Raw genomic sequence first — 115343 nt, 5'->3', positions numbered from 1 at the left:
ATTATATTTTTCCGCTATTTTTTGTGCAATTCGGTAGAAACTACGACGCATTAATGTAATTTTGTATTTTTGATTTGATACCAAACCAATATAGTTCATAAGTTTTGTATAGTTAATTTGAAATAAAGTACTTGAACCTTGGTATTTGGTTAAATTTTGAATTATTTGATCTATTTTTTGTGTTGTTTTTTCATCAGTATGTGGTGGAGTTATAAAATTTAGAAAATCAACTTTTAAACCTCTTTTCTGTAATAAATTAGCAGCAACTGGTGAATCAATTCCACCGCTAATTAAATGTAAAACTCTTTCAGAAGAAGATACTGGCATCCCTCCTAGTCCGTCAATATAATTACTAAAAACATAAGTATATTTATCTCTAACTTCAATATAAATAAATAGATCAGCGTTAGTTAAATCGACTGTCTTATTTTCAAAATTATTTAAAATCAATCCACCAAAATGCATATTTAATTCTGAAGATGTCAACTTATAATTCTTATTATGCCTTCTTGCCTTAATAGCAAAAGATTTAAAAGTATTTTCTCTGGCAATTTTTAATACTAATTGTTCAATGTCCTTTAATTCATTTGAAGTTTTATAAACAATTGAATAAGATGAAATTCCAAAAATGTATCTTAATGAATTTAAATTACTTTCAGAAAATTTACAAAAAGCCCTGTCGTACTCAACTTTTAATTCATTTTTTGGAATGTACAATTCTAGATTTTTTCTTAATTGATTTATAAAATCTTTTTTGTTTTCGCCCTTAAGCGTTAACTCTCCATATCTTATTAAAATCTCTTTCTCTTCTATATTGTTCATTTTTACTTCCTTTTATTTTTTGTTATTAATTCAATTGTTTTATGAATAACTTCATCGTATTTCTTTTGATAGAAAAAGTTTATTATTTCAATATTTTCTTTATGATATAAATTTTTAGTTAAAAAATTAAAATTTTTCACTAAGTAATTTGCAATCTTTATTTTTAAATTTAATAATAAAATTTTAGTCTTTATATTTTTTATCAATAATAATAAAAATTCTTGATCTTCAAAGTTATTAGCCTCAACAAAACTTAAATATTTCTTTTGATATTTAATTATCTCTTTATCTATTTCATAATTAAAATCATGAAATGAAAAAGCTTGTAAATATTTATTGCTAATTTCTTTTTTAAAATTATTAGAATTAATACTATCTTTCTTTTTTAATAATGAGTTTTGAATTTTTAGAATTTCTTTCGCTTTGTTAAGCAAGTAATATAGCTCATTTAGTTTATTATAAAAAGAAACATTAGTAATTTTATCAAGGTCTTTAGTTTTTATAAAATTAAAGTAAACATATTCATTATTGTAAAAAATATTACTTAATTTAATATATTGGTCTTGAACATTATTTATTTTTAATAATTCACGATGATTATTATCAATTTTATTTAATATTTCCAATATTTTTTCCTGATTTTCAGTAAGTTTAAAAATACTTTCTAATTCATTGTTAACTTGTTGATATTTTTCATAAATTTCTTTTGCTAAAAAAAGAAGTTTAGTTTTGTAAATTTCTTTTCACTCTAAAATATTATTTTTATCAAGATTTTTCTTTAAAGAATCTATTTTATTTTTAATATGATCTAAAAAATTGTTTTTAAAAATATCTTGAAAAACATTCGAATACATTTGTCTATATTTATAATATAAATCATTCAAAAAACTAAAAGGGATTTCAATATTTTTTTCAATAAAATTAAATATTGATAAACCATTTTCTATATATAAGATAAAAAAATTGAGTTCTTTATTAAATCCTTCTTTTTTAGTAGCTAATTTTGAGTTGTTTAATAGACTTAAATCTAAATAGTCAAATTTTTTTAAAAGAAAAATAATCATTTGTTTTCTTTTATTTATTTCTTCTTTATTAAGTTCAATAAAGCCATTGTTTTGATTTGTTTTTATAATTTTTTCAATTTGGTTAATAACATTATTTTTCTTATTAATAAAATTTAATACATCAACAGCCTTTTTGCTTTCTATAATTGACCATTTTCTACTGCTTTTAACCTTAGCTTTAATTGATTTTAAATATTTTCTTATTTTAATATAACAATTATTAAAATCCGTTTTTCTAAAATTTTTTGTTTCAAAAATGAAAGTTAACTTTTTATATTCAACTAATAAATTTGAATAAATAGATTCTATTGACATAATATCTTGAGCGCAATCTTTTTCAAATTTTTTGTATTGTAAATTTTTCTTTGATAGTTCATAAAATTGATCATTTATTTTATTTAATTTTTTTAAGTAAATTTCAATCTTTAAAAGAGCTTTATTAATTAGTTTTATTTTAATTTTATTTTTAAAAAATAAACATAAAATAACTCCTAAAAAAATTAAAGTTATTAATAAGAATCCTGTTAATATTTTTCATCACATGATTATAAATTATATTTAATTAAGATAAAAAGTAAATTAATATTAATATTAATATTTGCTAATATCAATAAAAAAAATATATAATTACACTTATGAAAAAACAAAAGAAAGTTTCGTTAGCATGTCAAAACTGCTTACATAAAAATTATTCGGTTAATAAAAGTAATGAACAAAGACTAGAAATTAAAAAGTTTTGTAAACATTGTAATGTTCAAACACTTCACAAAGAGGAAAAATAAAATGGAAGATAAGAAAACATTGTCAGATCAAGAAAAAAAGCTTGAAAAAGAAAGAATTAAAAAAGAAAAACAACTATTAAAAAATCGAAAAAAAGAAGAAGCAAAAGAAACAAAACTTTACACTTTTAGAAATTTAGGAAAAGAGATTAAAAGAGTTGTTTGACCTAAACATTCTAAAGCTTGAAAATGATTTGGAATTACTATTGCTTTCTTAGTAATTATGGCTTTATTTTGTTTTTTAGTATCACTTGGGTTTACAGGTTTATGAAATGTAGTAGGAATAAAATCGTAGGAGGAAAAAATGCATTCAGATTATAAATGATATATGATATCTACCGTTTCTGGTAAAGAAGATAATGTTATTGAAGCATTAAAAAATAAGATAAGTTCAAAAAAAATGGAGGACTTTTTTAAAGATATAAGAATATTTAAAATGCCTCATCTATCAAATAAAGAACTTCAAAAGAAAAGTAGAGGCGAAGAGTATATTGTAAAATATGTAAACATTTATAAAGGTTACATTTTTTTAAATATGATTATGACTGATGAGTCTTGATATTTAGTACGTAATACTCAATATGTTACTGGATTAATCGGGTCTTCTGGTAAAGGAGCTAAACCAACCCCTATAAGTGAAAGTACATTTGAGAAAATGATTGAAAAAGAAAGAATTTTAACCGAAAAATTTGCAGCTGGCGATATTGAAACTGCTTTTAAAGAAGGTATTATGGTTAAAATTAAGAGCGGAATTTATAAAGATGAAGTTGGTGAAATAATTAGAAATGATGATATTGAACAAAAAGCATTTGTTAATATCGAACAATTTGGAAGAAAAGTTCCAACAGAATTTTCACACCAAGATTTAGAAATATGCTCATAGTTTTGCATATTTTTCAATTTGAGAAATAATTAATTTTTAATTTTAAGGAAAGAAATTATGAAAAAGTCAAAAAAATTTTTACTAGGTTTAGTTACTGCATCAACTTTCGCTTTACCTTTAGTTGCTATTTCATGTACCAATTACAAAATAGAATTGGAAAAAGAAGTGCAAATTGCTAAACAGCAACTATCAAATGTCGAGTTTGCTGATGATTTTGAAACACAATTTAAAGCTGAAATAATAAAGGCTGAAAATGTTCTTAAAAAAGAAAACGTTGAAGCAGATGAATATCAAAAAGCCTTAAATGAATTTGTAGCAAAAGCAAAAGAAATTTTAAAAAATAATAAAGAAAAAATTGAAGAATATGTTAAAAATCAAGGACAAGTTTTTCTTGTGCTAAATAGTTTAAAACAATATGCACACGAGCAACTTAAAGGCGATAAATACAAAACTTTAAAAGCAAAACTTGTTGAAAAATATCAAGAAAAAGAAACAGAATTAATAAGCAAAAAGTCTTCTTTTTTCAACCCTACAGAAACTAAGAAATTTAAAGATGCATTAAATCGGATTTTAGAAGAAATAAAAGCAGAAAAGGAACAACTAGATAATCCTTCAAGCAGTTCATCTTCAACAGAATCTACAGAATCTAATGGATCAGGTTCAGAAGGTTCAAATGAGGGTTCTGATTCTTCAAGTAATCCTTCAACCAGTGAAGAAATGACCACAACAGAATAATATTAAATAAAAAGAAGAATCAAATAACAATTAATCTTCTTTTTGTTTTTTATATAATAAGGACTTTTTTTATGAAAAAAATATTTTATTTTAAAGAATATGAAAGCTTAGATGAATTAGTTTATTATTTATTATCTTTTAAAGATTTAGAAGCTATTTTGCTAAATGGTGAATTAGGGGCAGGTAAAACAACGTTAACTGCATCAATTGCAAAAAAATTGAATGAAAAGAAAACTGTTGTATCGCCAACATTCAATACAATGATTTGTTACGATAAAATTGTTCACATTGATGCTTACAAATTAAAAGGCGACTTGTTTGCTTATGAAGAGTATTTTGAAAATAAATTAGTAATAATTGAGTGAGCAAAAAACATTACACATAATTTTAGAAATTACTTTAGTATAAATGTTACTCTCCAAGAGAAAAATGGAGAAGTTTTTCATGTTTTTGAAATTATCGAAAATACTTGTAGACAAGGCCTTTTTATTGAAACATCACTAGAAGATTTTTTTGTAGCTTTAATTGAAAATAATAAAATTGTAGATTATGTTTTAATTGAAAAACTAGTTAAAAAGACTGATTTATTTTTTGAAGAAATAGATAAACTTTTAGAAAGAAATAACACTAAGTTAACATATATGAGCGAAATATTTACAACAATAGGCCCAGGAAGTTTTACTGGTTCAAGATTAGGATTTACTTTTGCATCTACTAATAAACAGTTACAAAAAATAGTAGCTAATAACGATATTTCAATTAAAATTGCATCTACATATGATTTATTTTTTACTCAAACTAAAAAAGATTTAGTTTATATTAAAGCAAATAAGTATAATGCTTATGAAGTAAGTAAAACAAATGATAAAATAACAATTAATTTATCAGACAAAGTGAATCTAATTGATAAATTCGATTATTCTAATTTTATGAAGAATGTTGATAAATTTTTATCTCAATTTAAGAAAGTTGAAAATGTTTTAGATATTGAACTTATTTATGCTTCAGATCCACAAATAGGAGGTATTTAATGAAAATATTTGCTATCGAAAGTTCGCATGATGATACATCTTTTGCGGTTTTAGAAGATAATAAACCAATCTGAATGAAAACAATTTCACAGACCGAAATTCATAAAAAATATGGTGGAACAATTCCTGAAATAGCTTCAAGACTCCATGTAAAAAATAGTGCCTTATTAATAGAAGAATTTAAAAATGTAGTTATAAATGATAAAAATATTTTTCAAGACATTGATTATATTGCTTATACTAAGGAACCAGGACTTGTTGGTTCACTTCAAATTGGTTACGTTGTAGCTCAAACTATGGCAAGAATATATTCAAAGCCAATTTTAGGACTAAACCATTTAGAAGGCCATTTTTATTCAGCATTTATTGAAAAAGAGCTAGAGTTTCCTGCTTTATGTTTATTAGTATCTGGTGGGCATTCACAAATTATGCTTTATAACGATAAAGATAATTTTGAAATAATTGGTGAAACACAAGATGATGCTGTTGGTGAGGTTTATGATAAGGTTGCAAGAAAACTAAATTTAGGCTTTCCTGGAGGTCCTTGCATCGACAAAATATGACAAGAAAATAATGAAAAGTATTTAGGTCATTTTTCCATTCCTCATACCGATAAAGAATTAGATTTTTCTTTTAGTGGAATCAAAACTGCTGTTATTAATCATTACAATAATTTAATTAATCGAAAAGAAGAAATAAATATTAATAAAATAGCAACAGAATTTCAAAATACAATTATTTTATATTTAAAAAATAATTTTGAAAAAGCGATTTTAAAATTTGCACCAAAATGTATAACCTTAGCGGGTGGTGTTAGCGCTAATAAAGCAATTAGAAACATGGTACTTTCATTACATCAAAATGTTTACTTACCGAAAATGGAATATACAACCGATAATGCAATTATGATTGCCAGATTAGCCTATGAAAAAGTGAGAAAATAATATGTGAAAATTTATTAAAAGTTCGACTTCGCAAGAAAATTGATTGGATGTCTCAAATCATGAAATAGTTTTTTGAGGTCGTTCAAATGTTGGAAAATCTTCTTTAATTAATGCCTTAGCAAAAACAAAATTAGCGAAAACCTCTTCAACACCAGGTCGCACTAGACTTATAAATTATTTTGAAACCACTAATCATCAAATAGTTGTAGATTTACCAGGTTATGGCTATGCAAGTATGTCTAAAAAAGATCAACAAAAAGTAAATGGAATTATTGATCATTATTTTAGAAATTCAAAGATAAGTAAGACAGTTTGTTTTCTTATTGATGCTAAAGTTGGTTTTACTGCAATAGATTTAGAAATGATTGATTATATTAATTCTTTAAGTATTTCTTTTGACATAATAATTACAAAAATTGATAAAGCTAACCAATCGCAAAAACACCGTGTTAAGACCCAAGCCTTAACATTTAAAAAAGAAATCAATATTTTTCTTGTTTCTTCAGAAAAAAACTTAGGGATTGAAGATTTGAATGAATATTATAAATTTTAGGTTTTTTAATAACACCTAAAATTTATTTTTATTATTAATTACCTTAAAATTTTTATAAATTTTAGGGCAATAGTAATCAATCCTAATTTTTATATCGCAATTTTTGTATAATTTAAACTATGAAAAACAAGGAAGATAAAAAAAGACTATTATTTTTAATAATTCAAATATTTGTACTTTTTATAATTCCAACGGTAATTTTTTTCGTTGGTTTATTTAGACTTCCAGAAAAATGAAAAATTGCAATAATTGTTTTATATTCACTTTTGGTAATAGGTTTAGGAATTTTTATATTCTTCATTGGACGAAAATATTTAAAAGAGTCAGCAATAGCTAATCGGACTTTAAACCAGTATATTCAAAATGAAGTTAGCGATCAAGGAATTGGAACGATAATATTTTTAAATAATGGAAAAATAATTTGAGCAACAGATTTTGTACTTAATAAGTTTGGAAAGTCAATAATTGGTAAAAATATTAAAGACGTTTTTGAAATTGATGAATGAACTAAAACTAATAATGATTTTATTTTCAGAAAAAATGACTATGAGTATGAGGTTCACGTTAGTTTTGAAAAAAATATTGTAGCAATAAAAGATGTTACTATTCAAAGTAGTTTATTAAGTGACTACAAAAAACAAAGAGCAGTTTTTGGTGAACTACATATCGATAACATGAACTTATATCAAGTTTCTTTAGCTCAAGAAGACCTTTATGCAATATATTCAAATTTTGGATCTTTATTTGATGAAATTTCGAAAAAATATAATATTGTTTATCGCCAATATGAAAATGGGCGTTTCTTTGTTTTAACAAACCAAGAAACATTGGAACAATTTGAAAAAACTAATTTTGATGCATTTAACCAGTTAAAAAATAAAAATATTCATAAAGGAATAACATTAACTTTATCTGGAGGCTTTTCATATGGTATTTTTAAATTTGAAACCTTAGATAAATTAGCAAAAGAAGCTTTATTACAATCTAAAACTCGTGGTGGAGATCAAATAACTGTTTTAACCAAAAATGAAAAACCAAGATATTATGGAACTAGCTCAGAAATTAATATAAATATGTCGCGTACAAATCTTAGTTACATTGCAAATATCTTAATTAATAAACTAAAATCTCGAAACATTAATAAAGTTATAATATATGGACATAAAAATGCTGACTTGGATGCTTTAGGTTCGGCTTGAGGTATTTATAGATTAGCAAGATCTTATGACAAAGAAGCATATATTCAAAATAAGACTTTTGATGAAACAACACAAAGAGTATATGATCGTTTAACTCCATTAGAAAAACAAGTATTTATTTCTTCAAAAGAGGCAACAAGTTTAAATGATAAAAAAACATTAGTTGTTATTTGTGATGTTTCTGATGAGACGAGAATTGAAAATCAATATGCTTTTAAAGAAATTGAGAAGGATAATATTATTATTCTGGATCACCATAGAATTAAAGCAAATCCTACTTATGCTTTTAGGGAAAATTCTTATATTGACTCTTCAGCATCTTCTGCTTCAGAAATCGTTACAGAAATAATTGCGATTTCAAATAATGGTGACAAAATTGATGATGTTACTGCTCAACATTTATTAAACGGAATTTATTTAGACACTAACAATTTTCAAAAACAAACAAGTTCTAAAACATTTTCAGCTGCCGCATTATTAGAAATGTGGGGCGCAAAAATTTCCGTTTCAGTTAATACATTAAAATTAGATGAAGAAGTTTTTGAACAAGTTTTCGAATTATTAGAAAACTTAAAAGAAGTAAAACCAGGTTATTTTTTAGCCTATAAAAACATTTCTGTTTCTCCTGACATCATATCAATTGCAGCTGATGAAATTTTAAGAGTAAATGGAAGAAAGGCTGCCTTTGTTGTTGGTAAATTAGCAGGAACAAAAAAATGTAAAATGTCCGCCAGAGGAATTGACACTAATGTTCAATTAATAGCAGAAGCAGTAAATGGTGGTGGTCACTTTGGTACAGCCGCTGCCGAAAGCGACGAAAATATTGAATTATTTGTCGATAATCTTATTCAAGCAATAGTGAGTGTGAAAAATGAAAGTAATAATAATTAAACAATATGATAAATACAAAGTTAATGAAATTGTAGAAATTAATGATGGATTTGCAAAAAACTTTTTAATTAAAAATGGTTATGCACAACCAGTTAATAAACAAACTTTAGCAAATTTAGAAAGAGTAAAACAAAATTTAGCTGATGATTATGCCAAAGAAGTAGCAAAAGCAAAAGAATTAAAAGAAGAGATTGAAAAAGTTACATTGAATTTTTTCTTAAAATCAAATGGCAATGTTGTTCATGGATCAATTACAAATAAAGCAATTGAAAAAGAATTAGCTAAACATAATATTAAGGTTAAACCACATGCCTTAAGTAAGGATTCATATAATACTTTTGGGAAACATTATATTAATGTTAAACTTCACCAAGAAGTCACAGCAATTTTATTAATCCAAATTTTTGAAGAAAAATAGTTAAAATAAAATTTTAAACAAGTGAAAGGAATAAAATGGATAAAAATTTATTAAGTTCAAGAGAAACAGCAATTGCTAATAATGAAGCATCATTGTTGGGTCTATTATTATCTAGACCAGAAACATATTTAAAAATTGCTGTTTTAATCCGTCCGGAAATGTTTCACTTCAAAAGTCACCAAGTTTTATATGCGGCAATTTCTGAAGTACAAAGCAATTCAAAACATTTTGACCTTTCAAACCTTTTAGTTTATTTAGAAGAAAATAAGCAATTTGATTTGGTTAGTTCATTTTATATGAGCACACCAGAATACTTGGCATATTTAGCACAAAACGCTGGTTTTGTTAGTGAAATTGAAGTATATGCTAAAAATATAATTGCCCAATACAAAATTGATAAATTAAGCGAATTAATTAAAGAAGTACAAAATACAATCGATAATAAACCTTTTAATATATCTGACCTTTTATCACAAATTCAATTAGCTTTAATAAATATAGATATTTCTGAAATTGATTCAACTTATGAAAAAATTGGTGATACAGCTAATAGTATTATGCAACAAATCTTACATAAGGAAGATAGTGAAATAGGAGTTGGTCTTCAATTAGGCTTTCCTGAATTAGATGAATGCCTTTTAGGATTAAATAAAGGTGATCTAACTATTCTAGCAGCACGGCCAGCAATGGGAAAAACAGCTTTTGCTTTAAATATTGCTAACAATGTTGCTAAACAAGGTAAAACAGTTTTATTTTTCAGTTTAGAAATGTCTAACCCTCAGTTAGTACAAAGAATGATTTCAATTGATTCAACAGTTCCTATTTATAAACTAAAGACAAAAGAACTAAATATTAATGATCAAAGAAATTTATCTCATACAGTTGATGATATGTCTAACTGAAATATATTTTTAAATGACCGTGCAACGTTAAATATTTCTGATATAACAACATTATGTAAAAGATTTGCAAGAAATACAAAAGTAGATTTAGTTATTATTGACTATTTACAATTAATTGGTGATAATTCAAAAAGATCACAAGAAAATCGTCAACTTGAAGTGGCTAAAATTTCTCGTTCTTTAAAACAATTAGGACGTGAACTTGAATGTCCAATTATCGCTTTGAGTCAGTTAAGTCGGAGTGTTGAAAAAAGAGAAGATAAAACTCCTTTAATTTCTGACTTAAGAGAATCAGGAGCAATTGAACAGGATGCTGATAGAGTAATTTTTCTTCATCGCGATGATTATTATAAAACTAAGAAAAACGATTTAGGAGCTTCTTCAACCGAGACAAGTAAAGCCGAATCTTTTTCTTCAACAAACATTATCGTTGCAAAAAACCGTCATGGTGCTACTAAAACAATTCAATTAGGTTTTTATCCTGAATTTAATAAGTTCGTTTATGTTTTAAGGAGTTCAAACGAACTTAAAAATAAATATGAACCAAATAGAGTAAAGGAGGATTAATGAAAAATAAACTAGAAAAGTTAAATAAAAATATCGAAAATAAAAAAAATAAGATTAAAGATAAAAAAGCACAATATGAAGCTAAAATGGCAATTTTAAATCCACAGAAAGTTAATATTTTCAATATTTGACAAAAGTATCCTAAAAAGGTTATTTGAATGTTGGTTAGTGCTTTTTTATATAACATTGCCTTAACTGTTTTCCTAAAAAAAGCTGCAACAATTGCTTCTGGTACATCATCTTTAGCACAAATAATTACTTTTACCGCGCCTGCGACAGCACAATTTTATGGTTTATTCTATGTACTAGTAAATTTACCTTTAATGTTTGTTTTTTGGAGAATGAATCCAAGAATGTTTATGGTCTTAACATATTATTGAATGCTATTTCAAGTCATTGTTCAATTAATTTTTATTGAATATAATGGCCGTGGTTCGAACCCTATTGTTAATTTTATTAATCAAAGAATTTCGTTTTATAATCCAGTGGGTGAAAGTAATTATTATTGAGATCCATTTGGTTTAGATACAAGAGTAGTAAATCAATTATTTTTAAGCGAAGAAAGAGAACAAATTTTAAAAGTTTTAGAAGGAAATTTAGAATTAAAAAATTTAACTTTTTCTGAAAGTCAAGAAATTGTTGCTTATTTTAAGAACCAATTTTTTGATACAGATTTAAAACAAATTATTTCTAATATAAGAACCATTAATGATTATCATTTAGATTCCGTTAATTTAGTTCCAAGAATTCTTAAAAATACAAACATCTATGGTGTTTATGATGGCCAAAATTGACCTGTTATTGTTTACTCAATTATTGGGGGAGCTGCTGAAGGTTTTGCTTCAATAGTAGCTTGAAGACAAAGAGGGTCAATTGGAGGAACTTCAGTAATTTCTAACTATATAGCTTACAAAAACAAAAAACCAGTTGGTAATGTTTTTCTAATGGTTGCAATTTGTTTTTCATCTTTTTCAACTATAGTAATTGGCTCATTAGAATACACAAGAAACATTACTGGTCACGTTTGAGATTCTGACTTATTTTTAGTAAGAATTCTAGGAACAATTGCTTATCTATTAGTATTTTCAATGTTAGTAAATAAGTTTTATCCAAAATACAAAAAAGTAAAAATTGAGATTTATACAAAACACCCTGAATTGATTGCTGAACAGTTTAAGAAAATTGGTTATGTTCACCCATTTAACATCTTCAATGGTGTTGGCGGATTTAGTCATAATGAATTTGGAAAAATTGAAACCGTTGCTTTATTTTTAGAAAGAGAATTAATCTTAGAAGAAGTTAAAAAAGTAGATAAAACAGCATGAATAACTACATCTAATATTCATGGCGTTTCAGGGCAATTTGATACTTCATTTGTTGATTAAGAGCCTTTTATAGGTTCTTTTTTTCTTATCTGTTTTTTATAAAATAAAATCTTATTTTATTAAAAAACCTTATAATTTATATATTTTTAAGGAGTAAAATGTCAAAAAAAGTAATTTTAGGAATGAGTGGTGGTGTTGATTCAAGTGTTTGCGCACATTTACTTTTAGCACAAGGCTATGAAGTCGAAGGCCTTTTTATGCGTAATTGAGATTCATTTTTAAATAATGATTTTTTGGGAAATTCTGATATTAGCCAAGATATTTGTCCTCAAGAACAGGATTACCTTGATGCAAAAGCAGTTGCTGAGCAATTGAATATTAAATTACATCGTGTTGATTTTGTTAAAGAATATTGAGATAATGTTTTTGAATATCTTATTAATGAATATAGAATTGGTAGAACTCCTAATCCTGACATTTTTTGTAATAAATATATTAAGTTTAAATCTTTTGCTGATTATGCATTCAATAACTTAAAAGCAGACTATATAGCTATGGGTCATTATGCAGAAACAAAAGATGGTGAGTTATTTCGGGCCGTTGATGGTTCAAAAGATCAATCATACTTTTTAGCACAATTAAGTAATAAGCAATTAGAAAAAGTTTTGTTTCCGCTAGCTAATTTAACTAAAAAAGAAGTTAGAGAAATAGCTAATAATTTAAATCTAAAAACAGCTTCTAAAAAAGACTCAACAGGAATATGCTTTATTGGTGAAAGAAGATTTACACAATTTTTAGAAAATTATATTCCCGCGCAACCCGGAAATATTGTTGATATTTTTTCAAATAAGGTTGTTGGAAAACATGTTGGTGCAATGTATTACACAATTGGACAACGTAAAGGCTTAAATCTTGGCGGATTTTCAAAACCTTACTTTGTTGTTGGTCATAACCTAAATGAAAAAATTATTTATGTTGCTAATGAAGATCATAAGGAATATTTATTATCAGATAAATTAATTGGAAAAGATTGAAATTTAATAGCAAAAAACTTTTGCGCTGATAATTTAACGGCAAAATTTAGATATAGACAAGAAGATATAAAATGCCAAGTTAAAATTTTAGAAAATAATGAAATTGAAGTATTGTATAAAGGTACTGAAGCTGTGACTCCGGGTCAACAGGTAGTTATTTATGATGGGCCAAAAGTTGTTGGGGCAGCAATTATAGATAAGATTTATTACAAAGATAAACAAAAGAAATTTTTATAAAAAAGGAGAAACTATGTTTTCATCTAAACAAATAAGACAAATGTGATTAGATTTTTTTGCATCAAAACAACACTTAGTTGTTGAATCAAAATCATTAATCCCACAAAACGACCCTTCTTTACTTTGAATTAACTCTGGAGTTGCTACTTTAAAAGATTATTTTAGTGGTAAAAAAGTACCACCTGCAAAAAGAATTACAAACTCACAAAAATCAATTCGTACAAATGATATTGAAAATGTTGGTATTACTGCAAGACACCATACTTTCTTTGAAATGTTAGGTAATTTTTCAATTGGTGACTATTTTAAAAAAGAAGCTATCGCTTTTGGATATGAATTTATTTTCGATGTTCTAAAACTATCAAAAGATAGAATTTATATTACCTATTTTGAAGAAGATTTAGATACTTATAACCGTTGAATTGAATTGGGTGTTTCAAAAGATCATTTAATTAAAGGAACAAGAGATACAAACTTCTGAGATGTTGGTCAAGGGCCTTGTGGACCAGACACTGAAATTTTTTATGATCGTGGTGAAAAATACGACAAACGAGGAATTGAGTTGTTAATGAATGATATTGAAAATGATAGATATATTGAAATTTGAAATATTGTTTTTTCTCAATTCAATAATGATGGTGAAAATAATTACACAGAACTAGCAACAAAAAATATTGATACTGGAGCTGGACTTGAAAGAATCACTTCTATATTGCAAGATGCCCCAACTAATTTTGATACTGACTTATTTTTACCTATTATAAGAGCAGTAGAAAAACAAACAAATCACCATTACGATATTAATAACTATTTTACAAAAGAACCTAAACAAGCAAAAATTAATACTTGATTCAAAATTATTGCTGATCATATTAGAGCTAGCGTTAATGCAATTAACGATGGTGTAAGTCCTTCTAATGTTGGTAGAGGTTATATTATTCGTCGTTTAATAAGAAGATCATATCGCGCTGGTTTATCATTAGGCATTGCTGAAAAATCATTTTTATATAAATTAGTTTCAGTTGTTAAAGATTCTTTAATTTATGATATTGATGTTGAAAATGTTGAAAAAATTATTCGAGACGAAGAAGAATTATTTGCAAAAACTATTAAAGAAGGCGAAAAACTTTTAGAACACGAATTAGATAAAAAAGGTTATATCGATGCAAAAATAGCCTTTAAAATGTTTGATACATATGGATTTCCTATTGAATTAACTGATGAGATTTTAAAAGAAAAAAATATTAAAATTAATTTAGATGAATTTTATGACTATTTAAAAGAACATCAAGAACGTTCACGGGGAAATATTGAAGCCGGAATGCAAAAAGTTATTAACTCGCTTTCTTTAATTAAAGATAAAATTTCAGACTTTATTGGATATGACTTTTTAGAATCAAAATCAAATATTCTATATTTATTAGACGATAAGGAAGCAATTGAAAAAACCAAAGACAATGATTCTATTTCTTATGTAATTTTAGATAAAACTCCATTTTATGCAACAAGTGGGGGACAAAATCATGACTTTGGTTTCATGCTTCAAAACGGTAATAAAATTGAGATTCTAGACGTGTTTAAAGATAAATATTGAAATCATGTTCATGTTGTTAAAGGAATAATTAATAAAAAAGATCCAGTTGAATGTTTTGTTGATAAAGACAAAAGAATTAATTATGCAAGAAATCATAGTTCAACGCATATTATGTTTCACGCCTTACGTAAAACATATGTAAATGATATTATTGAACAATTAGGTTCTAATATTCATCCAGAATATTTCACATTTGACTTTGGTTTAGACCATCGTCCAACAAAATCTGAAATTAAACAAATTGAACATATAATGCGCGACTATATCGCCATGTCAGCAAAAAGAAATTACATTATAACATCTGTTAAAAAAGCACAAGAATTAGGTGCTTATATGACAATTGAAGAATCAGAATATCATGATGCTAATAATGTTAGAGTTGTCGAATTTGAAAATATAACTAAAGATTTATGTGGTGGAACTCACGTCGAAAATTCTTCAGTAATCGAAAACTTTAAAATTGTTTCTGTTGATTCAAAAGGTACAGGAATTTATCGTTTAAGAGTTGTTACTTCTGATAAATTAGTTAACGAATATTTATATAATGAAATTATTGAACAACAAAAACTTTTATCATCATTAATTAAAAACAATAAAGAACTAAAACCTGATTATGATTTAACTTTTGATGTAAATATTCCAGAACTAGCTAAAGAAAAAGAAAAAAAATTAGATTATTATGAAAAAGTTGAAAATCAAATTAGAGAAGATTATAAAAAATTCTTAAAAGAAAAAAATAATGAAAGTGTAGAAATTTCTAACTATAAATCTGAACTAGTTAATAATATTGAAACATTTATTATTATTGAAAAAGATGGTAATTTATTAAGAAAAGCAACTATTCAACTTCGTGAAGCATACCAAAACACTTTAATAGTTGGATTATCGGAAACTAAAGATAATAATTATTTCTTAATTGTTGCTTCTAAAAAATATGATTCATCAGTAATTTTTAAAAATATAACTAATAAATTAAATGGTAAAGGTGGAGGAAATAAAATTGTTTCACAAGGATCTATTTTTACCGATAAAAAAGGTGATGATTTAATTAATACTATTAAGGAATTAATTAATGCGTAAATTAGCTTTGGATTTAGGTTCAAAAACTTGTGGTTACGCTATTAGTGATATTAATAATATTATTGTAAGTGGCCTTGAAACATTTAGATTTGAAGAATGACATTTTATTGATGTTATTAATCGAACAAAATATTGATTATATGAAAGTCAATATAAAAATGAAATAGATACAATTATTTTAGGTTATCCAACACGAATGGATTTTTCTAAAAGCGAGAGAACTAAAATGGTTGAAAAATTTAAAGAAAGACTTGAGAAAGCAATTGATATCAATATTGTTTTTCAAGACGAAAGAGAAAGTACGATTTTTGCTGAAAACATTTTATTTCAAGCAGGTTTTAACGGAAAGCAGAGAAAAACAAAAAAAGATTCTTTAGCTGCTCAAATAATATTGGAAGATTTTTTAAAAAGAGGTTAGTTTTATGGAAAATAATAAGAGAAACAAAATTTTGGTTTGTAGCCCTGAAAGAGAAATTATTTTAGAAGGTGACGAAAGACTTTGAGTTATTTTTGAAACCGAACAAAATGGTGAAAGATACCTTGTTTTAACAGACAAAGATGGAATAATTCTTACAAAAGAAGTTAATGACAAACTTGAACTAGTTGAAGACGAAGGCGAAGCATCAATTTTACTAGATATGTTAGATTCATTTTTAGAAGAAAATGAATTAATTGATGAAAATGGTAATTCATTCGAAAACGAATTATTTGAATACGAAGAGGAAATTGAAAATTAATAAGTAAAATATGTCAAATTTAAATCATGTTTCCTCAGTTTTTAATGGAGAAAGTAAACTTTCACATAATGTAAGATTAGGTTTAATAATTTCAATTGTTGTTGTTTTATTAATTGCTATTACCGTTTTAATTCTTAGTTTTTTATATAAAAAGAAAATGACAAAAAAATATTTGTCTCCTAATGAAGAATTAGAAAAAACAAAACTAGCTGAGAAGAATCCTAATTTTGGTATTGTTCTAAACGGGATTAAAAAGTTCTATAATAACAATACAAACGATTTTTTTACCTGCTTTGTTATTAATACAATTTATCTAAATGATTATAAGAATATTTACCTAGAAGATAATGATAATTATTTAGCACTATCAATTTCAAATTTAGCCAACCGCGATGTTATTTTTAATGGTCCTGTTAATGAAGGCATAAATAATAATATTAAGAAAGAATTTTCTGATTTAAGTTTTGAGAAAATCACTTTATCTAATAAAATTGAGAATATTTCTGAGTTAATTATTATGTTAAATTCATCAACACAATCATTGGAAGCATTAATTAAAAGTAAAATTAATTTTCTTACCGAAAATGGAATAATTATTATTAATAATGATTACCAATATAAAACAAAAACAATTAAAGAAGCAGCCTTAATATTTAATTTACGTTATGAAACATTAAAATTCAAGAATAAAAGTGTTATACTTTTAGCAAAAAATAACATAAAAGAAATTGTTGAAGAAGGAGAAAAAAATGGAAGATAAAAAAATTTACTTAACAAAAGAAAGTTTGGAACAATATAAGAAAAGACTAACTTATTTACAAGAAGAAGCTAGACCTTTAGTTATCGAAGAAATTAAAGAAGCAAGAAATCAAGGTGACTTATCAGAAAACGCTGAATACGATGCCGCTCGTGATAAACAAGCTGCTATTGAGAATGAAATTTTAGAAATTCAACATATTTTAGAAAATGTTGTAATTATCGATGAAGATACTTCAGGTTCACATATTGTTAAAATTGGTTCAACAGTTAAAGCTTTAAATTTAAAAAATAAAGAAGTTTTAACAGTTACAATTGTTGGGGCATTAGATGCCGACCCATTTAGTGGAAAAATTTCAAACACTTCTCCTTTAGCAAAAGCAATTTTAGGCCATAAAGTTGATGAAACTGTTGAAGTTGAGGCCGCTCCAAAATATAAAGTTAAAATCGAATCAATTATGTAATATTATTTCTTTACTTTAAGGTTTTTATAATAATTTAAAAACCCTAAAAATTGCCATATATATAATATATATAATATAAATAAAAAATTAGACTGATAATAATCTAAAAGGCTAAAAGGCAAAACTGCCTTTTTTTATTTTATTTTTATAAATAAATAATAAAAATGCTATATAATTAAACAGTACTTATTTTAATGCTTGACTTTTATAAAAAAAATATTAATTTTTTAAAACAAAAATTTAAAATAGTGTATACTTCTAAAAGTGCACATTTTTTTGTGCCATAGATAGTTCTTTGAAAACTGGATACGAATACCATAACGTCAATTTTAATTTTAAATAACATATAATAACCAAATCAAATTTTAAGAGTTTGATCCTGGCTCAGGATGAACGCTGGCTGTGTGCCTAATACATGCATGTCGAGCGAGGTTCTTTTGAACCTAGCGGCGAATGGGTGAGTAACACGTGCTTAATCTACCCTTTAGATTGGAATACCCAATGGAAACATTGGCTAATGCCGGATACGCATGGAATCGCATGATTCCGTTGTGAAAGGAGCCCTTAAAGCTCCGCTAGAGGATGAGGGTGCGGAACATTAGTTAGTTGGTAGGGTAATGGCCTACCAAGACTATGATGTTTAGCCGGGTCGAGAGACTGAACGGCCACATTGGGACTGAGATACGGCCCAAACTCCTACGGGAGGCAGCAGTAGGGAATATTCCACAATGAGCGAAAGCTTGATGGAGCAACACAGCGTGCACGATGAAGGTCTTCGGATTGTAAAGTGCTGTTATAGGGAAAGAACACCTGGTTGAGGAAATGCTTCCAGGCTGACGGTACCCTGTCAGAAAGCGATGGCTAACTATGTGCCAGCAGCCGCGGTAATACATAGGTCGCAAGCGTTATCCGGAATTATTGGGCGTAAAGCGTTCGTAGGCTGTTTATTAAGTCTGGAGTCAAATCCCAGGGCTCAACCCTGGCTCGCTTTGGATACTGGTAAACTAGAGTTAGATAGAGGTAAGCGGAATTCCATGTGAAGCGGTGAAATGCGTAGATATATGGAAGAACACCAAAGGCGAAGGCAGCTTACTGGGTCTATACTGACGCTGAGGGACGAAAGCGTGGGGAGCAAACAGGATTAGATACCCTGGTAGTCCACGCCGTAAACGATGATCATTAGTCGGTGGAGAGTTCACTGACGCAGCTAACGCATTAAATGATCCGCCTGAGTAGTATGCTCGCAAGAGTGAAACTTAAAGGAATTGACGGGGACCCGCACAAGCGGTGGAGCATGTGGTTTAATTTGAAGATACGCGGAGAACCTTACCCACTCTTGACATCCTTCGCAATGCTATAGAGATATAGCGGAGGTTAACGGAGTGACAGATGGTGCATGGTTGTCGTCAGCTCGTGTCGTGAGATGTTTGGTCAAGTCCTGCAACGAGCGCAACCCCTATCTTTAGTTACTAACGAGTCATGTCGAGGACTCTAGAGATACTGCCTGGGTAACTGGGAGGAAGGTGGGGATGACGTCAAATCATCATGCCTCTTACGAGTGGGGCAACACACGTGCTACAATGGTCGGTACAAAGAGAAGCAATATGGCGACATGGAGCAAATCTCAAAAAGCCGATCTCAGTTCGGATTGGAGTCTGCAATTCGACTCCATGAAGTCGGAATCGCTAGTAATCGCAGATCAGCTACGCTGCGGTGAATACGTTCTCGGGTCTTGTACACACCGCCCGTCACACCATGGGAGCTGGTAATACCCAAAGTCGGTTAGCTAACCTCGGAGGCGACCGCCTAAGGTAGGACTGGTGACTGGGGTGAAGTCGTAACAAGGTATCCCTACGAGAACGTGGGGATGGATCACCTCCTTTCATACGGAGTACATAAATGTTATGGAAAAATTATTTGTATCCAGTTTTGAGAGACCTATCTCTCAATTTGTTCTTTGAAAACTGAATATCGACATTGAAAAATTAAATTTATTAATATTTCAAAGTTTAGATCAACCTATAGAATATATCATACAATAGACAAACAATAGGTCTTATACTACTATTAAACAAGATAAGAGTTTTTGGTGGATGCCTTGGGTCTGGAAGTCGATGAAGGACGTGATTACCTGCGATAAGCCTCGGTTAGCTGGAAATGAGCTGTGATCCGGGGATTTCCGAATGGGGAAACCTAATTGAGCTAATCCTCAATTATCATATCGATGAATACATAGTCGAATGAAGAGACACGCTGTGAATTGAAACATCTCAGTAGCAGCAGGAAGAGAAAATAAAGAATGATTCCCTCAGTAGTGGCGAGCGAACGGGGAAGAGCCCAAACCAACATTCGTTGTTGGGGTTATAGGACTACATTTTAGAGTTACAAAATTTACATATAGCAGAATAAGTTGGAATGCTTAAACATAGAGGGTGAAATTCCCGTAAGCGAAATGTGTAGATCTCTTTGTAGTATCCTGAGTAGGGCGGGGCACGTGAAACCCTGTCTGAATTTGCCGGGACCACCCGGTAAGGCTAAATACTAACCAGACACCGATAGTGAACTAGTACCGTGAGGGAAAGGTGAAAAGAACCCCGGGAGGGGAGTGAAATAGATTCTGAAACCAATTACTTACAGTTAGTCAGAGCCCGTTAATGGGTGATGGCGTACATCTTGCAGAATGGACCGGCGAGTTATGTCAACATGCGAGGTTAAGTGGATTAAAGCGAAGCCGTAGAGAAATCGAGTCTTAATAGGGCGCTTAGTATGTTGATATAGACCCGAAACCAGGTGATCTACCCATGAGCAGGTTGAAACTTAGGTAACACTAAGTGGAGGACCGAACCGTAGTACGCTAAAAAGTGCCCGGATGACTTGTGGGTAGGGGTGAAATTCCAATCGAACTTGGAGATAGCTGGTTCTCTCCGAAATAGCTTTAGGGCTAGCGTGTAGTGTTAAGTGATGGGGGTAGAGCACTGAATATGGAATGGCGGCGCCTAGCTGTACTGACTATAATCAAACTCCGAATACTATCATGAATTGCTATGCAGTCGGTACATCGGTGATAACGTCGATGCACGCGAGGGGAACAACCCAGATCGTCAGCTAAGGTCCCAAAATTGTGTTAAGTGAGAAAGGTTGTGGAGTTTCTTAAACAGCTAGGATGTTGGCTTAGAAGCAGCCATCGTTTAAAGAGTGCGTAATAGCTCACTAGTCGAGATACTCTGTGCCGATAATTCAACGGGACTAAAACACAATACCGAAGCTACGGGCATGAAAATGCGTTAGGAGAGCGTTGTAAGGGCATTGAAGCCAGACTGTGAAGACTGGTGGAGCGCTTACAAGTGAGAATGCCGGTATGAGTAACGATTCAGAGTGAGAATCTCTGACGCCTATTGGGGAAGGTTTCCTGGGCAAGGTTCGTCCACCCAGGGTTAGTCGGGTCCTAAGACGAGGCCGAAAGGCGTAGCCGATGGACAACAGGTTAATATTCCTGTACTTTCTATAAATGTGATGGAGTGACGGGGGAGGATAGCACTACCACTTATTGGATTGTGGGGTAAATAGTGACTGGGTTATGTAGGCAAATCCGCATAACTTAACCGGGAGCTATGATGCATAGTGAAAGGGCAACTAAGTAGCGAATTGGATGATTCCATACCTCTTAAAAAAGCTTCTAACATATAGTTTATGGAAACCCGTACCGAGAACGGACACACGTCCCCAAGATGAGTATTCTAAGGCGAGCGAGAAAACCAATGTCAAGGAACTCTGCAAATTCATCCCGTAAGTTCGCAAGAAGGGATGCCCACCCTAAAAAGTGGGCCGCAGTGAATAGTAAGGGGGAACTGTTTATCAAAAACACAGCTCTATGCTAAGTCGTAAGACGATGTATATGGGGTGACTCCTGCCCAGTGCCCGAAGGTTAAGCAAAGGTGTTAGCTTTAGCGAAGCATTGATGTGAAGCCCGGGTGAACGGCGGCCGTAACTATAACGGTCCTAAGGTAGCGAAATTCCTTGTCGGCTAAATACTGACCTGCACGAAAGGAGTAATTATCTCTTAACTGTCTCGACATTGGACTCGGTGAAATTATGGTTCCGGCGAAGACGCCGGAGACCCGCATCTAGACGAAAAGACCCCGTGGAGCTTTACTATAACTTCATATTGGAGTTTGATTTAACTTGTGTAGGATAGGTGGGAGACTATGATGCTTGAACGCTAGTTCAAGTGGAGTCAACGTTGAAATACCACCCTTGTTACGTTGAACTTCTAACTTGTTACCATGATCTGGTAAGAGGACAGTGTGTGGTGGGTAGTTTGACTGGGGCGGTCGCCTCCTAAAGGGTAACGGAGGCGTTCAAAGTTACACTCAATACGGTCAGAAACCGTATCAAAGAGCATAAAGGTAGAAGTGTGATTGACTGTGAGACCTACAAGTCGAGCAGGTGCGAAAGCAGGACTTAGTGATCCGGCGGTTCTTCGTGGAAAGGCCGTCGCTCAACGGATAAAAGCTACCCCGGGGATAACAGGCTTATCTTTCCCAAGAGATCACATCGACGGGAAGGTTTGGCACCTCGATGTCGGCTCATCGCATCCTGGAGCTGGAGTCGGTTCCAAGGGTTGGGCTGTTCGCCCATTAAAGCGGTACGCGAGCTGGGTTCAAAACGTCGTGAGACAGTTTGGTTCCTATCTGATGTGGGCGTTGGAATATTGATGAGAGCTACTCTTAGTACGAGAGGACCGGAGTGGACGTACCGATGGTGTGCCAGTTGTTCCGCCAGGAGCATAGCTGGGTAGCCAAGTACGGCAGGGATAACCGCTGAAAGCATCTAAGCGGGAAGCCCCCTCAAAGATGAGTATTCCCTATTAAATTCCTTATAGACTATGAGGTTGATAGGCTGGAGGTGTAAGTACAGTAATGTATTCAGCTGACCAGTACTAATAAATTGATTGGTTTAATAGTGATTCTATAGAAGTAATCTAAAAGATAATCGATATTCAGTTTTCAGAGAACGAAATTAAGAGCCAATTTAGGCTCTTTTTTCTTTTATTATTTTTAAATAAATAAATTTAAATAGAAAAGATGTAGAATAAAAAAATAATTATTAAATAAAGGAACATAATTATGAATATAAAAAATTATAAGAAATTATTTTTCAGTTTTGATTTATTACTAAACATAGTTTTCTTTTTATCATTATTTTTTATTTTTGTTTATATAATCTGAGCAAAAAATTATAATAAACAATTTGAAGACACAGGTTCAATGCCGTTATTATATATGAAATATATAAATTGAAGACATTTATATCCAATTTCTTTTTCATTAATTTATTTGTCTATTTTCATGTTACAGTTTACAAAATTTGTTATTCTATTAAGAAATAAGAATGGCTTTCTAAAAAGTTCATTTCCAATATTTTTTATTAATAAAATTAATATATTAAACAGCAATTTAAAAATTAATAAAACAAACTTTATTGCTTTTTTTGTTATTTTAAATATTTCTTTATTATCTATTTTAATATCAGTAATTTTTAATATTATTTCTGATAGGGTTTATTGAAGTTTTATTGTTTTTATTATTTACTTTGTAACAATTATGGTGTGTTATATTCCGATTACAATTTATTTTCATAAAAAAGATATTACAATTAATTAGGCAAAAATTTGTCTAATTTTTTGTTAAAAATATAAAAAAACATAATCTAACTTAATTTGTTAAAATTTATGTATTAATTTAAATATTATTAAAAAGGGGTTTAAAAATTATGGATAAAAAAGAATTATTTAAAAATAGATTAATTAAATACATGGAAATCGAGGCAATGTCTCGTTATGAAGAACCTGTCGTAAATGAATTAAAATCGTCATTAAAAAACTTTAATTTTGAAGTAAGTCGTGATAATCTAGGATCAGTTATTTTTAGAAAAAAATCAAGAAATCCTAATGCACCAAGAGTTATGATTGCTGCCCACATGGATGAAGTGGGCTTTATGGTACGTAATATTGATAAAAAAGGTCAATTACTTTTATCACCAGTTGGAGGTATATGACCTTCTTCTGTAATTGGTACAAAAGCTAAATTAGTTACAGATAATGGCAAGACATTTTTAGGATTATTTGGTCATACAAGTATTCATATTATGCAAGAAAATGAAATATCAAAAGCAATTACTAATAACGAATTATATGCAGACTTTGGCTTTAAATCAGATGAAGATGCAAAAGAACAAGGTGCTGGTGTTGGTGATTTAGTTTATATGTCAGGTGAAACAGTTTTATTTAATGATCCAAACTTAATTGGTGGAAAAGCTATGGATAATAGAGCTGGCGTTACAGTTTTAGAATATGTAGCTAAGGAAATTGCCAATAAAGATTTAGATGTTGATTTATATTTAGTTGGTACCGTTCAAGAAGAAGTAGGAACAAGAGGAGCTAGAACTAGTGTTTCTTTAATTAAACCAAATATAGCGATTGCATTAGATACATGTGCATTTCATGATACTCCAAATACCATTCCGGGCAATACTTCACTATACAAAGGTGCCGCTTTAAGAATTAAAGACCGTGGTACAATGATGGATCCAAAATTAGTTAAAGAATTTCAAAACATATCAAGCAAATACAACATTCCTTCATATAAATTTGTAGCAATGGGCGGTGGTACAGATGCTCACGAATTACAATTTGCTCATGGTGGAGCTGCTACTTTAACAATTTCTTTACCACAAAGATATTTACATAGTCCTATTGGAGTTTGTGCTATTTCTGATTTAATGGCTGCGGGGGATTTATTAATCAATTTTCTTCAAGATTTTAGTGCAAATAAGTGAGAAGAAATTAAATATAACTAATCATAAAAGAATGTTAAAAAGATGCGAGTTAGACTCACATCTTATTTTATTTATTGATTTAATCTTGATAAGAAAAAGCAATTAAGAAAGCTGAAACGTAAATAAATCTATTTAAATTTTTTCTATTAATTAATAATATAGTCATAACTTTTATAATATAAGAAACAAAGAAAATTATTGGCATTGCAAATATTGTTATTATTAGTTCATTTCATCCTAGATGTATAAAAATATCAAGAATGCTTAATATTAATGAGGTTAAAACCATTATTAAGAATGTTAAGGTAATTCACATTAAATTAATTGAAGAAATAAAAGCTACTTTTTTATCTGAAATTTTTGTAAATAATAAAGGAATTAGAATATCATCAAATAAAATATTTTTAAATAGAATAAAACCTGAAATTATGCAAATAATATTTTGTGCTCAACTAAAGTATAAACCGATATAGTTTACTAATAAACTAAAACCAATGGCAAGAAAATATAAAAAATTAAATAATATATTTATTCAAAATTGTGTCTTTAATAAATGAGAAATTTTTTGTTTTTCGTTATTTTTTCTAATTAAATAACTGCCTATTGAATGTTTATTATTATCTTTCAAAAAATCGCTTGATTTTAATAAATTATTAGTTAAAGGAACTAAAATTAAAAATAATGTAATAAAGCTTAAAAACAAAATTACAATTTTTGAAACTAAATAGAAACTGACTTGCTCTTTAGAAAACAAAAATGATGAAAATACAATAATATCGAAAATTAAAAATAAATAAAATACTAATTTAATTATTAAACTTAAAAATAAAGTAACGTTTCTTTTCTTACTTTTTTTACCGTAAAATAATATAGTACTTAATAATGACGGTGAAACATTTGAATTAATCATTTATTTTTTACACTCCTAATTCTTTTATACTTCAAATTTTAATACAACGATAAGAAAAAAATAATTTTATTTTTTAAAAGTTATTAAAAAATTCAAAATTTATTTAAATTTATTTTAAAAGTAAAGTTGATTCTATGACTAAATTTATTAACAAATTTAACTTTTAAAAATAATTAATTTATAATTAATTAATATGAAAAAAATGGGTGTTTTTAAGAATAATTTGGGATATGGTAATGATCTTTTTGTTTATCAAGACAAAGAGATGTTTAACTATTCAGTTGATACTATTTTATTAGGAAATTTTGTTTCTATTAATCGAAATGTTTCGAATATTTTAGAAGTGGGAACAAATAATGGTGCCTTATCAATTTTTATGGCAGCAAGATCGGAAAAAATAAAAATTGATGCAGTTGAAATTCAAGAAAAGGCTGTTTTATTAGCAAGAAAAAATGTTTCATTGAATAATTTTGATGATCAAATAAATGTTATTTCTGCTGATTTTAAAGATTATGCTAAGGATTATGCTTATAAATGTGGAAATAAACAAGCTAAAAAATATTCTTTAATTGTTGCTAATCCGCCATATTACAATGAAAACTTTAATCAAGTAAGAAAAACTGGCACTTATGAACAAAAATTAGCGACACATGAAATTAATTTAGATTTAGAAACACTAGTTTCATTATCATCAAAAATTATTGAACAAAAAGGTTATTTTAGTGTTGTTCTTCCAATGGCACGATATATTGATTTAATTTGTTTATTAAGAAAATATAATTTTGAACCCAAACGAATTCAATTAGTATTTACAAGAACCAACTCACAGCCAAAATTTTGTTTAGTTGAATCAAGATTTAATTCAGGATGAGGAACATTTTTTGAACCAAATATTTATTTACACAATGATGATATTAATGATCATTCATATCGTATAGAAACGCAAAAACTTTATGTTCCAATAAAAGAAAAGGAGAAAAATAATGAATAATAAACAAAAAACTTTTTATATAACAACACCTATTTATTATCCAAGTGGTAATTTACATATTGGTCATTTATTAACTACTACTTTAGCATGAGTTTATAAAAATTATAAAAATAGTCAAGGATATAAAACATTTTTTGCAACTGGCATTGATGAACATGGACAAAAAATACAAAAGAAAGCAGAAGAAAATAATTTAGATCCACAGTTATATGTTGATAAGCAGTCAGAAAAGTTTATTGATTTATGGAAACTTTTAAAAATAGATTATGACTTTTATAGCCGTACAACAAATAAAAATCATGAAAAAACTGTTTTAAAAGTATTTGAAAAAATGTATCAAAACGGCTATATTTTTAAGGATAAATATATTGGTTTATATTCAGTTAGTGATGAAGAATTTTTAACACAGAGTCAGGCTGTTTTTAAAGATGGTAAATATTACCATCCAACTTCAAATCATCAACTTCAAGAAATTGAAGAAGAAAGTTATTTCTTTAATATGAAAAAAATGGAGCCTTGAATAAAAAGTTTCTTTGAAAATAATCTTTCCTTCTTAACTAATAAAAACATTGAAAAAGAATTAAATAATAACTTTTTAGAAAAAGGACTAGAAGACTTATCTGTTACGAGAATTTCTTTTGATTGGGGTATAAAAGTTCCTAAAGAAAAATACAATGATGAAAAACAACATGTTATTTATGTTTGATTAGATGCACTATTTAGTTATTTAACTGCTCTAGGCTTCGAGGAAGAAAATGACCAAAATTATCAAGACTTTTGAGTAAATGGCGACGAAAGAATTCATGTTTTAGCTAAAGAAATTTCGCGTTTTCATGCTATTTATTGACCAATATTTTTAGAGGCTATTGGTGTTAATAAACCAACAAGAGAAGTTGTTCATTCTTGAATTATTACTCCAGAAGGAAAAATGTCTAAATCTAAAGGAAATATTATTGAACCAATTCCACTTGTTACAAAATATGGTGCTGAAGAAGTAAAATATTTCTTTAGTTCACAAGTTAATATTGACAATGACTTTTCTTTTAGTGAAGATTTATTAATAAATGTGCTTAATGCTGATTTAGCTAATAATTTTGGTAACTTGGTTAATAGAACAATCAAAATGATTAATCAAAACTTTGTAAATGGAACTACTTTTAAAGAAAAAGATTTACAAGATATTGATAAAGATATTCTTAATTCACTTCAAATTTATTATGAAAATTACAAAAATGAATTTGACAATTTCCACGCTGATAAAGCTTTTAAGATTGCAATTAATTTATCTTCAAAATTAAATGAATACATCGATCTAACAAAACCATGATTATTAAAAGAAGATTTAGTTAGATTAAATTGCGTTTTAAATACTTTATTAAACGGAATTTATGTTATCAATTTAATGTTATCAGTGGTATTACCAGAAAAAACTAATAAAATTTTAGGCTTTATTAAACAATATAAAAACCACCATTCTTTAATAAACAAATTTGATAAATTTGATAATTTATCACCCCAAGCAGACGAAATTTTATTTTCAAGAATTATTAAGAAGTAATTATGAACACGATTTTTGTGTAAAAAATGCACAAATGTACAATAAAAAAATAAAATGTATAATGCTTGTGAAAATTAACTATAATAAATTTGATACAAATTAAAATAACAAAAGTTATAGGAACAATTTAATATAGAAAAAAACTTAGTATTTAAGTGTAATAATTGGTATTTTTTTTAATAGTTTCTCTTTTATTTAAGCTCCTTTATTTCCCTTTAAAAAAGATTTTTCTTTTAAAACTATAAAACATTTTCACCTTATTTTCAGGGGTTAAAATTATTTGAGGTGAAATGTATAAACGTTTTTCGAACTTTAAAAAATAGTATCGGTATTAATTATTGAAAAGCTCACAATATCTTACTTAAATGAAAAAACTTATTTATTTTTATCAAAAAAATATTTTCAGATTATTTTTTCTATATTGTCCGATTTGTATCAGTGTTCGCTAAAAAATAAAATCTTAATAACTTACTATTATAAAAACCAGTTCATATAATTCGGAATATCTTAAAATAATCAAAGCATTTTATAGGTGCTTTGATTTTTTATCATTTTAATTTGATATATAAAATTTCTATAAATTAAATTTATAGATTTTTGGTAAAATAAACACATGAAATTTATAGACGAAGTTGATATATTAGTAATAGCTGGTAAAGGCGGAGACGGAATAATTAGTTTTCGCCGTGAGGCTAATGTTGATAAAGGTGGTCCAGATGGTGGTGATGGTGGAAATGGAGGTTCAGTCTATTTTCAAGGCGACCCTGGCCAAAACACATTATTACCTTTTTATTATCAAAATAAAATTGTTGCTGAACCTGGCGAAAATGGAAAACCTAAAAATGCTTTTGGAAGAGGCGGTGAAGATTTAGTTGTTAAAGTACCTTTAGGAACTATGGTTTATAAAGATGGGCAACTAATTGCTGATGTTATTTCTGAAGAAAAGTATTTAATTGCTAAAGGCGGAAAGGGTGGAAAAGGAAACCTAAGATTTAAATCTTCAAGAAATACCGCTCCAAGAATTTGTGAAAATGGTACACCTGGTGAAAAAATGGACCTTCATTTAACATTAAAGGTTTTAGCTGATGTTGGTTTTGTTGGTAAACCTAGTGCCGGAAAAAGTACAATTCTATCGCAAATATCTAATGCAAAACCTAAGATTGCTGATTATGATTTTACAACATTAGTTCCTCAGTTAGGACTTGTAAAATATTATGAAAACAATTTTGTAGTTGCTGATTTACCAGGACTTATTGAAAAAGCCTCAGAAGGAAGAGGGTTAGGAATTCAATTTTTAAAACATATTGAAAGATGTAGGGTTATTTGTCATATCATTGACTTTGGAGATGAAAATAAGGATCCGATTAATGATTATGAAATTATTAACAATGAATTGAAATCGTATAACTTAAAATTAGAAAAATTACCACAAGTTATTGTGGCTAATAAATCGGATTTAGAAAGTTATGATATTCATGTTAAAGAATTTAAAGAAAAATACCCAAACTTAATATTGATTGAAAATTCTGCTTTAGTAGACTCTCATATTGATGAAATTAAAAAAGTTTTATGAAATACATTACAAATTTCAAAACAAAACGTAATTGACGAATTAAAAGAATCAGAAGAAGTTGTTGTTATTACATTAGATAAAAAACCAATTGAAATAGTTAAATTATCAGATGACACTTATGAAATTATTGGTGATGATGTTTATAAGGTATATGATAAGATTCCTGTCATTTCTTTAGATAACTTATGAAGATTTAATGCTAAATTAAAATCATTAGGTGTTTTTGAGTTAATTAAAAACTCAAAAGTTAAAGATGGTGATACTATTAAAATTAGAGATTATGAGTTTGTTTGAAATAGTGAAGATTTTTAAAAAAAATTTTAATTATTTAAAAAATAATATATAATAATTAAGCATTTAAGCAAAAATTGTGCGTGGAGAAGTAGCTCAGCTTGGTAGAGCACTTGACTTGGGCTCAAGCGGTCGCAGGTTCGAATCCTGTCTTCTTCACCATTTATGGGGGGGTAGCTCACCTGGCCAGAGCGCCTGCCTTGCACGCAGGAGGTAGAGGGTTCGAGTCCCTTCCTCTCCACCATTATGGCATTGTAGCTCAGTTGGTTAGAGCGTCCGGTTCATACCCGGAAGGTCAAGAGTTCGACTCTCTTCGGTGCTACCAAATGTAAAACCCAATAGGGATTTTTTAAGGACCCATAGCTCAATGGTTAGAGCAACCGGCTCATAACCGGTCGGTTACAGGTTCGAGTCCTGTTGGGTCCACCAGTGGGCAATTACCCAAGAGGCTGAAGGGAGCAGTCTTGAAAACTGCCAGGGGCTTCACGGCCCGCGGGGGTTCAAATCCCTCATTGCCCGCCATTTATATAGCGGAGTAGAGCAGGCGGCAGCTCGTTGGGCTCATAACCCAAAGGTCATTGGTTCGATTCCAATCTCCGCAACCACGGTCCAGTGGTAAAGTGGTTTAATACGCTTCCCTGTCACGGAAGAGATCGCGGGTTCAATTCCCGTCTGGACCGCCATGGCTCTGTAGCTCAGTTGGTAGAGCAACGGACTGAAGCTCCGTGTGTCGCTGGTTCGATTCCTGCCGGAGCCACCATTTCAGAAATGACTTAACACCGCAAGGTGTTTTTTTATTTGTTTTTAACCTTATTTTTAATTATTTTTTATTTAAAAAATAATAAATAAATCAGTTTTATTAATTATAAAAAAAGTAATAATGTATAATTGTTAATTATGAATACGTTAGAGATTTTTATCCAGTTTTTTGGAGCACTTGGATCAATAGCAACTATCTTATTAGGAGTTCCACAATTAATTAGATTAATAAAAACTAAAAAGGCTGAAAATGTAAATTATTATTCATTTTGAATTTTTTACTTAGGTATCATTGTTTGAATTATTTATGGAGTTTTTACCCCAAATGAAAACGGTTGATATATTTTCTTGGCCAACCTATTCTGTTCATTTATTTATGCTTTTACAATGTTTTTCTTATATTACTATAATTATAAACTATCTAAAAAACAAAAAGGTTATGCAACTTTAGCAATTGCAATTTCAGAACTATTAGTATTTGCATTTTTTGTTGTTTTCTTTTTTATTGTACATCAAAAGCTTCACTATGGAATGTTTTATCCAGTGGACCCGACAACAAAAGTTTATATTGGTAAAATTGCCGTTTTTGACAAAACAACATCATTAATTATCGGATTAATTACCCCAGCTTGCACAACATTAGCGTTTACTCCACAATTAATTAATGGATTTAAGACAAAGAATTTTAATGGATTAAGCCCATGAATGCCATTTTTATTCTTAATTAACAATACATTTTGAATTTTCTTTTTTAGTTTAAGTATTGCTAGAGCAAAACAAATTGGAACTGAATCAGAGTTAGCAACATTAAATGCATTAATTGGTGCTTTAACATGACAAATTATTTCAACGATTGTATATACAGTTCAATTCTCATTTATATTGTCTTATGAAATAAAGATGAAAAAGCAAAAACAACAAAAGCAAATAGCAACATTATAGAACTTAAAAACAAGGTAAAAAAGCCTTGTTTTTAAGTGCAAAAACAGTCAAAATGTCAAAAATTAAACAAAAAACCGTCATTTATTATTTTAGGTGTAGTTTTTACAATATCTATATCATTTTTTATTTTATTTGCAGTTTAATCATATTATTTAAGTTCTTCAAAAAACTTATTTTTTTCACAAGATGAAACTTTAGTTAAATTTATTAAATTTTTTGCTTTTGAAGGTGATGATCTTGAAAGCGCTAGAAAGGTCGCATTTGATTTTTTACTTTTTTATGCTTGGGATCTTTAAGTATTGTTATTGCAAATACGTTCGATACTGTTAGATTATATAATTTAAAAGGAATTTCTCTAACTGAAGAAAATTTAGAAATTGTTAGAGGAAATAACATTAATAAAATTAATTATAATGATATTGAAAATGTAAAATTAAGTAAATCTGGAGGTGTAACAATAAAATCTAAAAATAAATTTTTCCGTTTTAAATTTTAAATTATTTGAAACTGAAAAATTCAAACAAAATTTAATTGCTAAAACAAAAAATATTTAAATATTATTTGATTAAAATTAAGCCCCCTTTTTTTATAAGAGGGCTTAATTTTTTTAATCATTATCAAAAAGCAATTTAGCGGCTTGTAAATAGGTTCTTAATAAGTTACTTTTTCCTAATTCAATACCACCAAAATAACGAATTATTACTAATAACTTATTCTCTAAATTTTTACTATTTAGAAAAGTATAAAGAGGTATTCCTGCCACACCTTTAGGTTCGCGATCATCGGTGTAGCCATTAATAATCACATTATCATTTTTTATAATATATGCATAGACAATATGTCTCGCTTTTTTATGTTCTTTTCAAAGAGATTCTATGATTATTTTTACATCTTCTTTTGAATTTACGTCAAATAATAACGGTATAAACTTTGATTTTTTGATTTCCAAAATCTTCATTTTATTATTATAACATTTGTTATAATTTTAAAATTATGTTAAAACTAATTGTTAATTATTCTGAACGAATTGATAAATATATTACAAATAATTCTTCAATAACTAGAAATGATATTCAGGAATTGATTAAAGAAGGTGCTGTTTTTGTTAATGGTACTAAAATCAATAAGAATAAGTTTGTAGTCAAAGAAAATGATGAGATTAAAGTTATTAAAGTTATAGATAAACAAATTAATGTTGAGGAACAAAAAATTGAGCTTGATATTATTTATGAAAATGAAGATTATTTGGTAATTAACAAACCATCTGGTTTGGTCGTTCATCCCGCTCCAGGACATCGTGATAATACTTTAGTAAATGGTCTTATGTATCATTTTAAAAATAACTTGAGTAATGTCAATGGTCTTTTAAGAATGGGCGTTGTTCATCGAATTGACAAAGATACAAGTGGCTTGCTAATTATTGCGAAAAACAATCCAACACATAATTATTTTGCATCTTTATTAAAAGAACATAAGATTGATCGTACTTATTTAGCAATAGTTGATGGAAAAATTGCAAATAAAAAAATGCATATTGATTTACCAATAGGTCGAGATATTAAGAATCGTCAAAAATATGCTGTTACTGAACAAAACTCAAAAAATGCTTATACAATGGTTGAAGTTATTAAATATTTAAAAATTGATAATAAAGATAAAACTCTAGTTAAATGCAATTTAAAAACAGGAAGAACACACCAAATTAGAGTTCATTTAAACTATATTAAGCATCCAGTTTATGGAGACCCAATTTATAATAAGAAAGTTGATGAATTTAATCAAAGATTACACGCAGTTTCACTTGATTTTATTGATAATAAAGGAAGCAAAGTTCATTTCGAAGCACCAATTCCTGAAATTATGTTAAGAGAAATTGAACAATTTAAATAATGTAATTATTAGTATATAATTTTAGTTAAGTTTTAGTATATTTTAATCTTAAAACTTAAGAAATATGAATCAAGGAGGTTTTTATGAAAATTGATTTATCTTTATATAATTCAACTCAAGAATTGTATGATGCTAACAGTAAAAAATTTAAAGTTAGATGAATTATTTTTACTATTTTCATAGTTATTGTATTAGCTTTATTAATGACTGCTTTTATTGAGTTTTCTATTAATAAGCAAAACTACATTAGTCATTATATAATTCAAATAAGCAAAGCATATCCAACTCTAGCACCTTCATCAGTGAGAGAAAATGCTGAAGCATTGTATGTGAGAAAGTTTTCTTTTTCAGTTGTTATGATGTTATTATCGGCCGGAATGTTAGTTTGACATACTGTTTCACTAATTAGTGCAATGAAACAAAAAGATTTTACAAAGTATTCACCATGATTATCATCAATATATGGTTTTATTATTACTTTCTTAATCATTAATTTATTCTTTTCTTCAGGTGGATTTTTTTCTATCGAATCTTGAAACATTAATAAATTATTAAATGTTATATTTACAATTATTTTACCAATTGGTTATTTCGGACTTTATTTACCATGTTCAAGAATAATAAAATTATTTAGAACCTTTAAAGTAAATCAAGAACTTTTAAAATTTCAAAATAATCCAATGAATATTTTTTCACAAATGTTTGGTCAAAATGAAAATGGCTTTAATAATATGCCAAATAGCAGCAATAGTCCAATTTTAAATCAAACTGTTGATTCAAAAGAACAAAAATATGTAGATTATGAAAATCAATTAAATACATTGTCAGATGAGAAATTAATTTTAATGGCTGAGAAATTAAACATTTTTGGAGCTAAAGAATTAAGTAGAGAACAACTAATTACTAAAATAATATTAATTTATCGTGGAATAGATAATGCTAAAGAACAAAGCATGAAAGAAAAACAAGCTGAAGAATCAAAAGCAGATCAAAAAAATAATGATGAATTAGCTAAAGATGTAAAAAATAATCTAGATACAACTGATGAAGACGACGTTGATTTTGACTAATTTAAAATTTAAAAAATAAAAGGAGCTTACTATGATTAATTTATTTTTAAAATCAGAATCATCAAGCCTAACACCAGAAACTTCAAATACAGGTTCTGGTTCTTTTTTAATATATTCTTTGTTATTGACTTTATTAGCAATTATTAATATTTATTTAATTATTAAATTTTTTGTTAATTATAAAAGAAGTATTAGTAAAACAAAGGAAGTATTAGATAAGTACTTGGTGAAAAAATATGTTCAAGGTTTCAATTTTAAAAGTAATGCATTTTATAACACTATTTTAATTTCAATTTTATTATCTGTGCAAATAATTTTTTCTTCAGTAGCACTTTCTAAAGTGTATGCAAATCTGAATGAAGCAAGCAAGACATACATTTCATTTTTTATAGCAGGTATCACTTTTGCAACTTTATTAGGTTTATCATTTGCTATTGCATTAGGTGTTATTTATCATATTAAATTTAATTACCCACAATATAAATCAAAAGATTCCGATGTTTATAGTGAAATTATTTCATTAAAAGAAATTGAAAAACCAACATTAAATAACAAATATCCTAAAAAAATAGATTTAGATGTTGAAAAATTAAAATCATCTAATGTTTTATTATCAAATGTTTTAAAAAAATGAATTACTTTTTATAACACAATGGAAGAAGTAAAATTTAAGAAACAATATAATTTATTTTTAGACCAATTATTTAAAATTAATTACTTTAACGAAGTTCAATTAAAAATTAAAAATTATAATGAAAAACATAGTGAAATTGAAAATGAACTTTTACCTGAAATTGAAAAATCTAATTTAGATAAGATTGAAAAAGAAATTATATGAATGGATAAAATGGACAAGAAAGCTAAAATTTTAAACGAAACAAAAGAATTAGCTAAAATGTCAAAAGAAGAGTTTAATAAAAAATATGAAGAATATGTTTATAGTGCTCGTGCTAATGACCCACTATATCAATCAGCAACTAAAAATTCATGACTATTTTATCGTGATTCTGAAGTTGAGGATTTATTTTTCAATCCTAATACAACTGTCAATTATTCTTTAGGCGAAGATAAAGAAGTTTATGAAAAAGAACTAGGTGAATTTTTTAAAGAATATAAAGATTATTTAGTTTCAAAATTTTTATTAACAAAGGAATAAAATGAAAAAAATAACTAAAGCATTTTTAGGGTTTTTACCAGTTATAACATTTACACCAGCATTAGTTTCTTGTAGTAAAGTAGAAGAAATTAAATATACATTAATTAATGCAATTAAGGCCGATGTTTTAAAGTTAATTTCAAATGTTGAAGAATTTTTTGGTGATGTTTCAGATCAAGATGTTGTAAAATTAAAAAATGATATTAAAGAATTATTAACTTCTTTAAGAAATGAAAGAATTAGTAAAGAAAAGAATTTAACAGAATTTTTAGATCAAGCAAAAACAAAATTTAAAAAACTTGTTAATGACTTTGTAACAATAAGATCGAAGAAAATTGAACTAGTTCAAACCTACTTTGTTAAGTATTATGACTTTTCAAAATGAGTTTTAAATAATCTAATCGATCCTAAATATAATTCATTGGTAAATAAAATTAAAAATTATTTTGATACTAACGAATTTAACTATACTTGAGAAAATGAAATAATTGAACAAGAAATCAATAACTTTAATACTTTTATAATTTCTATTAAACAAGAAAAAGACCAAATTGATAATGCCACAAATGCAAGATAATAGCTAAAAATAAGGCTATTATTTTTTATTTAAAAAATTTTTAAAAAAATGTAAAACACCGGTTTAGTTGTTGTATAATTTATAAGTATTTTTTAAAACAGATTAAAAATATTAAATATATAAACAAATAAAATATCAAACAAAAGAAAGGAAAGAAATATGCCTACAGTTGCTCAACTAGTTAAGCAAGGTCGTAAAGACAAGACAACTAAATCTAAAGCTCCTGCTTTATTAAAGATGTACAACTCTTTACAAAAAAAAGAAAAAGCAATTCCAGCACCATTTAAACGTGGTGTATGTACTCGGGTTGCAACAATGACACCTAAAAAACCTAACTCAGCTATTCGTAAATATGCCCGTGTTAGATTATCAAACGGACAAGAAGTTACAGCTTACATCCCCGGAGAAGGACACAACTTACAAGAACACTCAGTTGTTTTAATTCGTGGAGGTAAAGTTAAGGATTTACCTGGAGTTAGATACACAATCGTTCGTGGTACACAAGATGCTGCCGGTGTAAACAATAGAAAACAAGCTCGTTCAGTATACGGAACAAAAAAACCAAAAAGTAATTAATTAAAAGTTAAATAGAAAGGAAAAAATATGTCAAGAAAACATAAAGCACCAGTTAGAGATGTTTTAGCAGATCCAGTTTTTAACTCAAAAATTATTACCAAATTAATCAACGCAATTATGCTTGATGGTAAAAAATCTGTTGCTGAAAACATTTTATACAACGCATTCGAAATTGTTAAAGAAAAAACCGGAAAAGAACCATTAGAAGTATTTAATACCGCTTTAGAAAATGTAAGCCCTCAATTAGAAGTTCGTTCAAGAAGAGTTGGTGGATCAAACTACCAAGTTCCTTGTGAAGTTAGTGCTAAGAGAAAACAAACATTAGCATTAAGATGAATTATTCAATATGCAAGATTAAGAAACGATAAGACAATGGAAGAAAAGTTAGCACATGAAATTATTGATGCCTCAAATAAAATGGGTGGAGCTATCAAAAAACGTGAAGATACCCACAAAATGGCTGAATCAAATAAAGCATTTGCTCACTTTAGATGATAATTACAATTTTATTTAAATTATTTTTAAGATTAGGAAAAAAATATGTCAAGAGAATATAAATTAGAAGATTATCGTAACATTGGAATCATGGCTCATATTGATGCTGGTAAAACTACTACTACAGAAAGAGTTTTATACCACACAGGTAAAATTCACAAAATTGGTGAAACACACGAAGGTGCTTCACAAATGGACTGAATGGTTCAAGAACAAGAACGTGGAATTACCATTACTTCAGCTGCTACAACAGCTTACTGAAAAAATAAAAGATTAAACATTATCGATACACCAGGACACGTTGACTTTACAATTGAAGTTGAACGTTCACTACGGGTATTAGATGGTGCAGTTGCAGTTTTAGATGCTCAATCAGGTGTTGAACCTCAAACAGAAACAGTTTGAAGACAAGCAACAAACTATAGAGTTCCTAGAATTGTTTACGTTAACAAAATGGATAAAATGGGTGCTAACTTTAAAGCATCAGTTGAATCATTAAGAAAATTATTAGGAGCTAACGCTCATGCTATTCAACTTAACATCGGTGAAGAAGCACAATTTACAGGTATTATTGACCTAGTAACATTAAAAGCTTACGAATTTGATGGTAGTGTTGATGAAAACATGAAAGAAATTGAAATTCCAGAACACTTAAAAGATGAAGCGCACTTAATGCGTTCTTCTTTAGCAGAATCACTAGCTGATTTTGACGAAGAAATTATGGAATTATTATTAACAGAACAAGAAGTTCCTGCAGAATTAATGAAAAAGGCAATTAGAACAGCTACTTTAACATCAACATACTTCCCAGTTGTTTGTGGAACATCATTCAAAAACAAAGGTGTTAAATTAATGTTAGATGCTGTTGTTGAATACTTACCATCACCTTTAGATATTCCTGATATGAAGGCATATAAAGGTGAAGAAGAAATTTCTATCCCTGCTTCAGATGATGAATTTTTCTCATCATTAGCATTCAAAGTTATGAACGACCCATTTGTTGGTAACTTAACATTCTTTAGAGTTTACAGTGGGGTTATTAATAAAGGTTCATACGTTGCTAACTCAACAAAAGGTGAAAAAGAAAGATTTAGCCGTATTTTATTAATGCACGCTAACTCAAGAACAGATATCGATGAAGTTAGAACAGGTGATATTGCCGCTGCTGTTGGTTTAAAATACACAACAACTGGTGATACATTAATCGATGAAAAACATAAAGATATTGTTTTAGAAAACATGAACTTCCCAGAACCAGTTATCTCTCAAGCTATTGAACCTAAAACAAAAGATGCTTCAGAAAAATTATCTTTAGCATTACAACGTTTAGGTGCAGAGGACCCTACATTCAAATACTACACTGATGAAGAAACAGGTCAAACAATTATTGCTGGTATGGGTGAGTTACACTTAGATATTATTGTTGACAGATTAAAACGTGAATTTAAAGTTGAAGTAAGTGTTGGTGCACCTCAAGTTTCATACCGTGAAACAATTACCAAAGCTGCTGAAGTTGAAGGTATTCATAAGAAACAATCTGGTGGTAAAGGTCAATACGGTCACGTTTGAATTAAATATGAACCAAACCCAGATGGTGGATTTGAATTTATCGATAAGATTGTTGGTGGTAAAATTCCTAAAGAATACATCAAATCAATCGAAAAAGGTCTTAAAGAAAAAATGGAAATCGGTATTCTTGCTGGTTACCCAATGATCGATATTAAAGCAACATTATTTGATGGATCATATCATGAAGTCGACTCTTCTGAATTAGCATATAAAATTGCTGCTTCTAAATCATTGACCAAAGGTCGTGAACAATTAGGTACCGTATTATTAGAACCAATTATGGACGTTGCTGTTGTTGTTCCTGAAGATTTCTTTGGTGATGTTATGGGTGATATTTCACGTAGAAGAGGACAAGTTCGTGATAACGAAACAAGAAACGATGGAGCACATGTTATTAAAGCATATATTCCATTGAGCGAAATGTTTGGTTATGCAACACAATTAAGATCTATGACTACAGGTCGTGGCACATACCAAATGTGATTCGATCACTATGAAAAATTACCACGTAATTTAGCCGATGAAATTATCAAAAAACGTGGTGGAAAAGTTTCTGCTGACGAAGACTAATTTATATAAAATTTAAAATAATAATTTTAGAGTTTAAGGTATGATTTGCCTTAAACTTTTTATTAAAAAAATACTAAATATTTTTATAATTATTACTATGAAAAATCTATTATTACCAACAATATTATTATCGACAACTTTTTCTCCTTTACTTGTTATTTCTACAAGTATTAAAGATGAGCAATATCAAAAAAATTTGTCAGAAAATAAACTTGGCATTGAATTTATTAAACAAGTTTCATTAGAAAATATTAAAAACTGAGATGACTCATTTGGAAAATATACTAGTGAAGATAAAGAAGTAATAAGAGATTTCGTTAAGAAATTAATTAAGAAAACAACTAATAAAAAAGAAATAGCAAAAATAATTCACAATTGAATTTGTGAAAATATTAAGTACGCAACCCATAATGGCCCAGCTCCAGAAATTGAACCAATTAAAGTATTAGAAAGAAAAATAGCAGTTTGTGGTGGTTTCTCTAATCTTTATAAAGTAATGTTAGATGAAGCTGATATTGCTAATGTTATATTAACAGGGAATTCTATTTATGGAGCCCATCAATGAAATTTAATTGTTTTAGACGATAATGAAATTTTTTATTCAGATGCAACATGAGGAAAAGCTTATTTTGAAAAAACTATTGAAGATTTTTCAAAGGATCATAAACCTCAAAAAATGTATGGCGTTTCTTTACAAACTAAAGAATTTGAATATGAATTTTTCCATGGAATTTCTATTAAAAAGATAAATAATCTTGAACAAAAAGTTGTGAATATTCCCAGCGAAATTAATGGATTAAAAGTAACTTCGATTTCCAATCATGCTTTAAACAATGAATCACAAAGAGAAGCACTTGCAAATCAAAAATTAACAATTAATGTAAGTTCTACTATTTCAAAAATTGAATTTGAACCAGGTACATCATTAGTTGAATCATTTAATATTAGTAAAGAAAACAAAGTATATAGTGATTATAATGGAATATTATATTCTAAAGATTATAGTACGCTTTTAAATGTTCCGGCTAACTATAACAAAGTTGTGACGATTCATAAGAATACAACTAATTTAGATGAAAAACAGTCATTTAGAGCAAATAATATTAAGAAAATTAAAGTTGATGAAAATAACCAAAGATTTGCTTCTATATTTTCTGAAAATTATATATATCCACTTTATGACAAACAATTACAAAATGTAATTTCTATTCCTGGAGGAGCAAGTGAAATTAGACTTGCAAAAGGATCAATTTTAGGTGATTTTACATTGAGTCAATATGATAATTTAAGAAAAGTAATTTTAGATTTAGGAATTAATAAATTTAATTCATTGGCATTTAATAATAGTTGAATTTCCGAAATTGAATTACCTTATGATTTTCCAATAGAGCTAGTTAATGAAATCAAAAAAATAAATCAAAAAATTCAATTAAAAGTGATTGAATCATCGAAAATAGCTCAAGAATTAATTAAAGAAAAAATTGAAAATATAAAAATCATTTCTACAAAAGATGCCTTAAAATTAAATGAAGATTGAGAATTAATTACTAAGAAATATGATATTAATTTTCTTGAGTCCGAATATAAAGATCTAATTGATGAATTGAAAAAATACAGTAAAAATATTTACACAACAAATCTTGATGAATATAATGAAATTAAAACTAAAACAGAATCTATTTTAAAACAAATTGAAGAAAAAATAAAATCAAAAGCACAAGAAGCACCTAAAAAAGATTGGAAACATATTTTAATTTATAGTTCGGTAATTGTTTTAATATTAGTTGTTGCGATTTTATCAACAATGTACTTTATTAAAAGAAGAAAAAATAAGCAAAAATAAATAATTAATTTTTATAAAAGGCTAGTTTTAAAAATAATTTAACGATTATTTAACGATTATTTAAAAATTAGGTTTTTTTCTTTTTTAAAAATTAAATTAATTTAATTATTTATAATTAAAGTATAATTTTCTTTATTTCATATTCTGAATTAATACGGGGAGGTAATTATATGAAATTATTAAAAAATAAAAAGAATCGAATAGTATTGCTATCTTTAGGTTCGGTAATAATGGCATCTGCAATTTTTGGGAGTGCCGTTTTTTCTGCCAACCAAAAAAATGCAAACGGTGTCGATTATAATAATCAAAATGGGGCTAATCCGGAAATTTTTCATAAAGGAACACCAGATACAACAAATGCTAATGTGTCAATTGCTGATCATAAATTAAAAGAAGTGCCAAAACCACCAGTTGTAGTTCCTCCTAAACCAGAACCAACTCCAGTTCCGCCTAAGCCAACTCCGGTTCCACCTAAACCAGAACCAACTCCAGTGCCACCTAAGCCAACTCCAGTTCCACCAAAACCAACACCAACTCCACCTAAAAAGAATACCGAAAGAGTTGTTATTGAAATTAATGGAGTTAAAGTTGTAGCCGAAGTAACGCCAGCACCTTCTCGTCCTTTAGACCCAAGAGATATTGAAGCAGGAATTACAAATCCTAATCCATATATGAATGTTATTGTTGGAAACATAAAGAGTGTTGAAGTAACTCAAGAGTTAAGAGATGCAACCTTAAAAAATTTAATTGATAATAAACCATCCGGGTTAAAAAATTATTTCCCTGGTTTTATTGATGATTTATTATTAGAACCAAATGAGAAATATGACCCAGAGCTTAATATTGTCAATAACCAAGCAATCTGATTAAGATTAATGGATAAATTTAAACGTCTTTTAGATAGTCCTAATGTTGTTAAGTTCTTGTTACCCGAGGCTTTAAAAGAATATAACAAGCCAAAACAATTTAGAAGTCAAAATATTAAATATGCTTGATTAATCAAACATCTAGATTATTCTAAATTCACAAAATTAGGTAAAGGAGCTGAAAAATATCTAAAAGAAGGTTATACTGCATCTCCTGATAATGCTTATATCAATGAAAATGGTGAAATTGATTCATATGGTTATGATCCAGCGCCTGGTTATAATACCGTTACAACAAGAATGGAAAGAGATAACAAAGAAAGACGTGCTTTTGGTATTGAAGGTTACTATGGTAGAACTCCAGATGAAATAGCAAATGGAAACTATCGTGGTTGAACTAAGAGAGATGTAACTAAATCAAAAGAGTTTGCAGAATTTAACGTTGGAAATAATGATGGAATAGTTATTACTGAATTAACAAGACAAAAACCTGAAGAAGGAAAACTAAATAAAGGTTATGTTGTTGAAATTGATGCAGCTAATTTTGAAGGTTATGAAAAAACTAAGAATCTAATTGAACAGTTAAAAGCTAAAGGAATTGAAATTACATCTTATCGTATTAAAAACATGGGTAAAAAAGATGTTAACCAAAAATTCAGAGAAATTCTTAGAGCATTACCAGAAAAGTTACCTCAATTAGAATTATTTTTTGACCATCGTGCAACAAATACTTCTTCTTTAATTGAACTAGAAAATAAAAAAATCAAAGAATTATCCTTATTTACCTTAGGAAATTCTTTATTAGATGATTGATCATTAAATCCATGAGCATTACGTAATGTAGAATGAGTTAACACTATTGATTATAATGTTAGTTGAGAAAATAAACAAGGAGCAGATATTGCTTCAAGAATTACATTTAACACCATTGCATTTGAAGAAAGTGATATTCTAAAAGATCCTGCTAAACGTTTTGAAAGAATTAACAATGGTTTAAGAATGGTTTATTATGTAAGAAATAATGAAGGAATTTTCCAAGGAAGTTTTGGTCCTGGGCTTAACCCAGATACAAATGAAGGTGGTAATAGTTATCCAACAAGACTTGATTTTTCAAGAGCGCCATCAATTCGTTCTTTAAAAAATATGATTTTCTATGATTACATTAAACCAACAAATAAGAAAAGAAAATTGAAAAATGTTAAATTCTTTAATGATAAAAGTTGATATGAAATTAGCGGTGATGATTTAGATAATGCACAATTTAATACTGTTATGGCTTTGGGTGAGCCAGGTATGCCTCCAACAAAGATTGAATTTAGTAATGGTAATTTAACTAACATGATTAGAATTACTAGTTCAAATACTTTAACTAATTCAGCTCTATCTAATTTAAGTACTTTAATTAATTTATCAAATATTTCAAGAGAAATTCAAGTGCCAAAAGGTGCTGAAGCTCTAAAAACACAGCTTCAATCAAACGGCTACACCGTTTCTTATGCCGTTGATGAAACATTTAACTAATTAGATTAAAAAAATATAGGAAAAAAAGATAATATGAAACAGAAAAAAAATAATAAAAAACTTTTTCTTTCTTTATTAGCGATGCCGCTATTTGTTTCACCTGCATTATCATTAATTGCTTGTGAATCAGATGAAGAGAAAGAAAAAACTGAACTTAAAAAATCTTTGGATAAATTATCTCAATTATTAGTTCAGTTGTCTAATGCAGCTGATAATGCAACCAGTTCTCAAGCTTATACTGAAGGTCAAAAAGCAAAGAATGAAGCTCAAAAATTAATAGATAATAATGAAAATTCTTTGATTGAATTAAGAAAAGCGAAAAATAATTTAAACAGTAAAATAACTGCAATTGAAACTGAAATTGCTAACATCAAAAAAATCAAAGAGCAAAACGAATCTGAAGAAAAACCAAATCCTGGCATAAAATATAGCGATGAAGAATTTGAAGCAGATGTTAATGAATTATCATCTTCAGTAAATGCTGAAGAAAAGCTTGTTCTTTCGTTTGAAAACTTTTTGACAGGGCGTCAAAAAGAACAACTTTATGCTAGTGAACTTCAAAAATCAACATCAAATATTGGTGTTAAAGCTAAAAAAGAATCTTTAAATGACAAAATTAATTTTTTAGTTGAAAATGTTATTGCTGAAGATAATGCTAATCAAACAGGAACCGTGCAGTTAAATGTTGTTTTCAAAAATAAAGCAACATTAAAGAGAAAAAATAAAATCTATAACTTATCTGGCTTAAAAACTTCAATTGATAATACTGACCATAACGGTGATAAACCAAATAATAAAATAGCAGATAATTTAAATGCTAGTGAAGTGGATAAATATATAGCACTTTCTCAAAGAGATCGTTTCAAAAAGGACAATGAGAAATATGTTGATTCATTGAAAAAATATTTAGCATATTCAGCTGGCGTTAATAATTGAAATGAATTGAGGGAGCACGCTAAAGCATCAGCACAACAAATTGCTACTCATAACCAAAAAGCACAAGAAGTTGGTCAAGATTCATATGAAAGTGCGGCTTATAAAGGTTTTACTTTAACCTCATATCGTGATGACGGTAAAGTAGATGGCTTAGAAATTATTGATGGCCCGGAAATGGGAAAACAAGCTTCATTAGTTGATTCATTAGGTAAACAAGATATTTATAAAACTAATGGATTAGCTAGAACTATTGTTAACCAAAAATACCTTGATATTGCAAAACAAACATTCTCAATCACTTTACACAATATTAAAGATTTCAAAGATGAAATCGCACAAGCTGAAGCATCTATTAAACATTGAGAATATGATGCTAATGAGGCTGAATTTAAAAAAATAATTGATGAAAAAATTAAAGAACTTCAAGAAGAAAAAGTAAAAGTAACTAAACAATGAGATAAAAAAATATCAGAAAATCAAGATGAACATTTAACCGAGTCATTACAAAACCAAAAAACCGCCGAACTTAAAAAATATGATGAATCGATTGCATGATATAAAAGTAGAACTCGACAAACTGAAATTGATTTTTTAAAACAAAAAATTGAAGAATATAAAGAAAAAGCTGCTGAAAAAAGAACTATTGTTCCTGAAAGTGGAACTGCTTGAATTATGGATTTCCAATTAGATGAAAATGGTTATCCAACAAAATGATATTTAGGAACTAACTCGCACGTTGCTAAAGCATTAACTGAAAATTTAACTAGTTTTTCTCTAACAAAAATTGATAATAATTTAAAAGTTGGATCTAAATTAAGAATTTCACAAATGGATGATAATATTACAAGATTTTCATTTGAAAGTCCAGATGCAATTAGAAAAGTTTTTGACGGAATTGATTATTTAAATTCAAAACCATCAGATTTCTTGAGTGATAGACAAAAAGAAACTTTAGGAGATTTAGAAGAATTTGTGGACTTTGCTGTTTTAGAAATTGATTTTACAAAAATTAATAAAATGTTTGCTACTTCAAATGATATTAATACTACTAGTAAATATCCACAAGTTGGTTCGGCAAACTTCGCTAAGAACTTGGCAAAAATAATTACAAATGATTATGCTAATAACAAAGAAAAACATATTAAATTTAAACAAACTTCTTACTTAAAAGATTATCAAAAAATTGATTATCCTATCAAAGGTTCATTATCAGACAATTTAGATTTTTTATACGCAGTTGGATGACCATCTTCTCGTGAAGATTACTACTTAAAACAATATATTGATGATGACCAAAGAAAAAGAACAGAACACAGTTTCAGTTTATGAATCAATAGTGAAAATGAATACTATGACGCTAAAATTACTGATTCAGAAAATGGTCCATCTTCATATCCAAAAGAAAAATTAGATCGTGGTAGTTTCTTATCATATCAAATTGGATATCGTTCATTTATTGATAAACCTGGTGTTTTAGATACATTTATTGCAATTCCTAAACTAGGAAAAGATTTCTATTATCTAAATGGTAAAAGATATGTTAATATGGCTTTAGCATATATGCCTCGTCGTTATGCACCAACCGGCGGATCTTCAGGAACATCGATCAGAAATCAAAATAATGAATTAGTTTCTGTATTTTATGCTTCTAACTCATCTGCTCGTGTAGGGATTTCTGCTGCCTTTAGATCAGAAGGCTATGATTATAAAGGATTATATGGAAAATATAATTTACCACAATATGACTTAATTTATGGTGGTGGAGAAAATCAAAAAAATTCTTACCGTGAAGCATTAAAGAAAATCTATCCAGACCTAAATGTTAAAACTAACTTATTCCAAACCGGTTTAGACAATATACCAGATGAATTTAAGTTTATAAAAAAATAACTAATGAAATAACGAAATAAGGGAATATTTTCTCTTATTTTTTTAAATTATTAATTAATTTTAAACTTTGTGTTATAATGGTACTGCAATATATGAAGACAGTAACGGCGTAAGCTTAATAAGGTTACCGAGTATGTTATCAGTTTTTATTATTGCAATTAATAATTTTAATAGGAGGAAAAATGAGTGCATTAAGAGATGCTAAAGTTTTAGTTGTTGATGAAATTTCTAAAAACTTAAATGAATCTAAAGCTTTATATGTTGCTTCATACAAAACTTTAGATGTTGCTTCTTTACAAACAATTCGTAGAGAATTAGCTAAGTTTGGCGTTTTAATTAAAGTTTACAAAAACCGTTTATTTAAACAAGCATTAATGTCAACAGAACAACAATCTTTAAATGATTTACTTGTTGGTCAAAACTTATTCATTTTTGCAAAAGAAGATGATTTAACAACTTTAAAAGCCTTAGTGAAATTTAAAAAAGAATTCCCTGCTTTACAATTAGTTGCAGGTATCTACGAAAACAAAGTTGTTGATGCAAAAAACTTAGATGAAATATCAAAACTTCCTTCATACGAAGAATCACTTATGATTCTTGGAAACTCATTACTTGCGCCAATCAAGAATCTTGCAATTGGTTTAAATGAGTTAGTTAAACAAGGAAAAGTATCAGAATAATTAATTAAAATTAAGGAGACAAAATTATGGCTAAATTAACAAAAGAAGAATTCGTTTCAGCATTAAAAGAAATGAACATTAAAGAAGTTATGGAATTAGTAGAAGGATTAAAAGAAGAATTCGGAATTGATCCTACTGCTGTTGTAGCTGCTGCTGCTCCAGCTGCTGCTGAAGCTGTTGAAGAAAAATCAACATTTAACGTAACATTAAAATCAGACGGTGGAAACAAACTAGCTGTTATTAAAGCAGTTAAAGACTTATTAGGTTTAGGTCTAATGGACGCTAAAAAATTAGTTGAATCTGCACCTGCATTATTGAAAGAAAACGTTAAGAAAGAAGAAGCAGAAGAACTAAAAGCTAAATTAGCAGAAGTTAAAGCTGAAGTTGTTTTAGACTAATAATATAAACATAAAAAACGGGCTTGTTATAAGCCGTTTTTGTGTTTTTTTATATACATACACATACACACGCATATAGTATATGTAAAAAAAATTAAAGCGTGTAAAAAAAATAATTAAAAAATAAAATAAACAAAATAATTTATATGAGGTTAGATATGAGCAAAAAACCAGAATACGTTTTAAGAAAATTTGGGCCTGTTACTGAACGTAGAGACTATTCAATTAGTCAAAAGAAATTTGACACACCTGACTTTTTAAAAATGCAAAGAGATTCTGTTGAACAATTTCTAACAAAAGGTGTTGAGGAAGAATTAAGAAGTATATATCCAATTGAAGCTCGTGGAAAAGTTAAAATTGAATATATCGAAAATTCAGCAACTTTTGAATATCCAAATAAAACAGAATTTGAATGCATTAAAGAAGCAAAACAAAAAGGTTCATCATATCAAGGTAAGCTAAAAGCAAAATTAAAACAAGTTAATGAAGAAACTGGGGAAGTTACACCTGCAGAAGTTGTTTTTGCAGAAATTCCTATTATGACTTATGGAGGATCATTTGTAATTAATGGTTCTGAAAAAGTTATCGTTTCACAATTAATTAGTTCAACTGGTGCTTATTTTGGAGTGAACGTTAGAAATAAACAAGCTAATGACTTGTTTAACAAAGTAGAAATCATCCCTCAAGTGGGTTCATGGGTTGAAATATACCATAAGACTACTTCATCTAACCCAGATACTATCAAAGTTCATATTGATAAGAATAAGTCATTTTTATTAACTACTTTCTTAAAAGCCTTAGGTTTTACTGAAAAAGGTATTAAGAAAATGTTTGGCGATATTCCAGAATTAAATGAAACTTTAAGAAAAGATAAAACAGTTGGTACAACTGACGAAGAAATTACAAGAGATGCACAAGAAACTATTTACCGTTTAATTAGAAAAGGTGATAGAATGACTGCAGAATCTGCACGTAATTTAATTCCTTCAACATTATTTAATGAAAAAAGATATAGTTTAACTGAAACAGGTCGTTTTACTTTAAACCGTAAATTAAATATTGCTGAAAGATTAGTAAATACTTACTTAGCTGAAAATATTATTAGTATGGAAGGTGAAGTAAAATATCAAAAAGGTTTACTAATTACTTGAGAAATTGCTAGAAAAATTGCTGAAGAATTTAGATTAGGAATTTTACCTTTATGAAAATTACCTGATGTTGAAGGTTCAGTTTATGGAAGTCAATTAGACGTTCCTGGTAATGAAAAATTAGCATTACGTTTATCTGTTCCTAGAGTTTGAGTATATCCTACCGAAAATGACATGATAAATGATATTAATAAAGTTCAAGTTTTAGGAAACGATCCTAATGCTGATGAAAACTTTTTATTAATTCCAGACTTAATTGCAACAATTTCATATTACTTTAACTTACTATTTAACATCGGTGTTGATGATGATCCCGATTCATTAGTAAATAAAAGAATTGTTACAATTGGTGAATTATTACAAAACCAATTTAGAATTGGATTAATTAAGTTAGAAAAAAATACTCGTGAAAGAATTTCAACTAAAGAAACTTCAAAAATTACACCTAAAAATGTAACTAATAACAAACCAATCTTTAATCAATTTAAGTCATTCTTTAACACCTCGAAACTTTCACAATTTATGGACCAATGTAACCCGTTGGCAGAAATTTCTAATAAACGTCGTATCACATCACTAGGGCCTAGAGGTCTAAATCGTGATACCGCACAATTTGAGGTCCGGGACGTTCACCCTACCCATTATGGAAGAATTTGTCCTATTGAAACACCTGAAGGACCAAACATCGGGTTAATTCTTAACTTAGCTTCATTTGCTGATATCGATAAATATGGATTTATTAAATCACCATACTTTAGAGTTGTTAATAAAAAGGTTGATTTTTCAAAACCATATTATTTAACAGCTATTGAAGAAGCAGGTTATAGTTTTGCTCAATCAACTGTAAAAATCGAAAATGATGAAATTGTTGACGATTTTGTTATGGTTCGTCGTGACAATGAATATCTAGAAGTGCCAGCTAATGAAGTTGATTTTGTTGGGGTTTCAAACCGTCAAATGACTTCTATTTCTGCTTCTGCTATTCCATTTCTAGAAAATGACGATGCTAACCGTGCACTTATGGGATCAAACATGCAACGTCAAGCTGTTCCTGTTTTATTCCCAGAAGCTCCATTGGTTGCAACAGGAGTTGAAGCTGATATTGCTAAATATTCTTCAACAAACATTATTGCTAAATTTGACGGGGTTGTAACATACGTTGATGCTAATGTTATTATCGTTAAAAGAGAAGGATCGAACAAGAAAGATCACTATTACCTAAGAACATTTGAAAGATCCAACCAAGGTACATTAATTCACCAAGTACCATTAGTAAAACTAAATCAAGAAGTTAAAGCTGGTGATTTATTAGTTGATGGACCATCAATGAAAAATGGTGAAATGGCTTTAGGTAAAAACGTTTTAGTAGGATTTACTACATGACACGGTTTTAACTATGAAGATGCTGTTGTTTTATCAGAAAGATTAGTTAAAGACGATGTTTATACTTCTATTCATATCGAAGAACAAACAATTCAATTTAGACATTCAAAAGCTGGTGAAGATATTTTAACTGCTGATATTCCTAATGTTTCTAACTACTCAAAACGTTATTTAGATGAAAATGGTATTGTTAGAGTTGGTTCAGAAGTTTCGGCTGGAGATATCTTAGTTGGTAGAACATCACCAAAAGGTGAAGAAAACCCAACTCCAGAAGAAAAACTTATGGGTGCTATTTTTGGTCAAAAGACTGCTTCGAGAAAAGATACTTCATTAAAAGTTAAACACGGTCACAACGGAACTGTTGTTGCTGTTGAAGTATTAAGTCGTGAATTCGGTGACACATTAGAAGACGGAATTGAAAAAATCGTTAAAGTTTCAATCGCTCAAAAGAGAAAAATAAAAGTCGGTGACAAGATGGCCGGCCGTCATGGTAACAAAGGGGTTGTTTCAATCGTTTTACCAGTTGAAGAAATGCCATACTTAGAAGATGGAACACCATTAGATATCGTTCTTAACCCACAAGGTGTGCCTTCACGTATGAACATTGGACAAGTGCTTGAATTACACCTAGGATTAGCTGCTAAAAAATTAAATACAAAATTTGTTACTCCTATTTTTGATGGTATTACACATAATCAAATTAAAGAAATCTTAGAAGAAGCAAATATTAATTCTTCAGGAAAATCTGTTGTTTATGACGGAAGAACAGGCGAACCATTTGATCAACCAATTTCTGTTGGAATCATGTATTATCTAAAACTTTACCACATGGTTGATGACAAGATGCATGCTCGTTCAGTTGGACCATATTCATTAATTACTCAACAACCACTTGGTGGTAAATCACAAAATGGTGGACAAAGATTTGGGGAAATGGAAACATGAGCTATTGAATCTTATGGAGCTGCTAATTTATTACAAGAGTTATTAACATACAAATCAGATAATATTAACGGACGTAACCAATTGTATAACTCACTTGCAAGAAAAACTAAATTACCTAAGCCAGGTATGCCGGAATCATTTAACGTTTTAGCTTATGAACTAAGAGGATTAGGAATTAAACTTGAAGCCCACGATGATATTAAAGACGAAAATGATTATGAAATCGAAAGAGTTGACACTAAATATCAACAAGATTGAGATGGAGGAACAGAATAATGAAAAATAATTCAAAATACGACTTATTGGATGAATCAAAAATTACTAAAATTTCTCTATCTTTAGCTACTCCTGAAGATGTAGAAAGTTGATCACATGGTGAAGTAACTAAACCAGAAACAATTAACTATAAATCTTATAAACCAGAAAGAGGTGGTTTATTTGATGAAATTATTTTTGGTCCAATGATTGATTATCGTTGTCCAACTTGTGGATATAAATACAAGAAAATCAATGAAGGTTCATACTGTACAAGAACTGATTTATGTCGAAAAGAAAATGTTCAAATTCTACCTAAAATAGCCCGTAGAAATCATATGGGTCATATTAAATTAAATAGTCCAGTTGTGCACTTTTGATACTTTAAGGTTGACCATTCAATTCTTTATAAATTATTAGGTTTAAGAATTTCAAGTCAAAACGGTTCAGAAACTGTTAGAAGAGAAGAATTAGAAAATTTAATTTATTACAAAAACCATATTGTTGTTGAAGATGGTGGTTTAAAATCATTACCTAAAAACTTAATTATTGAAATCAATGATGCTGCTGTTATTTATAAAGAAGCATTAGATGAATTATTAACTCGTTTTGACCCAAAAAACCCTGACCATCAACAAGCTTATGAAGAAATTTCAGAAACAATTGAACAATTAGTTGAAAAAGCGACTTCAAAAATTGGTCAAGAATATGGTATTGACTTTTATGAATTAAATGATATTATTCAACACTATTCAGAAGCTAAAATCATGACTGGTGCTAGAGCTATTGAATATTTATTAAAAAAATTAGATTTACAAGCCGAAAAAGCTTATGTAACTGATCAGATTAATCAATTAAATTTACAAGAATCTAAAAACCCAGAAAAATTTGCTACTACAACAAGACAAACAAGAGAAAAACTTTACAAAAGATTACAAGTTATTAATGCATTTATTGAATCTAAACAATCACCAACTAACATGTTAATTTACAATTTACCTGTTATTCCTGCTGATTTAAGACCATTAATTCAATTAGATGGTGGAAGACATTCAACAAGTGATATTAACGAACTATATCGTAGAGTAATTATTAGAAACAATCGTTTACAAGAATGACAAGAAAAGGATGCTCCTGAACTTGTTACTCAAAACGAACTTCGTATGGTTCAAGAAGCAGTTGATGCTTTAATTGATAACCAAAGAAGAACACCAAATCCTGTTTTATCTAAAGACAATAGACCATTTAAATCAATTTCAGACGCTTTAACTGGTAAAAAAGGTCGTTTTAGACAAAACTTATTAGGAAAACGTGTTGACTATTCAGGTCGTTCAGTTATTGTTGTTGGTCCGAGTCTAAAAATGCACCAATGTGGTATTCCACGTGAAATGGCTGCTAAATTATTTGAACCATGAATAATAGCGCGTTTAATTGATAAACAAGTTGCAACAACAGTTAAGAATGCTAAGAAAATAATTGAAGACCAAAATCCAATTATTTGACCTCATGTTGCTGAAGCAATTAAAGGAAGATTAGTGCTTTTAAACCGGGCACCAACCTTACACCGTTTATCAATTCAAGCTTTTGAACCAGTTTTAGTACGTGGAAAAGCAATTAGATTACACCCATTAGTATGTACCCCATTTAACGCTGACTTCGATGGTGACCAAATGGCTGTTCACGTTCCTATTTCAGAACAAGCTTTATTAGAAAGCCGTGAATTAATGCTTGCTAATAAAAATATTTTGGGCCCAAAAGATGGAGAACCAATTATCAACCCTTCACAAGATATGATTCTTGGTTTATACTACTTAACAATTGAGGAAAAAAATGCTAAGGGTGAGGGAAGAGTTTTTGATAACTATGATCATATGATCAGAAACTTGGAAGCTAAAAAAGTTTCTCTACATGCTAGAGTTGCGTTGCCTGCCCAAGAAGTTAAAAACTCTAAAGTATTTAACAAATCAACATCTGGTACACAACTTTATGTAATTTCAACTGTTGGTAAATTTATTTTTAACAACGTCTTTCCGAAAGACTTCACATTTATTTTTGATAATAAAGTAACAAAAGCTATTAACTTAGAAGAATATAAGAATGAATTTAATGATTTATATGTTGTCTCAGCCGGAACAAATATTCCTGAATACATTAAAACATTACCAATTCAAGAAGCATTTAATAAAAAGAACATTGCTAAAATTATTCGTTATATGTTTGATAATTATGTTGCAACAATTAGTATCGCAAATGTGGCAAGTGTTATTGATAAAATTAATGATTTAAAAGACTCTGATATTGTTTTAGAATTTTTAAAAATTAAAACATATAAAGGTCAAAATCTTGAAAAAAATCATGCTGATTTATTAACTGAATTTGTTTTAGAAGAAAAAGAAAAATTAAATTTAGAAAACGAAGAAAGATATCGTGGACAAAGCAATATTCCATTTTCTGCTAAAGAAAAAGCTAAAATGCTTGATGGTGTTTGATTTAAATATACAAACATTGTTGCTTCGATATTAGACAATGTTAAACAATTAGGTTTTGATTATTCAACAACTTCAGGTATTTCAATTTCATTCTCAGATATTTTAGAAACAGAAAAGAAATCAGAGTACATTGCTGAAGGTGATGAATATATTGGAAAACTAAAGAACTACTACAAATTAGGTTATATTACTGATGATGATAGATACTCATTAACAATTAAAAAATGAGCTGAAATTAAGGAAAAAATTCAACAAGAATTACAAACAATAATTAAGAATAATCCTCAAAACCCGGTTATTACAATGATCAATTCTGGAGCTCGTGGAAATATTTCTAACTATGTTCAATTAGCTGGTATGCGTGGTCTGATGGCTAACAATACCAAAACTACTAAGGCCGATGCTAAAAATGATCGTGTTGTCCGTTCAACTGTTGAAGTTCCAGTTAAATCTTCATTTATTGAAGGACTAACAGCTTTTGAATTCTATTCATCAACTCACGGGGCTAGAAAAGGTCTAACCGATACTGCTCTTAACACTGCTAAATCAGGTTACTTAACCAGACGTTTAGTTGACGTTGCTCAAAACATCGTTGTAAGAGAAGAAAACTGTGGTTCTGAATATGGTTTCCTAGCAAGAAATATTGCTGATACAAAAACAAAACAAATTATCGTTCCTTTAAAAGAAAGAATTATTGGTCGTTTTTCAAACAAACCAATTTATGATAAAAATAATGAATTAATTTGTGAAAGAAATATTTTAATTACAAGCAAAATTGCTCAAAAAATTATTGATTCAGGTATTGAAGAAGTTGAAATTAGATCGATTTTAGGATGTAACACACGTAACGGTGTATGTAAAATGTGTTTTGGTAAGGATTTAGCAACAAACCGTGTTGTTAATATTGGCGAAGCAGTTGGTATTATTGCTGCTCAATCAATTGGTGAACCCGGTACACAGCTAACTATGCGTACTTTCCATACTGGTGGTGTTGCTGGTGTTGAAGATATTACTGGCGGTTTCACTCGTTTAATTGAATTAATCGATGCTCATGAACAACCATGAGGTAGACCAGCAACAATTTCTCCATATGAAGGCGTTGTTACTGATATTGAGAAAGTGGAAAAAACTGATAATGACTATATTGTTTCAATTGAAACACTAACTAGTGATAATGAAAAAGTTAAAAAATCTGTTTTAGTAAATACTAATAAGAAATTGAGAGTTGCACCGGGCAGCGAAATCAAAATTGGTCAAAAAATATCAGAAGGACCAATTATTCTAAAAGAGTTATTAGCTTTAACTGACGTTAGAACAGTTCAAAATTATTTACTAAAAGAAATTCAAAGAATTTACCGTATTCAAGGTATCGCAATTAGTGACAAGTACATTGAAATCATTATTAGACAAATGATGTCAAAAATTGTTATTAGCGATCCTGGAGAATCTAAATTCTTCGCCGGAGCAATTGTTGATATCTTTGACTATCAAGAAGAAAACGCTTTATTATTATCAGAAAACAAAAAACCTGCATACGGTAATGTTGTAATTAAAGGCGCTAAACAAGTTCCTCTTCTATCAGATTCATTCTTAGCAGCTGCTTCATACCAAGAAACATCAAAAATCTTAGTTAATGCTGCAATTTCTTCAAGAACTGATAATCTAACAGGTCTAAAAGAAAACATTATTGTTGGTAAAAAAATTCCTTCAGGAACAGCTTTATATTCATTTGAAGAACATTCAAAATACGATATTAAGCCATCAATAAAATACTTCACAAATTTTGTTGAAAACGATGATGAAAACAATAATGATTTTGATGATGAAAATATGATTGATTTAGATACACTAACTCAAGAATATAATGATCATGAAAGACATAATTTAGAATTTGAAGATGAAGAAAATAGCGATGAATTCTATGTCGAAGATGAATACAATCAAAGCGATGATTTAGACGTTGAAGAACATCTAGACGAAGACTTCGATTACGAATAATAAAACTTATAAAGCAAGGAAATTTTTTCCTTGTTTTTTATATATAAAAAAGTTAATTATTTTTTGGTATAATTGTAGCGTTACTTATAGAGTAACCATTCTAAACAGGTTTTAAACTTTTTTAAAGTACCTTAAAGATGTGACAAAATATAAGGAGATTTTAAATGTTTGCAATTATCGAAACTGGTGGTAAACAATTAATCGTTAAAAAAGGCGATGTTATTTACATAGAAAAAATCGATGGCAATGAAGGTGAAACAGTTTTATTTGATAAAGTTTTAGCTATTGAAGATAAAATTGGAGCGCCTTATTTAGAAACTGCTTCTGTTTTAGGAACAATTGAAAAACAAGGAAAAGCAAAAAAAATTGTTGTTTATAGACATAATGCAAAGTCAACACATAAACGTAAATTAGGTCACCGTCAACCTTATACAAGAGTACAAATTACAGAAATTAAGGAGAAATAAGACATGGCACATACGAAATCAGGTGGAACAACCTCTAATAGTAGAGACTCAGCCGGTAGAAGACTTGGTGTTAAGGCTACTGATGGTCAATTTGTAACCGCAGGAAGCATTATTTATAGACAAAGAGGAACAAAAATTTTTCCAGGAAACAATGTTGGTCGTGGAAAAGACGATACCCTATATGCTTTAATTGATGGAATTGTTAAATTCGAAAACAGAATCAATCGTAAATTTGCATCTGTGTATGCAGTTGAAGAAAAATAATGGTTAACGCCGTTATTTTTTTATAATGTAAAAAAAGACCTAACTTTTTTATTTCATTTGGTTTATAATTATATTTATTGTTTAAACAAGAAATAAGGAGAAAAATGGCTAAAAAATCAACATTTTTTATTGAAAGAAATAAAGATAAGATTTTATTTTGATTAGAGGATAAAAATTATCAAAATAATATTGAAATAATTGATTTTAAAAAATTTTTATCAACTGTTTTATTAAAAAATAATTTTAAAAAAGATGATGTTAAAGTTGCTGAGTTTTTAGAAAAGATAAAAAAGTCAATAACAGAAAAACAATTATTAAAATTCAAAGAATTTGCCATCGATTATGAAAATAATTCAATGTTTAGTGTTGAACAAAATATTCCAATTATTTTATATGATCAAAAAGCATTATCATTTGAAAATAATTTTGAAGCAGTTTATAATGAAGAATTAGAAAAATTAATAAACGAAAAATATTATGTTGAATTTTTACCTAACTTAATTTTATATTTTTCAAACAATACAGAGAGTTTAAAAATATATATTAAAAAAGATTACTTTTTAAGTAGCCAAGGAGAAAAAAATGGAAAATAACAAATTAATTAAGAACCCTAAAATTGTTTCAATTTTTGGATACATAGTTGAAGTATCTGGAGAATTTTCATATGAACAAGGGCAACAATTTGTTTGTGAAAGAAATAAAGATATTAAACTAATTTTAATTAGTGCAACTAAAGATAGTGCCTTTTTATTAGCTAACAATGAAAATAAAGAACTGAAAATTAACGACACAATTGAGGTTTCAGAAAAACAAAATATTTTCACATCAAAAGAACATTTTGGAAAAGTTATTGATATTTTTGGAAATGTTGTTTTACCTCAAAAAACTATTGTTAAAAAACAAAGTGATGATCCAGAAAGTGCAACATTTAAATTAGCTCATCAATTAATGAATGTAAAAACATTAAATGAACAATTATATACTGGTTTTACTTCTATTGACTTATTAATTCCAATTGGTAAGGGACAACGTGAGTTAATTATTGGTGATAGACAAACAGGTAAAACTCATATTGCAATTAATGTAATTTTAAATCAAGCTAAAACAAATACAAAATGTGTTTACGTAGCGATTGGTCAAAAAAGAGAAAGTATTTCAAGACTTTATAATATTTTAAAAGAAAATGATGCATTAAAAAATACTATTATCGTTGATGCTCCTGCTACAAGTGCTTATGAACAATATTTAGCACCTTATGTAGGTATGGCTCATGCTGAAAACATTTCAGAAAAAGATGATGTTGTGATTATTTTTGATGACTTAACAAAACATGCTAACATTATTCGTGAAATTGCTTTATTAACAGATAAACCAGTAGGTAAAGAAGCAATGCCTGGTGATATCTTCTTTGCACACTCACAATTATTAGAAAGAGCTGGATCATTTGTTGGTAGAAAAACTATTACTGCGTTACCAATCTTACAAACAATTGATGGAGATATTACTTCTTTAATTTCTTCAAATGTCATTTCAATTACTGATGGTCAAATTGTAACTAGCGCTGATTTATTTTCTCAAGGTGTATTACCAGCTATTAATATTAATTTATCAGTTTCAAGAACAGGTTCTTCAGTTCAAAATAGAATTATGTCAAAAGTTGCTTCAGAAGTTGGAAAGATTTTTAAACAATATAAAAGACATTTAAAGCTAGCAGTTTTAGATTATGAACTAAATAAAGAAACCGCAGCATTATTATATAAAGGTAAAATGATTGATAAAATGTTTATCCAAAAAGGATATTCATTATATTCAAATAAATTTGTTTTATTAATGTCAAAACTTATTTCTTGAACCATTTTACGCGGTGTTAAGGATGAAGAAAAAGCATTAAAATTTATTGATATTTTAATTGAAACAAATCAAGAAGCTAAAAATGCTTATAATACAATTCAAACAAGTACAAATTATGATGAACATATTATGAAAGACTTTTTTGCTTATGCTTTAAAACAATATTCTGATTATTTAAATCTAGGTTGAGAAATAGAATATGAACATGAATTTGTTGAATTTAGTCAAGAATATTTAGAACAAGTCGCTAAAAGATTAGGAGATAAATAATGGGTAAAATTATTAAATTATGATCAGACATTGTTGAAGTAAAATTTGACAAACAAAATCTACCTTTAATCAATCAATTACTAACTACAAATAATGGAAAAACATTTTTATTAGTAAAAAGAATTATTGATGAACAAACTGTTAGAGCAATTATTATTTATTCTTCAAAAGAAATTAATATCGACGATGAAGTCGTTAACACAAAACAAAGTTTCATGGTTCCTGTTGGTTCAAATTCAAAAAATAATATTTATTCATTTGAAGGTAAGCCATTATTACAAGACCGTGAAACAAATCCTAAATATATTGAAATGAATTCGATTATAAATTCAGAAAGATATTTAGAAAATGATTTAGAAATTGTTGAAACTGGAATTAAAGCAATTGACTTTTTCATGCCAATTATTAAAGGTTATAAACTTGGGATTTTTGGTGGAGCTGGTGTTGGTAAAACAGTTTTGATGAAAGAAATTATTTTTAACGTTAATAAAAAATCAACTAAAACATCAAACATTTTTATCGGTTCCGGAGAAAGATCACGTGAAGCTATCGAATTATTTAACGAATTAGAATCTTCTAATTTAATGAAAAATTCAGCGATGTATATTTCAAAAATGAACGAATCTCCCGGAGCCAGAATGTCAATTGTGCCAATTGGTATAACCGCCGCTGAATACTTAAGAGACTACGAAAAAGATGATGTTTTATTATTTATTGATAACATTTACCGTTTTGTTCAAGCAGAAAATGAAGTTTCAGCATCATTAGGAAAAAAACCATCAGTTGGAGGATATCAATCAACTCTAGAATCTGATGTTGCTAATATTGAAAATAGATTGTTTAAAAATAAGAATGGTTCAATCACTTCATTTCAAACAATTTTCTTGCCAATGGATGATTTAAGTGACCCTTCTGCTGTTGCTGTGTTTAATCATTTAGATGGTAACCTTGTTTTATCACGTAATCAAACATCTAAAAATATCTTCCCAGCTTTTGATCCTTTAGCTTCTTCGTCTAACTCAGTTGATGAAAAAATTATCGGTAAAAAACACTTTGAAGCAATTTTAGAAACTAAAAGAATTTTAAAAGCATACAAAGATTTAGAAGATGTTATTATGATTTTAGGTTTTGACGAACTTGATGAACAAAGTAAGAATACAGTTAAGAAAGCATTGCAACTTGAAAACTTTTTCACTCAAAACTTTTTTATGACCGAACATTTTACTAAATCACCTGGTGTTTATGTTTCATTAAAAGATACAGTTGAATCTGTTCAAAGAATTCTAGATGGTAAATATCTAAAACAAAGCCCCGAAATTTTTGCTTATGTTGGATCTAATTTAAATATTCCAACTGATGAAGAATTAGGATTATAAAATGCCTTTACTGGCATTTTTTTATTTTGTTTATTCTATATGAATTGTCTAAAACTAAAATTAAATAGGGTAAAATATTAATACTATTTTTGTTATAACAAAAAACATTATGGAGGCAAAATGAAAACAAAATTTGATAAAAAAGAATATTTTGAACTAATGGATAAATGGTTTAGAGCAGCTAACTATCTAAGTGTTGCTCAGATTTATTTAAGAAATAACCCTTTATTAAAAAAAGAATTAACCAAAGAAGATATTAAGTTATATCCAATTGGTCACTGAGGTACAATCCCTGGACAAAACTTTATTTATACTCATTTAAACCGTGTTATCAATAAATATGATTTAAACATGTTTTATATCGAAGGGCCCGGACATGGCGGTCAAGTAATGATTTCTAACTCTTATCTTGATGGATCATATTCAGAAATTTATCCACAAATCTCACAAGATGAAGCCGGAATTAAAAGAATGTGTAAAAGATTCTCATTCCCTGGTGGAACCGCAAGCCATGCGGCACCCGAAACGCCTGGATCGATTCATGAAGGTGGAGAATTAGGTTATTCATTATCTCATGCCACAGGAGCAATTCTTGATAATCCTGATTTAATTGCTGCTACAGTAATTGGTGATGGAGAAGCTGAAACAGGTCCTTTATGTTCGGGATGATTTTCAAATTCATTTATTAATCCCGTTAATGATGGTGTAGTTTTACCGATTTTACATTTAAATGGAGGTAAAATTTCTAACCCTACTTTATTAGCAAGAAAACCTAAGAAAGAAATTGAACAATACTTTTTAGGAATGGGATGAAAACCACACTTTTTTGAATGAAGTGAAGAAAAAACTTTTCTAGAAGTTCATGAAGAAATGGCAAAAATCATGGATAGTGCCATTGAAGAAATTTTAGCAATTAAAAAAGAGGCTAAAATTAAAGGTGCACAAAATGCTACAAGACCACAATGGCCAGTTATTATTTGTAAAACTCCAAAAGGATGAACTTGCCCAAAAGAATGAGATGGCCAAGCAATTGAAGGTAGCTTCAGAGCCCACCAAGTTCCTTTACCAGTTAGTGCTTTTAAATTAGAACATATAAAAGAACTTGAAAAATGATTAAAATCTTATAAACCAGAAGAATTATTTGATGAAAATGGAAAAATTTTACCTGAAATTAGTGATTTAGCTCCAAAAGGTAATCAAAGAATGGCTACAAATCCAATTACTAATGGCGGAATAAATGTACGTGAATTAGATTTATCTAGTTGAGAAAAATTTGCTATCGATATTAATTATCCAGGTCAAATTAAAGGTCAAGATATGGTTGAACTTGGCAAGTATATGGCTGATACTGTTATTAAAAATCCAAATAATTTTAGGGTGTTTGGTCCAGATGAAACAAAGTCAAACCGTCTATTTGCTTTATTTGATGTTACAAAACGTCAATGATTAGAAGAATATTCAAACAAATATGATGAATGAGTTGGCCCTGAAGGAAGAATAATTGATTCACAACTAAGTGAACACCAAGCTGAAGGATTTTTAGAAGGTTATGTTCTAACTGGTCGTCATGGATTCTTTGCATCTTATGAATCATTTTTAAGAGTAGTAGATTCGATGTTAACTCAACATATGAAATGAATAAAAAAATCTCTTGAATTAAAGTGAAGAAAAGACTATCCTTCATTAAATGTTATTGCTACTTCGACAGCATTCCAACAAGATCATAATGGTTATACTCACCAAGATCCTGGTCTTTTAGGTCATTTAGCTGATAAGCGTCCTGAATTAATAAGAGAATATTTACCAGCTGATTCAAATACACTTTTAGCTGTAATGGAAAAATCTTTAAAGGAAAGAAATGTTATTAATCTAATTGTGGCCTCAAAACAACCAAGAGAACAATTCTTTAATGTGAATGAAGCAAAAGAGCTTGTTGAAAAAGGTTATAAAGTAATTGATTGAGCTTCAAATGTTAAATCAAACGAGGAACCAGATATTGTTTTTGTTTCATCAGGTGTTGAACCTAATCTAGAAACATTAGCGGCTATTTCGATTGTTCACAATCATTTTCCAAAATTAAAAATTAAATATGTTAACGTTGTTGACTTATTAAAACTTAGAAGTCAAGAAGTTGATCCAAGAGGCTTAAGCGATGATGAATTTGATCAAGTATTTACAAAAGATAAATTGGTAGTTTTTGCTTTCCATGGATTTGAAGGTTTAATTAGAGATATTTTCTTTACAAGAAAAAATAGAAATTTAATTATTCATGGTTATAGAGAAAATGGTGATATTACTACAAGTTTTGATATTAGACAATTAAGTCAAATGGATAGATATCATATTGCAAAAGATGCTATTGCAAAATTCTATGGTAAAGAAGCACAAGATTTCTTAAATCTAATGGATCAAAAAATTCAAGAACATAATGATTATATTTATGAATATGGCTATGACATGCCTGAAGTTGTTGAATGAAAATGAAAAAATATTAATGAATAAAAATATATATTTTTATGGTAAAATATTTGCTAGTTAATTAACTTATTTAAACATAAAAGGAGCATTCTATGAAAAAAGAAATTCATCCAAAATATGCTGAAATTCATGCAACATGTTCATCATGTAACACAGAATTCGTTTTTGGGTCAACTGCTGAAAAAGTTACTTTAGATGTTTGCTCTAATTGTCATGCATTTTACACTGGAAACCGTACAGATGTTAAAGCTCGTGGTCGTGTAGAAAGATTTAACAAGATATTAGAAAAATCAAGAAAATAAGTACTATTTCAAAAGAAAATTAATAATAAAAAACTAGGATATTTCCTAGTTTTTTATATTTAAAGACAATAATGAAAACCGACATTAAAACCAATTTTATTATCGCTATCTTCTCACTTGGCACTAAAATCTTTAGTTTTAATTTCACCTTTTGCAGAATTAACACTTCTTATTAATCCAACAGTAGAACTAATTGCAGAAGTTACAATCGGAATTGCAGCTACAATTGAAGTAATTAAAGCACTAATTGCAAAACCACCGGAAATTTCATCACATTCTTTTTTACTAAGTTTTTCCATTTTACCTCCACTAATTTTTTAATTGATTTTCTATTAAAATTAATTAATATAGGAAAAAATGACGAAAAAATAAGATTATTTTCTTTTTTTGTATTAATCAAAAAAATATATATCAAATGTATTAGAATTTTACTATATTAATATTTTGGAGTTTTATGCCTTATTTAATGTGAGTTCAAAACGAAAAGAAGGTTAGATTTGAATCTATTTTTATTAATGGAGTTCATTCATTAATATTTTTGGTAATACTAATAGTGGCGCCTATATATCTTTCTATATATGGAACACCTTTTGAAATAAATTCAGATGGAACAACAACACTTATTATTTTATTAGTATCAATTGCAACTTATTTATTAATTGGTTTTTTATTATTCTTATTCAATATTCCATGTGCGATTTGATGTTTTAGAAAAAAACAAAAAACCTTAGCAAGATTGATCATTATTGGCACTTCTTTATTTATTCCAATTATGGGTTTTGTTGCAACAATTATTTCTTATCTTCAATATCATAAAAAAAGTAATAATCAAAGCGAAGAATATAGTGACTGAGATTATAAAAACTTACCAATAATTTAGACTTTAATAAAAAAACAGCCATCTTTATATTTGGCTGTTTTCTAACATTTTTTCTTTTTCTTTCTTATGGTTAAAGTGGTTAATTAAATTAATAATTGTTATTGATAATAAAATACCAACAGCACCTAAAACTAATCAAGCATCAGCAAAATTTAAAACCCCTTGGTTGACTCATGGGAAATTCATTATATCTCTAACTCCAGCAAACAAAAATCTATCTACCATGTTTCCTAGTGAGCCGGCACTAACCATTGCTAAAAAGAAAGTAATAACAATTGATTTCTTTTCTTTAATAAATGTTACACCTCATAAAGAGGCAAAAACAATTACAAAGCTAATTATATGTAAAACTGGTAAATTACTTTCAAAGATACCAATTGTCGTTCCCTTGTGTAAAACAGATTTAAAGATGATAAAAGCATTTCCACTTTGATAATCTGTATCAACTATTAAATTTTCTTTATCTTTTCATCTAAAGATAAATTCTTTTGTTAATAAATCGATTAGTAAAAGACTTCCTAAAATTGCAAAAAAGATTGATATGTTTATTAAAATAAATTTTCAATTTTTTCTTCAATACTCTTTAGAAAAATAGGTTATTTTTTTATTTTCTTCCATCAATTACACCTTCGCATCTTTGACAAATTTCAAGATCAAAATTAAAATCATTTGCTTCAAAGTGGTTTCAACATCTTAAACATTTATATGATTCTAATTTTTCAACTTTCATTTCATCACCAATAGTTAATTTAGCAACCATTAATAATTTAGTTAAAGGTAAAGACTTGATAAATTCTGAATTTGTTGTTATTGTAACAAATGCTTCATTTTGTCTCTTAATTTCTTGTGATTTAATTTTGTCTTCGATCATTTTATAAACTTGATTTTTTAATTCAAAAAATTCATTTCACTGATCACTTAATTTGGTTGAAATTTCCGTTTTTAAATTTCATTTTAGTAAATGAACTGATTCTAATTTATTAGGTTCATTATAATATGAGTATACTTCTTCAATCGTTGTTGGTAATATTGGTGCTAAAATTTGAATCAATGATTTAATAATCTTAGCAAAAACACTTTGTACTTGTCTTCTTTCTAAATCATCTACCTTGTTTAAGTATAAAATGTCTTTTGTAATTGAAATATAATATGAACTTAAATCAATAATAAAGTTGTTTACTTCTTTAATTACATTAACAAATTTATAGTTATCATAGAAATTAACAACTTTAGCTTCCAAATTATTAAGTTTTTCAATCATTAAAGCATGAATTGAATCTAATTCTACAAAATTAAAATCAAAATCAGATATTCCGCCTAACATAAATTTAATTGTGTTTCTTAATTTACGATAGATTTCAACGTTTTGATCTAAAATCTTGTTATCAATTGTAATATCAGCTGTATATTCTGAATTTGCTGCTCACAATCTTAAAATATCAGAACCATATTTATTAACAACTTCTAATGGATCAACAGTGTTACCTAATGATTTGGACATTTTGCGACCTTTTCCATCTAAAGTAAAACCATGTGATAAGAAGGCTTTAAAAGGACTCTTGTTACGCCATGCTACAGAGTTAATCATTGAACTATTGAATCATCCACGATATTGATCTGAACCTTCTAAATAAAGGTCGAAAGGCGCTTCGATTCCAGAAGGTCTTACACCTAACGACGTGGAACCTGAGTCAAATCAAACGTCCATAATATCATTTTCTTTGCTAAAACCTAATCCTCTATATTTTTCTGGTAATAATTCATCCACGGTTTTTTCGTATCATATATTTGAACCAAATTCTTCAATTAAATTAATTACATAATCAAAAATTTCTTCTTCTAAAACTGGATTCTTATTTTTGTCGTAAAAAACAATAATTGGAACACCTCAACTTCTTTGTCTTGAAATACATCATGTATCACGATTTTCAAGCATTAGTTCTAATCTTGTTTTTGATCAGTCATTATAAGTTTTTACGTTTTTAATTTCATTTATAATGTTTTCTTTAATGTTTTTTAGAGAAACGAATCATTGTGGTGTTGCTCGATACATAATTGGTAAATGTGTTCTTCAATCATGTGGATAAGAGTGTTTAATTTTCTTAAATCCTAAAAGTAAATTATTTTCTTCCAAAAATTTTCCTACTAATGGATTTGCGTCATCATAAAATACACCAGTAAATTGATAAGCTTTTTTATTAAGCATTCCATCGTCATTAACATGCATTATCTTAACTAGATTATTTTTATTTCCAATAATAAAGTCATCTTCACCAAATAAAGGTGCCATATGAACCAAACCCGAACCATTTTCTAAAGTAACATGGTGACCTTCTACAACAGGGCAAACTAAATTATTAATTGGGCTTTGGTATTTAATTCCTAATAACTTTTCGCCTTTAAAACTATCTCCTAAAATTTCATAGTTTTCTCATTTACAAATATTAGCTACTGATTCTAATAAATCTTTAGCAACAATATAAACTTGATTATTAATTTTTACTTTTAGATAATCAAAATCCTTATTTATTGCAACCCCAGAGTTAGCAATTAAAGTTCATGGAGTTGTTGTTCAAATAACAAGGTTTTCATCAGGATCAATAACATCATTACCCTCAATAATTTTAAAAGCAACATATAAAGAAGGAGAAATATGATCAGCATATTCAACTTCTGCTTCAGCTAATGCAGATTGTGATGATGGTGATCAATAAATTGGTTTTAAATCTTTATAAATCAAACCTTGAAAAATCATTTTTTTAAATAATCTTAATTGTTGCGCTTCAAATTTTTTATCTAATGTAATGTAAATTTCTTTAAAGTCAGTCAACAATGCAAGTTTTTTAAATTGTTCTTTTTGTTTTTCTACTTGACTTAGTGCATATTCTTCACAAGCCTTTCTTAATTCAAAAATAGAAAAATCCTTAGCAGTCATTTTTCTTTCTAATAACATTTTATGTTCAATAGGCAAGCCGTGAGTATCTCAACCCGCAACAAAAGGGCTATAAAAACCTTGCATATTTTTGAATCTAACAATAATATCTTTTAGAATTTTATTTAAAGCATGACCAACATGAATATTACCATTGGCATAAGGTGGCCCGTCGTGTAAAATAAAACTTTGGTTGTTTTTATTTGATTCTAAGATTTTTTTGTATAAATTATTTTCTTCTCACTTTTGGCGGTAAACAATTTCTTTTTCAGCTAGATTTGCTTTCATTGAAAAATCGGTTTGTGGCATTAATAACGTATTTTTATAATCTTTATTTTTATCTTCCATGTTTTTCCTCTTTATATGTTATTTAAAAATAATATATAAATTTTACAACATTTCAATAAAAAAATATGCGTGTTATCATTTTGAGCGAATTGATTTTATACTTTCTTTTAGAATTAAGCAATAAAATAAAATTACTATTTTATATAGTAAAAAATATATTAATGTAAAATTAATAACATGTATAATCACAAATTAATTGAAAAAAAATGACAAAATTTCTGAGAAAAAAATAAATCATTCCAAACAACTGAAAAAAGCAATAAAAAAGCATATATTCTTGATATGTTTCCATATCCTTCTGGAGCTGGATTGCACGTTGGCCATTTAGAAGGTTATACAGCAACTGATATTATTTCAAGATATAAAAGATTAAATGGATTTGATGTTTTACATCCAATTGGTTGAGATGCTTTTGGATTGCCAGCTGAACAATATGCAATTAAAACTGGAAATCATCCAGCACCATTTACAATTAAAAATATCAATAATTTCCGAAGACAATTAAAGTTAATGGGTTTTTCATATGATTATGATAAGGAAGTTAATACTACTGATCCTAAATTTTATGTATGAACACAATGAATTTTTAAAGAACTATATAAACAAGGTTTAGCTTCGATTGAGGAAATTGATGTTAACTGATGTGAAGGTTTAGGTACAGTTTTAGCAAATGAAGAAATTATCGAAGTTAATGGTCAAAAAGTTTCAGAAAGAGGAAGCTTCCCAGTAATTAAAAAACCAATGAAACAATGAGTTTTAAAAATTACTGCTTATGCTGAAAAATTATTAGAAGGTCTAAATGATTTAGATTGACCTGAGAGTTTAAAATTATTGCAAAAAAACTGAATTGGAAAATCAGAAGGTCATGTTGTTGAATGAAAAATTTTTAACTCAGATAAAAGTTTAAAAACTTTTACAACAAGATTAGACACAATTTATGGTGTGTCTGCTATTGTTATTAGTCCAGAACACCCATTACTTTTAAAAATTTGTTCATTAGATAATAAAAAATCTATTCAAGAATATTTAGAAGTTACCAAAACCAAAAATGAACTTGAAAGAACTCAATTAAATAAAGAAAAAAGCGGTTTATTTACTGGGGCTTATGTAATTCACCCTCTAACTAATGAAAAAATTCAAATTTGAGTATCAGATTATGTTTTAATGAATTATGGAACTGGAGCAGTAATGTCTGTTCCTGCTCATGATGCAAGAGATTATGAATTTGCTCAAAAATATAATTTAAAAATTAAACAAGTTTTAGAAGCTGATACCTTACCTTATTTAGAAGATAGTAAACATATTAATTCAAACGTTGCTAACGGTTTGGATATTGAAAATGCTAAAAAAGCAATTTATGAAGAATTAAAAACTTTAAATGTTATTGAAAAGAAAACTAATTACAAATTAAGAGATTGAGTATTTTCACGTCAAAGATATTGAGGTGAACCATTCCCTGTTTTATTTGATGAAGATAATAACATTTATTTAGTAAAAGAATTAGTTAGCTTACCAGAAATAAATAATATTAAACCTTCTGGATCAACAGAAGGCCCTCTTGCTAATGTTTCAGAATGATTGGATGTAAAAATTAATGGAAAGAAATATCATCATGATACAAACGTTATGCCTCAATGAGCTGGATCAAGTTGATACTTTTTAGCTTATATTTTAAAAAATCCTGATGGATCTTATCTACCTTTAGATAGTAAAGAAGCTAAAGAAAGATTTGAAAATTGAATGCCAGTTGATTTATATATTGGTGGTCAAGAACATGCTGTTTTACATTTACTTTATGCAAGATTTTGACATCGCTTTTTATATGATTTAGGTATTGTTAATACTAAAGAACCATTCCAAAAACTAATTAATCAAGGTTTAATTTTAGGACCTGATGGACAAAAAATGTCCAAATCTTTAGGAAATGTAATTAATCCTGATGGATTAGTTGAATCACATGGTGCAGATGCCTTAAGACTTTACGAAATGTTTATGGGACCTTTAACTGAATCTAAGTCATGAAATACTGATTCATTAAATGGAATAAGAAAATGATTAGATAAAATATATGCAACTATTGATAGGTTAAGAAATAATATTGATTTAACTGTTGAAAATAAAGAATTAGATAGTCAAATTAATCAACTAATATTAGATATTAATGAAAATATTGAAAAATATAAGTTTAATATTGCGATTAGTAAATTTATGGTGTTTATAAATTATTTATCTAGTTTAGAGGTAATAAATTCAACAACAATAATTAAAAATTTTGCTATTTTATTATCTACTTTTGCACCACATATTTCTGAAGAATTTTTAGCTATGATTAGTGAAAAACCGTTGCAAGAACAAAAATGACCTTTTGCAGATACTAACAAGATTTTAGTTAAAAATGCCCAAATTGGTGTTCAAATTAATGGTAAGGTAAGAGGCCAAATTGAAATTTTTCCAACTTGAAATAAGGAAGAAGTTATAAAAAACGCCACTGAATTACCTTCGATTCAAAAATGAATTGAAAATAAAGAGATAGTAAAAGTTATATATGTTGAAAACAAGATTTTAAATATCATTGTTAAATAACAAAACGAAAAAAGGCAAAAATAAAATTGTCTTTTTTTTAATTAAATTAAACTATTTAAATTTTAAAAAAATAAAAGCCCAAATTTGGACTTTTATTAATCAACTTAATGATATGGCTGCCCTTGTTAGATTCGAACTAACGGATGGCGGTACCAAAAACCGCTGCCTTTCCACTTGGCTAAAGGGCAAAATGGTGGAGGGGGAGGGATTCGAACCCCCGAACCGTGAGGAAGTGGGTTACAGCCACCCGCGTTTGGCCGCTTCGCTACCCCTCCGCAAATATTGCAAGATATATTATATTATAAATAAAAACTTTTGTGCAAAAAAAATGTAAAAAATTTTACTGTAAAAATTAAAAATATGGAGCCAGATTACTTACGTATACTGGAACGCCATATTTTTAATTTTCATTAGCTAATATTTTTTGTAAAAAAAACACAAAAAAATTGTTTTTGTTATAATTAATAAGCAACTATGCAAAGAAACATAAGGTTACGATATGCCGAGCTTAGTTGTTCATCTCGGTTATTGAGAACTTATGCGGAGTACTTCATTAATGAAGAAGGAGAACAAACATGGCAAAATTAGAAATTAAAATTAAGTCTTTTGAAGCTGGATTAGTAGATGATGCTGCTAAAAAAATCGTTCTACTAGCAAAAGCTGAAAAAGCAACAGTAAGTGGGCCAATTCCTTTACCTACAAGAAAAGAAATTGTTACCATTTTAAGATCTGTTCACGTCAACAAAAAATCTCGTGAACAATTCGAAAGCAGAACTCACAAACGTCTAATTGTTTTATCAGATGTTTCTGAAACATTAATCGATAAGGCAAAAAGACTTGAATTACCTGCTGGTGTTCAAATTAGTGTTAAATCTGTAGCATAATACAGATTATTATTTTTTTTAAATATATACGTGTATATGTATAAACACACTTTTTTAAATTGAACAACAAAATAAACAAATCGAAAGGAAAAAAATGAAAGGAATCTTAGGAAGAAAAGTTGGAATGACTCAACTATTCACAAGCGAAGGTAAATTAATTCCTGTGACTATCGTTGAAGTTAAACCAAATGTTGTTACTAATGTTTTAACAGAAGAAAAAAACGGTTATGTTGCAACACAACTTAGTTTAGAAGATAAGAAAAAATCTCAAATTAAGAAACCTGAAGTAAACTATTTCAAACAAGCAAATACAACACCTAAGCGATTCGTAAAAGAAATCCGTAACATGTCAGGATTTAACTTAGGTGAAACATTAGATGCCTCAATTTTCGAAGGTGGAGATGTTGTTGATGTTACGGCGATTTCAAAAGGAAAAGGTTTTGCCGGAACCATTAAAAGATGAAACCAACACATCGGGCCTAAATCACATGGTGGTGGTGGTGGTTCACAACCTATTAGACAAACTGGTTCTATTGGTGATATTTCTGGAAACAGAGTTTGAAAAGGTATGACAATGCCTGGTCACCTTGGAGCTGAACAAGTTACAATTCAAAACCTAGAAGTGGTAAAAAGTGATGCTGAAAACAATTTATTATTAGTTAAGGGAAGTGTTCCTGGAGCTAAAGGTGCATTACTAGTTATTAAAAATGCTAAAAAATCAGTTCAAAAGAAAGCTGAAATTAAATTAGTAAACTTAAAAGAAGCTCTAGCTAAAAATGAAATTTTTGAACAAGCTAAAAAATATAACCTTGAATTAAATATGGAAATGTCATTAAAAGAAATGAAAAAAGCTTTAGAAGATGCTATTGCTAATGCTGAAGCAGCAGAAGGAGATAAATAATTATGGCTACAGTAGTTGATAAATACTATATCTCAGAAACATTTGACAAAGACAGAAATATTTCATTTAATTTCAAGAAAGCTAAAGAAAAAGTTTCAGGAAATTTTGCTAACTTTATAGATGCAGTTAATGAATTTATTAATGTTAGTGAAAAATCTGAAAATGATACACGTGTATGATTCCACCGTAATGGAGCATATAGCGGAAGTGTTAATTTAGAAAAAGCTAGAATCATTGCAAACAGAGTTTTAGAAGCTCATGTTGAAAATGAAAATGCTATTGAATTTATTGAAAAAGAAAACTTAGTAGATAAATCAGTTGCAAAAGCTGCTAAAAAAGAAGAAAATAACGATTTACCAAAAAGTGTTTTTGGATTAGAAAAAATTCACACACAATCAGTATTCGATGCTATTTTAGTTGAAAGAGGATCAAAACGTTTAGCAACTCATAAAGTTAAAAACCGTGGTGAAGTTAGCGGAACTGGTAAAAAGCCATGACCACAAAAACACACCGGTAATGCACGTGCTGGATCACTAAGAAGCCCAATTTTTGTTGGTGGTGGTAGAGCATTCGGTCCTACAACTGAAAGAAATTACAATTTAAAAATTAACAAAAAAGCAAGAAAAAATGCTTTATTCTCAGCATTAACAATGTTAGCAAACGCAAATGCTGTTTTAGTTAGAGAATATGAATTAGACAAAATTTCAACAAGAGCCTTATTAGTTGAATTAAACAAAGATGATTTAATCAACTTAAATAATGTTTTAATTGTTTCATCAAATGAAGTTGTTTTCAAATCAGCTAAAAACTTACCAAATGTAAATGTGTCAAAAGTAACATCTTTATCAATTGAAGCTTTAGTTGCTGCTGATGTATTAGTAATTAGCGAAAAAGATATTAAATTCTTAGAAGGGATGGCAAAATAATGAACATTAATGAAGTTATTAAATACCCAGTTTTAACAGAGAAATCTGAAATTGCTAGAACTAATCAAAACGTTTATACATTTGTAGTTGATAAAAGAACAAACAAAATCGAAGTTAAAAAGGCTGTTGAATTTATTTTTGATGTTAAAGTAAAAAGAGTAAACATCATTAATTATGATAAAAAACCTGCTAAATTAGGTAGATTTGCTGGCTTTACAAACGCAGTTAAAAAAGCGATTGTATACTTAGATGAAAATTCAAAAATTGTTTTATTTGCAGAAGAAGCAAATGAAGCAAAAAAAGCAGTTGAAAACGAAGCAAAAACTGAAAAAGTAGCAGAAGTTAAAGAAATTTCAGAAGCTGAAAAGAAAGCTGCTGAAAAAATTAAAAAAGCAGCTGAAGCAAAAGCTAAAAAAGCTGAAGAAAAATAATTAATCTTGAAAACCTTTGAAAACCTATAAGATTAATTTTAAAAAAATAGATTAAATTCTTAAAAGACAAACTAAATAAAATATTTTTAAGAAACGGAGAAAGAAAAAACAATGGCTATTAAAAAATTTAAAGCTTATACAAATGGTCGTCGTAATATGTCTTCTCTTGACTATCAAGCAAATTTAACTGGACATAAACCAGAAAAATCATTGCTTGTAGCACTTCCTTCACATTCAGGAAGAAATAACCAAGGTAAAATTACAACTCGTCACCACGGTGGTAGATTAAAAAGATTTTACCGTATTATTGATTTCAAAAGATATGACAAAGATGGAATTGAAGCTACTGTTAAAACAATCGAATACGATCCAAACAGATCAGCAAACATTTCATTAATTGTTTATCGTGATGGGGAAAAAAGATATATTATCAGCCCAAAAAACATTAAGGTTGGACAAAAAGTTGTTTCAGGTGAAAATGTTGATATTCAAATCGGAAATAACTTACCATTAGGAAATATTCCTGAAGGTACATTTGTTCACAACATCGAATTACAACCAAAACAAGGTGGAATTATCGCTCGTTCAGCTGGTAGTTCAGCACAAATTTTAGGTAAGGATGAATCAGGAAAATACATCATCTTAAGATTAAAATCAGGTGAAGTTAGAAAAGTTCTAGGTGTATGTCGTGCTACAATCGGAGAAGTTGGTAATGAAGAACATTCATTAGTTAACATCGGTAAAGCCGGAAGAAATAGATTAAGAGGAATCAGACCAACAGTTAGAGGTTCTGCAATGAACCCTAATGATCACCCACACGGTGGTGGTGAAGGTAAACAACCAATTGGTAGAAAATCACCAATGACACCATGAGGTAAAAAAGCTCTTGGAGTTAAAACCAGAGCAACTAAAAAATCATCTAACCAATTTATTATTAGAAGAAGAAAGGAAAGTAAATAATGTCTCGTTCATTAAAGAAAGCGCCTTTTGTTGATGATCATTTAATGAAAAAAGTAGTTGCTATTATTGAAAACAAAGTTCCTAAACGTCCAATTAAAACTTGATCAAGACGTTCAACAATTTACCCTGAATTTATTGGCTTAACATTCCAAGTTCATAATGGTCATGCATTTATTGATGTATTTGTAACCAATGACATGGTAGGTCACAAATTAGGAGAATTTGCCCCAACAAGAACATTTAATGGTCATGGAGCAGATAAAGCAAAAGGAAAGAAATAATATGGCACAAGTAGTTAAAGCATCAGTTAAAATGCAAAGAATCAGCGCAAGAAAAGCAAGATTAGTTGCAGATTTAATTCGTTATAAATCAGCTACACAAGCATTAGTGATTTTACAAACAACAAATAAAAAGGCTTCAGAAATTATTCTTAAACTTCTAAATTCAGCTATTGCTAACGCAACAAACAACTTTGGTTTAGATGCTACTAAATTAGTAGTTTCAAAAATTTTAGTAAACGAAGGTCCTACTCTAAAAAGATTTCAACCTCACTCACGTGGTAAAGCATACCCAATTTTAAAAAGAACAAGTCACTTCTACATTGAATTATTAGAATTAAATATGGACGAACAACTAGATATGGAGGCAAAATAATATGGGTCAAAAAGTTAATCCAAATGGATTCCGTTTTGGTGTTACAAAACCACATAACACTATTTGATATTCAGATAAAGAAAATTTTGCTAACTTATTACTAGAAGATCAAAAGATTTATGATTTCTTTGATAAGAGAGTTCGTGAATATTTAATCGGAAATGTTCAAATTAAGAGAAATCAAAATGGAAACGTTATTGTTTATGTTTTTACAGCTAAACCTGCTGCATTATTAGGAACAAACGGCGATAACATCAAAGCATTAACATTAGCTCTTAAAAAAGAACTAAAAAATAAAAACTTAAATATTGCAATTGACGTAATCGAATTAAAAAATCCAGATTTAAATGCTAGATTACTAGCAGAAGGAATTGCAGTTAAATTAGAAAACCGTGGAAGCTTCAGATTAGCACAAAAATTTGCTATTAAAAGTGCTATGAAAGCTGGAGCAAAAGGTATTAAAACCTCAGTGTCTGGTCGTTTAAATGGTGTTGATATGGCTAGAACAGAAGGATACACCGAAGGAGAAATGAAATTACATACTTTAAGACAAGATGTTGATTATGCTGTAGCTAGAGCAAAAACAACATACGGTATTTTAGGTATTAAAGTTTGAGTTTCTTTAGGTGAAATTTTAGAAAATGGTAAAGCACAAGTTAGTGCATTAGAATCAAATAGAACTGAAAGAAGACCTAGAACTATCAGAAAGGGCGGTGAAAAACATGCTTCAACCAAAGAGAACTAAACATAGAAAAATGTTCCGTATCCGTCATGACAAAACTAAAGCACATAGAAATAACACTGTTTCATTTGGTGAATTTGGTTTAAAATCAACATCATCAGCATGAATTAGTGCAAGACAAATCGAAGCTGCCCGTATTGCGATTACTCGTCGTATGGGTCGTGAAGGTAAAGTTATTATTAAAATATTCCCACATATGTCAAAAACATCTAAACCTATCGGTGTACGTATGGGTTCTGGTAAAGGTAGTCCAGATCAATGATTTGCAGTTGTTAAAGAAGGAACTGTAATGTTTGAAGTTATGGGTAACCAAGTAGATACTATGAAAGATGCTTTAAGATTAGGTGGTCACAAATTACCAGTTACTTGAAAAATAGTTGCTAAAGAAGTTGCACTTGAAACAGAAGGAGAAAAATAATTATGTCATACGTTGAGTTAAAGAAAAAATCAGTTGAAGAATTAACAAATTTATTAGCTGAATTAAAAGCAGAATTATTTTCATTACGTTTTAAAAATGCAACTCGTCAATTAGACCAAACACACAAAATTAATTTAGTTAAAAAAGATATTGCTAGAACATTAACCGCTTTAAATGCTAAAAAAGAAGAAGGAGATAAATAATGGAACAAGTTGTTAGAGAAAACCGTCGTAAAAAACTTGTTGGAACCGTAATTAGTACTAAAAACGAAAAAACTATTACTGTTATGGTTGAAACATATGAAAAACACCCATTATATTCAAAACGTTTCAAAGTTTCTAAGAAATTTGCTGTTCATGATGAAAAAAATGAAGCAAAAATTGGAGATGTTGTTGAAATCCAAGAAACAAGACCACTTTCAAAAACTAAACACTTTAGATTAGTTGAAATCAAATCACACGCTATTGGAGGAAATGAAAATGCTTAGTGAATTTTCTAGATGTAATGTAGCTGACAACTCAGGTGCTAAAGAAGTTATGATTATTAAGAACTTAGGCGGTTCAATCGTAAGAAGCACAAACATCGGTGATGTAGTAGTTGTAACTGTTAAAAAAGCAATTCCTAATGGTGTTGTAAAAGAAGGTCAAGTTTTAAAAGCTGTTATTGTTAGAACAAAAAGAGGTATTGCTAGAGATAATGGTTCATACATTAGATTTGATGACAATGCTGTAGTTTTAATTAAAGAAGATGGTACTATGAGAGGTACTCGGGTATTTGGTCCAGTAGCTAGAGAATTACGTGAAAAAGGATATTTAAAAATAATTTCATTAGCTCCGGAGGTTTTATAATTATGTCTCAAGCTAAAATTAGAAAAAATGATATTGTTTTAGTTATTTCAGGTAAAGAAAAAGGAAAATTTGCTTCAGTTTTATCAACAGATGTTAAAAAACAAACCGTTGTTCTAAAAGAAGTTAACATGAAAACTAAACACCACAAACCTTCTCAAGAAAACACAGAAGGAAAAATTGAAAAGAAAGAATTCCCAATCCACGTTTCAAACGTTGCATACTTAGCTAAAAAAGGTGCACAAGGGCAAAAATCAATTGGAACAAAAATTGGATTCAAAGTTGATGCTAAAACCGGTAAAAAACAAAGAGTTATGAAAAAAGTTAATAAGGTTATATAGTAAAAAGGAGAAATTATTATGGCTAAATTAGAATTAGAAAAGAAATATTTAGAATCAGTTCGTCCAGAACTTGTAAAAGAATTCGGTTATTCATCAGTAATGCAAGCTCCTCGTTTACAAAAAATTGTTATTAACATGACAGCCGGAAATGAAGTATCAAACTCAAAAGCTATTGAAGAAGTTATGGTTGAACTATCACAAATTACAGGTCAAAAACCATATCAAACAGTAGCTAAAAAATCATTGGCTTCTTGAAAATTACGTGAAGGTATGCCAATGGGTGGAAAAGTAACATTAAGACGTGAAAGAATGTGATCATTTTTAACAAAATTAATTAACGTTGCTTTACCTCGTGTACGTGACTTTAATGGTACAAGTCTAAAAAGTTTTGATGGTCGTGGAAACTATGCCATCGGTATTAAAGAAGAAATCATTTTCCCAGAAATTTCATTTGATAAGATTCGTAAATTAAAAGGTATGGATATTATCCTTGTAACAAGCGCAAACTCAGATAAAGAAGCATTTTCATTATTGAAAAAACTTGGAATTCCATTTGCAAAGGGTAACAATTAAGGAGAATTTGTATGGCAAGAAAAGCATTAATGATTAAAGCTGAACGTGAACCAAAATTTTCAGTTAGAAAATACACACGTTGCCAAATTTGTGGCCGTGTTCACGCAGTGTTACGTAAATATAAAATTTGTAGAATTTGTTTTAGAGAATTAGCACATGAAGGAAAAATTCCTGGTGTAAAGAAAGCGAGCTGATAATTATGGCTATTATTACAGATCCAATAGCAGATATGTTTGTAAGAATTAAGAATTCTATTTCAAGAAAATATCACGAAGTAGTTGTTCCACATTCAAACAAAAAAGAAAAAATCTTAGAAATCTTCGCTAAAGAAGGATATATTACTTCTTATGAAGTTACAACTTCAGAAAAAGGTTTCAAAGAAATTAAAATAACTTTAAAATACAAAGGAATGAATCAAAATTTATCTGCAATTACAGATATTAAGAAAGTTTCAAAACCTGGTTTAAAAGTATATTCATCTGCTGATAAATTACCTCGTGTTTTAAGTGGATATGGTACAGCAATTATTTCAACTTCAAAAGGTTTATTAACTGACAAGGAAGCAAGAAAAGCTAACTTAGGTGGCGAAGTTATTGCTTTCATCTGATAGTTAAAATAAAGGCGAAAATATGTCAAGAATCGGAAAAAGAGTTTTATCAATTCCTGCTGGCGTTGAAGTATCATTATCAAAAAACCATATTATTGTTAAAGGTAATTTAGGACAATTAGAATATACATTTTCACCATTAATTTCAGTTGTTGTTGAAAATAACGAAATTAAAACTTTAAGAAGCAATGAAGACAAAACTACAAAACAATTACACGGAACAACAAATGCAAATATTAGCAATATGCTAATCGGAGTTTCAAAAGGTTACAAAAAAGAAATCGAAATCAAAGGTGTTGGTTACAAAGCAACACTAAAGGGAAATGATATTGAAGTTATTGCTGGTTACTCACACAGTGTTGTTAAATCAATACCTTCAAATCTAAAAGTAGAAGTACCAAAACCAACAAACATCATTATTTCAGGTATCGATAAACAAGCTGTTGGAGAATTTGCTGCAAACTTAAGAGATATTAGACGTCCAAGTCCATATTCTGGTAAAGGTATTATGTACAAAGATGAAGTTATTAGACGTAAGGAAGGAAAAACTGCTGCTAAGTAGTTTTAAATAGGTAAAAATTATGTTATCAAGAAACGAAAGACGTAAAGCTAAACATTTAAAAATTACAAATAAATTAGCAAAAGGAACAGCACAAAGACCACGTGTAGTTGTTTTTAAATCATTACACAACTTTTATGCTCAAGCAGTTAACGATACAACCCATACAACATTAGCTTCATTTTCAACAAGACAATTAGCAGAAAAAGGAAATAATATCGAAGCAGTTAAATTAGTAGCAAAAGAATTTGCTTTAAAATTAAAAGAAGCAAAAGTTTTAGAAATTGTTTTTGACCGTTCAGGTTACATTTACCATGGTAAATTAGCAGCTTTTGCTGACACATTAAGAGAAGAAGGGATTAAATTCTAATGGCTGAAGAATTAAAGAAAGAAAATACTGAAGTAGCTAAAGAAACTAAAGTTGTTTCTGCAGTTAAAAAACCAGAAGTTAAAGAAAATTCTAAACCAACAGGTGAAAGAAGAACCTTTACTCACAAAAAACAATTTAACGCTGCTCCAGCAGTAAAATTATTTGAAGAAAAAGTTATTGATATCGCCAGAGTTACAACTGTTGTTAAAGGTGGAAGAAGATTCTCATTCTCAGCATATGTTGTTGTTGGAGATAAAAAAGGTAAAGTTGGTTTCGGACATGGAAAAGCAAATGAAGTTCAAGACGCAATTAAAAAAGCAGTTAAAGATGCACAAAAGAACGTATTTAATGTTCCAGTTGTAAATGGAACTATTCCACACGAAATTAAAGAAAAATTCCTAGCTTCAAAAGTACAATTACGTCCAGCTCCTAAAGGTACTGGTATTATTGCCTCAAACACCGTTCGTGCTGTAGTTGAATTAGCTGGTTATACTGATATTTCATCTAAAACATATGGCTCAAGAACTAAACAAAATATTGTTCACGCAACTGTAAATGCACTTAAAAAAGTTAAAACTGTTGAAGAAATTGCTAAATTACGTGACATTGATGTAAAACATTTATTAGCTAAATAATTAATAAGGAGATTGTTATTATGAAATTACACACATTAAAAGCAACACCTGGTGCTCGTAAAGAAAAACATCGTGTAGGTCGTGGGCATGCAGCTGGTAAAGGTAAACAAGCTGGTAGAGGACAAAGTGGACAAACAAAAAGAAGTACAGTTAGACTAGGTTTTGAAGGTGGACAATTACCACTATTCAGAAGAATCCCAAAACGTGGATTTAATAATGTAAACCACGTTGAATATCAAGTAGTGAACCTATCTTCATTAGAAGAAAGATTTGCTAACAACGAAGTTGTTTCATATGAAACATTAGCAGCTAAAAACCTAATTAAAGGTCAATTACCTGTTAAAATTTTAGGAAGAGGAACTTTAACTAAAAAATTAACAGTTACAATTCCTACTCTTTCACAATCAGCTAGAGAAGCTATTGAAAAAGTCGGAGGAAAAATCGAGGTTCAATAATGGCTAAAAAATCAAAAGTAGAAAAGGAAATGTACAACAAAAGACTTGAACGTAAATTAGCTATTGACAAGTTTTTTGCCCAAAAGAGAAACTCCTGATCAGAGTGATGAAAAAACCATGGTCTTTTTAAAAAGATCTTGTTTACTCTTTTCATTATTGCCCTTTTCTTAGCAGCTGGTACAATTACACTACCAGGTGTTGAATTAGCACATCAAGATAAATTGAATCAAGGTGATTTCTTTGGCATTTTAAACTTAGTAGGTGGTGGAGGATTACGAAGATTCTCCATCGTTGCTTTAGGGATCGGACCATTTATTTCTTCATCACTGGTAATGATGATTTTACAAACAAAAGCATTTCCAGCGATTTATCGATTAAGTCAATCAGGTCCACTTGGAAGAATAAAGATTAATTTTATTACTTATACTGCAACGCTCTTTTTTGCAATATTTCAAGCAATATTAATAACAAGAGCATTACTAAATCCAACAGATAACTTTGGAATTAGATTTTCAGATAATATTGTTAAATCATTAGGTGAAAAAGGCACTTTTGCTTACCAATGAATTATTCTTCCATTATTATTAGTAGCAGGTTCTTTCTTCTCACTTTTCTTATCTGAACAAATAACAAATAAGGGAGTCGGAAATGGAACAAGCTTAATTATTTTTGTAGGTATCGCTAGTTCTTTAATTCCTACTTTTAGACATGCATTTGAATACTACATGCCTTCAATAAAAAATAACAACTCGGTTGTTTTAAAAGAAACATTAAATTTTGTAGTTTATTTACTTGCTTATTCTTTAGTAATATTTGTAGTTACAGTATTTACTTTAGCAGAAAGAAGAATTCCAATTCAACAAGTTGGAGCAGGTTTATCAAAAACCGAAAAAGAATTAAGCTATCTACCAATTAAAGCTAATCCAGCCGGAATTATGTCAGTAATTTTTTCAATGATGGTACTTTCAGTTCCAACAATGATTGCTGGGTTATTTAATCCTGATACAAGCAGATACTACCAATGAGTTTATTCAAATCTTCAATTAACTCAACCATTAGGATTTTTCTTATTTGTTATTATTACATTTGGACTAACAATTTTAATGGGTATTCAACAATCTAAAATTGATAAGATTAGTGAAGATTTTGCAAAAAGCAGTACATTCATTCCTGGAATTAGACCAGGTGAACAAACTGAAAACTATTTATTAAATACAGTTTTAAGATTATCATTTTTCTCAGCTGGATATTTAATAATTTTAGGGGCATTACAATTTATACAACAAATGTTTGGAATGCCAGCACCAATAGCATTTGGTGGAACTTCAATTATGATTCTTGTTTCAACAGCTACTGAAACTGTTCAACAAATTCAGGCAAGATATAAATCACAAGAACTTGCTAGAAGAAGACGTATGATTAAAGAATTAAAAGAAGTATATGGAGAGGAAGAAGATTTAATATGATAAAAGAATGTTGTTGTAATCATGAAGCAAAATGTCAAAGCAAAAAACCTAACTTAATTTTTATCGGACCCCCAGGCGCTGGTAAAGGTTCTGTTGCTAACTTGATTGTTCAAAACTTTGGATATTTTCAATTATCAACAGGCGATATGTTTCGTCAAGAAATAAAGAATAAAACCGAGTTAGGATTAAAAATTAAAAACATATTAGATTCAGGTAAATATGTTGATAATGATATTACTAATCAATTAGTAGAAAAAAAATTAACTGAATTAGTAGAAAAAGAAATTCCATTTATTTTAGATGGTTTTCCAAGAACAATAGATCAAGCTGAGTTTTTGGATAATTTGAAAGAAAAAGGAATTATTATTGACAAAGTGATTTTATTAAAAATTACAAATGAGCAAATTATTGAACGTTTATCAAAACGAAGAATTTGTCCTTTATGTAAAACAATTTATCATTTAGAATCATTTCCTCCGTTAGATGATAAATTCTGTATAAAATGTCATACTGAAGTTGTCAAAAGAGCTGATGATGAAGAAGAAGTAATATTAAAACGTCTTGCGATTTATAACGATCAAACAAAATGTTTAATTGATTTTTATAAAAACAAAGGTCTTGTTTTAGAAATCAATAGTTATCAAGAATTAAATAAAGTGTTTGAGGATGTTAAGAAGGCTTTACAATGATAAGAATTAAAAATCAAATTGAAATTCAAAAAATCAAAAAAGCTTGCGCAATCTTGGCAGAAGTTAAAAAAATTCTTTGAGACTTCATAAGTCCAGGCGTTTCTTTAAAAGAAATTGATAGCGTCGCTTTTAAAGAAATTAAAAAAAGAGGAGGAAAACCCGCTTTCTTAGGACAATATGGTTTTCCTGGTACTTGCTGTATCTCAGTAAATGAGGAATTAATTCATGGAATTCCATCTGATTATGTTGTTAAAGATGGTGACATTGTTAAAATTGACACTGGAGTAATTTGAGAAGGATATTATTCTGACTCAGCGTTTACTAAAGGTGTTGGTAATATTACTGAAAAAGATAAGGAATTAATTCAAGTAGCAAAAGACGCTTTTTATGCTGGTTTTAATGCAATTAAAGTTGGTAAGAGAATTGGAGACATTTCAGCTGCTATTGGAAATTATATTCGTCAAAAAGGTTACTATACTCCTGATGAGTTTTGTGGCCATGGAATAGGACGAGAATTACACGAAGATCCACTTATTTCAAATGACGGAATTCCAAATAGTGGACCAATTATTAAAAATGGTATGGTAATTTGCATTGAACCAATGATTTTACAAAAATCTAAAAAAATAATGATAAAAAAAGATAATTGAACAGTAGTGGACCCATTAGGATATAATACAGCGCATTATGAACAAACAGTATTAATTGACAATGGAGAAGCTTACATATTATCAGGAGATAACATTTAATGGGAAAAAACAAAAAAGAAAAAAAAGAAGAAGTTATTAAAATGACTGGTAAAGTTACCAAAATGCATTCAACAAAAAATTATGATGTTTTACTAGAAAATGATCAAGAAATTAAAGCTTATATTTCTGGAAAAATGTCATTACATAATATCAAACTTATTCCCGGTGATATGGTTGATGTAGAAATCAGTCCTTTTAATTTAACATTAGGTAGAATAGTTTTTCGCCATAAATAAATTTAAGGAGAATTATGAAAGTTAGAGCATCGATTAAACGTATTTGCAAAGACTGTAAAATAATTAAAAGACATGGTGTTAATAGAGTAATCTGTATTAACCCTAAACATAAACAAAGACAAGGATAAAAGAAATGGCCAGAGTTTTAAATATAGAAATTCCAAATAATAAAAAAGCTCGTATTTCTCTAACTTATATTTTTGGTATTGGCCCAACAATTGCTAAACAAATTTTGGCTGATGCTAATGTAGATGGGGAAAAAAGAGTTAAAGAATTAACAGAAGAAGAATTAACACGTATCAGAGATGAAGCTAAAAAATATACTACCGAAGGTGATTTAAAAAGAGAAATTAACTTAAACATTAAGAGATTAATGGAAATTAAATCATACCGTGGTATTAGACATAGAAAAGGATTACCTGTAAGAGGTCAATCAACAAAGAAAAATGCAAGAACAAGAAAAGGTCCTAGAAAGACAATCGCTGGAAAGAAAGGTAAATAATAATGGCTAAGAAAAATAAAAAAGTTGTTACACAAGGTATTGCACATATTCACTCAACATACCAAAATACAATTGTTTCTTTTTCAGATTTAAAAGGTAATGTTTTTGCATGATCATCATCAGGAGCTATTGGATATAAAGGTACTAAAAAGAAAACCCCATATGCTGCTGGTTTAGCAGCTGCTGCTGCAGTAGAAAAAGCTAAAGAATTTGGTTTAAAAGAAGTATCAATTTTAGTTAAAGGTGTTGGTCCAGGAAAATCAACAGCTCGTAAACAAATTGAAACAAGTGGATTTACAATTAAAGATGTTAAAGATGTAACCCCTACACCTCACAATGGTACTCGTCCTCCAAAGAAAATTCTTAAAAGAGAAAAATAATTAAATTAGGAAAATAATAAAAGAGGATATTATGGAAAAAATTCAAAAAATAACTTATAAAGAATTGGTCGCTGAAAAAGTTAATGATTTTAATACAACGTTTGTTATCGAGCCTTTAGCTCGTGGATATGCAAATACAATGGGAACTGTTTTAAGAAGAACATTACTTTCTTCAATTACATCAGTTGCTCCTTTTGCAATTAAAATTAATAATGTTGAACATGAATTTCAAACAATTAGCGGTTTAAAAGAAGATGCTATTACCTTAGTTAGAAATATTAGAAATATTCGTTTCGTTTATAATGAAGAAATTTTTGAAAAAGAAAACTTAGCAAAAATTTCATTTAAAACAAATAAAGAAGGCGAAATTTTTGCCTCAGATATTCCTGAAGTTAGTGGGTTAGAAATTGTTAATAAAGATCAATATATTGCTAACATCGCTAAAGGCGGAAGTTTAGAATTTGATTTATTTTTAAGAAAAGGCCGTGGCTTTATCGATTTTGAAGAAAACAAAAACGTTATTAGTCAATATGGTTCAAGACTAGAATCTTCAATTAAAAATGGTCAATTTTTAGCAATGGATAGTGATTTTAGCCCTGTGAAAAAATGTGCAATTTCTTTTGAAGAACTAAATAGCTCTTCAAAATTAATTGAAGAAAGATTAAAAATTAAAATCGAAACAGATTGCACAGTTAGTGCTAAAGAAGCAATCGAACAGGCAGCAAAAATCATTGTTGCACATTTCCAAATTATCGGAAATATTAACGCTTTAGAAACTATCGAATTATTTGAAGAAAATAAAGAAAAGAAAGAAAGAGAAATTAAGTCTACAACTCCAATTACTAAATTAGGTTTATCTGTAAGATCTGAAAATGCTTTAAGAAGAGCTAAATATAATACTGTAGAAGAAGTTTTAGGCTTAAGCGACGAAGAATTATCTAATATTAAAAACTTGGGTAAAAAATCAATTCAAGATATTATTGAAAAAAGAAATGAATGAAAAGAAAGAATTGGTTATGACGATGGCCAATCAGATAATTTCATAATAGAATCATTAGACCAATTAAATAATTCAGAAGAGGGAGAAGAATAATGGCTAACCCAAAACAAGTATTTCGTAGAAATACAGAATGATGAAACCATGTAGAAAGATCTTTAGTTACAGATTTATTAGTAAATGGACAAGTTAAAACAACTTTAGAAAGAGCAAAAAGAATTAGATCAAACGCTGAAAAAATGATTACTTTAGGAAAGAAAAACACCCTTGCAACTCGTAGACAAGCAGCTAAATTTTTAAGACTTATTCCTTCAAAAGTGGAAAATAAAGACTCATTACAATATTTATTTGATGTATTAGCACCAAAATATGCAGAAAGAAACGGTGGATACACAAGAATTGTTAAAATTAACAATCGTGCTGGTGACAATGCAAAAATGGCAATTATTAAATTAGTATAAAAGTTAGGAGAAAAGTAAAATGGCTATAGTTCCAAAGAGAAAAACTTCAAAACAAAGAAAAAATTTAAGAAGAAGTCATCATGCATTAACAGCTGTAACATTAGTAGAATGTAAACACTGTAAACAATCAATCATTCCTCACCAAGCATGTAAATATTGTGGATTTTATAAAGAAGAAAAAGTTCTTAAAAACGCTATTAACGATAAAATTAAATAATTTAGCTTTAAGGTAACAGGTTTAAAAGCCTGTTATTTTTTTATAATAATATTATTTTTTAATCCAAAAATTCACCCAAAAATCGACAGTAAAAAAACGCTTGAAAAAAAATTAATAATTTTCTTGTTTTTTATATATAATAATAAGGCTTCTTAACTAGAAAAACATCTTTGTTCCCAAGGTTAAAAAGATTTTGTTAAAAAAATAAAAATTTTTAATAAAAAAAATAAAAAAGCGTATAATACTAAATGTAGCATTTTTTGCTGCTAATAGTTTTTATACTATTGATAGTTCTTTGAAAACTGGATACGAATACCATAACGTCAATTTTAATTTTAAATAACATATAATAACCAAATCAAATTTTAAGAGTTTGATCCTGGCTCAGGATGAACGCTGGCTGTGTGCCTAATACATGCATGTCGAGCGAGGTTCTTTTGAACCTAGCGGCGAATGGGTGAGTAACACGTGCTTAATCTACCCTTTAGATTGGAATACCCAATGGAAACATTGGCTAATGCCGGATACGCATGGAATCGCATGATTCCGTTGTGAAAGGAGCCTTTAAAGCTCCGCTAGAGGATGAGGGTGCGGAACATTAGTTAGTTGGTAGGGTAATGGCCTACCAAGACTATGATGTTTAGCCGGGTCGAGAGACTGAACGGCCACATTGGGACTGAGATACGGCCCAAACTCCTACGGGAGGCAGCAGTAGGGAATATTCCACAATGAGCGAAAGCTTGATGGAGCGACACAGCGTGCACGATGAAGGTCTTCGGATTGTAAAGTGCTGTTATAGGGAAAGAACACCTGGTTGAGGAAATGCTTCCAGGCTGACGGTACCCTGTCAGAAAGCGATGGCTAACTATGTGCCAGCAGCCGCGGTAATACATAGGTCGCAAGCGTTATCCGGAATTATTGGGCGTAAAGCGTTCGTAGGCTGTTTATTAAGTCTGGAGTCAAATCCCAGGGCTCAACCCTGGCTCGCTTTGGATACTGGTAAACTAGAGTTAGATAGAGGTAAGCGGAATTCCATGTGAAGCGGTGAAATGCGTAGATATATGGAAGAACACCAAAGGCGAAGGCAGCTTACTGGGTCTATACTGACGCTGAGGGACGAAAGCGTGGGGAGCAAACAGGATTAGATACCCTGGTAGTCCACGCCGTAAACGATGATCATTAGTCGGTGGAGAGTTCACTGACGCAGCTAACGCATTAAATGATCCGCCTGAGTAGTATGCTCGCAAGAGTGAAACTTAAAGGAATTGACGGGGACCCGCACAAGCGGTGGAGCATGTGGTTTAATTTGAAGATACGCGGAGAACCTTACCCACTCTTGACATCCTTCGCAATGCTATAGAGATATAGCGGAGGTTAACGGAGTGACAGATGGTGCATGGTTGTCGTCAGCTCGTGTCGTGAGATGTTTGGTCAAGTCCTGCAACGAGCGCAACCCCTATCTTTAGTTACTAACGAGTCATGTCGAGGACTCTAGAGATACTGCCTGGGTAACTGGGAGGAAGGTGGGGATGACGTCAAATCATCATGCCTCTTACGAGTGGGGCAACACACGTGCTACAATGGTCGGTACAAAGAGAAGCAATATGGCGACATGGAGCAAATCTCAAAAAGCCGATCTCAGTTCGGATTGGAGTCTGCAATTCGACTCCATGAAGTCGGAATCGCTAGTAATCGCAGATCAGCTACGCTGCGGTGAATACGTTTTCGGGTCTTGTACACACCGCCCGTCACACCATGGGAGCTGGTAATACCCAAAGTCGGTTAGCTAACCTCGGAGGCGACCGCCTAAGGTAGGACTGGTGACTGGGGTGAAGTCGTAACAAGGTATCCCTACGAGAACGTGGGGATGGATCACCTCCTTTCATACGGAGTACATAAATGTTATGGAAAAATTATTTGTATCCAGTTTTGAGAGACCTATCTCTCAATTTGTTCTTTGAAAACTGAATATCGACATTGAAAAATTAAATTTATTAATATTTCAAAGTTTAGATCAACCTATAGAATATATCATACAATAGACAAACAATAGGTCTTATACTACTATTAAACAAGATAAGAGTTTTTGGTGGATGCCTTGGGTCTGGAAGTCGATGAAGGACGTGATTACCTGCGATAAGCCTCGGTTAGCTGGAAATGAGCTGTGATCCGGGGATTTCCGAATGGGGAAACCTAATTGAGCTAATCCTCAATTATCATATCGATGAATACATAGTCGAATGAAGAGACACGCTGTGAATTGAAACATCTCAGTAGCAGCAGGAAGAGAAAATAAAGAATGATTCCCTCAGTAGTGGCGAGCGAACGGGGAAGAGCCCAAACCAACATTCGTTGTTGGGGTTATAGGACTACATTTTAGAGTTACAAAATTTACATATAGCAGAATAAGTTGGAATGCTTAAACATAGAGGGTGAAATTCCCGTAAGCGAAATGTGTAGATCTCTTTGTAGTATCCTGAGTAGGGCGGGGCACGTGAAACCCTGTCTGAATTTGCCGGGACCACCCGGTAAGGCTAAATACTAACCAGACACCGATAGTGAACTAGTACCGTGAGGGAAAGGTGAAAAGAACCCCGGGAGGGGAGTGAAATAGATTCTGAAACCAATTACTTACAGTTAGTCAGAGCCCGTTAATGGGTGATGGCGTACATCTTGCAGAATGGACCGGCGAGTTATGTCAACATGCGAGGTTAAGTGGATTAAAGCGAAGCCGTAGAGAAATCGAGTCTTAATAGGGCGCTTAGTATGTTGATATAGACCCGAAACCAGGTGATCTACCCATGAGCAGGTTGAAACTTAGGTAACACTAAGTGGAGGACCGAACCGTAGTACGCTAAAAAGTGCCCGGATGACTTGTGGGTAGGGGTGAAATTCCAATCGAACTTGGAGATAGCTGGTTCTCTCCGAAATAGCTTTAGGGCTAGCGTGTAGTGTTAAGTGATGGGGGTAGAGCACTGAATATGGAATGGCGGCGCCTAGCTGTACTGACTATAATCAAACTCCGAATACTATCATGAATTGCTATGCAGTCGGTACATCGGTGATAACGTCGATGCACGCGAGGGGAACAACCCAGATCGTCAGCTAAGGTCCCAAAATTGTGTTAAGTGAGAAAGGTTGTGGAGTTTCTTAAACAGCTAGGATGTTGGCTTAGAAGCAGCCATCGTTTAAAGAGTGCGTAATAGCTCACTAGTCGAGAGACTCTGTGCCGATAATTCAACGGGACTAAAACACAATACCGAAGCTACGGGCATGAAAATGCGTTAGGAGAGCGTTGTAAGGGCATTGAAGCCAGACTGTGAAGACTGGTGGAGCGCTTACAAGTGAGAATGCCGGTATGAGTAACGATTCAGAGTGAGAATCTCTGACGCCTATTGGGGAAGGTTTCCTGGGCAAGGTTCGTCCACCCAGGGTTAGTCGGGTCCTAAGACGAGGCCGAAAGGCGTAGCCGATGGACAACAGGTTAATATTCCTGTACTTTCTATAAATGTGATGGAGTGACGGGGGAGGATAGCACTACCACTTATTGGATTGTGGGGTAAATAGTGACTGGGTTATGTAGGCAAATCCGCATAACTTAACCGGAAGCTATGATGCATAGTGAAAGGGCAACTAAGTAGCGAATTGGATGATTCCATACCTCTTAAAAAAGCTTCTAACATATAGTTTATGGAAACCCGTACCGAGAACGGACACACGTCCCCAAGATGAGTATTCTAAGGCGAGCGAGAAAACCAATGTCAAGGAACTCTGCAAATTCATCCCGTAAGTTCGCAAGAAGGGATGCCCACCCTAAAAAGTGGGCCGCAGTGAATAGTAAGGGGGAACTGTTTATCAAAAACACAGCTCTATGCTAAGTCGTAAGACGATGTATATGGGGTGACTCCTGCCCAGTGCCCGAAGGTTAAGCAAAGGTGTTAGCTTTAGCGAAGCATTGATGTGAAGCCCGGGTGAACGGCGGCCGTAACTATAACGGTCCTAAGGTAGCGAAATTCCTTGTCGGCTAAATACTGACCTGCACGAAAGGAGTAATTATCTCTTAACTGTCTCGACATTGGACTCGGTGAAATTATGGTTCCGGCGAAGACGCCGGAGACCCGCATCTAGACGAAAAGACCCCGTGGAGCTTTACTATAACTTCATATTGGAGTTTGATTTAACTTGTGTAGGATAGGTGGGAGACTATGATGCTTGAACGCTAGTTCAAGTGGAGTCGACGTTGAAATACCACCCTTGTTACGTTGAACTTCTAACTTGTTACCATGATCTGGTAAGAGGACAGTGTGTGGTGGGTAGTTTGACTGGGGCGGTCGCCTCCTAAAGGGTAACGGAGGCGTTCAAAGTTACACTCAATACGGTCAGAAACCGTATCAAAGAGCATAAAGGTAGAAGTGTGATTGACTGTGAGACCTACAAGTCGAGCAGGTGCGAAAGCAGGACTTAGTGATCCGGCGGTTCTTCGTGGAAAGGCCGTCGCTCAACGGATAAAAGCTACCCCGGGGATAACAGGCTTATCTTTCCCAAGAGATCACATCGACGGGAAGGTTTGGCACCTCGATGTCGGCTCATCGCATCCTGGAGCTGGAGTCGGTTCCAAGGGTTGGGCTGTTCGCCCATTAAAGCGGTACGCGAGCTGGGTTCAAAACGTCGTGAGACAGTTTGGTTCCTATCTGATGTGGGCGTTGGAATATTGATGAGAGCTACTCTTAGTACGAGAGGACCGGAGTGGACGTACCGATGGTGTGCCAGTTGTTCCGCCAGGAGCATAGCTGGGTAGCCAAGTACGGCAGGGATAACCGCTGAAAGCATCTAAGCGGGAAGCCCCCTCAAAGATGAGTATTCCCTATTAAATTCCTTATAGACTATGAGGTTGATAGGCTGGAGGTGTAAGTACAGTAATGTATTCAGCTGACCAGTACTAATAAATTGATTGGTTTAATAGTGATTCTATAGAAGTAATCTAAAAGATAATCGATATTCAGTTTTCAGAGAACGATAAAATTAAAAGAGCAAACGCTCTTTTTTTATTTTTATTTTTTTTAAAATTAATCTTTTATTTTAAAATCAAGATCAAAATCTTTTTCAATGTGAATTAATTTTATTCCAAAAGTATTAAAGATTTTCAACGAAGCTTTAAAATCATCGGCTTCAGGTTTGTATTCATTAGCGTAATAAACCTTAGAAATTTTTGATTGAACAATAAGTTTTGCACAGTGATAACATGGAGAATGAGTAACAAAAATAGATGAACCTGGTTCGATTTTAGAATTCGTTAAATTAGCATTAATAATTGCATTGGCCTCAGCGTGTACCACATAAGTATATTTTGAATGTAATACATCATCTGCGTTTTCAGGACGATTTCATGGAAAGGCTTCATCGTTATTTACTTCTGCGTTATTAAAGCTCGTGGGCATTCCATTATATCCTAATGAAATAACGTAGTTATTTGGGCTTACAATGCACGCTCCAACCTTTGTTGTAGGGTCTTTTGATCTAAGAGCGCTTAGTTTTGCTAAAGACATAAAATAAATATCTCATTTAATATTATCTTTATCTTCATTAAAAATAATTTTCTTTGTTTTTAAATTCATAAATAAAATTTTATCATAAAAAACGCAAAAATCAAGCTCCTCAGACCTTGATTTAAATTATTCAGTGAAATAAGCTTGTAAGCTCGGATAAGACATTAACTATGTTAATCCAACTTTCATACACAAAATATGATAAATTGAACTAATAAAATTATACATTATTTATTCCAGATTAACGAAAAAATGTTTGATATTCTTAAGAAATAATTATTTTTTTATATAAATTTAATTAAAATTGGCAAAAAAAATTAAAAAAATCATTTTATTTTCAAAAAAAATTCAAAAAATTGCTAAAATAATTGCATAAAGGAAAAATGATGAACATAAATTTATTAAGAAAATCTTCATGTACAAATATGTTCTCAGCTTCAAAGGCTGCATTTTTCGCTATGGAAATTATTAATTTCATCAAGGATATTATTAAGATGGAAGGCAACTATTCATTTAATAAAAATATTATTCTTGGAGGAATTTATAATGAAACTCATTCATTTAACTAATAAATATAATTTAAATATAATTGAAAATAATAAGGTATACTCATATTTTAATAATATCTACTCAGCTAGAATTATGGCTTTTAGAGGTTCATAATTTAAAAAATAAGCAAATTTTGTTTATAAAAATAGTATAAATTAATTACAAAAAGATTAAATAAAAGCCAAAATTTTAAATAATTTCTTAAAAAAATACACTAAAAAAAGATAAAAAAGATTACAAAAAATATCAATTTTTAATATAAAAAAGGTCTAAAAACATTAAAAAAAAATTATCGTTTTTAGGCTAAAACTACTAAAAAAACTAAAAATAATTTATAATTATTTTTGTAATTTCATAGAGTTATTTATTAATAAATATTAATAAATCAGTTTAAAGTTTAAAGAATAATTGAACTAAAAATAAAAAAATAAATAACTTTATGTAATTATAAAAAAGTATGGAGATTAAAATGAAAAAATCAAACAAAATATGATTATCTTCTTTATCTTTACTAGCCGGAGCAGTTCCCCTGCTTGCTGTAGCATGTAAAGATCCAGAAGCAAAAAATAAATACGTATTTGAATATAGTTCACCATATAATCCACAAGCATTTTTACACGATGCTTCTAGATCATATGGATCGTTCATTTCAACTTCTACAACCCAACATACATCAGTTGGTTTAGTAAGAATTGAAAGCATTGGTGAACCTGAAGTTCAAAGTAAAGTTATCGTTGATGAATCTGGCAATGTGAAGGATACAAAAAGATATATTATTAATCCAACCTGAACAAAAAGAAGTTTAGCTTTAGCGAGTGCAGTTGTTGTTACAGATAATAATGGAACTGTTACAACTTTTGATTCTGATGAAGCTGAAGTTAAGACCCCCGCAAATGCCCAAGAAAATGGAGTACAATACTACACTTCACCTTCTGTAGAATTAAAATCAAATAACGAAAAATCAATTAACAGTGCTAACTTTGAATCAAAATTAAAAACTGCTAAAAAATTACAATTTGTTGTTCGTCGGGGTGTTCATTGAACAAATGAACAAGGTGAAGCTACAAAATATGAAATCAAAGCAAAAGACTTCTACTATTCATGACTAAGAACTTTATCTGTAAATCAATCATACAGAATTGAAAACGGTGGATCAGAAGAATTAGATAAACAAGCAGCTGAAGCATTATCTGATCCTTCATCAGTGGCTTTTACTGATAAAGAAAACTACTCAAATGATTATTTATTTACTTTATTTGGAATAGATCATAAAAAATTCTCAGTAGAAAATCAATTTATTCAAAAAGTCGGCGAAGAAGAAGCTGTAACATTTGAAAAAATCGAAGGTAAAGAAACAGCAAACTTTAATGAATTCTTTAGCAAATCAATTTTACAAGATTACACATTTGCTCCCGCTCCTTCTGAATATATTGATGAAGCAAATCAAACAGGGAATTACCCAATTTATAACTATATCGGTACACAAACAGATAAAACTACTGCTTTAGTAGAAAAAATTAAAGCTTTAGATAAAACTTCAAAAACTTATATTTCTGGAGCTTACTGATATGGTGTAAGTTTAAAAAACACATTATATAGTGGAGCTTACTACATAGCACCTCAAAAAGGACAAGAATTAGTTTTAAAGAAAAATAAAAACTACTATGACAAAGCATTTGTTGAAAGTAAAAATACAATTGAACAAATTGTTAATATTTACAACCAAGGTTTAGATGTTGATACTTTTGCAAAAAGAGTTTTTGATAAATATAAACAAGGTAAATTATCACAAATTTCATTTAGCCAATTAAAAGAAAACCAACGTGCTGAAATATTAAACGATGCTGTTAAATACGGCTTAAGATACACAAAAGTGGTTAATAAAAAAAGCCCATACTACCGTAACTTTAGTCAACCATTCATTAAACCAATCCCAACAGGTCAAAATGTTTCATTCTATGGATTTAATGATGCTTATGCAAAATTAGTTTATGGATCAACAAGAGAAGAACTTAAAACTGGTACAAATGATCCAGCTTCATATATTTCAGGAAAAGGTTTAATTTTTAGATCACTACTAAATGCCGCAATTAACTGAGATGAATTAGCTTCACAAGCAACTAATGGTCAAGCTTTCGCATGAATCGCTAAAGTAGCTGACGGATCTGCAATTGGTGGAAGTGATCAATCGAGTTCAAAATTTAAAACACCTGGTGATGTTAGAGAAAGAATTAACTCACTATTTGCACTTAAAGCAGATGGATCTGGAAAAATTGATTTTGGTGGTTCTTTAGGAAAGGAATTAAGTCCTTCAGAAAACGAAGAAGCTGCTAAAAACTTATCAACAAAAACAGAAAAATTAAAATCGGCAGGATTTGAATTAATTAAAGAACAATTAGCTGCTTTAATTGCAGAATTTGATAAAGAAAATCCTACATTAGCAGGACAAAATTTCGAATTTGAATATGCTTTCCCATATGTAAATATTCCAGCTGGATACAAAGTAGCATTTGCTAATATTGTTCAAACATTCAAAGAATTAAACCCAAGATTAGCAATTACAGTATTTAGTACTGATAATAAAGATGACCCTAAATTTGATAACTATAGAACTGGTGGAGCAAACGGAACAGAATTTGTTGCTTGATCATATGACTATGACTCAATAGGTTCAGGATATGATGGTTTATCATGAGGAGCTAACTTTATTCCAACATTAACATGAATAGCTGCAAATGATGCAAATGATAAAAATAAACTAATCAAAGAAAACTATCCAAAACTATATAAATTGGCAAAAGATATTGTTGAATATTCAAAAAAACCTACTCATGAATGAGTTGGTTCAGTTCCTTTTGATGAATTACATTTAGTAGAAAACAGATTTAAATCACAACGTCTACCATATACTGCCAACTATGAATTTAAGAAAAATGAAAAAGGATTCTATACTTTAGAAAGAACTGCTGAAGGAAAACCAAAACCTTGAGTAGCTCCCGAAGGAAAACACGAAACAGAAGCATATGCTTGAACAGCAGAATTCTGATTAAACTACATCCATGAAAAAACAAATGAATACGCAATTGGATTAATGGAAGAATTAACTTCATTCTTTAACGTTAACTTTACATTTAACACATTTAAACAAAGAAATGAATTTGGTCAATCATTAGTTGAAAAGAAATTTATCGTTCCAGACGAAAGTGTAACTGGTGTTTCAATATTCTCGGATTGAAAAATTAAAAACAATTAGGCATAAATGTTTAAATATATAACACAAAGAATAGCATTTGCTATTCTTACATTATTTATTATAACTTTTGTTGTATTTATTTTAGTTAGTGTATTTGGACAGAGTCCGATAAAAGCTATTGTTGAAAAAGAGCTTGCTAACCCTAAAAATAAACATACATATGAAGAATTAATACTCGAAAATGAAATAATTTTTGGGCTAAGATATGCAGATGGTACTCCAATTCCTATTTTTGTTAGATATTTCATATACATAGGAAATGTCTTTTCAGGAGATTTTGGCTTTATCATTAATAAAGAAAACAACCCGAGTCCTTCAGAATATACAAATATTCAACTATTATTCTTTACACCTTTAAAATATTCAATTAGAATTACCTTACCGGCATTTATTGTGAGTTCGATAAGTGGAATTACGATTGGAGTATTTGCTGGATATAAAAGAGGTAAGTTATTCGATTCAGGAGCTAACTTATTTGTCTTGATATTCGTTGCCGTTCCTTCATTCGTTTTAGCACCAATTCTAATTACTATTTCACTAAAAATCGGTATTCCAACTACCGTTCCAAGAGATGCTCTGGAACCATCATTTGGAGAATTATTTATTTCTTACTTACCACCAGTGTTAATTATTACTTTAACATCCATGGCTGTGTATGTAAGTTACACAAGAAACCAAGTTATTACAGTTTTAACATCAAACTATGTTTTAATTGCTAAAACTAAAGGTTTAAAACCAACACAAATTTTCTTTAAATACGTTTTAAGAAATATTTCTATTCCATTATTTAGCTTATTATTTGGTTCATTTTTAGGATTATTATCAGGATCAATTATTATTGAAAAATACTGAGATGTTCCTGGAACTAGCCAAGTTATTGCTAGATCATTCCCAACAGGTGAAATTAACATCATTATGTTCTCAACAATTTTCTTTACTGGTTTAGCTTTAGCTTCATCAATCTTTGTTGACGTAATGTTTGCTGTTTTAGACCCTAAAATAACATATGCTGCAAAAAATAAGAAAAATTACTGACTATTTTTTAAAGCATTTTTAGAAAGAAGAAAATTAGAAAAAGATTTATATTTAAAACGTCAATTAGAAAAACAAAATCAATTAGGTCAACAATCATAAGAAAGGTAGGTTAGAACAAAAAAATGGAAAATAATTTAGAAAACCAGATTAAAGATTTTAATAAGCAATATAAAATTAGTTCTGAACTATCTAAAAAGTTTGGTTTTATTTCAGAAAAAGATAAAGTTCAAACTTCTTCGATTGCAGGTAGACCTAAGAAAATGTGAATCGAAATTACAAAAAGATTCTTTTCAAACCCAGTTGTCGTAGTTTCATTATTAGTATTTACTTTTATTTTACTAGCTTCATTAATTATCCCAGCAAAAAGTGTTTCGCCATATCCACCAAACCAACCAATTAATCAATATACATTTATTGAATCATTGCCACCAATGTACAGCCCGATTGTAATTAAGGCAGGAACCAATACCGACCCTATTTTTAAATTTTATTTTAACCTAAAGTCAGATATTTCAAAACTATCCGAAGCTGATCAACAATTATGAAATCAATGATTCTCATTCTACTTAAACACAACTAATGTTTATGCAAATGATCAAGGTCAATTATTTATAAGTTATAATGCTTATCATTTATTTAGAGCCGGTGTTTTAAATGAGTTACTTCATAATGCTCAAAAAGAAGGTATTACCTTAACCAATGAATATGTGCAAGGAGAAATCTTGCCACAAATTCCGTATCTAAAAACTCTTTTAGGTACCTCAAGTACGGGATATGATATTTGAGTTACAACTTGATATGCAACATGAAGAGGTATCCAAATTGCTATTATTACAACTATTATTCAAGCAATTTTTGGAGTTACATTAGGAGCTATTTTAGGTTTCTATGCTGGAAAATTAATTGATACATTAATTATGAGATTAATTGATATTTTCAACTCACCTCCTACAATTATTTGAATTTTAATCTTTGTTGGTATTTTTGGAACAAACCAAATTTCATTAATATTAGCAATGTCGGTAGCAGGATGACCATTATTTGTTGGATTAACTAGAATGTATGTAATTACAGTTAAGAACGAAGAATATATTACCGCAGCAAAAGCTATTGGTGCTTCTTCTTCAAGACAAATCTTTGTTCACGCATTACCAGCAATTATTGGTAAGATTGCAAACTCATTCGTTAAAAACGTTCCTGGTGTAATTCTATGAGTTGCATCATTAGCATTCCTAGGATTCTTTAAAACTGGAAATGATACAAACTTAGGACAAATCTTAATTGAGTCAGCATCAGAAGCAGGACAAAACATTTGAATAATCTTACTTCCAACTTTAATCTTATTATTCTTATCATTATCATTAAACTTTATGGCACTTGGAATTCACGATGCACTTGATCCAAGAGTTATGAGTAAAGGAAAGAAAAAATAGTCATGGCAGATAAAGAATTAAATAAAGTAAAAAAGAATTTAAAAATTAAAATTTCAAAAAAATCTAAAACTGCACAAAAAAGAGGACATTTATTTTCAAAAATTCAATCTCAGGAAGTTTTAGAAGATAATAAATTATTAGAAGTAAGAAATCTTCATGTTAGTTTCCCTGTTGGAAGAAAGAAAACAATTCATATTGTTCGTGGCGTCGACTTAGATGTTTATCGTGGCCAAATTGTCGGTTTAGTAGGTGAATCTGGATCTGGTAAGTCTGTTACTTCAAAAACATTAATTAATGTTAATGAAAACGGACTTGTAAGTGCTGACAAAATTCAAATTGGCGATTTAGAATTAAGCAATATTCTTAAAAAAGAAAAATATTGACAACTTGTTCGTGGACAAAAAATTGGATACATCCCTCAAGATCCACTAACTTCGCTAAACCCAACTAGAACAATTGGAAAACAATTATTAGATGCTTTAAATAACAACGTTGATTGAATGGATAAAACCTATACCGAAAAGAAAGAGTATTTATTAGGTTTACTATCTACTTTTGGTTTAAGAAATGTTGATAAGATTTTTAGTGCTTATCCGCATACATTATCAGGTGGTATGAAACAAAGAATTGTTATTACCATGGTTGTTGCTTTAAAACCAGATTTAATAATTGCTGATGAGCCAACTACTGCTCTTGACCCAACTGTTCAAGCTAGTGTTCTTGCATTATTTGAAGAAATTAGACAAAAAATGGGTATTTCAATTATTTTAATTAGTCATAACATTTCTGTTATTGCTAAATTCTGTGACTTTATTTATGTTATGTATGCAGGAAGAATTGTTGAAAAAGGTTTGAAAGAAGAAATTTTTACAAGACCTGCTCACCCTTATACTTGAGCTCTTATTTCAGCTATTCCTGAATCGAAAGATGAAAAATTATACAACATCAAAGGAACTCCACCTGACATGGCAAACCTACCAGTCGGTGATCCTTTTGCACCTCGTAATGATTACGCTTTAGAAATTGATTTTATCAAAGAACCACCTTTAATTCCAATTACTCAAACTCACGCGGCAGCTACATGACTATTAAGTCCAGAAGCACCAAAAATTGAACTTTCAAAAGATTTACAAAAACGTTTAGATTTATTTAAAAAGGCATTCCAAAATGACAAATAAAAAAGATAGAAAAGTTATATTATCAATTGATAATCTTAAAAAATATTTTGTTAACCAAGGTATCATTAACAAAGCAGTTGATGGTGTATCTTTTGATGTTCACGAAGGAGAAATTGTCGGTCTTATTGGGGAATCAGGTTCAGGAAAAACCACAGTTGGTCGTACAATTTTAAGATTGTATGATGATTACAATGGATTTGTTAGACTAGAAGATAAAATTATTTCAGGTAAAAACATTAGTTACTCATTAAAAAAATATTTACGTAAGAATGTGCAAATGATCTTCCAAGATCCTCATGCTTCATTAAATAGCCAACAAAATATTTATACTATTTTAAAAGAACCTCTATTAGTTAATGGCATAATGAAACATAAAATTAATGATATTTTTAAGGATTGATTAGACGTTAAGAAAACATTTAAATATACATTCCAAATTCAAGCTATGAAATTGGAGTTACAAAACTATCAAGAAATAAATCGTTTAGCAGAACCATTTTTTACTAAATGAAAAAACATTTTTAATGATTTTAAATTTGATAATGATTTAAGTCGTGAAGATAACTTTTCATCATTTTATGCTTACTTAGAAGAAAAGCAAAAAATGGAAAGTATGATTATTAACAATATGTATTCAAATGCATCTTCATTAATTAATTTTTATTATGAAATGCAAAAAAAATACCGTGAAAAAGACTTGAGTCCTGAAGAGTTATCGTACGAGAATGCATTAGCTGATTATGAAGAGATTAAAAAATTAAGTAAATGATCAATTAAGCAACTAGAAATTAAAAATCAATTAGTAAAATTGTTATCAGAAAGAAAAGAATTAGTTAAAAATCATAAACAAAAAACTACTGAATCAAGAAATACTTTTGCTAACTTCCAAGTTGAAAATAAACACGAAAAAGGATTAGTAAATATTGCAAGATTGATGTCAACAGATTTAGATTTTTATCTATATAACTTAAAAAACGAGTATTTATTTAAGGCTAGAATTTCAACATTAAAAAATCTTCGTAATTCATTAACTCTTTTGGAATATGAAGATGTTAAAGAATTAGTTAAAGAACTAGAAAATTATGTTAAGAATTTCTATGAAAATGAGTTAGCTAAAATTGAATATTCAAAAACAATGCGTCAAGAAATTATTACAACTTTAAAAGAAAAATTTAATTTTAACTTTACAAAATACACAAAAATTTCTGAAGCAAATGAAGCAAAATTTGAAAAAGAATTATTTGAATTAGATAAACAAATTTCTGCATTAAGAAATTTATTAAAAATAAAAGAAACTCCAGAATATTCTAAAGAACAACTTGCAGAAGAACATCAAAAATTAAAATCTGCTCACGATATTTATCTTCAAGGACGTTCGAGATTTTTAGTTGATTATAAAAAATTAATTGATGATTTATATCAACAAATTAATAACGAAAAACAAGAATATTTACGTCTAGTTTCTGAACAAGAAAAATGCAACAATTTATATGAAAAATATAAAATTGAATTTAATAATTTTGTTAAGAAACAATATCAAGATAAAATTGAGGAATTAAACAAGCGAAAAACTAAAGTTGAAGTTACTTTAAAAGAAAATAAAGATAAAGAAAAATTAGAAAAAATTAAAAAAGATTTAAAACGTATTAATGAAAGAATTAAACAAATTAAGAAAGATGAAGATACTGTAATTAAAATGTATAATTCTGATATTGCTTTAAAAGAAGATACTTTAAAATCATTTAACATTGAAAGAGATTATTTAAAAAGAGACATTAAACACATTTATTTACTATTAGGTATTGACTATAAATGAGTAGAACTAAATCTAAATAAGAAAAATGATGAAAATGTTAATGTTGAAACTCAAAAATGAGCAAAGAGATTTAACTTCTTTGATTATAAAATCTCTTTCCCATTTGCTAAATATTTAATTTCTGAACTTTTATATAAAATGATTATCTATCGTTCACTTGAAGATGTGGGTCTATTAAAACAATTTGCTTATCGTTATCCACATGAATTTAGTGGTGGACAATTACAACGTATTGTTATTGCTAGAGCTTTAATAACCGAACCTAAAGTTATTGTCGCTGATGAGCCAATTGCATCGCTAGATATTTCTATCCAAGCGCAAGTTGTTAACTTATTAAAAGACTTATGTGTTCAAAAGAACATTGGGTTAATCTTTATTGCTCATGATTTGAGTATGATTGAATATGTTGCTGATAATGTTCAAATTATGCACTTAGGTAAAATAGTTGAAAGTGGTGTTACTGAAGCCATTTACAATAATCCATTACATCCATATACAATCAATTTATTCAAAGCAATTCCAAAAATTTCAAATGCTAACGAAAAATTCCAAAATGTCTCATTTAACTTAGATTATATTTATGAACAACAGTTCCCAAATATTCCTGAAAACTTCCAAGTTGATGAAAATCATTGAATTTATGGAACTAAAGAACAAATTGAAAAATGAGTTAAAAAATAATTAAAAATACATTAGGCTAATTAATAATGGCCTAATGTTTTTAATTGTTTAATTATTCTTTTTAATTAAGTATAATTTATACATTAAAAGGATAAGAAATGAGAAATAATTTAAAGAAAAAACCAAAACTAAGATCAAATAATTATTGAAGCCGTAGCTGAAGCAAAGGAAATATTGCATACTTTTTTATTTCTCTTATTTTAATGTCTTTATTAATTTTTTTAACAGGCTATTTTAAGAAACAGGATAGTAAGGTAATGACATGATCAAATGCGATAACTGTTGGTTGTGTTTTGTTTATTGCTATTCCAATTTTTGTTATTTTAATAAAGAAAGGTTTTGGTAAAGGACTTGCATTCTATTTTATTAATATTTACCATAACCATCGTATATCATCGCGTGCCAAGGCTAAATATACAGTTTCAATGAATCAATTTGAAAAAGATAAAATTTTAAATAGGGAAAGAAACTTATATAATAAAGAGCAAAATGATAAGCAAAAAAACAAATATTTAACAGAATCGACTAATTTAGCTTCATTTTTGATTATAGGGATATCATCACTAGTTTTATTAGTTGGATTATTATCTTTACATTTAAGTTAGAAAAAAAGTTTTAGAAAATTAATTTTATTATAAAAAAGGAGTCTAACATGAAATACTTAATTGGGAATTTTAAAATGAATAAAACTTTTTTAGAAGTTGAATCATATATTGATGCATTAACATATTTAATTTCTGAAAATAAGCAAGAATTAAAGGATCTTAAAATAGGAATTGCCCCTTCTTTTGATAGTACTTATATTTCATATAATAATCAAACTCGAAATTACTTATTTGGATTACAAAATATTTTTCATGAATTAAATGGTGCATATACCGGTGAAGTTTCATTAAATGTCGCTAAAGAAGCAAATATTGATTTTATTTTAGTAGGTCACAGTGAAAGAAGAAAGTTATTTAATGAAACTGATGAACTTATTAATAAGAAAATATTACAATTAAAAAACACTAATATTACCGCGATTTTATGCGTTGGCGAATCATTAGAAGAATTTGAATCTAATCAAACTTTTGAAGTTTTAGAAAAGCAAATTAAAAGCGCACTTAAAAATGTTCATAATTATTCAAACATTTTAATTTCTTATGAACCAGTTTATTGTATAGGTAATGGAATTACCCCAAAAGCACAACACATTCAAAAAGTTGTTGACTTCATTCATGAATTATTAGAAAAAAGCATTCCAATATTATATGGAGGATCGGTTTGTTGTTCAAGTATTGATTTACTAGAGCAAGTAGAAGGTTTAAGTGGATATTTAGTAGGAAAGGCTTCATTGAATGCTTATGAATTTATTAATCTAGCAAAAAAAATAAAATAAAATTAGGTTTTTTAAGCTTTTATAGCTAAACCTAATTTTTATTTATAAATCATTTTTTTGTTAATTCAATATCATTATCTCTTATTTCATTTTCATGATCTAAATTAATATGTCTGATTAAAGCTTCTAATTCAACGAAAATATCTTGATATTTACTTGGAATAATTTCTAAATCTAATAAAAAAGCTAAATTATCATTTTCATTATTTTGATCATTACTTATTTTAATTAAGCCGTGATATTCAATATCATCAATAACAAAGTTAGCAATATAAATTCCAGGTTTTATCTTCTTAATTTTGTTCGGGAAGGCAAAATTAAATTTGTTAAAGTTAGTAATAAAAGCATACTTTTCAATTAATAAATTATTAATGGCAAAAATATTACCTTCTTCAATCAATTCATTAATTAGGGTTGAAGAAATTTTTCTTTTTTGAATTTTTCTTTCATTTGCAACTGTAACATTAAAGAATTTACTTAAATATTCAATGTTTCCTAAACGACGAAAACCAAATTTAAAATCTTTACCGCAAATTACAAATTTTACTTTGTTTAATAATAAATTTTTACAAAAATCTTCATGTGAAACATTAAGATTTTCTTTATTTATATTAGCTAAAAAAACAAAATCAAAACCTAAATTAAATAATGTATAAAGTCTAGTTTGGGTTTGCATTGCTTTTTTATCTAAACCTAAAGCCCCTTTGTAAGTATTATTAAAAATCATAATTGCTAATTTTGTTTGCGGGTTAGAGATTTTTATATCCTTTGCAATTTTAATTAATTCATAATGCCCTAAATGTAATGTTTCAAAACTACCTAAAACCATTATCAAATCTTCTTTGATTTCAAAATCTTCTTTAAAGTTTCATTCAAAAATTTTCATATTAATAATTTTACTTTAATTAATAAATAAATAAAAATTTTACGACATTAGTCGTAAAATCCCTTTTCTTTTAATTTAAAATATGGACCATCTTCAGTAACTGGCAAACATATTTCATTTGCAACATTCTTAGTTACATCTTCTCCATTTCCCATAGCAACGCCCAATCCAACATGTTGAAGCATTTCAATATCATTTTCGGAATCACCAAAAGCAACCATTTCTTCGGGTTTAATATCTAAAAGATTCCCTAAAATATCTAACCCAACAGCCTTAGTAATACCTTTAGATGAAAGGAAAACTCCACCATTTCATGTAGCTAAAACCCACATATTCATATCATTTAGTTCAAAAAATTCATTAAGCTTTTTTGCTCATTCTTCTGGTTTATTTGTACTTATTGTAATCAAATAGTTCTTATCATCTTTTGATTCAAATTCTTTTTCAGAAATAAATTTATCCTTATAAGGCAAATAGAATCAGTGATTGATATTAAACAAATCATTATAATAACCTCATTTATCACCGACAAACGAAAATGATAATTGGTTTTTGTTAGCGAACTCACGAAACTTTACAAAATCTTTATATTCAATTGTTTGTTCAAAAATATACTCATTAGTCTTTAGATCAAGGATAAAAGTACCATTTGCGCCAATAAAATAATCAACATATGGATTATGAATTTGTTTTCCTACAGTAAAAATATCACGACCTGAACATAATACGTTAATATAGCCGTTTTCTTTTAATTTACGAAACATTTCTTTCATACGTGGTGTTAATTCATCGATACCAAAAGGTAATAATGTTCCATCGATATCAAAAACAATCATTTTGTAATTATTATTCATAATATTTACCTCCTTAGGTTAGGGGTTTTGAAATATACGGTTGAATAAAACTTTATTAAAGTTTATTAAACCGTTTTTTATTATCCCACAACCAATTATTTGATTTTTATAAATAAAAATGCCCTTATTATTTATGTTTTTTAATCTTTCTAGATATAGCACTTTTGATTTTATCAGCTTAACTTCGAAATCATTAAGTGTATATAATTCTACATTAAAAAGTGATTTTATATCAACTATTTTTTCATATTCTAAACTATCATTTAATTTTATTTTACCAATTGCACATCTTCTTAATATATTAACAACGGCATCGGTATTTAACATTAAGCCAATATCATGAATTAAAGACCTTATATATGTACCCTTTGAAACTTTGGCATAAATTGCAAAAGTTTGTGTTTCAAAATTAAACTCTTTTAAAGTTAATTCATATATTTTAATTTCGCACTCTTTTAAAGTTACTTCAATATTTTTTCTTGCTAAATCATAACTTCTTTGGCCATTTATTTTTTTAGCTGAAAAAATTGGCGGAATTTGTTTAGTTTGCTTTTGAATTTTTTTCAAAACGTCTTCAATTTGTTCTTTGGTAACTTTAGTTTTATTATCTAAATAAATAACCTCTTCACCTTCATCATAACTCCTCGAAGTGCAATGCAAGGTAGCTTTTACATAATATTCTTTAGTATCATTTACTAAATAAGAAAGAGTTTTTGTATCTTCATCTGTAGCTACAATTAAAAGTCCATCAGCTAATGGATCTAATGTTCCACTGTGCCCAATTTTTTTTATGTTATTTAGTTTTGCAAATTTTTTTATTGCAAAAAAGCTTGATTCTCCGCGTTTTTTATTTATTTTAAAAAACATAAAATTTATTCTCCTTCTTATTTTTTTTAATATATTTAAATGCTGATTTATTATATCAAGGAATTATAAAAAGGATGTGTAAAAAATAAGAACGTCAATAAAAAAAGAGTCAAAATATAATGAACCCCAAAAGTTGGACCAAGTAATTTGGAAAAACTTTTGGGGTTCATTATAGTTCCGGCTTACGAAAGTAAACTGGTGTCATATTTTTAATTTTTAATTCTAATAAGAAATTGTACAGCACAAAAATTTAGTAATGTTCGCAATTCTAATAGAATATAGTTTTACTCTAATAAGAAATTGTACAGCACAAAAATCTTACGCTGAACTAATAGAGAATAAGTTCGTTTTACTCTAATAAGAAATTGTACAGCACAAAAATACGTCTTGTTCGTAACTACCTAATTTTTTTGTTTTACTCTAATAAGAAATTGTACAGCACAAAAATACTACTATTTCGACTACACCGATGTATTATGTTTTACTCTAATAAGAAATTGTACAGCACAAAAATGGCTCAGCAAAAGCAAATTGTAAGACATTTGTTTTACTCTAATAAGAAATTGTACAGCACAAAAATTACCATTCAATAACCTCTTTTAATTCTTTAGTTTTACTCTAATAAGAAATTGTACAGCACAAAAATATAATCAGGAAAGTTATGAAGCTTTAAAAAGTTTTACTCTAATAAGAAATTGTACAGCACAAAAATAGTTTATCCAAACAATCTTCAATAAATATCGTTTTACTCTAATAAGAAATTGTACAGCACAAAAATACAATGATCACAATATCCACACGTATTGAAGTTTTACTCTAATAAGAAATTGTACAGCACAAAAATATTCATTTAAAGGCGCCAACTCATTTTCCTTGTTTTACTCTAATAAGAAATTGTACAGCACAAAAATACATAAATTGAGATGGTACTTTTATTATTCGTTTTACTCTAATAAGAAATTGTACAGCACAAAAATGGATTATTTATTAGGTTCAGCAAGGGAATCGTTTTACTCTAATAAGAAATTGTACAGCACAAAAATATGACTATATTAATGGGAATTATTTAAATAGTTTTACTCTAATAAGAAATTGTACAGCACAAAAATGGTTATAATAATCCTGATGAGTGATTTATTGTTTTACTCTAATAAGAAATTGTACAGCACAAAAATCAATACTGACGGTGATTCTCCCTTTACGGTGTTTTACTCTAATAAGAAATTGTACAGCACAAAAATAAATTAGGTAAAAAAAATGATGATAAAAAAGTTTTACTCTAATAAGAAATTGTACAGCACAAAAATATTCTATTCTCCTTCTTTATTTTCTTTAATGTTTTACTCTAATAAGAAATTGTACAGCACAAAAATCGCTTGCCTTTTATAAACCTTTTAATTATTGTTTTACTCTAATAAGAAATTGTACAGCACAAAAATAGATCCAGCATATTATTTGTCTGAAATTGAGTTTTACTCTAATAAGAAATTGTACAGCACAAAAATGTCATTTATTCAAAAAAACTCTTTTTTATGTCAAAAAAGTTAAATTTAAACTGTTTTTCCTCCTCTTTATTTAAGAAAAAATTTTCATTTTCTTTTATTTCTTTATTTTTAATATTTTCAAAAAAATTAATTACTGGAGTACAACTTTTAATATCAAAAAGAATTTCTCCATTATAAAAGCTTACTAGTTCTAACTGATTATAACTTTGAATATATTTTGTAAAATCAGAAGTTAAAATTAAAAAATTTAAATTACTATATTTAATAAGTTCTTCGATATTAATATATGTTAAGTCTTTTACTATAATTAATGGTTTAAAATTTGATGAGCTCAAAATATCTAATATATTTAATAAATTATTTTTACTAATTAAAAGTTTTTCGTTAATAGTAAATATTGATTTTATTAATTTATTGTTATCTATATCTTTAAATAAATATTCAAAACCAATTTTTAAATTAATTTGTTCGATAATTGTATCTACTTTTTCTTGATCTAAAATAATATTTGTATTTCAATTTTCATTGTTATTAATTTTTTCTTGGATTCATGACTTGCTTATTGAATTTAATATATCTGATACGTAGGATAAATTACTAATAATTAAACAATCTCTTATTGAGAAAGTATTTTCATTTATTCTTATTGATTTTTTACTTGTATTATTCTCATAATCAATTAAATTACGAATTAAATAATCAGTATTATCTTCTTCAACAATCTTAAAGTTGTATTTAGTCTCTAAGTTAAAGTTAATATCATTAAAAAAATTTCACATTATAATCTTATATACTCCTCTTCTAAATTATAAATTTCATTTTTTGCTTTTTCACCGTTTAATATTTCCATGTTTTGATATTGCTTTTCAGTTAATAGCAAAATTCTAACATTAGAATTTTTAGGTATTAATCTTAATATTTTTCTTTTCTCACTATCATATTCTGTATGTGTAGCTAAAATTTTTGCATAAATAGAATACTGGATTCTTATATAACCTAATTTATATAAATAATCAACAAATTTATTGTACATTTTTATGTCTTCATCGTTATTATAATAAATGTCATACATTAATAAAATACGCATTTCTCTTGTATACACCTTAATCAATTTCTGTTTCACTTTCTTCTAAATTTAGTAACTCATTAATAACAATGTCAATGTATCTAGAAAATTTAATAGTTTTATTCTTATAAACTATATATTTATTAAATGATTTAAATAAGGTTTCTTTAAATTCTTGAAAAGTTTTTCCGAAGTTTTCTTTATAAAAATCAAATACAATTCTATCAATTCAAAATCTAAAAGGTTCCATAAGATCACATGCTAAAGGAAAATTGTTATTAAAACTTTTGTGAAATAATGATATTCTATTATCTAAACCTTTAGAACAAATAAGTCTTGCAATTAAGCTTAATAGCACTGAATAACCATAATTTAAATAAATATTAATTTTATCTTCTGCATTTCTTTCTCTTGTAAAACCATTTCCAAATAAAATTTGAAAGTATAATTTTGCTGCATGACCTTCTCTATTTGTTTTATCGTAATCTTCAACATTTAAAATATAATTATTCATTTTTTGTATGTCTATATCATTAATTAAATCTAATGAAGTCAAATTGTATAAAGAATTTTCTATTTTTAGTTTTATTATTTTTTGTCAAATTAATGATTTGTATTTTATATCTCATTTAATTTGATTTTGAAAAACTTTATTATCATAATAACCATTATGAGGGACAATAATAGAGTTTGGTAAATGATTTTTGCAAATTATTATATTTACTTTTTTATCTACTAATTCGTTAATTACAGGAATGGATATATTTGTTCTTTCGTTTTCAAAAATAATCACTTCGATATTATTTATTGGAATAATTATCTTTTCTTCTTTTTGTTTAATAATTAAATTATTCAAAAATAAGCTTACATATTCCGATTCACTAATTTCTAATATTTTTTTATTCATTTTCAAATCCTTTGATATAATAAGTTTGTACAAAACAAAAATTTTTACTCTAATAAGGAATTGTACGCACAAAAACAAGGCGCTTTTTTACAAAAGTCCGCCGAACTTCCCGCCTAGCGGGTTTTTTTATTGCATAACTTCAAAAAAAGTATATAAAAGCCATATAATTAAATAATAGTATTATTATTAGAAAGGTTATAAAAATGAATAAAAAAGATGTGACAATTGGATTTGACCTAGGGATTGCATCAGTTGGTTGGTCAATTATTGATAATAAAACAAATGATATATTAAAATTAGGATCAAGGCTTTTCCAGGAAAGAGAAAAAGCTGAAGACCGTCGCAATTTTAGAAATATTAGAAGAAGAATTAGAAGAAGAAAATATAAAAAAGAAAAATTTATTAATTTGGATGTGTAAAAAATAAGTGTGTTAATAAAAAAGAGCCACCACTTCGGTGGCTTTATTTTTTAACACGAAAACCCTAACGTCTTTAATTTGTGTAAAAAAATAAATAAAAAAAATGTGGAGCCAAACAGCCCCAACAAACCTGCATACATTATATCATAGTTTGGGCCCGCATTTACAAAAAAAATAAAAATTTTTGGAGTAAATTATGAGCAAGGTATTAGATTACTACAACGCATCTGGATCAGAAAGAAAAATAATCGATATCAACAACGAATGATATAAGAGCTATAAACAAAAGAAATATGATAAATTATCAGCAAAAGCAATTTATCTAATTCAAACATTATCTAAATTAATTATTTCTGAAAGCTATGTTCAAGAGCTAAAAACTAATAAGGTTTTGTTAGAGCTTTTCTTAATGCTTTTAGCACTATCTAAAAAGTCTGTAAAAGAAGAGCTAAAAATTGAAAAAATAACATTCCAAGTTTTATTAAATTTTGGTTTTAAAAAGACTAGTTTAAAATTAGCAATTAGAAAATTATGTAAAATGAAAATTGTTAATTTCGAAAACGGGGTTATTACATTAAAGAGAAAAAATTTAAGACGTAAAAATGAGCAATATTTCGTTATTAAAAAAGACGACAATATTAAGTTGTTTTTACTAAATGGTTTAGAAACCGCTTTAATGCATATAAATTTAAAATTTAAGTCAAAAAAACTTAATGGAAAACGTTTCACAATTAAGAGAAACCAAACAAAAATTTATTACCAAACTGGATACTTTAGTAATTTTGGATGAAATAGACATAAAATTTATAAATTAAGAAAAAATGTTTGTAAATATTTGCTTGTTTTATTTAACCAAGTATTTAATGTTGTAAGAGAAAATTTTAAAGTTTTTGAAGAAAAAACATATCGGGGTTTTTGTTACAAGAAGTTTGTTGGTTGAGGATTCTCAACAAAAGTTTATATGTTAATGCGAATTTAAGTTATTTTTAAAAACTTTAAAAAACAGTGGGAAATAGTTTTGAAAAGCTAGTTTTTATTTTTAAAGAAAATAGTAAGTGCAATTCTTACCAAAACCACCATATGGCTTATCGCCTTCCAAGCCGCTGTTTTTAATAAGTAATTTAAATTAAGTCTTGAAGAAGGTTTTTTAGAAACCGTTATTTTAGTGTTAACTTTTTGAGGAAAATTACTAAGAAGTGTTTGATTCTTTATTTAAGAGGTCAAAATTAGCAACATAAATTATCTAACAGTAAGAAATATATATAAATTAATAGAAATAGAAAATAAAGGATATATATAATGAATAATATAAAAAGTAATACATTTATGAAATTAGAGTTTGCTAAATTTGGTTTAAGAAAAAAAGCAAATAAGGATACTGGCTTTGTACATGATTTTGAATTTTACACATCCGGAACGCATTTAGATTATATAACTAGAGATTCAGCTGTTTATTTACAAGATGATAATGTAAATAAAAGTATGTTAAAAGACGAATTTAAAACTTCTAAGTTAAGCTGAAGAGAATTTTTAAATAGTAAAGTTGCTGAAAATAATAAAAGTTTAGAAAATAAATCAGGCTTATATCGGCTTTTTGCTGATGATCCTACTGATCTAGATAAAACTGAAGAGAAAAAACTTTTAAGTAAAATTAGCACAAAGCAAAATGTTTGGGAGATGATAATTAATCTTGGTGAGAATGCTGTAAATAACTTCTGCATCGATAAATTTGAGTGAAATGATATTTTGAATGATAATTTAAAATCACTTTTGCAAAATAATAATATAAATCCTAATAATATAACTGGTCATTGGGTAATACACGCCAACACCGAGTTCCCACACTTACATTTACAATTTTGGGAAAAAGTTTCTAATGTTAATAATCATTATCGAAGCAAGGGAACATTCAAAAAATCAAGTTTGTTTATTTTTAGAGAGCTTATATTAAAGAAACTAACAAAAAATGAGGAATATCATAAATTATTAGATACTAAAAAAGAAATTTGGTCAGATAGAAAGTCATTAAAAAATATTTTTGAACTAAGTAATACTTATTTTTCTATTTCAAAAGATATTAATACTATTAAAACTTATTTAAAAGATAATCATCCAATTTATAGCAAAGCAAAAGAAAATATTAGAGTTAAGGAAGCAATATGAAAAGTCTTTGATTATGCTTCTGAAGCTAATCCTGAATTTAAAAGCCAATTTGACATATATAAAAACCATATTAAGGATATTAAAAAACAAAAGTTTAATGATAATTTTAATAAAAGTTTATTAGATAAATTTCTAGCTGATGAAGAGAAAGAACTAGAAAACCAATTTGGAAACTTAATTTTGAAAGCTTGCAAAAATTTTGACTTACCGAAGTTTAAAGCTTTTATAAATAATGATAATAATTCTGATATAAAGTGATTAATGCAAAAATGAGAATGAGAACTTGATAATATTTATTTTCAACAAAAAAGAGATGCTTTAGCAAAGTTTAATAAAAATATTAAGGTTAGAGGACAATTACAATAATGAAAAAACGAACTGTTTTAAACGATAAAACTAAAATAATTTTAAGTTCTATTTTTTCTTTTGTTATTTGACCGGCTGTAGCATTCTTTTTGATAGCAACATTAATGCTATTTATTCAAACCAAAAGTTTTAAATTAGTTTCCGAGTGAATAGGACAAAAAAGAAGTTATTTTAATGATGTTTTAAATTTTTGAAAGATTAACAACACCTATCGTAATTTAGGAATATTATTTATTTTTATCGGTTCTGGTTTGCTTATGTTAATTTTTAATTTTCATATGGTTGTTAATAAATTGAAAAATAAAATAGCGAAGAAACGTGATGAGGAGTTTTCACAATGGCTTTATAATCAAATAACTCAAGAAGGAAACTTTAATAAGTTTAAAAAGAAGTTTAAGTTAAGAATTCCTAATTTTATTCTTGGTAATTTAGCCTTGAAGAAAACTAGATTTAACTATTATGTTAATAACTCAGATGCTCATGCAATTTGTTTAGGAATTTCCGGGTCTAAAAAAACAGAAAAAGTAGTTATTCCGAATTTACACTATAATGCAACATTAGAAAATGATAAAAAACCTAATATTATTATTACCGACCCTAAAAAACAAATACTTTCCAGAACGGGGAATATGTTTCTAGAAAATGGTTATAACATCACGGTTTTTGATTTTAATGATTTTCAAAAGTCTTTATGTTGGAATCCATTAGAAAAAATATGAAACACTTTACATTTAAAAAAATTAGAGGATTTAACTGATATCGACTATTCACTAGCTTTCGAGCAAATATATGAAATAGTAAATAACTTAAATTTTGGTAATAGTGCTAATTCTTCTGAAAGTACTATTTGAGTTGATAACGGGAAGAATGCTGTTGTTGCTGTATTAAAGTTTTTATTAATTTATTCTTTAGAAGATCCAAAATTTGAACTTAAATATTTTACGTTAGCTAACATTTTACCTTTTTTAAACTTAAAGGAATTTAAGGATGGTTATTGACTTAAAATTATTTTTTGAAAACAAACAAAAAATATTTATTGAAAAAAACTTTTTGATGAGGTTTACGCTTTAAGTTCAACGGTTAAAGAAACATTATCTGGATACTTAGCTAACGCTTATAAAGCTGTACAAGTTTTCTCTTCTAATTTAAATGTTAATAAAATTACAAGTAATATTACTTTTAGTATTCGTAAAACAATTAGAGATGTTAGTAAACCATTTGTTATTTTTATTTGTTTTCCTGATCATAAAGATATTTACAATAATTTAATTAGTTTATTAATAACTCAAATTTATCAAGAGGCGATTGATTATGCTAATTCTTTACCTTCACAAAAATTAAAAAGAATGCTTCAATTTTACTTAGAAGAATTTAACAGCTTATATTTACCTAATATTCCTGATTGAATGGCTATTTCCCGTTCTAGAAATATTCTATTTTTATTAGTTATTCAAGATTATGAACAACTTCAAAAATATACTATTAGTGGAAAAAGTGGGAAGGCAATTATTTCCCAGGCTAGATTAACATATTTATTAGAAACTAATAGTATGGAAACTTTGAAAGCCTTTTCTGAAAGTTTAGGACAAAAAATAGTAGAAAGAGAATCTACTACAAAAAATAAAGATAATACTTCAATTACAATATCAGAATCAAAAGAAACTTTAATGTCAATATCAGATCTTAAATATAAGGATGCTGATGCGACAATTATTTCATCGGGCGGCAATAAGCCTATTTTATTAAATCTTAAACCAGCTTATGAATATTTAAAGTATGCTGATTATGAACATAATACAAGTTATATCACAATCGATAATAACGAAACGTGAGACTTTTCTAAAATGGAACCATTATCTTTTTCCATCCACGATGAAAAAACACTTTATAATAGGCTAGAAATTGCTGATATTAAGCACACTGATATTAATATTAACGATGAATTTCTAAAAGCAGTTTCTAAGCTTGAGGATTCAAGAGAAAAATTAATATGTTCAATGAATGTAAATAAGGAGATAAATAATGAGTAATAATGAATTTAACGGAAATGCTTTAGACGAAGATTTTTCATATGACAAGTCTAAAAGTTTTGAATTTCAAAAGAAACAACACCACGAAAAAGTTCAACAAGCAATTTTAGAAGTAAAGGATTTAATTAGTGAAAGTAAAAATTCGTTACCTTTAATTTCTTTTATTTTAAACAGCGCTTTAAAAACTTATTTTCGTTTTAATTTAATAAATACAATTTTTCTAAATAATCAACTAACTACGGTTTCTGATGTTAGAACAAAACGTGAATGAGAGAAAATGGGTGGAGAAGTTATAGATGTTGATAATCCGCTTCAAATTATTTCAAGTTTTGCAACAAATAAAGACAATAATATTTTTGATAATTTTAAAATACAAAAAGTATATGATATATCTCAAACTTCTTTGTTTGATCAGAATTTATTAGAGAATCATATAAGAGATTTTTATGAAAAAAATTATTTAATTGATGAATTTTTCTTAAACTTTTTTATTAAAAAATTAGAAACTTTAAAAAAGATAAAAGTTGAAGAATTAGACTTTCAAGACTTTTTTAGAAGTATGAATAAATATTCTAAATTTGGTAATCTAAAAGCAGTTCATTCATTAAATACAAAAACTATTTGAATTAATAAAAGTTTAGATTTGCAAGAAAAATTTAAAAGCATAACTCACGAATATTTACACTTAGTTAATCAAGATGATTATGATAAACTAACAAATGGAAAAAATGAGTTAATAATTAATCTAACAGAGTATATTATTTTAGGAGTTCTAAATATTGAAACTAATATTAATTTTATAAATGAAATTACAAACTTGGAAATTAATGATAATTTTAAAGATTATTATGAAATATTAAACAGTGCAATTAGATTATCAAAGGATACTTATGATTTTTTCCAAGAAGTATTTCAAAACTTTTTATCACAAAGGGAAAAAATAATCGCGCGTTTCAAACTAAGAAATAAATAAATGAGGTGCTTATAACAAATTATGAATAAAGCATACTTTAACGAAGATGGATTTACCTTGTATTTAGGTGATTCAATAAAACTATTAAAAAAAATAAAACCAAAGTCTATAGATATGATATTTGCAGATCCTCCGTATTTTTTATCAAGCGGAGGTGTATCTTGTCATTCAGGAAGGCAAGTTTCTGTAGATAAGGGTGATTGAGATAAAACTGTAACACCAGAAGAAAAACTATCTTTTAATAAAAAATGGATAAAATTATGTAGAAAAGTATTAAAAGATAATGGTACACTTTGGATAAGTGGAACTTTACACAACATCTATTCGATAGGTGTTGCTTTAGAATTAGAAGGATTTTCAATTATAAATAATATTACATGGCAAAAGACGAATCCTGCACCAAATTTAGCTTGTAGATGTTTTACACATTCAACTGAGACTATTTTATGGGCTAGAAAGCAATTGACTCCAAAAAAGAAAGGTAATCATTATTTTGATTACCAATTGATGAAAGAGATTAATGACGGAAAACAAATGAAAGATGTATGGAATATT

105 protein-coding genes, 10 tRNA genes, 4 rRNA genes and 1 CRISPR repeat array (2 of these 120 running past the window's edge) are annotated in these 115343 nt (G+C 28.7%); of the genes, 103 read left to right on the top strand and 16 right to left on the bottom strand.

Going from position 1 to position 115343, the window contains the following annotated elements; all coding sequences use genetic code 4:
• Together thiI and EXC38_RS02155 are read right to left on the bottom strand one after the other, a co-directional pair.
• Nucleotides 1-822, bottom strand: partial view of a tRNA uracil 4-sulfurtransferase ThiI gene (thiI, locus tag EXC38_RS02160; protein ID WP_197723426.1) — the 5' portion only. It extends 333 nt beyond the left edge of the window; only the first 822 of its 1155 coding nucleotides appear in the window; it begins with the start codon at nt 820-822; the stop codon falls past the left edge of the window.
• A 2-nt stretch (nt 823-824) separates the two neighbouring features.
• Entirely contained in the window at nt 825-2429 is a 1605-nt protein-coding gene (locus EXC38_RS02155) for a hypothetical protein (protein WP_129694645.1), read from the bottom strand.
• A 92-nt stretch (nt 2430-2521) separates the two neighbouring features.
• On the opposite strand from EXC38_RS02155, the gene rpmG reads away from it, so the two are divergent.
• The 21 genes from rpmG to EXC38_RS02050 all read left to right on the top strand — a co-directional run bounded on the left by rpmG (nt 2522) and on the right by EXC38_RS02050 (nt 24873).
• On the top strand, nt 2522-2668 hold the full coding sequence (rpmG, locus tag EXC38_RS02150) for a 50S ribosomal protein L33 (protein WP_004416875.1): 147 nt from the start codon (nt 2522-2524) through the stop codon (nt 2666-2668).
• A gap of 1 nt (nt 2669) precedes the next feature.
• Nucleotides 2670-2960, top strand: coding sequence for a preprotein translocase subunit SecE (gene secE, locus EXC38_RS02145; RefSeq protein ID WP_051994788.1), 291 nt, complete (start codon nt 2670-2672; stop codon nt 2958-2960).
• Nucleotides 2961-2969: 9 nt separating this feature from the next.
• Nucleotides 2970-3548, top strand: coding sequence for a transcription termination/antitermination protein NusG (gene nusG / locus EXC38_RS02140; RefSeq protein ID WP_004416879.1), 579 nt, complete (start codon nt 2970-2972; stop codon nt 3546-3548).
• Nucleotides 3549-3605: 57 nt separating this feature from the next.
• The gene (locus EXC38_RS02135) at nt 3606-4283 is read left to right on the top strand and encodes a variable surface lipoprotein (RefSeq protein ID WP_129694644.1); all 678 of its coding nucleotides are present in this window, start codon (nt 3606-3608) and stop codon (nt 4281-4283) included.
• Between the two features lie 71 nt (nt 4284-4354).
• Nucleotides 4355-5314, top strand: coding sequence for a tRNA (adenosine(37)-N6)-threonylcarbamoyltransferase complex ATPase subunit type 1 TsaE (gene tsaE, locus EXC38_RS02130; protein WP_129694643.1), 960 nt, complete (start codon nt 4355-4357; stop codon nt 5312-5314).
• Nucleotides 5314-6258 carry a tRNA (adenosine(37)-N6)-threonylcarbamoyltransferase complex transferase subunit TsaD gene (gene tsaD, locus EXC38_RS02125; protein ID WP_129694642.1) on the top strand — a complete coding sequence of 315 codons (945 nt, stop codon included), beginning with the start codon at nt 5314-5316 and terminating at the stop codon, nt 6256-6258. Before tsaE ends, tsaD begins: the two co-directional genes overlap by 1 nt.
• A gap of 1 nt (nt 6259) precedes the next feature.
• Complete coding sequence (gene yihA / locus EXC38_RS02120) at nt 6260-6811, top strand: ribosome biogenesis GTP-binding protein YihA/YsxC (RefSeq protein WP_004416889.1); 552 nt, start codon at nt 6260-6262, stop codon at nt 6809-6811.
• Between the two features lie 119 nt (nt 6812-6930).
• The gene (locus tag EXC38_RS02115) at nt 6931-8901 is read left to right on the top strand and encodes a GGDEF domain-containing protein (RefSeq protein WP_109247018.1); all 1971 of its coding nucleotides are present in this window, start codon (nt 6931-6933) and stop codon (nt 8899-8901) included.
• A complete protein-coding gene (gene rplI / locus EXC38_RS02110) occupies nt 8882-9319 on the top strand; it encodes a 50S ribosomal protein L9 (RefSeq protein ID WP_004416895.1) in 438 nt (145 codons plus the stop codon). Before EXC38_RS02115 ends, rplI begins: the two co-directional genes overlap by 20 nt.
• 35 nt (nt 9320-9354) lie before the next feature.
• Nucleotides 9355-10788, top strand: a complete 1434-nt coding sequence (gene dnaB, locus EXC38_RS02105; RefSeq protein WP_129694641.1) for a replicative DNA helicase — start codon at nt 9355-9357, stop codon at nt 10786-10788.
• A complete protein-coding gene (locus tag EXC38_RS02100; RefSeq protein WP_129694640.1) occupies nt 10788-12173 on the top strand; it encodes a DUF2179 domain-containing protein in 1386 nt (461 codons plus the stop codon). Before dnaB ends, EXC38_RS02100 begins: the two co-directional genes overlap by 1 nt.
• Before the next feature lie 98 nt (nt 12174-12271).
• A complete protein-coding gene (gene mnmA / locus EXC38_RS02095) occupies nt 12272-13384 on the top strand; it encodes a tRNA 2-thiouridine(34) synthase MnmA (RefSeq protein WP_129694639.1) in 1113 nt (370 codons plus the stop codon).
• 13 nt (nt 13385-13397) lie between these two features.
• The gene (gene alaS, locus EXC38_RS02090) at nt 13398-16058 is read left to right on the top strand and encodes an alanine--tRNA ligase (protein WP_129694638.1); all 2661 of its coding nucleotides are present in this window, start codon (nt 13398-13400) and stop codon (nt 16056-16058) included.
• On the top strand, nt 16051-16476 hold the full coding sequence (ruvX, locus tag EXC38_RS02085) for a Holliday junction resolvase RuvX (protein ID WP_004416904.1): 426 nt from the start codon (nt 16051-16053) through the stop codon (nt 16474-16476). Before alaS ends, ruvX begins: the two co-directional genes overlap by 8 nt.
• A gap of 4 nt (nt 16477-16480) precedes the next feature.
• The gene (locus EXC38_RS02080; protein ID WP_004416906.1) at nt 16481-16795 is read left to right on the top strand and encodes a hypothetical protein; all 315 of its coding nucleotides are present in this window, start codon (nt 16481-16483) and stop codon (nt 16793-16795) included.
• A 10-nt stretch (nt 16796-16805) separates the two neighbouring features.
• Nucleotides 16806-17555: a BC85_0335 family putative methyltransferase gene (locus EXC38_RS02075; protein ID WP_129694637.1), complete on the top strand. Its 750-nt coding sequence runs from the start codon at nt 16806-16808 to the stop codon at nt 17553-17555.
• A complete protein-coding gene (greA, locus tag EXC38_RS02070; protein ID WP_004416908.1) occupies nt 17545-18015 on the top strand; it encodes a transcription elongation factor GreA in 471 nt (156 codons plus the stop codon). Before EXC38_RS02075 ends, greA begins: the two co-directional genes overlap by 11 nt.
• A 361-nt stretch (nt 18016-18376) precedes the next feature.
• Nucleotides 18377-19898, top strand: a 16S ribosomal RNA gene (locus tag EXC38_RS02065).
• Between the two features lie 182 nt (nt 19899-20080).
• A 23S ribosomal RNA gene (locus tag EXC38_RS02060) occupies nt 20081-22979 on the top strand.
• Together the 16S and 23S rRNA genes form the textbook arrangement of a ribosomal RNA operon.
• 162 nt (nt 22980-23141) lie before the next feature.
• Nucleotides 23142-23678, top strand: a complete 537-nt coding sequence (locus EXC38_RS02055) for a hypothetical protein (protein WP_129694636.1) — start codon at nt 23142-23144, stop codon at nt 23676-23678.
• A gap of 109 nt (nt 23679-23787) precedes the next feature.
• A complete protein-coding gene (locus EXC38_RS02050) occupies nt 23788-24873 on the top strand; it encodes a M42 family metallopeptidase (protein WP_129694635.1) in 1086 nt (361 codons plus the stop codon).
• Nucleotides 24874-24931: 58 nt separating this feature from the next.
• On the opposite strand, the gene EXC38_RS02045 is transcribed toward EXC38_RS02050, so the two are convergent.
• Nucleotides 24932-25762: a hypothetical protein gene (locus EXC38_RS02045; RefSeq protein WP_129694634.1), complete on the bottom strand. Its 831-nt coding sequence runs from the start codon at nt 25760-25762 to the stop codon at nt 24932-24934.
• A gap of 193 nt (nt 25763-25955) precedes the next feature.
• Between EXC38_RS02045 and EXC38_RS02040 the strand changes: the two genes are divergently transcribed.
• The 13 genes from EXC38_RS02040 to EXC38_RS01980 all read left to right on the top strand — a co-directional run bounded on the left by EXC38_RS02040 (nt 25956) and on the right by EXC38_RS01980 (nt 32372).
• Nucleotides 25956-26753 (top strand): tRNA1(Val) (adenine(37)-N6)-methyltransferase, encoded by a 798-nt coding sequence (locus EXC38_RS02040; protein ID WP_129694633.1) that lies wholly within the window; start codon nt 25956-25958, stop codon nt 26751-26753.
• Nucleotides 26746-28311 carry a methionine--tRNA ligase gene (gene metG, locus EXC38_RS02035; RefSeq protein WP_129694632.1) on the top strand — a complete coding sequence of 522 codons (1566 nt, stop codon included), beginning with the start codon at nt 26746-26748 and terminating at the stop codon, nt 28309-28311. The genes EXC38_RS02040 and metG overlap by 8 nt, the downstream gene beginning before the upstream one ends.
• A gap of 613 nt (nt 28312-28924) precedes the next feature.
• On the top strand, nt 28925-30196 hold the full coding sequence (gene obgE, locus EXC38_RS02030; protein WP_004417462.1) for a GTPase ObgE: 1272 nt from the start codon (nt 28925-28927) through the stop codon (nt 30194-30196).
• A 64-nt stretch (nt 30197-30260) separates the two neighbouring features.
• A tRNA-Pro gene (locus EXC38_RS02025) sits at nt 30261-30337 on the top strand.
• A 5-nt stretch (nt 30338-30342) separates the two neighbouring features.
• A tRNA-Ala gene (locus EXC38_RS02020) sits at nt 30343-30419 on the top strand.
• Between the two features lie 4 nt (nt 30420-30423).
• A tRNA-Met gene (locus EXC38_RS02015) sits at nt 30424-30500 on the top strand.
• 28 nt (nt 30501-30528) lie between these two features.
• A tRNA-Ile gene (locus EXC38_RS02010) sits at nt 30529-30604 on the top strand.
• A gap of 2 nt (nt 30605-30606) precedes the next feature.
• Nucleotides 30607-30697, top strand: a tRNA-Ser gene (locus tag EXC38_RS02005).
• 7 nt (nt 30698-30704) lie between these two features.
• Nucleotides 30705-30780 (top strand) — tRNA-Met (locus EXC38_RS02000).
• 1 nt (nt 30781) lies between these two features.
• Nucleotides 30782-30858 (top strand) — tRNA-Asp (locus EXC38_RS01995).
• Nucleotide 30859: 1 nt separating this feature from the next.
• Nucleotides 30860-30935: transfer RNA gene (locus tag EXC38_RS01990), tRNA-Phe, on the top strand.
• Nucleotides 30936-31072: 137 nt separating this feature from the next.
• On the top strand, nt 31073-31876 hold the full coding sequence (locus EXC38_RS01985; protein WP_129694631.1) for a SemiSWEET family transporter: 804 nt from the start codon (nt 31073-31075) through the stop codon (nt 31874-31876).
• A 283-nt stretch (nt 31877-32159) separates the two neighbouring features.
• Nucleotides 32160-32372 (top strand): hypothetical protein, encoded by a 213-nt coding sequence (locus EXC38_RS01980; RefSeq protein WP_109246803.1) that lies wholly within the window; start codon nt 32160-32162, stop codon nt 32370-32372.
• Between the two features lie 111 nt (nt 32373-32483).
• Here the strand turns inward: EXC38_RS01980 and EXC38_RS01975 are convergent, their stop codons facing one another.
• Nucleotides 32484-32834: a YigZ family protein gene (locus EXC38_RS01975; protein ID WP_129694630.1), complete on the bottom strand. Its 351-nt coding sequence runs from the start codon at nt 32832-32834 to the stop codon at nt 32484-32486.
• Nucleotides 32835-32869: 35 nt separating this feature from the next.
• Here EXC38_RS01975 and EXC38_RS01970 point away from each other — a divergent pair, with 35 nt between their 5' ends.
• The 21 genes from EXC38_RS01970 (at nt 32870) to rpmE (ending at nt 63139) form a co-directional block, all read left to right on the top strand.
• Nucleotides 32870-33766, top strand: a complete 897-nt coding sequence (locus EXC38_RS01970; RefSeq protein ID WP_129694629.1) for an RluA family pseudouridine synthase — start codon at nt 32870-32872, stop codon at nt 33764-33766.
• Nucleotides 33767-33849: 83 nt separating this feature from the next.
• The gene (locus EXC38_RS01965; RefSeq protein ID WP_129694628.1) at nt 33850-34836 is read left to right on the top strand and encodes a flagellar export protein FliJ; all 987 of its coding nucleotides are present in this window, start codon (nt 33850-33852) and stop codon (nt 34834-34836) included.
• A 31-nt stretch (nt 34837-34867) separates the two neighbouring features.
• Nucleotides 34868-35992 carry an ABC transporter permease gene (locus EXC38_RS01960; protein WP_129694627.1) on the top strand — a complete coding sequence of 375 codons (1125 nt, stop codon included), beginning with the start codon at nt 34868-34870 and terminating at the stop codon, nt 35990-35992.
• A 1-nt stretch (nt 35993) separates the two neighbouring features.
• Entirely contained in the window at nt 35994-36569 is a 576-nt protein-coding gene (locus EXC38_RS01955; RefSeq protein ID WP_129694626.1) for a hypothetical protein, read from the top strand.
• 159 nt (nt 36570-36728) lie between these two features.
• Complete coding sequence (gene rpsL / locus EXC38_RS01950) at nt 36729-37145, top strand: 30S ribosomal protein S12 (protein ID WP_004417446.1); 417 nt, start codon at nt 36729-36731, stop codon at nt 37143-37145.
• A 27-nt stretch (nt 37146-37172) separates the two neighbouring features.
• A complete protein-coding gene (gene rpsG / locus EXC38_RS01945) occupies nt 37173-37643 on the top strand; it encodes a 30S ribosomal protein S7 (protein WP_004417445.1) in 471 nt (156 codons plus the stop codon).
• 42 nt (nt 37644-37685) lie between these two features.
• Nucleotides 37686-39779, top strand: a complete 2094-nt coding sequence (gene fusA, locus EXC38_RS01940; protein ID WP_004417441.1) for an elongation factor G — start codon at nt 37686-37688, stop codon at nt 39777-39779.
• A 97-nt stretch (nt 39780-39876) separates the two neighbouring features.
• Entirely contained in the window at nt 39877-41622 is a 1746-nt protein-coding gene (locus tag EXC38_RS01935) for a transglutaminase-like domain-containing protein (RefSeq protein ID WP_129694625.1), read from the top strand.
• Between the two features lie 170 nt (nt 41623-41792).
• Nucleotides 41793-44009: a putative immunoglobulin-blocking virulence protein gene (locus EXC38_RS01930; RefSeq protein ID WP_129694624.1), complete on the top strand. Its 2217-nt coding sequence runs from the start codon at nt 41793-41795 to the stop codon at nt 44007-44009.
• A 33-nt stretch (nt 44010-44042) separates the two neighbouring features.
• Complete coding sequence (mip, locus tag EXC38_RS01925; protein ID WP_129694623.1) at nt 44043-46835, top strand: Ig-specific serine endopeptidase MIP; 2793 nt, start codon at nt 44043-44045, stop codon at nt 46833-46835.
• A gap of 182 nt (nt 46836-47017) precedes the next feature.
• The gene (gene rplJ / locus EXC38_RS01920) at nt 47018-47515 is read left to right on the top strand and encodes a 50S ribosomal protein L10 (RefSeq protein WP_129694622.1); all 498 of its coding nucleotides are present in this window, start codon (nt 47018-47020) and stop codon (nt 47513-47515) included.
• Between the two features lie 26 nt (nt 47516-47541).
• The gene (rplL, locus tag EXC38_RS01915) at nt 47542-47913 is read left to right on the top strand and encodes a 50S ribosomal protein L7/L12 (protein ID WP_004417132.1); all 372 of its coding nucleotides are present in this window, start codon (nt 47542-47544) and stop codon (nt 47911-47913) included.
• A gap of 158 nt (nt 47914-48071) precedes the next feature.
• On the top strand, nt 48072-51665 hold the full coding sequence (rpoB, locus tag EXC38_RS01910) for a DNA-directed RNA polymerase subunit beta (protein WP_129694621.1): 3594 nt from the start codon (nt 48072-48074) through the stop codon (nt 51663-51665).
• Complete coding sequence (locus tag EXC38_RS01905; protein ID WP_004417127.1) at nt 51665-56131, top strand: DNA-directed RNA polymerase subunit beta'; 4467 nt, start codon at nt 51665-51667, stop codon at nt 56129-56131. The genes rpoB and EXC38_RS01905 overlap by 1 nt, the downstream gene beginning before the upstream one ends.
• A gap of 164 nt (nt 56132-56295) precedes the next feature.
• Complete coding sequence (gene rplU / locus EXC38_RS01900; protein ID WP_004417125.1) at nt 56296-56598, top strand: 50S ribosomal protein L21; 303 nt, start codon at nt 56296-56298, stop codon at nt 56596-56598.
• Between the two features lie 3 nt (nt 56599-56601).
• Nucleotides 56602-56862, top strand: a complete 261-nt coding sequence (gene rpmA, locus EXC38_RS01895) for a 50S ribosomal protein L27 (protein WP_060823303.1) — start codon at nt 56602-56604, stop codon at nt 56860-56862.
• A 104-nt stretch (nt 56863-56966) separates the two neighbouring features.
• Nucleotides 56967-57455, top strand: a complete 489-nt coding sequence (locus EXC38_RS01890) for an MSC_0623 family F1-like ATPase-associated protein (protein WP_060823302.1) — start codon at nt 56967-56969, stop codon at nt 57453-57455.
• Entirely contained in the window at nt 57445-58983 is a 1539-nt protein-coding gene (locus tag EXC38_RS01885) for an MSC_0619 family F1-like ATPase alpha subunit (protein WP_129694620.1), read from the top strand. Before EXC38_RS01890 ends, EXC38_RS01885 begins: the two co-directional genes overlap by 11 nt.
• Nucleotides 58980-60359 (top strand): MSC_0618 family F1-like ATPase beta subunit, encoded by a 1380-nt coding sequence (locus EXC38_RS01880; RefSeq protein ID WP_040543657.1) that lies wholly within the window; start codon nt 58980-58982, stop codon nt 60357-60359. Before EXC38_RS01885 ends, EXC38_RS01880 begins: the two co-directional genes overlap by 4 nt.
• 120 nt (nt 60360-60479) lie before the next feature.
• The gene (locus EXC38_RS01875; RefSeq protein ID WP_129694619.1) at nt 60480-62861 is read left to right on the top strand and encodes a phosphoketolase family protein; all 2382 of its coding nucleotides are present in this window, start codon (nt 60480-60482) and stop codon (nt 62859-62861) included.
• Nucleotides 62862-62929: 68 nt separating this feature from the next.
• Nucleotides 62930-63139, top strand: a complete 210-nt coding sequence (gene rpmE / locus EXC38_RS01870) for a 50S ribosomal protein L31 (RefSeq protein WP_004417112.1) — start codon at nt 62930-62932, stop codon at nt 63137-63139.
• A 59-nt stretch (nt 63140-63198) separates the two neighbouring features.
• Here rpmE and EXC38_RS01865 read toward each other — a convergent pair whose 3' ends face one another.
• The gene (locus EXC38_RS01865; RefSeq protein WP_060823298.1) at nt 63199-63438 is read right to left on the bottom strand and encodes a hypothetical protein; all 240 of its coding nucleotides are present in this window, start codon (nt 63436-63438) and stop codon (nt 63199-63201) included.
• 155 nt (nt 63439-63593) lie between these two features.
• Here EXC38_RS01865 and EXC38_RS01860 point away from each other — a divergent pair, with 155 nt between their 5' ends.
• Nucleotides 63594-64019, top strand: a complete 426-nt coding sequence (locus EXC38_RS01860) for a hypothetical protein (protein WP_004417108.1) — start codon at nt 63594-63596, stop codon at nt 64017-64019.
• Nucleotides 64020-64043: 24 nt separating this feature from the next.
• Here EXC38_RS01860 and EXC38_RS01855 read toward each other — a convergent pair whose 3' ends face one another.
• Both EXC38_RS01855 and ileS read right to left on the bottom strand, forming a co-directional pair.
• Nucleotides 64044-64637: a signal peptidase II gene (locus tag EXC38_RS01855; RefSeq protein ID WP_129694618.1), complete on the bottom strand. Its 594-nt coding sequence runs from the start codon at nt 64635-64637 to the stop codon at nt 64044-64046.
• On the bottom strand, nt 64624-67299 hold the full coding sequence (ileS, locus tag EXC38_RS01850) for an isoleucine--tRNA ligase (protein ID WP_129694617.1): 2676 nt from the start codon (nt 67297-67299) through the stop codon (nt 64624-64626). The genes EXC38_RS01855 and ileS overlap by 14 nt, the downstream gene beginning before the upstream one ends.
• 177 nt (nt 67300-67476) lie before the next feature.
• Here ileS and leuS point away from each other — a divergent pair, with 177 nt between their 5' ends.
• Nucleotides 67477-69882, top strand: coding sequence for a leucine--tRNA ligase (leuS, locus tag EXC38_RS01845; RefSeq protein ID WP_129694616.1), 2406 nt, complete (start codon nt 67477-67479; stop codon nt 69880-69882).
• A 113-nt stretch (nt 69883-69995) separates the two neighbouring features.
• On the opposite strand, the gene EXC38_RS01840 is transcribed toward leuS, so the two are convergent.
• Together EXC38_RS01840 and EXC38_RS01835 are read right to left on the bottom strand one after the other, a co-directional pair.
• Nucleotides 69996-70070: transfer RNA gene (locus tag EXC38_RS01840), tRNA-Gln, on the bottom strand.
• A gap of 3 nt (nt 70071-70073) precedes the next feature.
• A tRNA-Tyr gene (locus tag EXC38_RS01835) sits at nt 70074-70157 on the bottom strand.
• A 300-nt stretch (nt 70158-70457) separates the two neighbouring features.
• Between EXC38_RS01835 and rpsJ the strand changes: the two genes are divergently transcribed.
• The 32 genes from rpsJ (at nt 70458) to EXC38_RS01675 (ending at nt 90844) form a co-directional block, all read left to right on the top strand.
• Nucleotides 70458-70766 (top strand): 30S ribosomal protein S10, encoded by a 309-nt coding sequence (rpsJ, locus tag EXC38_RS01830; RefSeq protein ID WP_004417032.1) that lies wholly within the window; start codon nt 70458-70460, stop codon nt 70764-70766.
• 94 nt (nt 70767-70860) lie between these two features.
• Nucleotides 70861-71667, top strand: a complete 807-nt coding sequence (gene rplC / locus EXC38_RS01825; protein WP_129694615.1) for a 50S ribosomal protein L3 — start codon at nt 70861-70863, stop codon at nt 71665-71667.
• Between the two features lie 2 nt (nt 71668-71669).
• On the top strand, nt 71670-72593 hold the full coding sequence (gene rplD, locus EXC38_RS01820; RefSeq protein ID WP_129694614.1) for a 50S ribosomal protein L4: 924 nt from the start codon (nt 71670-71672) through the stop codon (nt 72591-72593).
• Complete coding sequence (gene rplW / locus EXC38_RS01815) at nt 72593-73024, top strand: 50S ribosomal protein L23 (protein WP_004417024.1); 432 nt, start codon at nt 72593-72595, stop codon at nt 73022-73024. The genes rplD and rplW overlap by 1 nt, the downstream gene beginning before the upstream one ends.
• 111 nt (nt 73025-73135) lie before the next feature.
• Complete coding sequence (gene rplB / locus EXC38_RS01810; RefSeq protein WP_060823291.1) at nt 73136-73984, top strand: 50S ribosomal protein L2; 849 nt, start codon at nt 73136-73138, stop codon at nt 73982-73984.
• Entirely contained in the window at nt 73984-74265 is a 282-nt protein-coding gene (rpsS, locus tag EXC38_RS01805; RefSeq protein WP_004417019.1) for a 30S ribosomal protein S19, read from the top strand. The genes rplB and rpsS overlap by 1 nt, the downstream gene beginning before the upstream one ends.
• 1 nt (nt 74266) lies before the next feature.
• On the top strand, nt 74267-74638 hold the full coding sequence (rplV, locus tag EXC38_RS01800; protein WP_057247596.1) for a 50S ribosomal protein L22: 372 nt from the start codon (nt 74267-74269) through the stop codon (nt 74636-74638).
• 1 nt (nt 74639) lies between these two features.
• Nucleotides 74640-75383 (top strand): 30S ribosomal protein S3, encoded by a 744-nt coding sequence (gene rpsC, locus EXC38_RS01795; protein ID WP_060823290.1) that lies wholly within the window; start codon nt 74640-74642, stop codon nt 75381-75383.
• The gene (gene rplP, locus EXC38_RS01790; RefSeq protein WP_004417015.1) at nt 75361-75798 is read left to right on the top strand and encodes a 50S ribosomal protein L16; all 438 of its coding nucleotides are present in this window, start codon (nt 75361-75363) and stop codon (nt 75796-75798) included. The genes rpsC and rplP overlap by 23 nt, the downstream gene beginning before the upstream one ends.
• Nucleotides 75799-75800: 2 nt before the next feature.
• Nucleotides 75801-76001, top strand: coding sequence for a 50S ribosomal protein L29 (rpmC, locus tag EXC38_RS01785; protein ID WP_004417013.1), 201 nt, complete (start codon nt 75801-75803; stop codon nt 75999-76001).
• Complete coding sequence (gene rpsQ, locus EXC38_RS01780; RefSeq protein ID WP_004417011.1) at nt 76001-76285, top strand: 30S ribosomal protein S17; 285 nt, start codon at nt 76001-76003, stop codon at nt 76283-76285. Before rpmC ends, rpsQ begins: the two co-directional genes overlap by 1 nt.
• On the top strand, nt 76278-76646 hold the full coding sequence (gene rplN, locus EXC38_RS01775; RefSeq protein WP_004417010.1) for a 50S ribosomal protein L14: 369 nt from the start codon (nt 76278-76280) through the stop codon (nt 76644-76646). Before rpsQ ends, rplN begins: the two co-directional genes overlap by 8 nt.
• Before the next feature lie 2 nt (nt 76647-76648).
• A complete protein-coding gene (gene rplX, locus EXC38_RS01770; RefSeq protein WP_057247598.1) occupies nt 76649-76984 on the top strand; it encodes a 50S ribosomal protein L24 in 336 nt (111 codons plus the stop codon).
• Between the two features lie 18 nt (nt 76985-77002).
• Nucleotides 77003-77557, top strand: a complete 555-nt coding sequence (gene rplE, locus EXC38_RS01765; RefSeq protein WP_004417004.1) for a 50S ribosomal protein L5 — start codon at nt 77003-77005, stop codon at nt 77555-77557.
• Between the two features lie 11 nt (nt 77558-77568).
• The gene (locus EXC38_RS01760; protein WP_004417000.1) at nt 77569-77754 is read left to right on the top strand and encodes a type Z 30S ribosomal protein S14; all 186 of its coding nucleotides are present in this window, start codon (nt 77569-77571) and stop codon (nt 77752-77754) included.
• Nucleotides 77755-77756: 2 nt separating this feature from the next.
• A complete protein-coding gene (gene rpsH / locus EXC38_RS01755; RefSeq protein WP_004416999.1) occupies nt 77757-78167 on the top strand; it encodes a 30S ribosomal protein S8 in 411 nt (136 codons plus the stop codon).
• 19 nt (nt 78168-78186) lie between these two features.
• Nucleotides 78187-78726, top strand: coding sequence for a 50S ribosomal protein L6 (gene rplF, locus EXC38_RS01750; RefSeq protein WP_057236241.1), 540 nt, complete (start codon nt 78187-78189; stop codon nt 78724-78726).
• Between the two features lie 19 nt (nt 78727-78745).
• Nucleotides 78746-79093 (top strand): 50S ribosomal protein L18, encoded by a 348-nt coding sequence (gene rplR / locus EXC38_RS01745; RefSeq protein WP_129694613.1) that lies wholly within the window; start codon nt 78746-78748, stop codon nt 79091-79093.
• On the top strand, nt 79093-79728 hold the full coding sequence (rpsE, locus tag EXC38_RS01740; protein WP_004416994.1) for a 30S ribosomal protein S5: 636 nt from the start codon (nt 79093-79095) through the stop codon (nt 79726-79728). The genes rplR and rpsE overlap by 1 nt, the downstream gene beginning before the upstream one ends.
• Nucleotides 79729-79748: 20 nt before the next feature.
• A complete protein-coding gene (gene rplO / locus EXC38_RS01735) occupies nt 79749-80183 on the top strand; it encodes a 50S ribosomal protein L15 (RefSeq protein WP_004416992.1) in 435 nt (144 codons plus the stop codon).
• On the top strand, nt 80183-81652 hold the full coding sequence (gene secY / locus EXC38_RS01730) for a preprotein translocase subunit SecY (RefSeq protein ID WP_004416989.1): 1470 nt from the start codon (nt 80183-80185) through the stop codon (nt 81650-81652). Before rplO ends, secY begins: the two co-directional genes overlap by 1 nt.
• Nucleotides 81646-82341, top strand: a complete 696-nt coding sequence (locus tag EXC38_RS01725; RefSeq protein WP_129694612.1) for an adenylate kinase — start codon at nt 81646-81648, stop codon at nt 82339-82341. The genes secY and EXC38_RS01725 overlap by 7 nt, the downstream gene beginning before the upstream one ends.
• Complete coding sequence (map, locus tag EXC38_RS01720) at nt 82335-83087, top strand: type I methionyl aminopeptidase (protein ID WP_004416986.1); 753 nt, start codon at nt 82335-82337, stop codon at nt 83085-83087. Before EXC38_RS01725 ends, map begins: the two co-directional genes overlap by 7 nt.
• Entirely contained in the window at nt 83087-83323 is a 237-nt protein-coding gene (gene infA / locus EXC38_RS01715; RefSeq protein WP_004416983.1) for a translation initiation factor IF-1, read from the top strand. Before map ends, infA begins: the two co-directional genes overlap by 1 nt.
• Before the next feature lie 14 nt (nt 83324-83337).
• Nucleotides 83338-83451, top strand: a complete 114-nt coding sequence (gene rpmJ / locus EXC38_RS01710; RefSeq protein ID WP_002881082.1) for a 50S ribosomal protein L36 — start codon at nt 83338-83340, stop codon at nt 83449-83451.
• 5 nt (nt 83452-83456) lie between these two features.
• Complete coding sequence (gene rpsM, locus EXC38_RS01705) at nt 83457-83825, top strand: 30S ribosomal protein S13 (protein WP_004416979.1); 369 nt, start codon at nt 83457-83459, stop codon at nt 83823-83825.
• 2 nt (nt 83826-83827) lie between these two features.
• A complete protein-coding gene (rpsK, locus tag EXC38_RS01700; RefSeq protein WP_004416977.1) occupies nt 83828-84205 on the top strand; it encodes a 30S ribosomal protein S11 in 378 nt (125 codons plus the stop codon).
• Nucleotides 84206-84236: 31 nt separating this feature from the next.
• Nucleotides 84237-85298 (top strand): DNA-directed RNA polymerase subunit alpha, encoded by a 1062-nt coding sequence (locus EXC38_RS01695; RefSeq protein ID WP_004416975.1) that lies wholly within the window; start codon nt 84237-84239, stop codon nt 85296-85298.
• A complete protein-coding gene (rplQ, locus tag EXC38_RS01690) occupies nt 85298-85663 on the top strand; it encodes a 50S ribosomal protein L17 (RefSeq protein ID WP_060823286.1) in 366 nt (121 codons plus the stop codon). The genes EXC38_RS01695 and rplQ overlap by 1 nt, the downstream gene beginning before the upstream one ends.
• A 19-nt stretch (nt 85664-85682) precedes the next feature.
• Nucleotides 85683-85880, top strand: coding sequence for a 50S ribosomal protein L32 (rpmF, locus tag EXC38_RS01685; RefSeq protein WP_004416971.1), 198 nt, complete (start codon nt 85683-85685; stop codon nt 85878-85880).
• 361 nt (nt 85881-86241) lie between these two features.
• Nucleotides 86242-87763, top strand: a 16S ribosomal RNA gene (locus EXC38_RS01680).
• A 182-nt stretch (nt 87764-87945) separates the two neighbouring features.
• A 23S ribosomal RNA gene (locus EXC38_RS01675) occupies nt 87946-90844 on the top strand.
• A 102-nt stretch (nt 90845-90946) separates the two neighbouring features.
• Here EXC38_RS01675 and EXC38_RS01670 read toward each other — a convergent pair.
• On the bottom strand, nt 90947-91495 hold the full coding sequence (locus EXC38_RS01670; protein ID WP_223213794.1) for a deoxycytidylate deaminase: 549 nt from the start codon (nt 91493-91495) through the stop codon (nt 90947-90949).
• A gap of 317 nt (nt 91496-91812) precedes the next feature.
• Here EXC38_RS01670 and EXC38_RS01665 point away from each other — a divergent pair, with 317 nt between their 5' ends.
• The 8 genes from EXC38_RS01665 (at nt 91813) to tpiA (ending at nt 102752) form a co-directional block, all read left to right on the top strand.
• Complete coding sequence (locus EXC38_RS01665) at nt 91813-91995, top strand: hypothetical protein (RefSeq protein WP_040543494.1); 183 nt, start codon at nt 91813-91815, stop codon at nt 91993-91995.
• A 449-nt stretch (nt 91996-92444) separates the two neighbouring features.
• Entirely contained in the window at nt 92445-95228 is a 2784-nt protein-coding gene (locus EXC38_RS01660; protein ID WP_129694611.1) for an OppA family ABC transporter substrate-binding lipoprotein, read from the top strand.
• Nucleotides 95229-95234: 6 nt separating this feature from the next.
• Nucleotides 95235-96362 (top strand): ABC transporter permease, encoded by a 1128-nt coding sequence (locus EXC38_RS01655; RefSeq protein ID WP_129694610.1) that lies wholly within the window; start codon nt 95235-95237, stop codon nt 96360-96362.
• Nucleotides 96363-96385: 23 nt separating this feature from the next.
• Nucleotides 96386-97696, top strand: a complete 1311-nt coding sequence (locus EXC38_RS01650) for an ABC transporter permease (RefSeq protein WP_004414519.1) — start codon at nt 96386-96388, stop codon at nt 97694-97696.
• A 2-nt stretch (nt 97697-97698) separates the two neighbouring features.
• On the top strand, nt 97699-98874 hold the full coding sequence (locus EXC38_RS01645) for an ABC transporter ATP-binding protein (protein WP_004414522.1): 1176 nt from the start codon (nt 97699-97701) through the stop codon (nt 98872-98874).
• Complete coding sequence (locus tag EXC38_RS03615; protein WP_129694609.1) at nt 98864-101371, top strand: ATP-binding cassette domain-containing protein; 2508 nt, start codon at nt 98864-98866, stop codon at nt 101369-101371. Before EXC38_RS01645 ends, EXC38_RS03615 begins: the two co-directional genes overlap by 11 nt.
• A 98-nt stretch (nt 101372-101469) precedes the next feature.
• A complete protein-coding gene (locus EXC38_RS01635) occupies nt 101470-101976 on the top strand; it encodes a hypothetical protein (RefSeq protein ID WP_129694608.1) in 507 nt (168 codons plus the stop codon).
• Nucleotides 101977-102023: 47 nt separating this feature from the next.
• Nucleotides 102024-102752, top strand: a complete 729-nt coding sequence (gene tpiA, locus EXC38_RS01630; RefSeq protein ID WP_129694607.1) for a triose-phosphate isomerase — start codon at nt 102024-102026, stop codon at nt 102750-102752.
• 31 nt (nt 102753-102783) lie between these two features.
• Here tpiA and EXC38_RS01625 read toward each other — a convergent pair whose 3' ends face one another.
• From EXC38_RS01625 to cas1, 6 genes are all read right to left on the bottom strand, one after another.
• The gene (locus EXC38_RS01625) at nt 102784-103638 is read right to left on the bottom strand and encodes an FAD synthase (protein ID WP_129694606.1); all 855 of its coding nucleotides are present in this window, start codon (nt 103636-103638) and stop codon (nt 102784-102786) included.
• A gap of 47 nt (nt 103639-103685) precedes the next feature.
• A complete protein-coding gene (locus tag EXC38_RS01620) occupies nt 103686-104492 on the bottom strand; it encodes a YcsE-related riboflavin metabolism phosphatase (protein WP_004414534.1) in 807 nt (268 codons plus the stop codon).
• 18 nt (nt 104493-104510) lie between these two features.
• Nucleotides 104511-105359: a tRNA pseudouridine(55) synthase TruB gene (gene truB, locus EXC38_RS01615; RefSeq protein WP_129694605.1), complete on the bottom strand. Its 849-nt coding sequence runs from the start codon at nt 105357-105359 to the stop codon at nt 104511-104513.
• 214 nt (nt 105360-105573) lie between these two features.
• A CRISPR array of direct repeats spans nt 105574-106864; the repeat unit is 36 nt; unit sequence GTTTTACTCTAATAAGAAATTGTACAGCACAAAAAT.
• 5 nt (nt 106865-106869) lie between these two features.
• Complete coding sequence (locus EXC38_RS01610) at nt 106870-107643, bottom strand: hypothetical protein (RefSeq protein ID WP_129694604.1); 774 nt, start codon at nt 107641-107643, stop codon at nt 106870-106872.
• On the bottom strand, nt 107643-107975 hold the full coding sequence (cas2, locus tag EXC38_RS01605; protein ID WP_040543496.1) for a CRISPR-associated endonuclease Cas2: 333 nt from the start codon (nt 107973-107975) through the stop codon (nt 107643-107645). Before cas2 ends, EXC38_RS01610 begins: the two co-directional genes overlap by 1 nt.
• The gene (gene cas1, locus EXC38_RS01600; RefSeq protein WP_129694603.1) at nt 107968-108837 is read right to left on the bottom strand and encodes a type II CRISPR-associated endonuclease Cas1; all 870 of its coding nucleotides are present in this window, start codon (nt 108835-108837) and stop codon (nt 107968-107970) included. The genes cas2 and cas1 overlap by 8 nt, the downstream gene beginning before the upstream one ends.
• A 167-nt stretch (nt 108838-109004) precedes the next feature.
• On the opposite strand from cas1, the gene EXC38_RS01595 reads away from it, so the two are divergent.
• The 6 genes from EXC38_RS01595 to EXC38_RS01570 all read left to right on the top strand — a co-directional run.
• On the top strand, nt 109005-109256 hold the full coding sequence (locus tag EXC38_RS01595) for an RRXRR domain-containing protein (protein WP_318025088.1): 252 nt from the start codon (nt 109005-109007) through the stop codon (nt 109254-109256).
• A 196-nt stretch (nt 109257-109452) separates the two neighbouring features.
• Nucleotides 109453-110235 carry an MAGa4850 family ICE element protein gene (locus EXC38_RS01590; RefSeq protein WP_129694601.1) on the top strand — a complete coding sequence of 261 codons (783 nt, stop codon included), beginning with the start codon at nt 109453-109455 and terminating at the stop codon, nt 110233-110235.
• Nucleotides 110236-110555: 320 nt separating this feature from the next.
• Nucleotides 110556-111785 (top strand): integrative conjugal element protein, encoded by a 1230-nt coding sequence (locus tag EXC38_RS01585; protein ID WP_129694600.1) that lies wholly within the window; start codon nt 110556-110558, stop codon nt 111783-111785.
• Nucleotides 111785-113815 carry a type IV secretory system conjugative DNA transfer family protein gene (locus EXC38_RS01580; RefSeq protein WP_129694599.1) on the top strand — a complete coding sequence of 677 codons (2031 nt, stop codon included), beginning with the start codon at nt 111785-111787 and terminating at the stop codon, nt 113813-113815. Before EXC38_RS01585 ends, EXC38_RS01580 begins: the two co-directional genes overlap by 1 nt.
• Nucleotides 113808-114788, top strand: a complete 981-nt coding sequence (locus tag EXC38_RS01575; RefSeq protein WP_129694598.1) for a hypothetical protein — start codon at nt 113808-113810, stop codon at nt 114786-114788. Before EXC38_RS01580 ends, EXC38_RS01575 begins: the two co-directional genes overlap by 8 nt.
• Before the next feature lie 21 nt (nt 114789-114809).
• Nucleotides 114810-115343, top strand: partial view of a DNA-methyltransferase gene (locus tag EXC38_RS01570; protein WP_129694597.1) — the 5' portion only. 240 nt of this gene lie beyond the right edge of the window; only the first 534 of its 774 coding nucleotides appear in the window; the start codon lies at nt 114810-114812; the stop codon falls past the right edge of the window.

This window comes from Mycoplasmopsis arginini, assembly GCF_900660725.1.
Lineage (GTDB): Bacteria > Bacillota_I > Bacilli_A > Mycoplasmatales > Metamycoplasmataceae > Metamycoplasma > Metamycoplasma arginini.
The sequence above is the reverse complement of the archived record's forward strand: the minus strand, read 5'-3'. Positions and strand labels throughout refer to the sequence as shown.